The 109,659-nt window shown below is 68.9% G+C and carries 125 protein-coding genes, 3 pseudogenes and 1 riboswitch (1 of these 129 only partly in view); of the genes and pseudogenes, 55 read left to right on the top strand and 73 right to left on the bottom strand.

Annotation, left to right across the window (positions count from 1 at the left end):
• Positions 1-728: 728 nt before the first annotated feature.
• Positions 729-1,904, bottom strand: coding sequence for an acyl-CoA dehydrogenase family protein (locus tag ACIDOF_RS05280; RefSeq protein ID WP_409004506.1), 1,176 nt, complete (start codon positions 1,902-1,904; stop codon positions 729-731).
• Between the two features lie 444 nt (positions 1,905-2,348).
• Here ACIDOF_RS05280 and ACIDOF_RS05285 point away from each other — a divergent pair, with 444 nt between their 5' ends.
• Complete coding sequence (locus ACIDOF_RS05285) at positions 2,349-3,599, top strand: glycoside hydrolase family 18 protein (RefSeq protein ID WP_409004507.1); 1,251 nt, start codon at positions 2,349-2,351, stop codon at positions 3,597-3,599.
• A gap of 131 nt (positions 3,600-3,730) precedes the next feature.
• Here ACIDOF_RS05285 and ACIDOF_RS05290 read toward each other — a convergent pair whose 3' ends face one another.
• Positions 3,731-3,883, bottom strand: coding sequence for an SCO1431 family membrane protein (locus ACIDOF_RS05290; RefSeq protein ID WP_409004509.1), 153 nt, complete (start codon positions 3,881-3,883; stop codon positions 3,731-3,733).
• Positions 3,884-4,066: 183 nt separating this feature from the next.
• On the opposite strand from ACIDOF_RS05290, the gene ACIDOF_RS05295 reads away from it, so the two are divergent.
• On the top strand, positions 4,067-4,642 hold the full coding sequence (locus ACIDOF_RS05295; RefSeq protein ID WP_409004510.1) for a YcxB family protein: 576 nt from the start codon (positions 4,067-4,069) through the stop codon (positions 4,640-4,642).
• Between the two features lie 133 nt (positions 4,643-4,775).
• Entirely contained in the window at positions 4,776-5,141 is a 366-nt protein-coding gene (locus ACIDOF_RS05300; RefSeq protein ID WP_409004511.1) for a hypothetical protein, read from the top strand.
• A 75-nt stretch (positions 5,142-5,216) separates the two neighbouring features.
• Here ACIDOF_RS05300 and ACIDOF_RS05305 read toward each other — a convergent pair whose 3' ends face one another.
• Positions 5,217-6,629: a peptidase C39 family protein gene (locus tag ACIDOF_RS05305; RefSeq protein ID WP_409004512.1), complete on the bottom strand. Its 1,413-nt coding sequence runs from the start codon at positions 6,627-6,629 to the stop codon at positions 5,217-5,219.
• A gap of 218 nt (positions 6,630-6,847) precedes the next feature.
• Here ACIDOF_RS05305 and ACIDOF_RS05310 point away from each other — a divergent pair, with 218 nt between their 5' ends.
• Together ACIDOF_RS05310 and ACIDOF_RS05315 are read left to right on the top strand one after the other, a co-directional pair.
• A complete protein-coding gene (locus ACIDOF_RS05310; RefSeq protein ID WP_409004513.1) occupies positions 6,848-7,558 on the top strand; it encodes a uridine kinase in 711 nt (236 codons plus the stop codon).
• Positions 7,559-7,961: 403 nt separating this feature from the next.
• Positions 7,962-9,833: an AAA family ATPase gene (locus ACIDOF_RS05315; protein ID WP_409004514.1), complete on the top strand. Its 1,872-nt coding sequence runs from the start codon at positions 7,962-7,964 to the stop codon at positions 9,831-9,833.
• Positions 9,834-10,123: 290 nt separating this feature from the next.
• On the opposite strand, the gene ACIDOF_RS05320 is transcribed toward ACIDOF_RS05315, so the two are convergent.
• The 10 genes from ACIDOF_RS05320 to ribD form a co-directional block, all read right to left on the bottom strand.
• Entirely contained in the window at positions 10,124-11,206 is a 1,083-nt protein-coding gene (locus ACIDOF_RS05320; RefSeq protein ID WP_409004515.1) for a hemolysin family protein, read from the bottom strand.
• Entirely contained in the window at positions 11,203-12,561 is a 1,359-nt protein-coding gene (locus ACIDOF_RS05325) for a hemolysin family protein (RefSeq protein WP_409004516.1), read from the bottom strand. The genes ACIDOF_RS05320 and ACIDOF_RS05325 overlap by 4 nt, the downstream gene beginning before the upstream one ends.
• A 272-nt stretch (positions 12,562-12,833) precedes the next feature.
• The gene (locus ACIDOF_RS05330) at positions 12,834-13,271 is read right to left on the bottom strand and encodes a PH domain-containing protein (RefSeq protein ID WP_409004518.1); all 438 of its coding nucleotides are present in this window, start codon (positions 13,269-13,271) and stop codon (positions 12,834-12,836) included.
• A gap of 20 nt (positions 13,272-13,291) precedes the next feature.
• Positions 13,292-14,140, bottom strand: coding sequence for an ATP phosphoribosyltransferase (gene hisG, locus ACIDOF_RS05335; RefSeq protein WP_409004519.1), 849 nt, complete (start codon positions 14,138-14,140; stop codon positions 13,292-13,294).
• Between the two features lie 49 nt (positions 14,141-14,189).
• Positions 14,190-14,462: a phosphoribosyl-ATP diphosphatase gene (locus ACIDOF_RS05340; protein ID WP_409004520.1), complete on the bottom strand. Its 273-nt coding sequence runs from the start codon at positions 14,460-14,462 to the stop codon at positions 14,190-14,192.
• 35 nt (positions 14,463-14,497) lie between these two features.
• The gene (gene ribH / locus ACIDOF_RS05345; protein WP_409004521.1) at positions 14,498-14,983 is read right to left on the bottom strand and encodes a 6,7-dimethyl-8-ribityllumazine synthase; all 486 of its coding nucleotides are present in this window, start codon (positions 14,981-14,983) and stop codon (positions 14,498-14,500) included.
• Between the two features lie 62 nt (positions 14,984-15,045).
• Complete coding sequence (locus ACIDOF_RS05350; RefSeq protein WP_409004523.1) at positions 15,046-16,353, bottom strand: bifunctional 3,4-dihydroxy-2-butanone-4-phosphate synthase/GTP cyclohydrolase II; 1,308 nt, start codon at positions 16,351-16,353, stop codon at positions 15,046-15,048.
• On the bottom strand, positions 16,350-17,000 hold the full coding sequence (locus ACIDOF_RS05355; protein ID WP_409004524.1) for a nicotinamide riboside transporter PnuC: 651 nt from the start codon (positions 16,998-17,000) through the stop codon (positions 16,350-16,352). The genes ACIDOF_RS05350 and ACIDOF_RS05355 overlap by 4 nt, the downstream gene beginning before the upstream one ends.
• Positions 16,997-17,632, bottom strand: coding sequence for a riboflavin synthase (locus tag ACIDOF_RS05360; RefSeq protein WP_409004525.1), 636 nt, complete (start codon positions 17,630-17,632; stop codon positions 16,997-16,999). The genes ACIDOF_RS05355 and ACIDOF_RS05360 overlap by 4 nt, the downstream gene beginning before the upstream one ends.
• A gap of 1 nt (position 17,633) precedes the next feature.
• The gene (gene ribD / locus ACIDOF_RS05365) at positions 17,634-18,749 is read right to left on the bottom strand and encodes a bifunctional diaminohydroxyphosphoribosylaminopyrimidine deaminase/5-amino-6-(5-phosphoribosylamino)uracil reductase RibD (protein ID WP_409004527.1); all 1,116 of its coding nucleotides are present in this window, start codon (positions 18,747-18,749) and stop codon (positions 17,634-17,636) included.
• 151 nt (positions 18,750-18,900) lie between these two features.
• A riboswitch (FMN riboswitch) is annotated at positions 18,901-19,031 on the bottom strand.
• Between the two features lie 164 nt (positions 19,032-19,195).
• Between ribD and ACIDOF_RS05370 the strand changes: the two genes are divergently transcribed.
• The 6 genes and pseudogenes from ACIDOF_RS05370 to ACIDOF_RS05395 all read left to right on the top strand — a co-directional run bounded on the left by ACIDOF_RS05370 (position 19,196) and on the right by ACIDOF_RS05395 (position 24,753).
• Entirely contained in the window at positions 19,196-20,086 is an 891-nt protein-coding gene (locus tag ACIDOF_RS05370; RefSeq protein ID WP_409004529.1) for an RNA polymerase sigma-70 factor, read from the top strand.
• A 139-nt stretch (positions 20,087-20,225) separates the two neighbouring features.
• The gene (locus ACIDOF_RS05375; RefSeq protein WP_409004530.1) at positions 20,226-20,969 is read left to right on the top strand and encodes an SDR family oxidoreductase; all 744 of its coding nucleotides are present in this window, start codon (positions 20,226-20,228) and stop codon (positions 20,967-20,969) included.
• Positions 20,966-21,403, top strand: coding sequence for a hypothetical protein (locus ACIDOF_RS05380; RefSeq protein ID WP_409004531.1), 438 nt, complete (start codon positions 20,966-20,968; stop codon positions 21,401-21,403). Before ACIDOF_RS05375 ends, ACIDOF_RS05380 begins: the two co-directional genes overlap by 4 nt.
• 34 nt (positions 21,404-21,437) lie before the next feature.
• The gene (locus tag ACIDOF_RS05385) at positions 21,438-22,679 is read left to right on the top strand and encodes an MFS transporter (protein ID WP_409004532.1); all 1,242 of its coding nucleotides are present in this window, start codon (positions 21,438-21,440) and stop codon (positions 22,677-22,679) included.
• Positions 22,680-22,717: 38 nt separating this feature from the next.
• Positions 22,718-22,873, top strand: a pseudogene (locus tag ACIDOF_RS05390) (nitrate reductase); the annotation flags it as partial.
• 98 nt (positions 22,874-22,971) lie between these two features.
• Positions 22,972-24,753: a recombinase family protein gene (locus ACIDOF_RS05395; protein WP_385934021.1), complete on the top strand. Its 1,782-nt coding sequence runs from the start codon at positions 22,972-22,974 to the stop codon at positions 24,751-24,753.
• 165 nt (positions 24,754-24,918) lie between these two features.
• Here ACIDOF_RS05395 and ACIDOF_RS05400 read toward each other — a convergent pair whose 3' ends face one another.
• The 22 genes and pseudogenes from ACIDOF_RS05400 to ACIDOF_RS05505 form a co-directional block, all read right to left on the bottom strand.
• Positions 24,919-25,383 carry a deoxycytidylate deaminase gene (locus tag ACIDOF_RS05400; protein ID WP_385934019.1) on the bottom strand — a complete coding sequence of 155 codons (465 nt, stop codon included), beginning with the start codon at positions 25,381-25,383 and terminating at the stop codon, positions 24,919-24,921.
• The gene (locus ACIDOF_RS05405; protein ID WP_385934025.1) at positions 25,301-25,495 is read right to left on the bottom strand and encodes a hypothetical protein; all 195 of its coding nucleotides are present in this window, start codon (positions 25,493-25,495) and stop codon (positions 25,301-25,303) included. Before ACIDOF_RS05405 ends, ACIDOF_RS05400 begins: the two co-directional genes overlap by 83 nt.
• Positions 25,482-25,730, bottom strand: a complete 249-nt coding sequence (locus ACIDOF_RS05410; protein WP_409004533.1) for a hypothetical protein — start codon at positions 25,728-25,730, stop codon at positions 25,482-25,484. Before ACIDOF_RS05410 ends, ACIDOF_RS05405 begins: the two co-directional genes overlap by 14 nt.
• A 41-nt stretch (positions 25,731-25,771) precedes the next feature.
• Positions 25,772-25,942, bottom strand: a complete 171-nt coding sequence (locus ACIDOF_RS05415; protein ID WP_385933973.1) for a hypothetical protein — start codon at positions 25,940-25,942, stop codon at positions 25,772-25,774.
• Between the two features lie 9 nt (positions 25,943-25,951).
• On the bottom strand, positions 25,952-27,754 hold the full coding sequence (locus ACIDOF_RS05420) for a DNA polymerase (protein WP_409004534.1): 1,803 nt from the start codon (positions 27,752-27,754) through the stop codon (positions 25,952-25,954).
• 14 nt (positions 27,755-27,768) lie between these two features.
• On the bottom strand, positions 27,769-28,011 hold the full coding sequence (locus tag ACIDOF_RS05425; protein ID WP_385933969.1) for a hypothetical protein: 243 nt from the start codon (positions 28,009-28,011) through the stop codon (positions 27,769-27,771).
• Positions 28,008-28,700 carry an FAD-dependent thymidylate synthase gene (gene thyX, locus ACIDOF_RS05430; RefSeq protein ID WP_409004535.1) on the bottom strand — a complete coding sequence of 231 codons (693 nt, stop codon included), beginning with the start codon at positions 28,698-28,700 and terminating at the stop codon, positions 28,008-28,010. The genes ACIDOF_RS05425 and thyX overlap by 4 nt, the downstream gene beginning before the upstream one ends.
• Positions 28,701-28,784: 84 nt before the next feature.
• The gene (locus tag ACIDOF_RS05435; RefSeq protein WP_409004536.1) at positions 28,785-29,339 is read right to left on the bottom strand and encodes a hypothetical protein; all 555 of its coding nucleotides are present in this window, start codon (positions 29,337-29,339) and stop codon (positions 28,785-28,787) included.
• Positions 29,340-29,409: 70 nt separating this feature from the next.
• Positions 29,410-31,419, bottom strand: coding sequence for a ribonucleoside-triphosphate reductase, adenosylcobalamin-dependent (gene nrdJ / locus ACIDOF_RS05440; protein WP_409004538.1), 2,010 nt, complete (start codon positions 31,417-31,419; stop codon positions 29,410-29,412).
• The gene (locus ACIDOF_RS05445; protein WP_385933961.1) at positions 31,416-31,643 is read right to left on the bottom strand and encodes a hypothetical protein; all 228 of its coding nucleotides are present in this window, start codon (positions 31,641-31,643) and stop codon (positions 31,416-31,418) included. Before ACIDOF_RS05445 ends, nrdJ begins: the two co-directional genes overlap by 4 nt.
• Positions 31,640-32,215, bottom strand: a complete 576-nt coding sequence (locus ACIDOF_RS05450) for a hypothetical protein (RefSeq protein ID WP_385933959.1) — start codon at positions 32,213-32,215, stop codon at positions 31,640-31,642. The genes ACIDOF_RS05445 and ACIDOF_RS05450 overlap by 4 nt, the downstream gene beginning before the upstream one ends.
• Positions 32,208-32,975, bottom strand: a complete 768-nt coding sequence (locus ACIDOF_RS05455; RefSeq protein ID WP_409004539.1) for a hypothetical protein — start codon at positions 32,973-32,975, stop codon at positions 32,208-32,210. The genes ACIDOF_RS05450 and ACIDOF_RS05455 overlap by 8 nt, the downstream gene beginning before the upstream one ends.
• Positions 32,972-33,508 carry a DUF3310 domain-containing protein gene (locus tag ACIDOF_RS05460; protein ID WP_409004540.1) on the bottom strand — a complete coding sequence of 179 codons (537 nt, stop codon included), beginning with the start codon at positions 33,506-33,508 and terminating at the stop codon, positions 32,972-32,974. The genes ACIDOF_RS05455 and ACIDOF_RS05460 overlap by 4 nt, the downstream gene beginning before the upstream one ends.
• A complete protein-coding gene (locus ACIDOF_RS05465) occupies positions 33,501-34,187 on the bottom strand; it encodes a toprim domain-containing protein (RefSeq protein WP_385933954.1) in 687 nt (228 codons plus the stop codon). The genes ACIDOF_RS05460 and ACIDOF_RS05465 overlap by 8 nt, the downstream gene beginning before the upstream one ends.
• Before the next feature lie 43 nt (positions 34,188-34,230).
• Positions 34,231-34,428: pseudogene (locus tag ACIDOF_RS05470) on the bottom strand (CHC2 zinc finger domain-containing protein); the annotation flags it as partial.
• Positions 34,425-34,568, bottom strand: coding sequence for a hypothetical protein (locus tag ACIDOF_RS05475; protein WP_409004541.1), 144 nt, complete (start codon positions 34,566-34,568; stop codon positions 34,425-34,427). The pseudogene ACIDOF_RS05470 and the gene ACIDOF_RS05475, both read right to left, overlap by 4 nt.
• Positions 34,565-34,990, bottom strand: coding sequence for an endonuclease VII domain-containing protein (locus ACIDOF_RS05480; RefSeq protein ID WP_385933950.1), 426 nt, complete (start codon positions 34,988-34,990; stop codon positions 34,565-34,567). Before ACIDOF_RS05480 ends, ACIDOF_RS05475 begins: the two co-directional genes overlap by 4 nt.
• Complete coding sequence (locus ACIDOF_RS05485; RefSeq protein WP_409004542.1) at positions 34,987-35,328, bottom strand: hypothetical protein; 342 nt, start codon at positions 35,326-35,328, stop codon at positions 34,987-34,989. Before ACIDOF_RS05485 ends, ACIDOF_RS05480 begins: the two co-directional genes overlap by 4 nt.
• 66 nt (positions 35,329-35,394) lie before the next feature.
• On the bottom strand, positions 35,395-36,216 hold the full coding sequence (locus ACIDOF_RS05490) for an AAA family ATPase (protein WP_409004543.1): 822 nt from the start codon (positions 36,214-36,216) through the stop codon (positions 35,395-35,397).
• A 95-nt stretch (positions 36,217-36,311) separates the two neighbouring features.
• Positions 36,312-37,091: a RecB family exonuclease gene (locus ACIDOF_RS05495; protein WP_409004544.1), complete on the bottom strand. Its 780-nt coding sequence runs from the start codon at positions 37,089-37,091 to the stop codon at positions 36,312-36,314.
• On the bottom strand, positions 37,088-37,447 hold the full coding sequence (locus ACIDOF_RS05500) for a hypothetical protein (RefSeq protein WP_409004545.1): 360 nt from the start codon (positions 37,445-37,447) through the stop codon (positions 37,088-37,090). Before ACIDOF_RS05500 ends, ACIDOF_RS05495 begins: the two co-directional genes overlap by 4 nt.
• A 206-nt stretch (positions 37,448-37,653) precedes the next feature.
• Positions 37,654-38,169: a hypothetical protein gene (locus ACIDOF_RS05505; protein WP_409004546.1), complete on the bottom strand. Its 516-nt coding sequence runs from the start codon at positions 38,167-38,169 to the stop codon at positions 37,654-37,656.
• 594 nt (positions 38,170-38,763) lie between these two features.
• On the opposite strand from ACIDOF_RS05505, the gene ACIDOF_RS05510 reads away from it, so the two are divergent.
• The 27 genes from ACIDOF_RS05510 to ACIDOF_RS05640 all read left to right on the top strand — a co-directional run bounded on the left by ACIDOF_RS05510 (position 38,764) and on the right by ACIDOF_RS05640 (position 62,833).
• Positions 38,764-39,039 carry an HNH endonuclease gene (locus ACIDOF_RS05510; protein ID WP_409004547.1) on the top strand — a complete coding sequence of 92 codons (276 nt, stop codon included), beginning with the start codon at positions 38,764-38,766 and terminating at the stop codon, positions 39,037-39,039.
• A 325-nt stretch (positions 39,040-39,364) separates the two neighbouring features.
• Positions 39,365-39,802: a hypothetical protein gene (locus tag ACIDOF_RS05515; RefSeq protein WP_385933937.1), complete on the top strand. Its 438-nt coding sequence runs from the start codon at positions 39,365-39,367 to the stop codon at positions 39,800-39,802.
• A 14-nt stretch (positions 39,803-39,816) separates the two neighbouring features.
• Positions 39,817-40,422, top strand: coding sequence for a hypothetical protein (locus tag ACIDOF_RS05520; protein WP_409004548.1), 606 nt, complete (start codon positions 39,817-39,819; stop codon positions 40,420-40,422).
• The gene (locus ACIDOF_RS05525; protein ID WP_409004549.1) at positions 40,361-41,431 is read left to right on the top strand and encodes a hypothetical protein; all 1,071 of its coding nucleotides are present in this window, start codon (positions 40,361-40,363) and stop codon (positions 41,429-41,431) included. Before ACIDOF_RS05520 ends, ACIDOF_RS05525 begins: the two co-directional genes overlap by 62 nt.
• A gap of 28 nt (positions 41,432-41,459) precedes the next feature.
• Positions 41,460-42,947: a phage portal protein gene (locus ACIDOF_RS05530; protein ID WP_409004550.1), complete on the top strand. Its 1,488-nt coding sequence runs from the start codon at positions 41,460-41,462 to the stop codon at positions 42,945-42,947.
• Positions 42,948-43,021: 74 nt separating this feature from the next.
• On the top strand, positions 43,022-43,564 hold the full coding sequence (locus ACIDOF_RS05535) for a hypothetical protein (RefSeq protein ID WP_385933930.1): 543 nt from the start codon (positions 43,022-43,024) through the stop codon (positions 43,562-43,564).
• Positions 43,565-43,672: 108 nt separating this feature from the next.
• The gene (locus tag ACIDOF_RS05540; RefSeq protein ID WP_409004551.1) at positions 43,673-44,716 is read left to right on the top strand and encodes a hypothetical protein; all 1,044 of its coding nucleotides are present in this window, start codon (positions 43,673-43,675) and stop codon (positions 44,714-44,716) included.
• 16 nt (positions 44,717-44,732) lie between these two features.
• Entirely contained in the window at positions 44,733-45,077 is a 345-nt protein-coding gene (locus ACIDOF_RS05545) for a hypothetical protein (RefSeq protein WP_385933926.1), read from the top strand.
• Complete coding sequence (locus ACIDOF_RS05550; RefSeq protein WP_409004552.1) at positions 45,061-45,387, top strand: hypothetical protein; 327 nt, start codon at positions 45,061-45,063, stop codon at positions 45,385-45,387. The genes ACIDOF_RS05545 and ACIDOF_RS05550 overlap by 17 nt, the downstream gene beginning before the upstream one ends.
• Entirely contained in the window at positions 45,387-45,734 is a 348-nt protein-coding gene (locus ACIDOF_RS05555; protein WP_409004553.1) for a hypothetical protein, read from the top strand. Before ACIDOF_RS05550 ends, ACIDOF_RS05555 begins: the two co-directional genes overlap by 1 nt.
• Positions 45,731-46,117, top strand: a complete 387-nt coding sequence (locus ACIDOF_RS05560) for a hypothetical protein (RefSeq protein WP_409004554.1) — start codon at positions 45,731-45,733, stop codon at positions 46,115-46,117. Before ACIDOF_RS05555 ends, ACIDOF_RS05560 begins: the two co-directional genes overlap by 4 nt.
• A gap of 2 nt (positions 46,118-46,119) precedes the next feature.
• Complete coding sequence (locus tag ACIDOF_RS05565) at positions 46,120-46,467, top strand: hypothetical protein (protein ID WP_409004555.1); 348 nt, start codon at positions 46,120-46,122, stop codon at positions 46,465-46,467.
• A gap of 72 nt (positions 46,468-46,539) precedes the next feature.
• On the top strand, positions 46,540-47,442 hold the full coding sequence (locus ACIDOF_RS05570; RefSeq protein ID WP_409004556.1) for a hypothetical protein: 903 nt from the start codon (positions 46,540-46,542) through the stop codon (positions 47,440-47,442).
• A 107-nt stretch (positions 47,443-47,549) separates the two neighbouring features.
• Complete coding sequence (locus tag ACIDOF_RS05575; RefSeq protein ID WP_409004557.1) at positions 47,550-47,837, top strand: hypothetical protein; 288 nt, start codon at positions 47,550-47,552, stop codon at positions 47,835-47,837.
• Between the two features lie 197 nt (positions 47,838-48,034).
• The gene (locus ACIDOF_RS05580; protein WP_385933912.1) at positions 48,035-48,250 is read left to right on the top strand and encodes a hypothetical protein; all 216 of its coding nucleotides are present in this window, start codon (positions 48,035-48,037) and stop codon (positions 48,248-48,250) included.
• A gap of 92 nt (positions 48,251-48,342) precedes the next feature.
• Positions 48,343-54,252: a transglycosylase SLT domain-containing protein gene (locus tag ACIDOF_RS05585; RefSeq protein WP_409004559.1), complete on the top strand. Its 5,910-nt coding sequence runs from the start codon at positions 48,343-48,345 to the stop codon at positions 54,250-54,252.
• A gap of 89 nt (positions 54,253-54,341) precedes the next feature.
• Entirely contained in the window at positions 54,342-55,256 is a 915-nt protein-coding gene (locus tag ACIDOF_RS05590; RefSeq protein ID WP_385933908.1) for a phage tail domain-containing protein, read from the top strand.
• A gap of 8 nt (positions 55,257-55,264) precedes the next feature.
• The gene (locus tag ACIDOF_RS05595; RefSeq protein ID WP_409004560.1) at positions 55,265-56,614 is read left to right on the top strand and encodes a siphovirus ReqiPepy6 Gp37-like family protein; all 1,350 of its coding nucleotides are present in this window, start codon (positions 55,265-55,267) and stop codon (positions 56,612-56,614) included.
• On the top strand, positions 56,615-57,679 hold the full coding sequence (locus ACIDOF_RS05600) for a hypothetical protein (RefSeq protein WP_409004562.1): 1,065 nt from the start codon (positions 56,615-56,617) through the stop codon (positions 57,677-57,679). It begins immediately after the preceding gene.
• A 95-nt stretch (positions 57,680-57,774) separates the two neighbouring features.
• On the top strand, positions 57,775-58,488 hold the full coding sequence (locus ACIDOF_RS05605; protein WP_409004563.1) for a hypothetical protein: 714 nt from the start codon (positions 57,775-57,777) through the stop codon (positions 58,486-58,488).
• Positions 58,478-59,305: a hypothetical protein gene (locus tag ACIDOF_RS05610; protein WP_409004564.1), complete on the top strand. Its 828-nt coding sequence runs from the start codon at positions 58,478-58,480 to the stop codon at positions 59,303-59,305. Before ACIDOF_RS05605 ends, ACIDOF_RS05610 begins: the two co-directional genes overlap by 11 nt.
• Positions 59,306-59,309: 4 nt before the next feature.
• The gene (locus tag ACIDOF_RS05615) at positions 59,310-59,885 is read left to right on the top strand and encodes a hypothetical protein (RefSeq protein WP_409004565.1); all 576 of its coding nucleotides are present in this window, start codon (positions 59,310-59,312) and stop codon (positions 59,883-59,885) included.
• Positions 59,885-60,535, top strand: coding sequence for a hypothetical protein (locus tag ACIDOF_RS05620; RefSeq protein WP_409004566.1), 651 nt, complete (start codon positions 59,885-59,887; stop codon positions 60,533-60,535). Before ACIDOF_RS05615 ends, ACIDOF_RS05620 begins: the two co-directional genes overlap by 1 nt.
• Complete coding sequence (locus ACIDOF_RS05625; RefSeq protein ID WP_409004567.1) at positions 60,532-61,161, top strand: hypothetical protein; 630 nt, start codon at positions 60,532-60,534, stop codon at positions 61,159-61,161. The genes ACIDOF_RS05620 and ACIDOF_RS05625 overlap by 4 nt, the downstream gene beginning before the upstream one ends.
• Before the next feature lie 15 nt (positions 61,162-61,176).
• Positions 61,177-61,464 (top strand): hypothetical protein, encoded by a 288-nt coding sequence (locus tag ACIDOF_RS05630; protein ID WP_385933893.1) that lies wholly within the window; start codon positions 61,177-61,179, stop codon positions 61,462-61,464.
• Between the two features lie 59 nt (positions 61,465-61,523).
• A complete protein-coding gene (locus ACIDOF_RS05635; protein ID WP_409004568.1) occupies positions 61,524-62,531 on the top strand; it encodes a peptidoglycan-binding protein in 1,008 nt (335 codons plus the stop codon).
• A 23-nt stretch (positions 62,532-62,554) separates the two neighbouring features.
• Positions 62,555-62,833: a hypothetical protein gene (locus ACIDOF_RS05640; RefSeq protein ID WP_409004570.1), complete on the top strand. Its 279-nt coding sequence runs from the start codon at positions 62,555-62,557 to the stop codon at positions 62,831-62,833.
• A 731-nt stretch (positions 62,834-63,564) separates the two neighbouring features.
• On the opposite strand, the gene ACIDOF_RS05645 is transcribed toward ACIDOF_RS05640, so the two are convergent.
• The 24 genes from ACIDOF_RS05645 to ACIDOF_RS05760 form a co-directional block, all read right to left on the bottom strand.
• Positions 63,565-63,822, bottom strand: coding sequence for a hypothetical protein (locus ACIDOF_RS05645; protein WP_409004571.1), 258 nt, complete (start codon positions 63,820-63,822; stop codon positions 63,565-63,567).
• Positions 63,823-63,879: 57 nt separating this feature from the next.
• Positions 63,880-64,449, bottom strand: a complete 570-nt coding sequence (locus ACIDOF_RS05650; RefSeq protein WP_385933881.1) for an HNH endonuclease — start codon at positions 64,447-64,449, stop codon at positions 63,880-63,882.
• Positions 64,450-64,579: 130 nt separating this feature from the next.
• Positions 64,580-64,747, bottom strand: a complete 168-nt coding sequence (locus ACIDOF_RS05655) for a hypothetical protein (protein ID WP_308941112.1) — start codon at positions 64,745-64,747, stop codon at positions 64,580-64,582.
• Positions 64,744-65,391, bottom strand: a complete 648-nt coding sequence (locus ACIDOF_RS05660) for a hypothetical protein (RefSeq protein WP_409004572.1) — start codon at positions 65,389-65,391, stop codon at positions 64,744-64,746. The genes ACIDOF_RS05655 and ACIDOF_RS05660 overlap by 4 nt, the downstream gene beginning before the upstream one ends.
• A 21-nt stretch (positions 65,392-65,412) precedes the next feature.
• Positions 65,413-66,783 carry a DUF3987 domain-containing protein gene (locus ACIDOF_RS05665; protein WP_409004573.1) on the bottom strand — a complete coding sequence of 457 codons (1,371 nt, stop codon included), beginning with the start codon at positions 66,781-66,783 and terminating at the stop codon, positions 65,413-65,415.
• A 19-nt stretch (positions 66,784-66,802) separates the two neighbouring features.
• Positions 66,803-67,414: a hypothetical protein gene (locus tag ACIDOF_RS05670; protein ID WP_385933875.1), complete on the bottom strand. Its 612-nt coding sequence runs from the start codon at positions 67,412-67,414 to the stop codon at positions 66,803-66,805.
• A gap of 160 nt (positions 67,415-67,574) precedes the next feature.
• A complete protein-coding gene (locus tag ACIDOF_RS05675) occupies positions 67,575-67,943 on the bottom strand; it encodes a hypothetical protein (RefSeq protein WP_409004574.1) in 369 nt (122 codons plus the stop codon).
• Positions 67,940-68,179 carry a hypothetical protein gene (locus tag ACIDOF_RS05680; RefSeq protein WP_385933871.1) on the bottom strand — a complete coding sequence of 80 codons (240 nt, stop codon included), beginning with the start codon at positions 68,177-68,179 and terminating at the stop codon, positions 67,940-67,942. Before ACIDOF_RS05680 ends, ACIDOF_RS05675 begins: the two co-directional genes overlap by 4 nt.
• Positions 68,176-68,403, bottom strand: coding sequence for a hypothetical protein (locus ACIDOF_RS05685; protein WP_385933869.1), 228 nt, complete (start codon positions 68,401-68,403; stop codon positions 68,176-68,178). Before ACIDOF_RS05685 ends, ACIDOF_RS05680 begins: the two co-directional genes overlap by 4 nt.
• Positions 68,404-68,408: 5 nt before the next feature.
• Positions 68,409-68,771, bottom strand: coding sequence for a hypothetical protein (locus ACIDOF_RS05690; RefSeq protein WP_409004575.1), 363 nt, complete (start codon positions 68,769-68,771; stop codon positions 68,409-68,411).
• Positions 68,768-68,995: a hypothetical protein gene (locus ACIDOF_RS05695; protein ID WP_385933865.1), complete on the bottom strand. Its 228-nt coding sequence runs from the start codon at positions 68,993-68,995 to the stop codon at positions 68,768-68,770. Before ACIDOF_RS05695 ends, ACIDOF_RS05690 begins: the two co-directional genes overlap by 4 nt.
• Before the next feature lie 11 nt (positions 68,996-69,006).
• The gene (locus tag ACIDOF_RS05700) at positions 69,007-69,525 is read right to left on the bottom strand and encodes an antirestriction protein ArdA (RefSeq protein WP_409004576.1); all 519 of its coding nucleotides are present in this window, start codon (positions 69,523-69,525) and stop codon (positions 69,007-69,009) included.
• Positions 69,526-69,529: 4 nt separating this feature from the next.
• Positions 69,530-69,724, bottom strand: a complete 195-nt coding sequence (locus ACIDOF_RS05705; RefSeq protein ID WP_385933861.1) for a hypothetical protein — start codon at positions 69,722-69,724, stop codon at positions 69,530-69,532.
• A 110-nt stretch (positions 69,725-69,834) separates the two neighbouring features.
• Positions 69,835-70,062, bottom strand: coding sequence for a hypothetical protein (locus ACIDOF_RS05710; RefSeq protein ID WP_385933859.1), 228 nt, complete (start codon positions 70,060-70,062; stop codon positions 69,835-69,837).
• Positions 70,062-70,382, bottom strand: a complete 321-nt coding sequence (locus ACIDOF_RS05715) for a hypothetical protein (RefSeq protein ID WP_409004577.1) — start codon at positions 70,380-70,382, stop codon at positions 70,062-70,064. Before ACIDOF_RS05715 ends, ACIDOF_RS05710 begins: the two co-directional genes overlap by 1 nt.
• A complete protein-coding gene (locus ACIDOF_RS05720) occupies positions 70,375-70,635 on the bottom strand; it encodes a hypothetical protein (protein ID WP_409004578.1) in 261 nt (86 codons plus the stop codon). The genes ACIDOF_RS05715 and ACIDOF_RS05720 overlap by 8 nt, the downstream gene beginning before the upstream one ends.
• Complete coding sequence (locus tag ACIDOF_RS05725; RefSeq protein ID WP_409004579.1) at positions 70,635-70,898, bottom strand: hypothetical protein; 264 nt, start codon at positions 70,896-70,898, stop codon at positions 70,635-70,637. Before ACIDOF_RS05725 ends, ACIDOF_RS05720 begins: the two co-directional genes overlap by 1 nt.
• Entirely contained in the window at positions 70,895-71,209 is a 315-nt protein-coding gene (locus ACIDOF_RS05730; RefSeq protein ID WP_409004580.1) for a hypothetical protein, read from the bottom strand. The genes ACIDOF_RS05725 and ACIDOF_RS05730 overlap by 4 nt, the downstream gene beginning before the upstream one ends.
• A gap of 338 nt (positions 71,210-71,547) precedes the next feature.
• Entirely contained in the window at positions 71,548-71,904 is a 357-nt protein-coding gene (locus ACIDOF_RS05735; protein ID WP_409004581.1) for a hypothetical protein, read from the bottom strand.
• Positions 71,905-71,926: 22 nt separating this feature from the next.
• Positions 71,927-72,223, bottom strand: coding sequence for a hypothetical protein (locus ACIDOF_RS05740; protein WP_409004583.1), 297 nt, complete (start codon positions 72,221-72,223; stop codon positions 71,927-71,929).
• A gap of 1,649 nt (positions 72,224-73,872) precedes the next feature.
• Positions 73,873-74,058: a DUF397 domain-containing protein gene (locus ACIDOF_RS05745; protein WP_409004584.1), complete on the bottom strand. Its 186-nt coding sequence runs from the start codon at positions 74,056-74,058 to the stop codon at positions 73,873-73,875.
• Positions 74,051-74,914 (bottom strand): helix-turn-helix domain-containing protein, encoded by an 864-nt coding sequence (locus ACIDOF_RS05750; protein WP_409004585.1) that lies wholly within the window; start codon positions 74,912-74,914, stop codon positions 74,051-74,053. The genes ACIDOF_RS05745 and ACIDOF_RS05750 overlap by 8 nt, the downstream gene beginning before the upstream one ends.
• Positions 74,915-74,921: 7 nt before the next feature.
• On the bottom strand, positions 74,922-75,443 hold the full coding sequence (locus tag ACIDOF_RS05755; protein ID WP_409004586.1) for a DUF6879 family protein: 522 nt from the start codon (positions 75,441-75,443) through the stop codon (positions 74,922-74,924).
• Positions 75,403-75,822 (bottom strand): hypothetical protein, encoded by a 420-nt coding sequence (locus tag ACIDOF_RS05760; protein ID WP_409004587.1) that lies wholly within the window; start codon positions 75,820-75,822, stop codon positions 75,403-75,405. Before ACIDOF_RS05760 ends, ACIDOF_RS05755 begins: the two co-directional genes overlap by 41 nt.
• A gap of 204 nt (positions 75,823-76,026) precedes the next feature.
• On the opposite strand from ACIDOF_RS05760, the gene ACIDOF_RS05765 reads away from it, so the two are divergent.
• From ACIDOF_RS05765 to ACIDOF_RS05780, 4 genes are all read left to right on the top strand, one after another.
• On the top strand, positions 76,027-76,386 hold the full coding sequence (locus tag ACIDOF_RS05765; protein ID WP_409004588.1) for a hypothetical protein: 360 nt from the start codon (positions 76,027-76,029) through the stop codon (positions 76,384-76,386).
• A gap of 355 nt (positions 76,387-76,741) precedes the next feature.
• Entirely contained in the window at positions 76,742-77,002 is a 261-nt protein-coding gene (locus tag ACIDOF_RS05770) for a DUF397 domain-containing protein (protein WP_385933837.1), read from the top strand.
• A 77-nt stretch (positions 77,003-77,079) separates the two neighbouring features.
• On the top strand, positions 77,080-77,586 hold the full coding sequence (locus tag ACIDOF_RS05775; RefSeq protein ID WP_409004589.1) for a hypothetical protein: 507 nt from the start codon (positions 77,080-77,082) through the stop codon (positions 77,584-77,586).
• 12 nt (positions 77,587-77,598) lie between these two features.
• Complete coding sequence (locus tag ACIDOF_RS05780) at positions 77,599-78,501, top strand: JmjC domain-containing protein (protein WP_409004590.1); 903 nt, start codon at positions 77,599-77,601, stop codon at positions 78,499-78,501.
• Between the two features lie 56 nt (positions 78,502-78,557).
• Here ACIDOF_RS05780 and ACIDOF_RS05785 read toward each other — a convergent pair whose 3' ends face one another.
• Positions 78,558-79,226: a hypothetical protein gene (locus ACIDOF_RS05785; RefSeq protein ID WP_409004591.1), complete on the bottom strand. Its 669-nt coding sequence runs from the start codon at positions 79,224-79,226 to the stop codon at positions 78,558-78,560.
• A 381-nt stretch (positions 79,227-79,607) separates the two neighbouring features.
• Between ACIDOF_RS05785 and ACIDOF_RS05790 the strand changes: the two genes are divergently transcribed.
• From ACIDOF_RS05790 to ACIDOF_RS05805, 4 genes and pseudogenes are all read left to right on the top strand, one after another.
• Complete coding sequence (locus ACIDOF_RS05790; RefSeq protein ID WP_409004592.1) at positions 79,608-79,976, top strand: hypothetical protein; 369 nt, start codon at positions 79,608-79,610, stop codon at positions 79,974-79,976.
• A pseudogene (locus ACIDOF_RS05795) lies at positions 79,949-81,277 on the top strand (uracil-xanthine permease family protein); the annotation flags it as partial. The gene ACIDOF_RS05790 and the pseudogene ACIDOF_RS05795, both read left to right, overlap by 28 nt.
• 152 nt (positions 81,278-81,429) lie before the next feature.
• A complete protein-coding gene (locus ACIDOF_RS05800; RefSeq protein ID WP_409004593.1) occupies positions 81,430-82,215 on the top strand; it encodes a DUF5995 family protein in 786 nt (261 codons plus the stop codon).
• A gap of 82 nt (positions 82,216-82,297) precedes the next feature.
• Positions 82,298-83,230, top strand: a complete 933-nt coding sequence (locus ACIDOF_RS05805) for an LLM class F420-dependent oxidoreductase (protein WP_409004594.1) — start codon at positions 82,298-82,300, stop codon at positions 83,228-83,230.
• Between the two features lie 84 nt (positions 83,231-83,314).
• Here ACIDOF_RS05805 and ACIDOF_RS05810 read toward each other — a convergent pair whose 3' ends face one another.
• From ACIDOF_RS05810 to ACIDOF_RS05840, 7 genes are all read right to left on the bottom strand, one after another.
• Positions 83,315-85,006, bottom strand: coding sequence for a flavin monoamine oxidase family protein (locus ACIDOF_RS05810; RefSeq protein WP_409004595.1), 1,692 nt, complete (start codon positions 85,004-85,006; stop codon positions 83,315-83,317).
• Between the two features lie 57 nt (positions 85,007-85,063).
• On the bottom strand, positions 85,064-85,888 hold the full coding sequence (locus ACIDOF_RS05815) for a carbon-nitrogen hydrolase family protein (protein WP_409004597.1): 825 nt from the start codon (positions 85,886-85,888) through the stop codon (positions 85,064-85,066).
• A gap of 424 nt (positions 85,889-86,312) precedes the next feature.
• Complete coding sequence (locus tag ACIDOF_RS05820) at positions 86,313-86,765, bottom strand: Lrp/AsnC family transcriptional regulator (protein WP_409004598.1); 453 nt, start codon at positions 86,763-86,765, stop codon at positions 86,313-86,315.
• A gap of 10 nt (positions 86,766-86,775) precedes the next feature.
• Positions 86,776-88,275, bottom strand: coding sequence for an amino acid permease (locus ACIDOF_RS05825; RefSeq protein ID WP_409004599.1), 1,500 nt, complete (start codon positions 88,273-88,275; stop codon positions 86,776-86,778).
• 345 nt (positions 88,276-88,620) lie between these two features.
• A complete protein-coding gene (locus tag ACIDOF_RS05830; protein WP_409004600.1) occupies positions 88,621-90,063 on the bottom strand; it encodes a GuaB1 family IMP dehydrogenase-related protein in 1,443 nt (480 codons plus the stop codon).
• Between the two features lie 166 nt (positions 90,064-90,229).
• On the bottom strand, positions 90,230-90,568 hold the full coding sequence (locus ACIDOF_RS05835; RefSeq protein ID WP_409004602.1) for a barstar family protein: 339 nt from the start codon (positions 90,566-90,568) through the stop codon (positions 90,230-90,232).
• Positions 90,565-90,981 (bottom strand): ribonuclease domain-containing protein, encoded by a 417-nt coding sequence (locus ACIDOF_RS05840; protein WP_409004603.1) that lies wholly within the window; start codon positions 90,979-90,981, stop codon positions 90,565-90,567. The genes ACIDOF_RS05835 and ACIDOF_RS05840 overlap by 4 nt, the downstream gene beginning before the upstream one ends.
• Before the next feature lie 136 nt (positions 90,982-91,117).
• Here ACIDOF_RS05840 and ACIDOF_RS05845 point away from each other — a divergent pair, with 136 nt between their 5' ends.
• From ACIDOF_RS05845 to ACIDOF_RS05855, 3 genes are all read left to right on the top strand, one after another.
• On the top strand, positions 91,118-92,686 hold the full coding sequence (locus ACIDOF_RS05845) for an ATP-dependent DNA ligase (protein WP_409004604.1): 1,569 nt from the start codon (positions 91,118-91,120) through the stop codon (positions 92,684-92,686).
• A 112-nt stretch (positions 92,687-92,798) separates the two neighbouring features.
• A complete protein-coding gene (locus ACIDOF_RS05850; protein WP_409004605.1) occupies positions 92,799-94,148 on the top strand; it encodes a glutamine synthetase in 1,350 nt (449 codons plus the stop codon).
• Positions 94,148-95,293, top strand: coding sequence for an amidohydrolase family protein (locus tag ACIDOF_RS05855; protein ID WP_409004606.1), 1,146 nt, complete (start codon positions 94,148-94,150; stop codon positions 95,291-95,293). The genes ACIDOF_RS05850 and ACIDOF_RS05855 overlap by 1 nt, the downstream gene beginning before the upstream one ends.
• Before the next feature lie 74 nt (positions 95,294-95,367).
• Here the strand turns inward: ACIDOF_RS05855 and ACIDOF_RS05860 are convergent, their stop codons facing one another.
• Together ACIDOF_RS05860 and rpe are read right to left on the bottom strand one after the other, a co-directional pair.
• Positions 95,368-96,414, bottom strand: a complete 1,047-nt coding sequence (locus ACIDOF_RS05860) for a sugar-binding transcriptional regulator (RefSeq protein ID WP_409004607.1) — start codon at positions 96,412-96,414, stop codon at positions 95,368-95,370.
• 209 nt (positions 96,415-96,623) lie between these two features.
• Positions 96,624-97,310, bottom strand: coding sequence for a ribulose-phosphate 3-epimerase (rpe, locus tag ACIDOF_RS05865; RefSeq protein WP_409004608.1), 687 nt, complete (start codon positions 97,308-97,310; stop codon positions 96,624-96,626).
• A gap of 164 nt (positions 97,311-97,474) precedes the next feature.
• On the opposite strand from rpe, the gene ACIDOF_RS05870 reads away from it, so the two are divergent.
• Positions 97,475-97,798, top strand: coding sequence for a hypothetical protein (locus ACIDOF_RS05870; protein WP_409004610.1), 324 nt, complete (start codon positions 97,475-97,477; stop codon positions 97,796-97,798).
• Between the two features lie 5 nt (positions 97,799-97,803).
• On the opposite strand, the gene ACIDOF_RS05875 is transcribed toward ACIDOF_RS05870, so the two are convergent.
• Together ACIDOF_RS05875 and fmt are read right to left on the bottom strand one after the other, a co-directional pair.
• On the bottom strand, positions 97,804-99,243 hold the full coding sequence (locus ACIDOF_RS05875) for an RsmB/NOP family class I SAM-dependent RNA methyltransferase (RefSeq protein WP_409004611.1): 1,440 nt from the start codon (positions 99,241-99,243) through the stop codon (positions 97,804-97,806).
• Positions 99,244-99,351: 108 nt separating this feature from the next.
• Complete coding sequence (gene fmt, locus ACIDOF_RS05880; protein ID WP_409004612.1) at positions 99,352-100,284, bottom strand: methionyl-tRNA formyltransferase; 933 nt, start codon at positions 100,282-100,284, stop codon at positions 99,352-99,354.
• A 260-nt stretch (positions 100,285-100,544) separates the two neighbouring features.
• On the opposite strand from fmt, the gene ACIDOF_RS05885 reads away from it, so the two are divergent.
• Positions 100,545-101,099 (top strand): hypothetical protein, encoded by a 555-nt coding sequence (locus ACIDOF_RS05885; protein WP_409004613.1) that lies wholly within the window; start codon positions 100,545-100,547, stop codon positions 101,097-101,099.
• A gap of 203 nt (positions 101,100-101,302) precedes the next feature.
• Here the strand turns inward: ACIDOF_RS05885 and ACIDOF_RS05890 are convergent, their stop codons facing one another.
• Positions 101,303-103,459, bottom strand: a complete 2,157-nt coding sequence (locus ACIDOF_RS05890) for a primosomal protein N' (RefSeq protein WP_409004615.1) — start codon at positions 103,457-103,459, stop codon at positions 101,303-101,305.
• A gap of 303 nt (positions 103,460-103,762) precedes the next feature.
• Between ACIDOF_RS05890 and ACIDOF_RS05895 the strand changes: the two genes are divergently transcribed.
• From ACIDOF_RS05895 to ACIDOF_RS05910, 4 genes are all read left to right on the top strand, one after another.
• On the top strand, positions 103,763-105,052 hold the full coding sequence (locus ACIDOF_RS05895; protein WP_409004616.1) for a helix-turn-helix domain-containing protein: 1,290 nt from the start codon (positions 103,763-103,765) through the stop codon (positions 105,050-105,052).
• Between the two features lie 89 nt (positions 105,053-105,141).
• The gene (locus ACIDOF_RS05900) at positions 105,142-105,819 is read left to right on the top strand and encodes a toll/interleukin-1 receptor domain-containing protein (RefSeq protein ID WP_409004617.1); all 678 of its coding nucleotides are present in this window, start codon (positions 105,142-105,144) and stop codon (positions 105,817-105,819) included.
• The gene (locus ACIDOF_RS05905) at positions 105,816-107,741 is read left to right on the top strand and encodes a hypothetical protein (protein WP_409004618.1); all 1,926 of its coding nucleotides are present in this window, start codon (positions 105,816-105,818) and stop codon (positions 107,739-107,741) included. Before ACIDOF_RS05900 ends, ACIDOF_RS05905 begins: the two co-directional genes overlap by 4 nt.
• A 47-nt stretch (positions 107,742-107,788) precedes the next feature.
• A complete protein-coding gene (locus ACIDOF_RS05910; RefSeq protein WP_409004619.1) occupies positions 107,789-108,952 on the top strand; it encodes a hypothetical protein in 1,164 nt (387 codons plus the stop codon).
• Positions 108,953-109,042: 90 nt separating this feature from the next.
• On the opposite strand, the gene metK is transcribed toward ACIDOF_RS05910, so the two are convergent.
• Positions 109,043-109,659, bottom strand: partial view of a methionine adenosyltransferase gene (gene metK / locus ACIDOF_RS05915; protein WP_409004621.1) — the 3' portion only. The gene runs 592 nt beyond the window's last position; the window shows 617 of its 1,209 coding nt (coding positions 593-1,209); its start codon lies off the right edge, out of view — the gene reads right to left on this strand; it ends in the stop codon at positions 109,043-109,045.

Below are 109,659 nucleotides of genomic sequence, written 5' to 3' on the forward strand. Positions count from 1 at the left end.
GTGGGGCGTTTCGGGTGGCGGGGGCCGGGTCGGGGGGCGAGGTCGGGGGCAGGGGCTGAACTGACGCCCGATTCTCCGGGGCGGTGACCCTGGGGACATATCCGACGTTGGCCGGGCATGACCGCCTTGCATGAAGCGATCGGCCGGCGCCGACGCACGCTGTTCGTTCCCGCTCCCGGAGAATCGGTTCAGCAGGCGCCGCAGGCTGCTGACCAGTTGGGTCTGCGGCCGTCGGATCCGCCGATCTATCGGGCGATGATGACGGCCTGGGCGGGTCGGGGCTTGACGTTGCCGGGCCGCCGGGATCCGGAGTGGGCGCGTCTTGCGGCGCCGACTGTGCGTACGGGGCAGTTCGGTTCGACGACGCCGTTCAACCTGCATCCGATGCAGCCGGCTTCCGGTGGGGCCGGTGGGCCGGGTGGCCAGGAGGGTTTTCACGGGGGTGAGGGGTTTCAGGGTGGCGGCCGTGCGGGTCACTCGGGCCACCCGAGCCACTCTGGTCACGCCGCTCATTCCGGGCATGGTGCGGAGCCGTATCGCGGTGGTGAGGCGCGGGCGGCGCTTCCGGCGGGCGCGGAGGACTGAGGGCCCGGGGGGCACGGTGGGGGCCGGGCGGGTACGGCGGGGCCCGGCGGGCACGGCGGGGGGGCCGGGGCGCAGCCGAGTTCACGACAACCGCACGCCCGGCCCCAACTCCCGCCAGACTCTGCCTGCTTCGAATCCGGCCCCTACTTCGACTCCGGTCCCATCAAGTGCCGGGCGATCACGACGCGTTGGATCTGGTTGGTGCCCTCGACGATCTGCAGGACCTTGGCCTCGCGCATGAGGCGTTCCACGGGGAAGTCCAGCGTGTAGCCGTAACCTCCCAGGACCTGGACCGCGTCCGTGGTGACGCGCATGGCCGTGTCCGTGCAGAACAGCTTGGCCATGGCGGCCTGCCGGGAGAACGGCTGCCCCGCGTCGCGCAGGCGGGCCGCCTGAAGGTAGAGGGCGCGGCCGGCCTCGATCTGCGTCGCCATGTCGGCCAGCATGAAACGCAGGCCCTGGAAGTCGCCGATGGGGCGGCCGAATTGGCGGCGGTCCTGCGCGTACGCCGAGGCCTCGTCCAGGGCGGCCTGGGCGACGCCGATCGCGCAGGCGGCGATGCCGAGGCGGCCGGAGTCGAGGGCGGAGAGGGCGATCGCGAAGCCCTGGCCCTCCTCGCCGATCCGGCGGTCGTCGGAGACGCGCACGCCGTCGAAGTGGAGCTGGGCGGTGGGTGAGCCCTTGAGGCCCATCTTCCGCTCGGGGGCGGCGGCCGTGAGCCCCTCGGCGTCGCCCGGGACCAGGTAGGCGGTGATGCCCTTGGGGCCTTCGCCGCCGGAGCGGGCCATGACCGTGTAGAAGTCGGCGATGCCGCCGTGCGTGATCCAGGCCTTGCCGCCGTCGATCACCCAGCCGTCCCCGTCCCGCACGGCCTTGGTGCGCAGCGAGGCGGCGTCGGAGCCGGAGGCGGGCTCGGACAGGCAGTACCCCCCGAGGAGGCCGCCGCCGAGCACCACCGGGAGGTGCTCGGCCTGCTGCTCCTTCGTGCCGTACCCGGCGAGGGCGTGGGCGGCGAGGGTGTGGACGCTGACGCCGAGGCCGACGGTGAGGCGGGCCGCGGCGAGCTCTTCGAGGACCTGGAGGTAGACCTCGTACGGCTGGTCGCCGCCGCCGAACTCCGCGTCGTACGGCAGGCCGAGGAGGCCTGATTCGGAGAGCAGGGTGAAGACCTCGCGCGGGAACCGGCCGGCTTCCTCGCCCTCGGCGGCGTCCGGGGCGATCTCGCGCTGGGCGATCTCGCGGACGAGCGCGAGGAGGTCGCGGGCCTCCTCCGTGGGCAACTGACGCTCCACCTGCTGGTGCGGCGCACGGTCCGACATGTCGTCGCTCTCCTCCCTGTCGGGCGCTGCGGCGGTCGCATCGGGTGGGGTTCCGCCGGAGTTCTGACCACCCGGCCGCGGGCGGCGATTCGGGTCTCGAAACGCGGCTCACCGGCGGCCGTTGAGGCGAGTATGCCTGACGAATGGCCGCACGTCACCAGGTTCACGACCGTTCACTTCACTTCTCCCGTGAATGTGTGCCGCGCCCCCATGAACCGGCCCCTCCGAGAGGCCGGAACCAGCCCCTCCCCCGGTTTCGAAATTGGTCCGAACCATTGACCGCACTGGTCCAGACCTCTACTGTTCCGGCCGAACGCCTCCCCGCGTTCATGTCAAAACTGCGGCACCGCCGCAGACGACATCCGGCGCCGGGTCCCGCCCCTCAGGGACCCGCGCCCGGCGCAAGGTCAACAGCACTTCCTCCCTCCCCCACGAGGAGCCACCATGCTCGGACCGCACCGCCTCCGCACCCGTACGCGGGTGCTGCTCGCCTCCGCCTGCTGCGCCGTGCTCGGCGGCGGGCTGCTCGTCGGCGCAGGCACCGCGGGCGCCGCCCCCACCGCGGCCGAAGAGGCCGCCGACGCGAAGGCCGCGGCCGGATCGAAGGTCGTCGGCTACTTCACCGAGTGGGGCGTGTACGACCGCAACTACCACGTGAAGAACATCGACACCTCGGGCTCCGCGGCCAAGCTCACGCACATCAACTACTCGTTCGGCAACGTGCAGGGCGGCAAGTGCACGATGGGCGACGCCTACGCCGCGACGGACAAGGCGTACACCGCCGAGCAGTCCGTGGACGGCAAGGCCGACACCTGGGACCAGCCGCTGCGCGGCAACTTCAACCAGCTCCTCAAGCTGAAGGCCAAGTACCCGAACCTGAAGGTGCTCTGGTCGTTCGGCGGCTGGACCTGGTCCGGCGGCTTCACCGAGGCGGCCAAGAACCCCGAGGCCTTCGCCCAGTCCTGCTACGACCTGGTCAACGACTCCAAGTGGGCCGGAGTCTTCGACGGCATCGACATCGACTGGGAGTACCCCAACGCCTGCGGCCTCACCTGCGACACCAGCGGGCGCGAGGCGTACAAGAACCTGATGGCCGCGATGCGCGCCAAGTTCAAGGACCAACTGGTCACCGCCGCGATCCCGGCCGACGCCTCCGAGGGCGGCAAGATCGACGCGGCCGACTACGCGGGCGCCGCGCAGTACGTCGACTGGTACAACCCGATGACGTACGACTTCTTCGGCGCCTGGGACGCGCAGGGGCCGACCGCTCCGCACTCGCCGCTGAGCAAGTACGAGGGCATCCCGAAGGACGCGTACAACTCCGAGGCGACCATCGCGAAGCTCAAGGGGCTCGGCATTCCGTCCGAGAAGCTGCTGCTCGGCGTCGGCTTCTACGGGCGCGGCTGGACCGGCGTCACGCAGAAGGAGCCCGGCGGCACGGCGACCGGCCCGGCGGCCGGCAAGTACGAGCAGGGCATCGACGACTACAAGGAGCTGAAGACCAAGTGCCCGGCGAACGGGACGGTCGGCGGCACCGCGTACGCGCACTGCGGCACCAACTGGTGGAGCTACGACACCCCCGAGACGCTCGCCGGGAAGATGGCCTACAAGGACCGGGAAGGCCTGGGCGGCACGTTCTTCTGGGAGCTCAGCGGAGACACCGCCGACGGTGAGCTGATCAAGGCGCTCAACTAGGCGGCGGATTCTGCGCCGCAGGTGTGACCCGGACGGCAACCGGCCTGCGGCGGGAGTCGGTGGGGCGGAGGGCCTGGCGCTCTTCGCCCCATCGGTGTGCGCGGGGAACTCCCCGCCCGTGCGGCGGGGACCTACAGCAGTCCCGCCTGGGTGACGAACATGGCGAGCACGACCACCAGGGTCCAGCCCAGGACGTGCTCCAGGATCTTCGGGCCGTCGTCCTTCGGGCCGCCGGTGCGCAGCCGGGCGCGGGCTTCGTCGACGGTGGTGGCAGTCGCGGTCATGGCAGTCTCGCTCACGAGTGGTACGGCAGTGGTGTCCCCCCACTGGCCGACCAGGGTGCCAGGCCGGGCGGGCCGCGGGTTAGGACGTAGGTCACGCCGAGCCGGACCTCGCGCCTCCGCTAAGCTCCGCTGATCTTCGTACCCGGGAAGGGACCCGGGCGGAGTCAGTGGGAGGGGACACACATGGACATGGCAGAGAGCCACAGCGGTGCGGGTACCGCGGATTCCGACAGATCCGGGCACGCCGACGTCGACGCCGGGCCCGCGCCCGTCCGGCTGCGCTACCGGCCGCAGGCCGCCGACACCCTGGTCGGCCTCAAGGTGCGGGAGCGGATCAAGAAGGCCGGGCTGGTCGGGCGGATGCTGTTCCTGGTGGTGTGGGTGGGGCACTGGCTGCTCGGCTCCCTGCACCGGGGGCGCTTCGAGCCGGTGTCGTCGGTCCTCGTCGTGGTCGTCGCGCTGTTCCTGTGGGGCTATCCGCGGATCCAGGCGGCGCATGTGCAGCGGATCGTCGGCTGGCAGGGCGAGTTCCGACTCACCGTCTCGGCGGAGGGGCTGAGCTGCAGCACGGACCACAGCACGCTCACGCAGAAGTGGACCTTCGTCGGCGGCTACCGCGAGACCCGCAGCCACTTCGTGCTGATCAGCCGCGACCCGAACATCATGTGCCTGGACGTGATCCCGAAGCACGGCGCCGGGTCGCCCGAGGACGTGGACCGCCTGCGCGACCTCCTCGATCTGCACAGCAGACGCGTCTGACGCACGGGGCGGCCTTCGTGTCGCACGGCGGGGCCTTCGGGCACACGCTGGGAGGAGAGGCTTCCACGTTCCGGGAAGACCTCCGGATCCCGGGAAGACCTCCAGGTCCGCGAGGGCCGGAAGCGGAGGAGTCATGGCGACGACGACGCGGAACGACGCTCCGATCGCGATCGAGGGCGACGGCGTGGAGCTGCGCACGCAGGAACTGGGGGGTGACATGACGGCGGCGTTCGTGAAGCTCCCCCAGGGCGCGGACCTGGCGCCGGCCGTGAAGGGGCTGCCCGACGATCTGTGCCAGTGCCCGCACTGGGGCTATCTCTTCAAGGGCCGCCTGAAGATGAAGACCAAGAACGGCGACGAGATCTACGAGGCGGGGCAGGCGTTCTACTGGCCCCCCGGCCATGCCCCGGAGGCCCTCGAGGACTGCGAGTACCTGGACTTCTCGCCGACGAAGGAGTTCAACGAGGTCATCGACCACGTCAAGGCGCAGATGGGCTGAGCACGACGCGGGCCGGCGCCCCACCCCGAACCCGGGAGGGGCGCCGGCCCGTGCGTCACACGACGCCCCGGTGCGTCACACCACCCCGACGGAGGCGAGCGCGCGCTGCTGGTCGGCGCTCGGCTCGGCCGGGAAGTACAGGTAGCAGACCCCGCCCGTGCCGGAGACGACCTTGCCGTCGGCGTTGTGGCGCTTGGTGCGGAGCCAGATGTTCTCCCACTCCCGGCGCTTGTAGACGCGGCGGACCGCCTGGTTGTCGTCCGAGGCCGGGTCGTTGGCGATCACGTCCCCGCTCTCGGTGAAGCCGATCACCGTCATCAGGTGGCCGGCCGTGCCGTAGCCGGCGCCGGTCAGCTCCTTCTCCAGGAAGGACTGCGACGTGATGGCCGGGATGCCCGCCTCGATCAGCGTCTCCAGATCCGTGAGCGAGCCGAGCCGGGTGACGACCGCCTGCATGTCCTCGTACGTCGCGGCATACGCGGCGTTGAACGGCCAGTTGCCGCAGCCCTCGTACTGGTAGTCGTACGTGAAGCGGGCGGCGTGGCAGACCTGCGGGTCGGCGAAGTCCGGGTTCACCCAGGCGAGTTGCTCCTCGGTGGGCTTGCGGCCCCAGAACTCCAGGATCATCTGCGAGGAGGTGGGGCTGCACCAGGCCTCGCCGCCGTTGTCGTACTCCGGGTACTGGCCGATGTGGGTGTTCTGCGAGTAGCGCGGGACCGTCAGCTCCTTGGCGAGGCCCGGCTCGGAGGCGGGCACCGTGAACCGGTCCGGGACGTCCGAGCCCATCGCGCCGACCCGCCACACCAGCGGCGAGGCGTCGGAGCCCGGCTTGCGGTACAGGGTCAGGCGGAGCCGGTACGCGGTGATGCGCAGGCCCTTCTCCGGCTTGTCGACGGCGACCGTGTCCGTCCACACGGAGGTCTTGCCGTCCTTCTGGCCGTCGACGGAGGTGCGCCGGATCGTTTCCGTGTCGCCCTCGCGGTCGTCGCCCGAGGTCCAGCGGCCGAGCACGTACCAGGGGCTCTGCTTGCCGTCGCTGTACCTGGCGCGGAGCTCGGTCTGCAGCCAAGTCCCTTGCGGCGTACGGGCGTTCCAGGACGCGATGGCCTCGGTGGCGGGCACCGACAGCTGGTGCTCGGGGCTCGTCCAGACCGCGTACTCCCAGTTCGCGGTCCTGCCGGTGTGCGGGTCCTCGTACTCGACGGTGCCCGCGGGCCGGGCGATCCCGATGCCCGGCCGGGCCGCGGCGACCGCCTTCGTGCCGTCGTGCGTGCCCGACATCCAGTCGGCGTACGAGGTCCAGGCGCGGTTGTCGACGGGCCGGGCCGGCGCCTTCGCCGAGGGGCGGCGGTCGGCGGCGGAGGGGCGGGCGGGGGAAGCGCTGTCGGCGGCGGCGGCCGTGGCGGCGACGGCTCCGCCGGCCGCGACCGCGACGGCCGCGGCGAGCACGGATCTGCGGGTGGTGGATCGGGACGACGAGTCGGTCATGGTGTGGGGCCCCCAGTCGATTCGCGAGTCGTGCCTGCCACCGGACGGCCTGCCACCGGCGGCGTACGGGGAGACGGCGGAAACATGACAACGAGGCCCACTATCTCCGCAGACGAGAGCCCGTGCCAGCACTTCGGCACGCGTGGCCGCGCCAATATTGGCGTGGACCACTGGAACGGACGCGGCGGCGGTTTCCGGGCCGCCGTAGCCTGGAGGCGATGAACGACCACCCCGAGCCCATCGACCTCTCCGGACCCCCGAGCCTCCCCGAGCGCACGGACCTCCCCGGCCCCTCCGGCCGCCCCGAGCTCGCCCGCCTCGCCCGGGCCCTGCGGGCGCTGCCGCCGTCCTGCGGTCCGGTCCGGCTCGTCGCGGTCGACGGGCACGCGGGCTCCGGCAAGTCGACGTTCGCGGAACGGCTCGCCACGGTGCTCGGCGGTGCGCCCGTGCTCGCCCTGGACGACGTCCGCAGCCATGCCGAACTCTTCGACTGGACCGAGCGGTTCGAGCGCCAGGTCCTCACCCCCCTGTCCCGAGGGCGCACGGCGCGCGTCCCGGCGTACGACTGGAACGCGCGCCGTTTCGACGCCGAGATGCTTCTTCCGGCCGCGCCCGTCGTCCTGGTCGAGGGCGTGGGGGCCGGGCGGCGGGAGCTCAGGCCGTGGCTGGCCTGGCTGTGCTGGATGGACCTGGCGCACGACGACGCCTGGGCGCGCGGGCGCCGCCGGGACGGGGCGGCGCAGCGGGAGTTCTGGGACGGCTGGGAGCGGGCCGAGCACCGGCATTTCGCCGAAGACCCCACGCGCCCCCGCGCGGACACCCTGGTACGGCAGCGACCGGAGGGGTACGTGTTGCTTCCGGGACGCGGTGAAACCCCGCCGTCACCCCAAGCCATCACGCACGGTGACGAGTCGTCGGCGGTGCGCTGAGGCCCCGGAAGTCGGCTTCCACGAGAACCCCAACTCTGCTTGACCCAAAGGCCGTACAGGACTTACGTTCTCAATGAGCGGTTCTTCGGACCGCTCCTGCAGACGCGAAGCCCCCGGTTGTTCCCCCGTGATCGGGGGCTTCGTTCTGCCCTTTGTCCCCTTTCGTTCCCGCAGTCGAACGCGAACCGATCACCCTCGGTCACCGCGCCTGCGGGCAGCTCAACTCCCCCTCCCCCAGGGCTTCTTCGGGCCGCCGAGTGCGTCCGCACCCTTCGGTCGACGGCCGCTGCGCAGGTACGATGCTTCTCGGTGCGACCTGGGCCTGGACGACGGCGCTCGGTGCCACCCCGTGCGGTGCGCGGCACGCGACAGGGGACGGTTGCGGGGGGTTGTGGGGTACGGAATGGACTTCGGCACGCAGGGCGCGCCCGGCGCTTCGGCCCCGGCCGACCTGGCCTGGCTGCGCGGCGTGGACGCCTACACCATGGGGGCCTATCCGCAGGCCGAGGAGGAGTTCCGGGCCGCCGTCCGGATGGACCCCGGCATGGCCGACGGCTGGCTCGGGCTGCACGCCCTGCGCATCGACACGACGACGGCGCTGCTGCACATGTACCGGAACCGGGACCGCTTCGGCGAGCAGCGCGCCCGGCACCGCCGCACCCTCAACTCCTGGTACTGGCTGGGCTGGTGGGTCCAGCCGGTCCTCGAGTCCGGCCGCGACCTGCTGCTCGCGCACGCCTCGCACTGGCTCGACGGGCGGCACGTCCCCGAGCTCGACCGGGCACTCGCCGGGCTCCCGCCGATCGACGCCGACCCGCAGGTCCGGTTCCTGCACGCCTGCCGCGCCTACCTGGTCAAGGACTGGGAACAGCTCGTCCGGCACACCGACCCGCTGACCGGCGACCCGGTGCTCGGCATCGAGGCCGGCCTGTTCGGCGGCATGGCCCGGGTCCGCCTGGAGATGTACGGGCAGGCCGAACCGCTGCTGTCCGCCGCCCTGATGCGCTGCCGCAGCGAACAGCCGCAGCGCAAGGAACTGCGCTACTGGCTGGCCCGCGCGCACGAGGGCACCGGCCGCAGCGCCGCCGCCCTCCCCCTGTACCGGGCCGTGCACCGCGTCGACCCGTCGTTCATGGACACGTCGGCGCGGCTCGCGGCGATCGCCGAGTACGACGGGTTCGAGGGCGGGGACGACGGCGGCGACCTCGGCGCGGGTCCGCTCGCCGGGCTCGGCCAGGACCCGGCGGACGTGCCGGAGGCGCTGGACTACGGGGCCGAGGGCCTGGACGTGAAGATCGGCCCGGAGCCGGACGGCACGGCGGCCGCGGCCACACCCGACCCGGTCCGCGAGAAGGCCGTACTCCCGGTCCCCGGGCCGCAGTTGGCGACCGGGTCCGCGGATCCGGCGATGCTCCAGGAGGCGCTGGCGGAGCTGGAGCGGATGGTCGGGCTCGAACCCGTGAAGCGGCAGGTCAAGGCGCTCTCCGCGCAGCTGCGGATGGCCCGCCTGCGCGCCGGGCAGGGCCTGCCGGTGCAGCCGCCGAAGCGGCACTTCGTGTTCTCCGGCCCGTCCGGCACCGGCAAGACGACGGTCGCCCGCATCCTCGGCCGGGTCTTCTACGCGCTCGGGCTGCTCGGCGGCGACCACCTGGTGGAGGCCCAGCGCGCGGACCTCGTCGGCGAATATCTCGGCCAGACCGCGGTCAAGGCCAACGAGCTGATCGACTCGGCGCTCGGCGGCGTCCTCTTCCTCGACGAGGCGTACGCCCTGTCCAACTCCGGCTACAGCAAAGGCGACGCGTACGGCGACGAGGCGCTGCAAGTGCTGCTGAAGCGGGCCGAGGACAACCGGGACCACCTGGTCGTGATCCTCGCCGGGTACCCGGAGGGCATGGACCGCCTCCTCGCCACCAACCCCGGCCTCTCCTCCCGCTTCACGACCCGCGTCGACTTCCCCTCGTACCGCCCGCTCGAACTCACCGCGATCGGCGAGGTGTTGGCGGCGGAGAACGGGGACGTGTGGGACGAGGAGTCGGTCGAGGAGCTGAAGTCGATCAGCGGACACGTGGTGGACCAGGGCTGGATCGACGAGCTCGGCAACGGGCGGTTCCTGCGGACGCTGTACGAGAAGTCCTGCGCGTACCGGGATCTTCGCTTGTCCGGGTACCCCGGCGCCCCTACGCGGGACGACCTCGCGACGCTGCGGTTGCCGGACCTCATGCAGGCGTACGGGGAGGTCCTGGCGGGCCGCCCACCGGGCCCGTCCCCCCGCTGACCCCAGGGGGCTCCGCCCCCGGCCCCCCGCTCCTCAATCGCCGGAGGGGCTCCTGGGGTTCGTCGTCGGCTTTCCCGCCGTGGGTGGGCTGTGCCCACCCGTTCCGCCCTGCGGAACGCCTGCCCACAGCGGGCAGGGGGTGGGATCCGCCCTCACCCCCACCCACCCACAGCGGGCAGGGGATCCGTGCCCCGGCAGGGGCGCGGGGAACTGCGCGAGCGGGCACGACGGCGCCGCAGACGAACGACCACGCCGCAGGCTTTCGGGAAGGGGCGGGTAGGGGAAAACTCCTAGCCCGCCAACACCTCCGAGGACCGTTCCCCCCTCGGCTCACCGACCCGTACCAACGGCACCGCCCGATGCGCCGGGTCGCGGACCTCTCCCACCAGGAGTTCGAGGACGTCCTCGAGCGCGACCAGGCCCAGGACGCGGCCCGACGCGTCCGTGACCTGCGCGAGGTGCGTCGCCGCGCGGCGCATCACCGTCAGGGCGTCGTCCAGCGGGAGTTCCGCGCTCAGCGTGGGCAGCGGCCGCCAGATCCGCTGCGGCACCGCCCGCGCCGGGTCCTCCAGGTCGAGGACGTCCTTCACGTGCAGGTAGCCCATGAACGCGCCGCCCTCCGCGCACACCGGGAACCGGGAGTAGCCGGTGCGGACCGTCAGCTCCTCGATGCGGTGCGGCGTGACCGACGGGTCGACGGTGACGAGCGCGGCCCGGGTGAGGAGCACGTCCGTGACCGGGCGGGAGCCGAGTTCCAGGGCGTCCTCCAGGCGTTCCTGCTCGGCGGGTTCGAGGAGCCCGGCCTGCCCGGAGTCCTCGACGAGCCGGCCCAGCTGGACGCTGGTGAAGACCGCCTCCACCTCGTCCTTCGGGTCCACCCGGAACAGCCTGAGCACGACCCGCGCGCACGCCCCGAGCCCGGCCGTGACCGGTCGGCAGAGGCGGGCGAAGGCGACCAGGCCGGGGCTGAGCCACAGCGCGGTCTTCTCGGGTGCGGCCATCGCGAGGTTCTTCGGCACCATCTCTCCCACGACGAGGTGCAGGAACACGACGACGGCCAGGGCGATCACGTACCCCAGCGGGTGGATCAGGCCCTCCGGGACGTGCGCCGCGTGGAAGACCGGTTCCAGGAGGTGCGCGACCGTCGGCTCGGCGACCGCGCCGAGCGTCAACGAGCAGACGGTGATGCCGAATTGGGCGGCGGCCATCATCTGCGGCAGGTTCTCCAGGCCGTACAGCACCTGCTGGGCGCGCTTGCCGTCGAGCGGTTCGATCTGGCTGCGCCGGACCGAGACGAGCGCGAACTCGGCGCCGACGAAGAAGCCGTTGGCGAGCACGAGGAGCAGGGCGAAGAGGAGTTGGAGCAGGCTCATCGGACCGCCTCCGCAGTCGTGGCCGGAGCAGTGTCGGCCGCGGCGGGCGCGAGGCCCGTGCGGACCAGCCGGACGCGCTCCGCGCGGTAGTGGTCGACGCGCCGCACCACGAGCTGCCAGCCGGGCAGTTCGGCCCGGTCGCCGGGGGCGGGGATGCGGCCGAGCAGGTCGGCGACGAGCCCGGCGACCGTCTCGTACGGCCCTTCGGGGGCTTCGAGGCCGACGCGCAGGAGGGTGTCGACGCGGCAGCCGCCGTCGGCGTCCCAGGCGGGGCGGCCGTCCTCGGCGGGGACCGGGGCGAGTTGCGGCAGGTCGTGCCCGTCGTGCTCGTCGCGGACCTCGCCGACGAGTTCCTCGACGATGTCCTCCAGGGTGACGACGCCGGCGGTGCCGCCGTACTCGTCGACGACCACGGCCATCGGCTGCTCGCTGCGCAGCCGCTCCAGGAGGGGCTGCACAGGCAGGCTCTGCGGGACGAGCAGCGGGGGCACCGCTATCCGGCCGACGGGGGCGCGGTGCCGCTCCTGGACGCGGACGGCGAGCGCGTCCTTGAGGTGGACGACGCCGACGATCTCGTCGATCCGCTCGCGGTACACGGGGAAGCGGGACAGGCCGGTGGCTCGGGTCAGGTTGACGACGTCGGCGGCGGTGGCCGAGGCCTGCAGGGCGCTGACCTTCACGCGCGGGGTCATCACGTGCTGCGCGGTGAGCTCGCCGAGGGAGAGGGTGCGCACGAACAGGTCGGCGGTGTCCTCCTCCAGGGCGCCCGCCTCGGCGGAGTGCCGGGCCAGGGAGACCAGCTCGTCGGGGGTGCGGGCGGAGGCCAGCTCGTCGGCGGGCTCCACGCCGAAGGCGCGTACGAGCCGGTTGGCGACGGCGTTCAGGCCGGCGATCACCGGGCGGAAGAGCCGGGCGAAGGCGTGCTGCGGTCCGGCGACGAACCGCGCGACCTGCATCGGCCGGGACACCGCCCAGTTCTTCGGGACGAGTTCGCCGATCACCATCTGCACGGCGGAGGCGAGCAGCATGCCGATGAGCACCGAGACGCCGGGTACGACGCCGGGCGGCAGGCCGGTCGCGGTGAGCGGGCCGGCGAGCAGCTGGGCGAGGGCGGGCTCGGCGAGCATGCCGACCACCAACGAGGTGAGGGTGATGCCGAGTTGGGTGCCGGAGAGCTGGAAGGACAGCTCACGCAGGGACTTCACGACGCGGCGGGCCCGTCGGTCGCCCTCGGCGGCGGCACGCTCGGCGTCGGCGCGCTCGACGGTGACGAGGCCGAACTCGGCGGCCACGAAGAAGCCGTTGGCGAGGATCAGGAGGAAGGCCGCCGCGAGAAGCAGCAAAGGGATGGTCATGCCGCCGCCTGCCGTGAGGGGGCGGCGCAGGTACTACCGGACGATCCGTCCATTGCCGGAGTAAGTCACTCCTCGGGTCGCAGGAAAGCCCCGCGGCCGGGCCGGGCCCGGGGCTCTGCTTGCGGGGCGGGGCGCGCTGAGGTCGCCGCCGGAACCAGAGTAGTCAAGAAGGCCACGACGGGTGCAGGGCCCGGGGGCCCGTGGTGCGGGGCTCTTTCCCCGCACCGGGGCAGGTGGCGCGGCCGCGCGCGGGGGGTGTGCGCGGGGCCCGTTCAGGTGAGGGTGGTGCGGGCCTCGGCGAGGGCGCGGAGGGCGCGCGCGTCGCGGACGGCCTGCTCCTTGGCGATGCCGGGCTGGATGCCCATCGCCGGGAGGCTCGTGCCGTCGGTCAGGTCGAGGAACACCCAGGGGTCGCCGGGGCGCAGGTTGACCTGCACGATCTCCGCCCACTCCAGCGTGCGGCGGCTCGCCAGGTTGACGACGGTGACGCCGGACTCCTCGGCCACGACCTTCGGGCGGGCGAGGAGCACGAGGACGCCGAGGAACAGCGCCGCCGTGAAGACGAAGCTGGCGCGTTCGCCCGGCCCCAGGTTCTCCAGGAGCAGGGCGACGGTCGTGATCACCGCGAAGACCGCGACGCCGACGGTGAGCAGCACCGCGCGGGTGCGGCCGGGCCGGAACGTGACGGGCAGCGGGGGCAGTTCGGACATGAGCAGGGCCTCGGTCGTGGTCAGAGGCGGCAGGCGTGGATGGCCGTGGTGAGGATGGCGCGCGCGCCGAGCTCGTACAGGTCGTCCATGATCCGCTGGGCGTCGCGGGCGGGGACCATCGCGCGGACGGCGACCCAGCCCTCGTTGTGCAGCGGCGAGACCGTGGGCGACTCCAGGCCCGGGGTGAGGGCGACGGCCTTCTCCAGGTGCTCGGCGCGGCAGTCGTAGTCCATCATCACGTACGTCCGCGCGACCAGGACGCCCTGGAGGCGGCGCAGGAACTGCTGGACCTTGGGGTCGTCGCCGTCGTTGCCCTGGGCGCGGATGACGCAGGCCTCGGAGCGCATGATCGGCTCGCCGAAGACCTCCAGGCCGGCGTTGCGGAGCGAGGTGCCGGTCTCGACGACGTCCGCGATGGCGTCGGCGACGCCGAGCTCGATGGCCGTCTCGACCGCGCCGTCGAGGTGCACGACGGAGGCTTCGACGCCGCGCTCCTCCAGGTGCCGGGCGACGATGCCCTCGTACGAGGTGGCGATGGTGCGGCCCGCGAGGTCGGCGACGTCCTTGACGGCGCCGGGGCGGGAGGCGAAGCGGAACGTGGAGCGGGCGAAGCCGAGCGGCAGGATCACCTCGGCCCGGGCGCCGGAGTCGATGAGGAGGTCCTCGCCGGTGATGCCGATGTCGAGCTTGCCGGAGGACACGTAGATCGCGATGTCCTTGGGGCGGAGGTAGAAGAACTCGACCTCGTTGTCCGGGTCGACGGTGACGAGTTCCTTGGACTCCTTGCGCTGCCGGTAGCCGGCCTCATGGAGCATCTCCGACGCAGGTCCTGAGAGTGAACCCTTGTTGGGGACGGCGATGCGCAGCATGAGGTCGGCTTCCTTTGCGTCTGGTGATACGGGGGTGTGAACGGGCGGTTCAGAGGTTGGCGTAGACGTCGTCGAGGGAGATGCCGCGGGCGACCATCATCACCTGTACGTGGTACAGGAGCTGGGAGATCTCCTCGGCTGCGGCTTCCTTGCCCTCGTACTCGGCGGCCATCCAGACTTCGGCGGCCTCCTCGACGACCTTCTTGCCGATGGCGTGGACACCCTTGCCCACGAGTTCGGCGGTGCGGGAAGTGGCGGGGTCGCCCTCGGCGGCCTTCTGCTGGAGCTCGGCGAAGAGCTCCTCGAACGTCTTCTTGGACATGGTGATGCTTACTCTACGCGGCCCTTCCGCCCCGCTCAGCGCCAGGGCTCGGAGACCGAGCGGAGCGTGGTGGCGGTGGCGACGGCGGCGGTTACGGCCTCGTGGCCCTTGTCCTCGCTGGAGCCGTCCAGGCCGGCGCGGTCCAGGGCCTGCTCCTCGGTGTCGCAGGTCAGGACGCCGAAGCCGACGGGGACGCCGGTGTCGACGGAGACCTGGGTGAGCCCGTTGGTCACGCCCTGGCACACGTAGTCGAAGTGCGGCGTGCCGCCGCGGATGACGACGCCGAGGGCGACCACCGCGTCGTAGCCGCGGCCGGCGAGGACCTTCGCGACGACCGGAAGCTCAAAGCTGCCCGGCACGCGGAGCAGGGTCGGCTCGTCGATGCCGAGCTCGCCGAGTGCGCGCAGGGCGCCGTCGACGAGTCCGTCCATGACCTTCTCGTGCCACTGTGCCGCGACGACCGCGACGCGCAGGTCGCTGCAGTTCTCCACGCTCAGTACGGGTGCGCCCTTGCCGCTCACGTCTCTCCTCGGGGTGTGCTGTGTGCTGTCTTACGGGTGGTCGGTGGTCAGTGCTGGTGCTGCTACTGCGCGTCGAGCCACGGGAGTTCGTGGCCCATGCGGTCGCGCTTGGTCTGCAGATAGCGCAGGTTGTGCTCGCCCGCCTGTACGGGCATCGGCTCGCGGCTCGTGACCTTGAGTCCGTGGGCGGTGAGGGCCTGGCTCTTCTCCGGGTTGTTGGTGAGCAGGCGCAGGCTGCGCACGCCGAGGTCGGCGAGGATCTGCGCGCCGGCCGCGTAGTCCCGGGCGTCGGCGGGGAGGCCGAGTTCCAGGTTGGCGTCGAGGGTGTCGCGGCCGCGCTCCTGGAGGGCGTAGGCGCGCAGCTTGGAGAGGAGGCCGATGCCGCGTCCTTCGTGGCCGCGCAGGTAGACGACGACGCCGCGGCCCTCGGCGGTGATGCGCCGCATGGAGGCCTCCAGCTGGGGGCCGCAGTCGCAGCGCAGGGAGTGGAAGACGTCTCCGGTGAGGCATTCGGAGTGGACCCGGACGAGGACGTCCTCGCCGTCGCCAATGTCGCCCTGGACGAGGGCGACGTGCTCGACGCCGTCGACCGAGGAGCGGTAGCCGTACGCGGTGAACTCGCCGTGGGCGGTGGGGAGTTGGACCTCGGCCTCGCGGTGCACGGTGGGTTCGCTGGAGCGGCGGTAGGCGATCAGGTCCTCGATGGAGATGATCGTCAGGCCGTGCTTGCGGGCGAACGGGATCAGCTCGGGCAGCCGCAGCATCGTGCCGTCCTCGCCGGCGATCTCCACGATGGCGCCGGCCGGGCGGAGCCCCGCGAGCCGGGCGAGGTCGACGGCGGCCTCGGTGTGGCCGTTGCGGACGAGGACGCCGCCGGTGCGGGCGCGCAGCGGGAAGACGTGGCCGGGCCGGACGAAGTCGCTCGCCTGCGCGTGGCCGTCGGCGAGGAGCTGCAGGGTGGTGGCGCGGTCGGCGGCGGAGATGCCGGTGGTGACGCCGTGGGCGGGGCCCGCGTCGACGGAGACGGTGAACGCCGTCCGCATCAACTCGGTGTTGTGCTCCACCATTTGGGGCAGTTCGAGGCGGTCGAGCTCGTCGCCCTCCATGGGCGCGCAGATGAGGCCGCGGCACTCGCTCATCATGAACGCGACGATCTCGGGGGTGGCCTTCTCGGCGGCGACGATCAGGTCGCCCTCGTTCTCCCGGTTCTCGTCGTCGACCACGACGACCGGGCGGCCGGCCGCGATGTCGGCGATGGCCTGCTCGACCGGGTCGAGGACCAGGCGTTCCTCGCGGTCGTCGCCTGCGTAGCGTGGGGGTACCCCCTGCTCGAGCGAAGTCGAGAGCTTGGGGGAGGGTGCGGTGCTCATGCCGTGGCTCCTTCCAGGGCGGGTGCCGTCACTCGGGAGCGCAGCCACCAGTCGCGCATCCCCCACAGGACGAGGGCGAGGTAGATCACGTAGACCAGGCCGGAGAAGGCGAGGCCGCTGTTGAAGGCGAGGGGGACGCCGACGAGGTCGACGAGGAGCCAGGCGAACCAGAACTCCACCAGGCCGCGGGCCTGGGCGACCATCGCGACGAGCGTCCCGACGAATATGTACGCGTCCGCCCAGGGGCTCCAGGACAGGGACGGGTAGGCGGTGAAGAGCCCGCCGACGGCGAGGGTGCCGACGGCCGCGGCGGCGAGCAGCGCGCCGCGCTCCTTCCAGGTGGCGAACCGTACGGCGATGGTGCCGTCCTGGGCCTGCTGCTTGCCGCGGCTCCACTGCCGCCAGCCCCACAGGGCGACGCCGATGACGAGGAGCTGCTTGCCGACGCCGCCGGAGAGCTGCGCCGATGCGTACGCGGCGACGAGGATCAGGCCGGAGAGGAACTGGGCCGGCCAGGTCCACACCGAGCGCCGCCAGCCGAGGGCGAGGGCGGCCAGGCCGACGGTGTTGCCGATCATGTCGGACCAGATGACGTGCTGGCCGAAGGCGCTGAAGGCCTCGGCGTTCAGCCAGTTCAGGGCGCTCACTTCGCTGCCTCCGGGGCCTGCGTCGCTGCGGACGCCGCCGTGGCCCGGTCGCCGAGGAGGCGCTCGACATACTTGGCGATGACGTCCACTTCGAGGTTGACCGGGTCGCCGGGCTGCTTCAAGCCGAGCGTGGTCAGGGCGAGGGTGGTGGGGATGAGGCTGATGGTGAAGTAGTCCGGGCCGGCGTCGACGACGGTCAGGCTGACGCCGTCGACGGTGATGGAGCCCTTCTCGACCACGTACCGGGAGAGCTGGGCGGGCAGGGAGACCTTGACGATCTCCCAGTTCTCGGACGGCTTGCGCTCCTCGATGGTGCCGACCCCGTCGACGTGTCCCTGCACGATGTGGCCGCCGAGCCGGGCGCCGACCGCGGTGGGCCGCTCCAGGTTGACCCGGGAGCCCGCGCGGAGCGCGCCGAGGCTGGAGCGGTCGAGGGTCTCGGCCATGACGTCGGCGGTGAACTCGTCGCCCTCGTGCTCCACGACGGTGAGGCAGACCCCGTTGACGGCGATGGAGTCGCCGTGCGCGGCGTCCTGCGTGACGACGGGGCCGCGCAGGCGGAAGCGGGAGGCGTCGCCGAGGTTCTCGACGGCGGTGACCTCACCCAGCTCTTCGACGATTCCGGTGAACACTTCAGTGCTCCTTAGGGGCGGAGGGGACGGCGGGTACGGCGGTGATGCGCAGGTCGGGGCCGATGCGGACGGTCTCGGTGACGTCGAGCCGCAACGCGTCGGCGATGGTGCTGATTCCGGCCTCGCCGAGGGCGTGCGGGCCGGCGCCGAGCAGGACGGGCGCGACGTAGCCGACGACGCGGTCGACGGCCCCGGCGGCGACGAACGCACCGGCGAGGGTGGGGCCGCCTTCGAGGAGTACGGAGCGGACGCCGCGGTCGTACAGGGCGGTCAGGAGGGACGGGATGTCGATGCCCTTGCCGTCCTTGGCGCGGGGCAGGGACCAGTGCTCGCCGGCTCCGGTCTCGACGAGGAGGTCGGGGTCCAGGTCGTCGGCGACCACGACGACGGTCTCGGCGGCGGCGTCCAGGACGCGGGCGCCGGGCGTGACCGCTGCGGCCTCGGTGTCGACGACGACCCGCAGCGGCTGCACCGCGCCGTCGATGCCGCGCACCGCGAGATGCGGGTCGTCGGCGCGCTGGGTGCCGGAGCCGACGACGACGGCGTCGGACTCGGCGCGCAGCCGGTGGACGTCGGCGCGGGACTCGGGCGAGGTGATCCAGCGGCTGCTGCGGTCGGCGGCGGCGATGCGGCCGTCGAGGGTCGCGGCGTACTTCCAAGTGACGTACGGGCGGCCGGTGTCGACGGCGGTGAGCCAGGCGATGTTGCCGGCGCGGGCCTCGTCCTCCAGGAGCCCCTGCTCGACGTCGACACCGGCCTCGCGGAGCCGCTGCGCGCCGCCGCTGGCCTCGGCGTTCGGGTCCGGGACGGCGTACACGACGCGGCTGACGCCGGCGTCGACGAGGGCCTGGGAGCAGGGGCCGGTGCGGCCGGTGTGGTCGCAGGGTTCGAGGGTGACGACGGCGGTGCCGCCGCGGGCGCGGTCTCCGGCGGCGCGCAGGGCGTGCACTTCGGCGTGCGGTCCGCCGGCGCGCTGGTGGTAGCCCTCGCCGGCCACGGTTCCGGCGGCGTCGAGGATGACGCAGCCGACGACCGGGTTGGGGCTCGTGGCGCCGAGTGCGCGTGCGGCGAGCGTGATCGCCTGCCGCATGGCGGCTGCTTCGGCTGCGGTGGCCACCGGGTCCTCCTGCCTCTTCGGGCACGGACTCCGGGGCTGTCGATGACGACAGATCTGACGGGCGAGGAACGCTGAGCACCGGGGACGCCGGACGACGGCCGCCTGACGTAGGACGGACCGACGGCGCGGCATACACGGATGTGCCTGCCCGCCGCGCACTGCCTCCCATCCGGACTTTCACCGTCGGTGCAGGAATTTCACCTGCTCAACCGGCCACTGGATGCGGCCGGGTCGCGGACTTTAACCGCCGGTTCGGAATTACACCGACCCCGGAGTGCGCTGCTGCTGTTACTCGGCCAGTTTGCCACGGCGGCGCGTCACCCATGCGGGCGACCGTGTGTGGGCTGACTCACAGCGCCGCACAAGTCGTGACTTCGTCAGGTCGGCCCGATTCCGGGCACGGTTCCCGCGCCGGCGCCCGCCGGGGCCTCTGGCACGCTGGCGCCGTGACGACGACGCCCGCCCCCGCAGCCGAGTTCGAGGCCCACCGCCCCCGCATGTTCGCCCTCGCCTACCGGCTGCTCGGCTCCGCCGAAGAGGCCGACGACGCGGTGCAGGACGCGTATCTGCGCTGGTCGGGGGCGCGCCGGGAGGAGATCGCGCACCCGGGGGCGTGGCTGGCGAAAGTCGTGACGAACCTCTGCGTCAACCGGCTGACGTCGGCCCGCGCGCGGCGCGAGGAGTACGTCGGGCCGTGGCTGCCCGAGCCGGTGGCGACCGGCGGGGGCGCGCTCGGCCCGCTCGACTCGGCGGAGCAGCGCGACTCGGTGTCGACGGCGCTGCTCGTCCTCCTGGAACGGCTGACTCCGGCGGAGCGGGCGGTGTACGTGCTGCGCGAGGCGTTCGCGTACAGCCATCGGGAGATCGCCGGAGTCCTGGGCATCGGGGAGGCGAACGCGCGGCAGCTGTACGGCAGGGCGGTGCGGCGGGTGGCGGCGCGGACCGCGCGGTTCGTGCCGCGGCCCGAGCAGCAGCGGAGCCTGGTGGAGTCGTTCGTCGCGGCGGCCCGGGAGGGCGACGTGGCGGGCCTGGAGAAGCTGCTCGCGGACGACGTGACCTGGTGGGGCGACGGCGGCGGCCGGGTCACCGCCGCGCTGCGGCCGATCGTGGGGCGGGCGAAGGTGCTGCGGTTCCTGGTCGGCGCGGCGGAGCGGTTCCTGGTCGGCGTCGAGTTGGAGGCGGTGGAGGTCAACGGCTGGACGGCGCTGGTGGCGTACCTGGGCGGCGAGCTGATCGCGGTGGCGTCGTTCGACGTGCGGGACGGGGCGATCGCCGACGTGCGGGTGGTCGTCAACCCGGACAAGCTCGGGTACGTACGGGGTCAGCTGGGGGCCTGAGGGCGGGCGCGGGGCCGGGCTCCGGGGAGCTCCGCCGGAGATTTCTCGGCCGGTTGTCACATCCGGGCGGGCTCGTCGGTCTCAGCTGGTGACGGGTGCTCCACCGGGGAGCGCCCCGCCCCGAAGGGACCGAACGACCATGACCACGATCCTGGTGACCGGAGCCACCGGCACCCTCGGCCGGTGCGTCACCCGCCGCCTGCGCGCGGGCGGCGGGCACGAGGTGCGGGAGCTCAGCCGCCGCTCCGAGCAGTACCCGGTGGACCTCCTGACCGGCGAGGGCCTGGCTCGGGCGCTGGCCGGGGCGGAGGTGGTCGTGCACTGCGCGACGACGCCGAGGGGCGGCGCGGACGCGAAGGCCGCGCGCCTGCTGATCGACGCGGCCCGCACGGCCGGGGTGCGGCACCTGGTCTACATCTCGATCGTCGGCATCGACCACGTGCCGCTCGGCTACTACCGCACGAAGCTGGCGGTGGAGCGGCTGATCGAGCAGTCCGGGCTCGGCCACACCATCCTGCGGACGACGCAGTTCCACGACCTGGCGCTGCTGTTCGCCCGCGGCCTGTCGAAGCTCCCGGTGGCGCTCGTGCCGAAGGGCGTACGGCTGCAGCCGGTCGAGGTGGACGAGGTCGCGGCCCGCCTGGTCGACCTCGCGCTGGCCGAACCGGTGGGCCGCGCACCGGAGTTGGGCGGTCCGGAGGCGCTGTCCCTGGAGTCGCTGGTCCGCACGTACCTGCGGGTGAGCGGCAGGCGGCGCCGGGTGGTCCGGGTGCACGTGCCGGGCCGGCTGTTCGCCGCGCTGCGGGCGGGCGGCCTGCTGACGCCCGGACACGCGGAGGGCACGCGGACGTTCGAGGAGTTCGCGGGGAGGACGGCCCGGTGAGCGGCGTACGGGTGGCGCGTGTCGCGCGGGGCGTGCGGGCGGGCACGGCGTTCCTGGCCGTGGCGCAGCTCCTGGTCGGCGGGTGGATCCTGCTGGCGCCGCGGTCCTTCTGGGACGTGCCGTGGGTGTCGGTGGTGCCGCCGTACAACGAGCATCTGCTGCTCGACCACGGGGCGCAGAACCTGTCGCTCGGGGTGGTGCTGTGCGCGGCGGCGTACTGGGCGGAGCGTCGGCTCACGCTGGTGGCGCTCGCGGCGTACCTGGCGTTCTCGGTGCCCCATCTCGCCTTCCACGCGGGCCACTTGGAGCCGTTGTCGGCGGCGAGCGCGGGCGGACTGATGGTCAGCCTCGGCGTGGGGGTGCTGTTGCCGGCGGCGCTGGTGGGGTGGGTGTGGCTGGATCGGCCCGCTCGGCCCGTCCCGAGTCGGGCGTAGCCTCGGCGGGAGGACCTGCGGAAGGGGTGAACGGGTGGGCCCGTCGAGGGAGTTGAGGATCGCGCGGCTCGCCGTGGCCGGGGTGTTCTGCGTGCACGGCTCGGTCACCGGGTCGTTCGCCACACGCGTCCCGTGGATCCAGGAGCACGCCGGGGTGAGCGCAGGACAGCTCGGCCTCGCCCTGGCCTTCCCGGCGATCGGCGCGTCCGTGGCGATGCCGCTCGCGGGCGCGGTCAGCCACCGCTTCGGCGCCCGTACCGCCCTGCGCGGGCTGCTCGCCCTGTGGACGCTCTCCCTCGTCCTGCCGTCCCTCGCCCCGAACCTCCTCACGCTCTGCGCGGCGCTGTTCGTGTACGGGGCGACCTCCGGCATGTCGGACGTCGCGATGAACGCGCTGGGCGTCGAGGTGGAGAACCGGCTCGGCCGCTCGATCATGTCCGGCCTGCACGGCATGTGGAGCACGGGCGCCCTCCTCGGCTCGGCGGCCGGCACGCTCGCCGCGCACCTCGGGGCGGACGCCCGGCTGCACCACGCGCTCGCCGCGGCCGTCCTCACCCTGCTCGGCCTGTGCTTCTGCCAGGGCGTGCTCGACCTGCGCCCCACCCCGGACGAGGAGGCGCCGCCGCGGTTCGCGCTGCCGCCGCGGTCGGCCGTGCTCATCGGGCTCGTCGGCTTCTGCGCGGTGTTCGCGGAGGGCGCGAGCCTGGACTGGTCGGCGGTGTACCTGCGGGACGAGCTGGAGACGTCGGCCGGGCTCGCGGCCGCCTGCACGACGGCGTTCGCGCTGACGATGGCGGTGGCGCGGATCGCGGGCGACCGGATCGTCGACCGCTTCGGGGCGGTGCGCACGGTCCGGGCGGGCGGCGTCCTCGCGACCGTCGGCGGCGCCCTGGTGGTGACGTCGGCGCACCCGGCGCAGGCCATGGCCGGTTTCGGCTGCCTCGGGCTCGGCATCGCCGCGGTCGTGCCGCTCGCCTTCGCGGCGGCCGGGCGCAGCGGGGACAACCCGAGCCTGGCGATCGCGGGCGTCGCGACCATCACGTACACCTCGGGACTCATCGCTCCCTCGGCGATCGGCGCGATCGCGGACGCGACGTCGCTCGTGGTGTCGTTCGGCCTGGTGACGGCGTTGGCGTTCGGGCTCGTGGTGTTCGCCGGGGTGCTGCGGGAGCGCGGGCGCGTCTCGGGCCGCGCCGCGCTCGGGGACGGGCCCGGAGGGCGGTCGGCGGGGGCACCGGCTCGGGGCGCGGGCACCGGGAACGGCCACCTACCATAGGCCGAGCTCATTCCATGTACAGAAAGTGAACCCCGGCCATGAACCTCGGCGTCCGCTGGTCACTCCACGGCGACGGCCGCACCCCCGCACCGGGCGCCGTGGTCCGCCCCGACGAACGCCTCTCCTGGCCGCGCACGGTCGGGCTCGGGGCGCAGCACGTGGTCGCGATGTTCGGGGCGTCGTTCGTCGCTCCGGGAGTGCATCACTAGGGCTGCCTGGCTCCAGAGAGCCCGATCTATCCCCCTTTATCGACGGATGTTCACGACACGTATTGTTGAAAGGCGTGAGCATCATGTCCCCCGCACCTGCACCTATACGTCTGCGCCCAGCAGCGGAAGACAACATCCCGGCTACCTTCCGCCGCAGAAAGCGCGGCGTGATCTACGTCCGCGTCTCCATCGCCCGCGCGGACATGATCAGCCCCGAGCTTCAGGTCGGCCACGCACAGAAGCTCGCTGACGCGAATGACATTGATGTCATCATCGAGCCGATCATGGACCTCGGTGAGTCGGGCCGTGAATTCGAAGATCGCAAGATCCACGAGATCAAGGAGATGGCCCGGAACAAGGAGTTCGATGTCCTGATCCTTTGGATCTGGTCTCGCTTCGGCCGCAACCTCCGGGAAAGCCTCCAGCACCTCGATGATCTTCTTGCCTATGGCATTGAGGTCCGAGCTGCGCACGAAGACTTCGACGGCAAGACCACCATCGGCCGGTTCGCTATCGCTCAGATGCTCAACATCGCGGAGCTGGAGTCGAACCAGAAGTCGGACATGTGGAAGGCGGCGATCGAGCGCCGCAAGAATCGGGGACTCCCCCACGGCAGTGCCGCCCGTGGAAAGTTCGGGTACTACCGCTGCGACACCTGCCCTCCCCCGGAGAAGGGTAAGCCGATCGAGAAGTGCCCGAAGTGCAAGGAGGGCGTTCTCAACCTGATCCCCGAATACGGCCCGATCTACGTCAAGTTGTATTCGGACTACGCCGAGGGCGTCTCTGTTCGGAGCATGGTGCTCTGGCTCCGGAAGCACAAGATCGTCAATTGGACCGGCCGGGAGATCGACGCAGGCGATCTATACGCGATCCTCGATACCGGATTCGCCCTGGGCTTCGTTCGCTACACGCTCCCCGAAGAGCTGTACACGGTGATCACCCGCGAGGACGGGACAACCAAGAGGAAGCGCAAGAGCGCTCACCGGGACATCACGTCGTACCTGTACTACAAGGGCAAGCACAAGGCCGTGCTCGACGACGAGGTGGAGTGCGAGCGCCTGTGGGACGCGTATGTTGCTCGCCGCCTCAGTGGCCGGGACAACGACGACAAGAACCACGACCACTCGGCGAAGTACTCGGTCTCTGGCGTGCTCACGTGCTCGGGCTGTGGGGGCTCCATGCACTCGATGCTGCGGGCCAAGAAGGTTCAGAAGCCGTGGGTGGACGGCAAGCCCGATCCTCGTGACGTGCTGTTCCGGTGCACGCGCCACATGAAGTTCAAGGACTGCCCCGGCAACGGCGTGTACGTGACGCTGGAGACCGCGCAGGCCGCGGCGCGGCAGTACCTCGTGGAGCAGATCAAGGGTGACGCGGACGGGGCGCTGAGTGTGGCTGCTCGGGTCGAGCAGGTTCAGGCTGACGCGGCGAAGTCGTTCGAGGCGAACGCGGACCTGGTCCGGCTCAAGGCGATCGATGACGAGATTGCCGAGCTGCGCCGCAAGGAGGACAAGCTGACGGATGCGGTGCTGGATGAGCTGATCAGCTCGGAGGCTGCTCGCCGGAGGAAGGCGGAGTACGAAACGCAGAAGAGCGCCCTCCGTGAGGAGAGCGCTCTGATCCGGAAGCGGATTTCTGACCGGCCGGTGGTGATTCCGCGGCCGGCGCCTGATGCGGTGGCGTCTGCGTTGGACGTGTTCGATGTGGCGGAGCCGGATGACCAGCGGGTGATCTTGAAGAAGCTGATCCGGACGATACGGGTGCACCGTGGTCGTGATCCGGAGACGAAGACGACGGTGTACCCGATGTGGGTGGCGCCGCCGCCGAAGCCCGAGGTGACGCAGTCGGATGTGGACACGGTGGCTTAGTCCTTGTTGAGCCGGTCCGCGTACTTGACTGTCATCTCGGCGATGGTCTGCCAGAAGTCGTTCATGCAGTCTTCGTAGGTGCGGACTTCGGTGTCCCGGTTCATGTGGTGCTCCTGGAACAGGAAGAGGCCCCCTCGCCCGAGGGGGCCTCTTCGTTGTGCTGTGTCAGTTGTCGGTGTGGTCGGGCCACACCACGCGGTGGATGCCGGTCGAGCGGATGAGCTTGGAGCAGTCGCGGCAGGGGGCGCGGGTTATGTAGAGCGTTGCGCCTTGGCAGTCCTGCCAGCTCGCGTGTAGGAGAGCGTTGGCCTCGGCGTGTGTCTCAAGACAGTTCTCATAGCCCGTTCCTGACGGGACTTCAGACGCACACCGTTCGCACTCTCCACGGAGGCAAGACGGGCCTCCCGGAGGCGTTCCGTTGTAGCCGGTGGCTCGTATGCGGTGGTCGGGGCCGACGAGGACTGCGCCGACGCGGCTTCGGCAGCAGTCGCCGCGTGCTGCGACGGCGTGTGCGATGCCGAGGAAGTAGTCGTCCCAGTTGGGGCGTTCATATGGCTGTCCCCTCTCGGGAGTCGAGTTCTTCGGTGATCTCTTGCTCCAGCTCGTAGGCCAGAGCCCAGTCCTCTTCAGCGCCTTCCAGGGCCTCGTGGATGAGCGAGGCCAGGGCCTCAAGCTCTTCGGTGCTGAAGTTGGAGAGCCGGTTGTGGAGGTAGCAGTCAAGGTCGTACTCAGTGGTCGGCATCATCCTCGCCTTCGGTGACGATGACTGCTCCGGGATGCATCTCCTTGATCCAGTAGTCCTGGGCCATCTCCTGTGCCAGGGCGTGGGGTACGCCGTGTGCGATGGCTTCGGTGTAGATCGTTCCGGCGATGCGGGCGAGCATGAGCGTGACGGTTCCGCGCTTCTCGATGAGGGCTTGGTTGAACTCGGTCTCGATGTTGGACACCAGCTCGTCGAAGGGGTTCTGATCAGCCATGGGTACTCAATTCAACTTTTAGGGGATGGGTAGGCGGGCTGTCAGCCCCGGACGTACTCGACTTCCTGAAGGAACTCGGTGACGGCGGCCGGGTCGATGAGGCCGCCCTTGGCTCGGTCCATGCCGGTCTTCACTGCGTCGATGACGGCTTCGAGGTCGTCGGACTCGAACGTGACCTGAACGAGGTCGTCTCCGAGGTAGTCGGCATACATGTGCGGCTCCTAGTGCTTGCTTGCTTCGAGGTCGAGGACGCTCCCCCACGACTGGGCTCCGATCTCGGCGTCTACGGGGACCAGGAGGCCGCGGACGGTCATCTCCATGATTCGCGCGGTCTTCTCGGCCAGTTCGGCGGCGCGGTCCTCGGGGAAGCTGAAGACCAGCTCGTCGTGGATCGGGAGGCGAACGAACTCGGTGTATCCGTGCCGGTCGAGTTCGATCAGGGCTCGGGCCGTGATGTCACGGCTGGTGGACTGGATGAAGTAGTTGAGGGCGGCGTAGATCCGGTCGCGGTCGACGGGGATGCGCCGGCCGGTGCCGGTGTAGATGTAGCCGGTGCGGCGGGCCTCGCGCTGTAGGCGGTCGGCCAGGCGCTTCACGCCGGGGTAGGTCTCCCAGAACGCCTTGACGGCCTTCTTGGCTTCGACTTCCGACACGCCGTACTGCTCGACGATGGCCTTCCAGCCGCCTCCGAAGCAGACGGTGAAGTTGGTGCCCTTGCCGGCCTTGCGGTCGACGCCTGCGGCGTCAGCGGTGATCTGGTGGAGGTCCAGGCCGCGGTGGAACGCGTCGAGCATTGTCGGGTCGCCGCTGAAGGCGGCGAGGACGCGCAGCTCCATGTTTCCGTAGTCGCTGCTGACGGTGACGTGTCCCGGTTCCGCGAGGAAGCAGTGCCGTACGTACGAGTCACCGGCCGGAAGGGTCTGCGCCGGTACGGCGCCCGAGATGGTCATGCGGGCGGTCCTGGCCTGGCAGGAGTTGATGCTCGCGTGCACTCGGCCTTCGGCGTCCTGGCCGTGGAGGGCCCGGTCGAACCAGGTGGCCTTCCACTTCATCGCCTTCTTGGCCTGGATGATGGCCTCGGTCAGCGGAATGCCGACCGCGGACAGCACCTCGTCATCGACCGATAGGTTGCCCTTCTTGGTCTTCTTGGTGAGCTTGATGCCGCGCTCTTGGAGGGCGGTGATGATCTGTGCGTTGGAGTTGACGTTGTCGACGCCTTCTTGGCGTGCGACCTCTTCCCACTTGAGTTGCTGCTCGTACAGCTCCGCCGACTTGGCCTGTGCGTAGGCCCGGTCGAGCAGGTAGCCCCGGCGCTCGATCTTCGCCGTGATGTGGGCGAGTCGGTGCTCCCAGGAGATGAGCCCCTTCTTCCGGCTGCGGACCGGAACCTTCGGCTTGAGGATCTTGAAGAGCCGGAAGGCGAGGATGGGGTCCATGCCGGCGTACAGGTTGTAGCCGCGGTGGTCGATCGGGATGACGGGCCATACGTCGTCCTTCTTGACCTTGAGTTCTTTGGCGATGGCCGTCATGGAGCCCTTGACCTCATCCGCCACTACAGGGCAGATGTAGTGCTTGGTCAGCTCTTCGAGCTTGAGGCCGGGGCCGCCTTCCTTGACGGCCCGAGGGTCGACGAGGTGGGCGAACAGCTTGGTGTCCCAGCTCTTGGGAGCAAGCTCTTCCATGGGGATGCCGAGGCAGCCTTCAGCAACGTGCAGGTCGAACGTGCCGTTCTGCGCGATGAGCCGGTACGCGGTCTTGAGGGCCCAGCGGACCGCGTTGCGGAACGGCTGGCCTTTCTCGACGGGGACCACGAAGGACTCGTGTGCGTTGCCGAACTGCCAGAGACGGGCCCGGAAGGTGCCGACGCTGGCGTTCCACCAGTCCAGGCCCGTCGTCTCGGAGTCGTGCGCCAGGAGATCCTGGTTGGCCAGGATGAAGGACTCAAAGTCGGGAAGGTCGTCCTCGGTCTCAACGACGTGAATGCGAACCGTCTGACCCTTGATCGGGTACTCGATGAGCCGCAAGGAGACCTCCTATCTCATTCCTCTGCGAGGTACTGGGTGACGGCGTCGGCCAGGTGGGCGTCCAGGGCTTTGGCGATGTCGCGAACGACCTTGAGAGCAGCGGGCCTTGAGAGGTGGACAACCTCTGAGCTGGCGAAGTGCTCGTCGGCCCGGTAGGTGGCCTCGACGGTGACTGTGCGTTCCCCGGTGTGGGAGATCGTGGGTCGGGCCGATGCCTCGGTCTTGACCACGCCGTTCTGCTGGTGGATCTCGGTCACGGGGCAACACGTCCGTTCTTGTCGAAGGCGGCCATGGCGTCGGGGACGACTGCGCGGGCGAACTGGTCGATCTGCTGGGCCACGGCCTCGATCTCGGCGAGGGGGAAGGTGGGCACGGTGCTGTCCGGGTGCGCCCAGCGCAGGGAGAGCAGGTTGAGGAGTGACCGGAGGTTCAAGGTCACGTAGAAGCTCGTGTACAGGCTCAGCGGGAGGATGTTGCGGGCCACTTCGCGGGCTATGCCGCGGTCCAACATGAAGCGGTAGCGGCTCCACGCCTCTGCGGCGGCGTCCTGGTGCATGACCATGGCGTCGATGGCCTGCTGTGGGGTGCCGGCCTTGAACTTGTAGGCGCCGGGCTTGCCGACCTGCTTGAGCGGGCGGTGCTCGTCGGGGACGTAGAAGACGGGCTGCATCTCCTGGTAGCGGCCGGAGACTTCGTTGTACGAGGCGATGCGGTGGCGGAAGAACTCGCGGGCCACGAAGAGCGGGCACTCGATGCGGAGTTGGAAGGTGACGGCCTCGAAGGGGCTGCCGTGCCGGTCGCGCATCAGCATGTTGATCAGGCCGCGGTCCTTGTCGGGGGTTCCGGTGGTGCCGGAGGAGACGCGGGCCGCGCGGGCGATGCTGTGGTCGTCTCCCATGGAGTCGATCAGCTCGACGGTCATGTCGGAGCGGTACTCGATGTGCATGAAGTCCTTCGGGAGGAGAGCGGGGGCCGGACCGAACCGGCCCCCGGTACTCAAATCAACTTTTAGGGCATGAATGAACGTCCCTCAGCCCTTGGCGACGAACCGCCCGGTCTTCTTGTCCTTCCAGGCCGGCGGGCACTGCTCGGACTTCTCGCGGGCCGGGCAGAACATCGCCTCCCAGTTGGCGCCGGTACGGTGCGTGCGCTGGCCGTGGACGCAGGTCGTGTCACCCTCGGGGGCGCCGCCACTGTCACCGCCGCCGGCCGCGACGACCCGGCCGCCCTCGAAGCGCTTCGGGGCCGCCTTCGCGGCGCCACCGGAGCCGCCCTTGAACTGCCCTCGCGTGTACTCCGCGGCCTTGCTCGCCAGCTCGATGACGCCGTGCTCCTTGAGGGCGCCGATCAGGTCGACGGTGCGCTGCGCGACCTCGTCGGCGGAGCCGCCGTAGACGGTCGGGGTGATCCATTCGGCATCGAAGCCGGAGGCGGCCTTGAAGGTAAGGCCAATCTTGAACGGGTTGGGGGCGGCGGAAACGGTGGCGGGGGCAGTAGTCACAGGCGACTCCTCGGGGGTCTCGGCGATGGGGGCTTCGGTGGGCTCGTCCCACGGGGACACGTCGGCGAACGGGTCGTTGCTCATGCGCTTTCTCCTTCTCTTTCAGAGTACGCTCACGCGGTACTCAAATCAACTTTTGGGGAAGAGGTGAAGGTCACACGGGACATGCGCCGGAGGCGCAGATCTCGTCGTACGAGGTGTCGGCGGTCTCGATGCCGAGCCGGGTGACCTCTGCCTCGTACTCCTCCTTCGTCAGGCGCTCGTACGGCGCCTGGGACCGGCTGAACTCCGGGAACAGGGTGGAGCCCTTCAGGTCCGGCATGAACTCCCTAAGAACCAGCTCGACATCCTCGGTCGAGTACCGCTCCGGGTCGATGGATGCCGTGTACGACACGGCCTGGTCCGCCCAGCACTCCTGGTAGAGCTTCTGCACCGCGAGCATGTCGCGAAGCGAGAGCTGCCCCGCGTGCTGCACGTACGACGGGTCGAGCACCTGCTCCAGGAGCGGGTCCTTCGTCGGGATCTCCACAACCGCGGTGTTCGCCGCGTAGATGCACGGCTCGACCTTGTAGCCCTTGAGCCGGTACTCCTCCACCTGACGCACCTCGGACGGCTCGACCATCGAGAACCGGATGCGGCGCAGGAAGTACGTCGCGAACGGAGCGTGGATACCCTCACCGGAGGCGCCGGCCAGCTTGCTCGTGGTGCCGGTCGGGGCGATGACGCGAGTCTTGATCGGCCGAGGGATGCGCAGCTCATTCGAGTACTCGTCGGCCGCCTGGTCGACGACACCGGCCAGGTTCTCCAGGGAGGCACGGACAAGCCGGTCCTCGGGGGCCTCGGTGTAGAGGACGCCCTGCTTGGCCAGGAAGTCTGCGAACCCGAGGTGGCCGACGCCGATGCGGTGGTACCGGTTGATCGCCTTCTTGGAGCGGTTGTCGGCGACCGGCGCCATGGTGGCGCGGATCAGGTACCGGGTCATCAGGTAGTGGGCCTCGTGGACGCCGTCCCAGTCGACGATCCCCGAACCGTCCACGAACGCACCGAGGTTGACGTTCCCGAGACAGCACGGCTCCCACGGGGTGAGTGTCGCCTCCCCGCACGGATTGACAGTGAACGTGCCGTCGACCTCTCCTTCGGCGGTCTTGGCCGAGTTCCAGAAGCCGGGCTCGCCCGTGGTTCGGGCGCCCTCGGCGATCTTCCGGAGGATGGGGTAGCTCGGGCTGTCCAGCTTGTTCAGCACCTCGAAGAAGTGGGAGTCCACCTCGACCGAGATGTTCGTGGTCCACATGGACTGCTCGGAGTCGGCCTTGCAGCCGAGGAACCAGTCGATGAGCGGGTCATCCCAGCGCATGATGCTCATGCGGGCCGAGCGGCGCACACCGCCCGAGACGATGCACTTGGCTATCTCGTGGTCGATGAACATGGCGTCCCGGCCGTTCAGCGGCCGGCCCACAGCAGCGGACAGTACCTTGCCCGAGTTCACCAGAAGCTCGGCGAACGGCTGCGGGCCGCTCGCGGTGCCGCCGAAGGACTTGAGCGCGGCGCCCTTGTGGCGGACGCGGGACACGTCGTACACGCGGGCCGTGTGCTTCGTGGCCGGATCGTGGGCCGTGGTGATCAGGTCGCCCAGAGCACCGGCCCAGCCCTCTCGCGAGTCCTCCACGGCGTAGGCTCCGGCCCAGTCGTGGCCGTACGCGTCCGAGATCAGCCCGGCCGCCTTGAGGGCCGCGAAGTCGGGGTGGTTCGGGTCGCACACGATGTGCACCTCGACGGGGACTCGCACGTCCGGGAAGTCGGCGAGGTAGCGGGCCGAGTAGTTCGAGCCGACGCCGCCGCCTTCAGCGAGGCGGAGCAGGACGAAGGTGAAGTGCTTCTCCGGGCGGGTGGCGTCCCAACCTGCGGCCCAGCAGTTGTTGAGGGCGTAGTCGGAGACTCCGGACGACTTGAGGTGACGGCCGGCGGGCAGGAGCTTGAAGGTCTCCATCAGCTCGATGAGCCGTTCGCGCTCATCGGCGCGGTGGTAGCGGGGCTCGACGAGGGCCAGGTTGCCGTCCACGACGCGGCGGACGGTTTCGGGCCAGGTCTCGTGCTCGCCGTTGGGCTTGATGCGGGAGTAGGTGCGCTCGTAGACGGTCTTGGCGGTGTCGGTGGGGAAGGTCATTCGGTCTCCGTGTCCTTGGCGAAGTCGGCTGCGTGCAGCATGGATATGAGTGCGGTGAGGTCTCGCGGGGCGAGGTTCATCTCGTGGGGGTCGCCGTTCTCGTCCCAGTAGCCGACGTAGGTCGACGAGTTGGGCTTGTGGTCGTAGACGACCTTGATCTGAACGGGCTGGTGCCCTGCGACGGTGGCCGCGGGGCGGCGGTAGGTCTTGACGGTCTCGATCACGCGTCGGCCTTCCGGGTGCGAATGGTGCGGTTCATCTGCTGAGCGAGGGCGACGACGGCCCGCGAGAGGGCCATGCGGTCGCTCTGCTCGGAGACGGGCACGCCGTAGACGTGCCGCTTCATGAGGAGCTGCTGATACCGCTCGGGCAGCTTCTTCAGGGAGACGGACGCGTCGATGCGCGCGGAGACGAGGTTGTCGGTGACGCGGGACGACAGGAGGTCGTCCTTCTTGCCGACCATCTGCCCCAGTTCCTCATCGGTGTAGAGGAAGGTGCGCAGGGCGGCCTTCGCCTCGTCGGGGGTGTAGTAGTACGTGTCGTCCTGAAGGTCGTAGTAGTTGCGTTCCTTGGACGCGTACTGGGTGCCGGCCTTGTTGAAGATCTTCCAGAGGAAGTCCTCGTTGGCATAGTTGGCCTCGATCGCAGGTCGGTGCTCGTAGGCGTGCATCAGGATTTCCTGCTTCACATCGTCCTTTTCGACGATGGCCCACTTCTGCGAGATGTTGTACGCGACCTTGTCGGCGAGGTCGGAGAGGTATGCCCAATCCAGCTCGACAGTCTCGGAGTTAGGCACTGTACTTCTCCCCGTTCACGACGAATGCGGCGTTGTTGATCATTACGAGTTCCGGGAACACCTTGGTCCCGCTGACGCGGACGATTCCGAATGCCTGCTGCCAGTTACCTGCGCCGTACTTGAGGTAGTTGGCCTGCTTCATGTCCATGAGGTTTCCGATTTCGAGGCCGGTCAGGGTCTCGACGCGGCCCTTGTAGCCGCGGGACTCGGAGATGACGCCGGCCCGGTGAGTGTGGCCGCAGACGACGGACTTGCCGATCTTTCGGGCTGCGCCGATCGCGGTGCCACCGGCGTAGCGGCTGAGGCTGAAGCCGAGGTGGCCGTGGGTGGCTGTCCAGCCGGGCGCGAAGTCGTAGAAGTCCTCGTGGAAGTCGATGCCGTACTCGTCCAGGCGTAGGAGCTTGTCCTCGGTGAACGGGTTGGGGTGCTCGTCGTCCAGGAGCGCCGGGTTGTTCTTGGCGAAGTACTGGCCGGGCCGGATGCCGTGGTTGGAGCCGAGGAGGCTGGAGGGGCCGTCGTATTCGGCTCGGAGGGCTTCGCAGTAGTAGCGGCGGGTGTAAGCGGCGTCCTTGAGGGCTCCGCCTTCGAACTCGGCCTTCGTGCCCTTGGTCCAGCGGCTCGGCTGGGGGTAGTCGGTCACGTCGCCGATGTTCACGACCTCGTCGGGCTGGGTGTCGCCGATGAAGTTGAGGACCGCCCGCCACGCCTTGCGGTCGTGATACGGCATCTGGAGGTCACTGACGAATACGAAGGTCTTCACTTAGACGACTCCTTGAGGCGCTGGATCTCGATGTCGATGTACTGGCGGGCCTTTTCGAGGTCCTGGATCGCGTCGTCCTTGAGTCCTGCGCGCCAGAGGTACTTCATGGCCGAGCCGAGGGTGAAGTTCATGTGCTTGGTGATCTCGATGCACTCGATGCCGCTGGGGTGGCTGGTGTAGTGCGAGGGGTGCTTCACAACATCCGGAGTACTCAAATCAACCTTTTGGGCATAGTTGAAGGCGGACTTCATGACCTGCTGCGCCTCCTGGGTGTCGATGCCGTGGGCCAGGCCGGCGGTCTCGGCGAGGAGTCGGCGGCCGGGGTTCTGTTCGGGGGCCTCCGGGGCGAGGAGGCGAAGCTCGTCGCCTGCGAAGCAGAGTTCGCCGACGTTGGCGAACTGGACCTCGTAGGGGTAGATGGCCCCTTCGTAGACGTTCACGACGGTGCCGATGCGCTCGCCGTAGAGCCAGGTGGCCATCTGGCCGCTGACGGTCCGCACCTGGACCTTGTCGCCGATCTTGTACTCAGCCATTGAGACCCAACTTCCCGCGAAACGCTTCATAGCCGTACTGCTGAATGAATTGATTGGTGTCGTAGCCGTCGCCCAGGTCGATGGCCTTGGCGTTCGGCAGCCGCTCGCACATCTTGTGCGTGAACTTGCGGCCCGCTTCGTCGCCGTCGCCGAGGACGAAGACGGTCTCGAATCCGGCGAAGGCCGGGTCGAAGTGGTCGCGCCAGGAGGAGACTCCGGGCAGGCCCACCGCCGGTACACCTGCCGCTTCGGCGGCCATGGCGTCGAACTCCCCTTCACATAGGGCGACATAGGGCAGGTGCGTCAGGAGTGCTTGCGTGTTGAAGAGCTGTGGGCTGTGCCCCGGAAGGCTCAGGTACTTGGCTCCCGCAAGCGAGTCGTCGAACTCATCGAGGTCCGCAGCTCCCGCGGTGACGAGGCTGTCGATCCGACGGAAGCGGAGCGTGGCCACCGCGTGCTGTCCGCCCGCCGGCCGGAGGTACGGGATCGCGATGTGGTCGCGGTACCGCTCATGTCCGACCACCGGTTCCGAAACGAAGCCGAGTCCGAACTTCCCCGCCAGCGCTCCCAAACCGCGGGAGACGATCAGCTCCTCGGCGGGGCTTGCTTCGTACTGCGTGCTGTACTGCTTGGCTGCCGCTATCAAACCGGCCTTCTGCGAAGCGCTGAGCTTCGACAAACCCGAGTCCTTCCTCGCGCTGGATGACGTCGATGGAGTCGAGGGACAGGTCACAGGCAAAGCAGTTCACCCGGTCCCTCTCGAAGTTGATGGATGCCGATGGCCTGTCCTCCACGTGGAAGGGGCACAGGCACTTGACCCACCCGGCCCGCTTGGCGGGCGCGGTCCACTCGGGGAAGTAGTGGGTCAGGACGGAGACGATGGACGGCTTGGTGGCCGGGTCGCCCACGGGAGACCTCACTTCGAGTTGGCGGTACTCGAATCAACCTTTCGGACATGAACAGGGAAGTCGTAGCGGCGGTAGACGCTCTCCATGTAGCGCCGGTTGCCCAGCCACTCGCGGTAGCTCGACAGGGCCTGGGTGTTCCGCTCTTCGCTCATGAGTCCTTGCCTTGGTAGTAGCGCAGGCCCAAGTGGTGCTGCGCTGGGGGGTTTTCGAGGTAGTCGGCCGCGGCCCGAAGGACTTCGGGGCGGTCTCTGGCTGCTGTGAGGAGCCGGCCGTTGCACATCCGGCAGAGCAGGCCGCGTACGAGGTTGGTCTTGTGGCAGTGGTCGACGGAGAGTCGTTGCTTGCGGGTGCCGCCGCAGATGGCGCACTTGCCGCCTTGGAGGCGGAACAGTTCGTCGTACTCGCCGGGGCCGAGGCCGTAGGTGGCCTGGACCCTCGCCGAGTGGCTGGCCTTGCTGCGGGTCTTCTTCCGGCAGGAGGCGCAGACCCGGCCGCGGGAGGAGGTGAAGAACTTCTCCGCGCGGTTGCGCTCGCACTTTGCGCAGGTGCGGAATCCCTTCCTGGGCTGGGTCATCCCTTGGCCTTCACCGCCTTGCGTACGCGGGCGTCCTCGACCACGTCGTCCAGGGTTCGGGCGAGGGCGGCGATGTCGGCTGCGTCGACCAGCTCGACCCACCGCTTGCCGTTCTTGCGGGGGTAGACGGTGATGGCCTTGCCCTTGTGGCCGCGGAGGTCTCGGGTGAGGCGGCGGAAGGAGATGGTCCGGCCGGGTGCGAACTCGATGATGGGGGTGGCGGCCTGGTCGAGCTTCTTGAGGGTCTTGGCGTTCAACTCGGGGAACTGCTCGGCAAGAAGGTCGGTGATCTCGATGGAGTAGTTGTAGCCGGGTCGGTTGATGGTGGTGGAGGTCATTTCCTCTTGCCCTTCTAGTTCTAGTTTACGTGAGTACGGTACTCAAATCAACTTTTGGTGCGTGACTTAGAACACGACTTCTTCCTCAACGTCCTCCAGGCGGATATTGGAGGTGTTGAAGTCGAGGCTCGTGAAGGTCTCGCCACTACTGTCCTCGAACCCTTCGCGGTTCTTCACCGGGGACACGTTGAGCGTGCGGCTGTCCATGCCGTCAATCTCCTTGTGGATGGTGAGGATGAGGGACGGGACGCGGGAGATCTTGCCCTTGAGGCCGGACTGCGGAATGGGCTTGAGCCCGTCCGAGTAGTCGCCGATTACGTGGTGCATCGCCATGACGTGTGCGTGAGTTTCGCGCGCCATTTCGTTGAGGTAGTCGCAGAGTCCTTCGAGGCCGAAGGTGAACTCCTCGGCGGTGCCGTTACCCCCGGCGTCCACGTTGGTGATGTTGTCGATGACCACGAGGTGCGGATAGATCCCGAACACCGCCTCGTAGGCGTTGAGGTGCAGCTCCAGCTCGGCCGGGGTGGGCCGGGCGCTGTAGTTGAACCGCTGCCACCAGCGCTTGGCGAGGACTTCCTCGTACTCGTCGAACTGGTCGGCATGGAGCTGGGACTTGATGCGCTTGGCGTCGTGGCCGGTGATGATCGCGGTGGCCCTGCTGAGCTGCGTGGCGGCCGTCGAGTCCGCGCTGAAGTACAGCGTGGGGACGTTGGACTGGATGGCCAGGTTGATCGCGAGGACGGACTTGCCGGTGCCGCCGGCCGCGGCGACCACGGACAGCTCGCCGCGGCGGAACTCGGCTTCGAGCTTGGTCAGCCCCTTGAAGGGAGAGGGCAGCGGCTCGCCGGCCGCGCCCTTCATCCTCACGCTCTGACTCAGGGAGTACATGTACTCAAATCAACTTTCAGGTCTAAGAACAAGCCCGCTCCGGCGGGCCCCTGCTTACATTGTCGACTCTACCGCCTCGCGGTACTCAAATCAACTTATCGCCTAAATGAACAGGCATGACTCACATCACAGAACCGGCAGTCGTAGCCAGGGTTCGCCGGGAAGTCCCCGCGCTTCACACCTTCATCCATGGCCGCGAACCGCTCAGCCACGTCCTCTTCGCGGACCTCGTCGAGCTTCACGGGCCGTGACAGCCGGCCTTCCTTGGCCAGGTACCAGTCAGCCCGGTTGACCTCGACGCCGTACAGCTTGCGCACGGCCACGCCGTAGGTCTGGAGCTGGAACTTGGACTTGGTGCTCCCGGTCTTCCAGTCCCGCGGGCGCACCGCGCCGTCGCCGTCGTCAACGAGCTGGTCGATGTAGCCGCGGACCTTCACGCCGCCCAGCTCGACCATGAAGTACAGCTCCAGGCCGGGGGTGCCGTCCGGGGTCTCCCATGTCGTCGTGGGGTGCTGCTCGGCCCAGGACGTGACGTAGTGCCTCACCTGGTTCTGTCCGAGGACGTAGCGGCGCTCGATGTCCTCGCCGCCCGTGTAGCCCGCGGCGAGCCACTTGTCCGTGTCGGACTCCTTCTCCAGGGCCTTGTTGATGAGGGCGCTGTAGCGGTCGGAGAAGAGCTGTACGGCCTCGTCCTCCCCCATGGTCCGGTTGGACAGTTCGAAGGCTTCGGCGACGGCATGGAAGGCCGTGCCGTGGTGGCTCCAGGCCGCCGGCCTCGGGGTCACGCGCTCTACGCGCTGGAGGTAGAAGCGCCAGGCGCACTTCTCGTACTGCTCGGTCTGGCTGACGCTGCGGGGCTGGGTCTCGATGCTCATGCAAGGGCCTCCGGGTGGACGATCAGGTAAGTGATGCGGCTGCTGCCGGGGAAGTTCGGGTGCGGCCGGGATGCGGACACCAGTTCGACTACGGCTTCCCGCCAGCGGGCCAGGCCGCGAGCCTCGAAGGCTTGGTCGATCTCATACAGGCACTCCTCGGTCGTGAGGTCGGTGAATACAACGTCGAAGTAGAAGCCAGCATCCTGAGTGAGGATTAGCGAAAGGCTGGCTCCGACGGTCATTAGAAGGTCTTGCGGAGGGGACGCAAAGGTGCAGGCTTCAACTACCTTGGCCAGCTTCCGGAGCTTTTCAGTCCGGCGGGCGGGAATGACCGAAGGCAGGAGCGTTATTGCCATTCTTGCTTGATTCCATTTCTCGCGAAGTTCGCCTTGCAACGCGCCGCCCGGCCGATCGGTACTCAAATCAACCGGACGCTTCTCAGTAGTACAGGAGCTTCAGGGCAAAAGCAAACCCCCCGGCGACCAGCCGGGGGGCTCCTGGTGGGACGTTAGTCCTGGGGTCACAGGGACCTTGGTCCTACCGCGAACAAATCATTCACTGATCAGCTCTCGGAGCCCCCCTCGTCCTCGGCCTGCTCAGGCTGCGGCAGCTCCAGGGCCGCACGGAACTCTTCATCCGGCAGCTCGACACCGTCAGGCCAGCGCATGACGCGGCGCCCGTCCTCCGGCCGGCGCTCACGGAAGACGTAGCCGTCCACGCTGTCACGGTCGTAGTCGAGGATGGCGTTCTCGCGCTCAAGTCGCTTGAGGAGCTGGTTCATGTGCTTCTCCTGCGTGGGGCTGAGCTTGTCGCCGAGCTGCTGACGCAGGTAGTACTTCAGGCCCTGGATGGGCCGCTTGTTGTGGTGGCTGGCGGCGCCGGCCTCCGACTTCACATCCCAGGCGCGGTTGATCTCCTCGGTCACGCGGGTGGCGATCGGCTTCCTGCGCAGGCCCATCAGGACCATGCGCTTGTTCACCGCGGCGACGGTCACGCCATACTCATCGGCGATCTCAGCGTCCGTCTGCCCGAGCTGGAACAGCTTTCTCAGAACACCGTCTGTAGGAAGCTTCGCCATGGTTGCCTTCCCTCCCTGTGATCAATGCAACTTGTTGTTGGTTCGTGATCATACTACCTGAGTAGGACTCAGATCAACTCTGAGTCGCACAACCTACCCCCATGGTCGTACATGAGGGCCCGGTACTCCACTCAACCTGTGATCCACGTCTCAGTTTCTTGGTCGGCCGTTATTTGGCCGACCGGTAACACCTACATACTTAGTGAGACCGAGCGAAGCGAGGTCGAACGAAAGTCTTCCAACTAGAAACTTAAGTATTAGTCACTCAGTTCTAAGAAGATCCTTTGAAGGATCTTTCAGTTTCCTCTCTGTTGATCTCCAAGGTCGAGTGCTCTCCCTTGTCGAGGCCCAGGGAGGACGAGGCCCCGGCCGCCAGACAAGTAACCGGCCGGGGCCTCTCCCATTCAGTCCGCTCCGGTTGATCCCCGGTGCGGGTGAAGGCGGGGTCACTACCCGCTGGAGTCGCGGTGTACGGCGTGCACGCCCCCGGTCAGGGGGCAGAGCGGGTTCGAATCCCGCCGACTCACCACGTCACGGAGGGAGGCCACGATGCCCCGAGCCAAGTCGATCTGCATGTCAGTGGGCTGCACCTCCGTGACCGTTCGCTCAGGTCGCTGCGAGGAACACGCCCCTCCCAAGAGGGGCTGGAAGACCTCCGCCAGGAACAAGAACCGGCCCGGCGACTTCCACAAGCGCCGGGCCGCAGTGCTCGCCCGCGACCGCTTCACCTGCCAGCGCTGCGGCTCGAAGACCGAGCTGGAGGTCGATCACCTGGTCCCGGTTGCCAAGGGTGGCACCTGGGCGCTGTCGAACCTGTGGGTCCTCTGTCGTGAATGCCACCGACGGAAGACCTACTACGAGGACCGATAGCGGCCCCGGCGGTACTCCATCCCCGAAGGGGGCACCGGGGCCTCGCCGTCACACGCCATATCGGTTCGGGCTGGTGGCGACCCTACCCGGCCCCCGAAGGGCCGGTCTTCCAATCATTCATTCACTCATCCCCGCGGAGGTTTCCCGTGTCCGACTGCGACGGCCTGTGCGACGACTGCGCGTGTGCCCTTCCCCCGGCCAAGGCCGCTTCCCGGCCGAGCAAGGCCGCGGAGAAGCGCTCGTGGCGTCAAGACGCGCTGGTCGAGGTGCAGGAACTCGGGGAGCTGTACGGGGTACAGGCCAGCCTTCTGACGAGGTGGTGACGATGCCAGCTCGACGCGGGCCGGCACCGAGCCCGAATTCGCGACGCCGCAACACCGACCACGCGCTCGGTGAGCACTCGCTGAGCCTCACGTCCGGTGAGAGCCGTGCCCTGCCGAAGGCCCTGGCCATTTCCACTGGGGGCGCCAAGCGCTTCTGGAAGACCTGGGCCTCTGCTCCTCAGACCGAGCACTGGCTAGAGACCGACTGGGCCGAGCTGGAACTCACTACAAAGCTCGTCGATGCCTTTTACCAGGGTGACGTGAAGCTGGCCGGAGAAATCCGGCAGCGGGTCGGTAAATGGGGCGCAACCACGGAGGACCGCGCACGCCTCCGAATGAACTTTGACCAGCAGGCCGAGGAAGAGGCCCAAAAGGCCGCTCAGGAGGCCAGCACTTCGAGTATGGACGAGGAGCTGTTCAAGATGCTTTCCGAGTCCTAGAAAGGTGGTGAGGGATGCCGATTACGGGAAATGCGCCATCGGGCGTCCCCCACCCCACTCGAAGTCTCGGGTACGGAATTATCCGCTGGGCGCAGAAGTACATCGTCCAGCCGGACGGCGAGAACGCCGGACAGCCGTGGAAATTCACGCCGGAGCAGTTGCGCTTCGTCCTGTGGATGTATGCCATCGACGACAAGGGAAAGTGGCTCTACCGCTCCGCGGCTCTCCGCCGCGCTAAGGGCTGGGGCAAGACGCCGCTCCTGGCGGCCTTGGCCATCGTGGAGTTCATCGGGCCCTGCCGCTTCTCGCATTTCGACGAGAACGGGATGCCGGTCGGGAAGCGTGTTCCGCTCCCGCTCGTCCAGATCGCTGCCACCTCACTCGACCAGACCGCCAACACCCGCGACATGATCCGCGGCATGCTGGCCGAGTCGCCGGCCGAGAAGGAGTTCAACCTCGACATCGGCAAGGGCATCATCCAGTTCAAGGATGGCCGGCCCGGCCGGATCGAGCCCGTCACGTCCTCGTCCCGAGGACTTGAGGGGGCGAGGCCAACCTTTGTCCGGCCCCGGTGGGATCACTCCTGCCGGGGCCGGGCCATGCCCGTTTGTTGTTTGTGACGAGGTCCACCACTGGATCGAGTCGAACCAGGGTGTCTACGTCTGGGAAACGCTCGACCGCAACGTCCAGAAGACGGCCGGCGCCGGTTCCCGGCTGATCGAGACCACCAACGCCTTCAACCCCAACGAGAACTCGATCGCTCAGCGGACCTTCGAGGCCGCGATGGAGTACGGGGCGAAGGGCATCCTCTACGACTGCCGCGAGGCAGAGCGGGACATCGACCTCAAGGACGAGGACGCGGTCCGAGCCGGTGTGATCGACGCCTACGGCGACTCCCACTGGGTCGACGTGGACGGCATCGTTGCCGCGATCATGGACCCGCGTACCGCACCAGCGGTCGCCTACCGCTTCTACCTGAACAACATCCAGGAGAACGCGGACGGTTGGCTGATCAAGGCCGAGTGGGATGCATGCCTCGACGAGGACGACCCGATCCGGCCCGGCGACCAAATCGCCATCGGGTTCGACGGGAGCCTCCGCGGAGACGCCACAGGATTGGTCGGCGCCCGCCTGCGGGACGGCAAGCTGTTCGTCCTGGGCCTGTGGGAGAACCCGCGCGATCCGAAGCAGCCCGACTGGGAAGTTGACGTTCTCGCTGTCGAGGCCGCCGTGAAGCGGGCCTTCGAGACGTACAAGGTCGAATGGTTCTACGGCGATCCGCCGTACTGGCAAGAAGCCATAGGCCGTTGGGCCATCACGTACGGCGACGACTACGTCTTCGAGTACTGGACCAACAAGCCCATGCGGATGTGCGAGGCCACCGAGCGCCTGCACTCCGCCGTCGCGGTCGGCGACGTGAAGCACGACGGAGACCCGGACCTGACCCGTCACTGCCTGAACGCAGTGACGAGGGAAGTCCCGCAGGGCCTCCTCATTTGCAAGGACTCCCCCAGGTCGAAGCGAAAGATCGACCTGGCCGTGTGCGCGATCCTCGCCTTCGAGGCCCGCGCCGATGCGATTGCTGATGGACGAATGCAGATCAAGCGAAGGCGTGTAGTTGGGTTCTGAGTAAGGCCCCGCACAGAAAGGGGCCTCGATGACCGCTGCCACCTTGCAGAAGACTCCCGGCGACAACATAGGTTCGCCGCCCTCCACCCCCGCCGAGTGGATGGACTACCTCAAGGGGAAGCTCGCCGCACAGAGGGGCAAGATCCGCCCCTACGGCGAGTACTACGACGGCCGGCACCAACGGATGCTCTTCGCGCAGGCCAAGTACGAGAGCGCCTTCGCGGACGTGTTCGCCCGCTGGAACGACAACTTCTGCGGCCTGATCATCGACAGCGTCAACGAGCGCCTGGCCGTCGAGGGCTTCCGCATGACGGACGAGCCGCAGGCCGACAAGGAGGCCCGCGCCATCTGGCAGCGGAACCACCTCGACGCGGAGAGCACCGCCGGCCACCTCGACGCCATGACGAACGGTCAGGCATACGTGATCGTCTGGGCCGACAAGGACGGCGAGCCGACGATCAACGTCGAGTCCGCGGAGACCACCGTCGTGCAGCTCAAGCCCGGCAGCCGCAGGGAAGTTGAGGCCGCGGCCAAGTTCTTCGTGGACGACTGGGGCCGCGAGCACTGCACGCTGTGGCTTGAGGACGTTGTCTGCACCGGAGGCCCGTCGCTCTTCGGGTACACGGTCAGCTCGACGGAGAAGAACCCGCTCGGCGTGGTTCCGGTCGTCCCGCTCCAGAACCGGGCCCGGCTCGTCGGCGACCCCGTCTCCGACCTGGCGCCGATCATCCCGATCCAGGATGCGATCAACAAGGTCACCGCCGATGCCCTCGTGGCGTCGGAGTACGCGGCCTGGCCGCAGCGGTACGTGACCGGCCTGGAGATCCAGGAGGACGAGCAGGGGCGGCCCATCGAGCCGTTCCGGGTCGCCGTGGACAAGCTCCTCCAGGCCGAAGACCCCGCGGCCACGTTCGGCCAGTTCGACGCCGCGGACTTGAGCAACTACGTCGACCTCGTCGACATGCTCGTTCAGCACCTCGCGTCGATCTCCCGCATCCCCTTCTTCTACCTGCTCAAGGGCGGCCAGGTGCCGTCCGGAGACTCGATCACTTCCGCGGAGGCCGGCCTGATCGCCAAGACCCGAGAACGCATGCTGCACTTCGGTGAGGCGTGGGAGACGGTCATGAGGCTGGCGTTCCTCGTCAAGAAGGACAAGGAACGTGCGGACGCCTTCGAGGCCGAGGTCATGTGGAAGGACCCCGAGAACCGCACCGAGGCGCAGCACATGGATGCGCTCCTCAAGCTCCAGATGCTCAACGTTCCGAAGCAGCAGCTCTGGCTCGACGCGGGTTACACCCCGCAGCAGATCGAGCGATTCCAGGGCCTGTTGGAGGAAGAGGCCAAGACCGAAATGGAGATGGCCGACAAGTACATGACGCAGGCCGACAAGGCTGCGTTGACTCAGCCCGGCCAGGAAGCCAAGCCTGGTGGGGGCGACAAGAACGCCCAGAAGGCGGCCAGCAAGCCGCCGCAGGGCAACAGCGGGAACGCCGCCCGTGAGAAGGCCGGCAAGTAGTTCCGCACGCTTCACCTGACGGTCCCCGAAACGGGGGCCTTTTTTGTTTCCCCTATCCGAAATGGATGTTGCACATGACTGAGACCCCGAACGAGACGCCCGCCGAGCCCACCCCCGACGTTGCCGCCCTTCAGGCGGAGGTCGAGAAGTGGAAGGCCCTGTCCCGCAAGAACGAGGACAGGTTCAAGCAGGCCAGCACCGAGCTGGACGGCTTCCGGCAGGCATCGCTCAGTGACCACGAGAAGGCTCTTGAGGCCGCTCGCGCGGAGGCCCGCAAGGCAGTGGTCGGCGAGTTCGGTACCCGCCTCGCCGAGGCAGAGCTTCGCGCCCACGCCGCAAAGGCCGGCGTCGAGCTGCCCGGCCTGGAGTACCTGAACGTCGGCTCGTTCGTGACCGAGGACGGCGCCGTCAACGGCGACGCCATCGGCCAGTTCGTCTCGTCGCTTCCGAAGCCGGTTGAGAAGCCCGAGTTCGCTCAGGGCCTTGGTCTCGGCCGTCAGGGCGGCACCGGTGTCCCGCAGCTCACGCGCGAGGACATGGCCCGGATGACGCCCGCTCAGATCGTTGCCGCGAAGAAGGAGGGCAAGTTCGATGCCCTCCAGCGCGGCGAGGTCTGACCTCCCAATTCCCCTTTCTCGATAGCTGATTGCGGTAACACCTGGTCTCTTTTTTTGCCTAAAAAGTTGATTTGAGTACCGCGATGCTTGCACCTTGGAGCACCGCCTATGACTGCTGCGCCCGTATTTTCCAACGGCTTCAACACCACTGCCGGTGACGGCTACCAGGCCAACAGCGGGAACGTCTTCGTCCCCGAGCTGTACACCGCCCAGCTCCTCACGGACCTGGAGGAGAACCTTGTTCTCGGCTCCTCGCTGATCTGCAACCGCAACTTCGAGGGCGAGTTCCGACGCGAGGGTGACGTGCTGCACGTGCCCCACTTCGTCGACACCGTGACCGACAAGGGCGCCGTGCCCGCGTACGGCGAGATCGCCGGCCAGGCCGACCACGCGTCCCTTGAGTACATGGACGTGCGAGTCCGGAAGGGCTCCTCGTTCCACATCGAGATCGACAACGTCCACCAGTGGCAGACCAAGGACGGCGTGAACCTCTTCGAGAACCTGGTCTCCCAGCGCGCTCGCAAGACCGCCATCGCCATCGACTCCCTGATTGCCAAGACGATCGCCTTCGGCATCGACGGCAAGGACTACAACGGCGTTGAGGCCGGCAAGACGCCCGGCACGAACACGCTGCACGGCAAGATCAAGAAGTTCGAAGGCACCACCGAGAACGGCGCCGACGACCGTCTCACCGACGACGTGTACGACATCCTCGTCGACATGATCCAGGAGCTGGACATCAACCAGGCTCCGGAGTCGCGCTACCTCATGATCTCGCCGAAGGTCCGCGCCAACCTGCTCCGCAACCCGGAGTTCAAGGACCAGTCCCACTGGGGCGCTGGCGCGGTCATGCCGTCCGGCCAGATCGGTCAGATCCTCGGCATCCCGGTCTTCACCACGACCACGCTCGGCAACCACAACCGCAGCACCGCGAAGTTCACGAAGAACGCGCACACCGACGCCTCGGGCATCGACATGATCCTCGGCTCGACCAACGCGGTGTCCCTGCTCATCCCGCACGCCGAGATGAAGCAGTACGAGCCGGAGGCCAAGTTCACGCAGGCCGTGAAGTCCCGCGTCTTCTACGACGCCAAGGTCATCCGTCCCGAACAGCTCGTCGTGTTCTCCGCCAAGCCGAAGGCCGCGGCCTGATCCCATGACCGTGACCGTGACTGACATCGAAGTCAGGATCGGCAGGACATTCGAGGACGCAGAGAAGCCGAGGGTGGAGGCGTTCATCCAGGACGCCTCCGCCCTCATCGCGGACTACTGCGGCAGCGGCTACCGCGAGGGCGCACCCGGCATCCGCGCCGTGCTGTGCTCCGAGGTGATCCGCTGGCTGGCGGTACAGCCCGGCATCGTCTCCGAGCGAGTCGGCGACATCGAGGTGCAGTTCGGCTCCACCTCGTCCATCCAGCAGCTCTCCCCCGCGGCCCGCGCTTCGCTGAAGCGCTACCGGCGGAAGCTCGCATCCATCTCCCTGACCAGGGGGCCGGATGAAGTTCTTCAATGATCCTGTCGAGATCCACAGCGCCCCGATAGTCGAGGGCGCCTACACCCGTCACCGGGACTGGGACAACGCCACGAAGGTGTGGGCCGGCCTCGCCAACGTCCAGCCCGAGCGGTCCTTCGAGACCCGCAGCCCCGAGCGCGAGACCGCGCAGGAACGGCTTCTGGTCTACCTGCCGTGGGGCACCCCCGTGGATGCTCCGGACCGGCTCCTGATCGACGGCCTCTGGTTCGAGGTCGACGGCGAGCCGATGCGCTGGAACTACGGCTCCCTCCGTCATGTCCGCATTCGAGCTTGGAGGGTGACCAACTGATGTCTGAGTTCAAGCTCGTGATGCACCGGAACTGGGAGTACACCGTGTTCCACTCGACCGGCACGCGGGACCTGGTGGCCACGCACTCGGCGAAGATCGCCGCGGACGCCATCAAGGAGGCCCCGCGGGCGAGCGCCACCAAGGGCAACTGGAACCAGATCAAGAAGCACATCGAGGCCCACGTCGAGGCCGATGCCTGGGGCTGGCGCGGCAACGTCACCATCGAGGACAACCCGAAGGTCCGGCACGCGATGCTCCAGGAGCGCGGCTGGACGGACCGTAGGGGCCGCCGTCATCCGGGCCGCCGCTTCCTGAAGGCGGCTCTGCTGAAGGCGAGGGTCGAATGAGACGTGACCCGATCGCCGTCCTGGTCAGCTACCTCCGCGGCCGGTTGAAGCTCCCGCCCGGCGCCGTGACCGGCGACCTGGTCGGCCGCAACCCCGGTGACGTGACCGTGTACCTGGAGCACTCCGGCGGGTTCCGCATCGTCCGCCGTCGAGCGGACCGTGCCGATGTCGAGTACTCCGTCTTCCACCCCGACCGCGAGAAGGCCGCCGGCCTCGCCTACGAGGTCCGCGCCGTGCTCCTTGAGGAGCTGCCCGGCACCGACGTGGACGGCGTCCTGGTGCTCGACGTTGCGGACATCGACTCCCCCAAGTACCTGCCGGACAGCACTTCTCGGGAGCACTGCTACGGCGGCGAGGTCGCCGTTTCCTACATCGAGGAGTAGCCATGGCCAGCATCATGAAGTTCGACTTCAAGTCGATGAACTTCGTCGGCATTCCCGGCACCGAGATTGTCCTTGAGATCACTCACGTGAACGCTCACCCGGACACACCGGAGGACGAGCGAGTGAGGGTCATCAACACCGGCCAGGACTGGCCGGCCACTGACTTCACCCTCACCGAGGACGCCTACGGGAAGCCGTTCAACGAGGGCGACATCTTCCAGGTTCGCGCCAAGGTCGCAAAGGCCGACGGCGCCGAGTCGGAATGGAGTCTCCCGGTCGTCACGCCCCCGGTTCCTTACGTCCCTCCGAAGGTCCCTGAGATCAGCGAGATCACGTGGGAGACGGACTGACAACCGAATAGCACACCTTGCAAAGCCCCCTTTCCGAGGGGGCTTTTTTCATGCCCTTTTCCAGGAGGCTCTATGTCTACTCCCGCAGAGACCGGCAACCCGCAGAAGATTCGGTTCGCCCCGAACGGCGCCCTGCACATCGCGCCGGCTCCCAAGGCGAGCGACGCTCCCGGCTCCGGCACGGTCCTGCCGGTCAGCCTCGACGCGCTCGGCGCCCCGTTCAAGAACCTCGGCTACGTGGACGAGGGCGGCGTGACCATCACCCCCTCGATCGAGACGGACCCGGTCAACGTCTGGCAGAGCGCCGTGCCCGTTCTGTACAACGTCAAGAGCGCATCGTTCCAGGTCAAGGCCACCCTGATGGAGACCTCGAAGCTCACGACCGAGCTGTTCTTCGGTGCTTCGTGGGTCGAGTCCAAGGAGACGCCGGGCCTGTTCCGCCTCGACCTGAAGTCCACGCCGGAGCTGAACGAGATCGCTCTCGTCGTCGACTGGTCGCAGAGCCAGACCAAGTACCGCTGCGTCATCGGCCGCGCGATGATCTCGGACCGCGGCGCCATCCAGCTCCAGCGCGCCGAGAACGGGAAGTTCGAGCTGACCATCGACGCCCTCGACTACAACGGCGGCCTCGGGTACGTCCTCACGAACGACGACCTGAACGACTCCGGCAGCACCGTCCAGGAGCCCGCCGCGGCACGCCTGTCCGGCAACACCGTTGAGCAGGGTGGCAGCGTCACCCTGACCGGCGAGAACTTCGCCCCGAACACTGCGGCCGTCTTCACCATCACCGGCCCGTCCGGCTCGGACGGCAAGGTGACGGCCGGCTCCGCGAGCACCGACAGCCAGGGCAACCTGACCTCGGTCATCGCGGCTGCGGCAGACGCCCCGGTCGGCTCGTACGCGGTGAAGGTCGCCGTCAACGGCGTGGAGGCGCAGGCCGGTTCGCTCTCGGTCACCGCGGCGGCCAGCGAGTAAGCAGGAACGATTCCCCTGCCGGGGAGGGACAAAGTCCCCGGCACCTCTCTCATACCCCGCATTGATCTTCAGGCCCCTCAACGGGGCCTTTTTGTTTTGGAGTTGCCATGACCGCTGCGAAGACCCCGCGCAAGACGACCGCTGCGAAGAAGGCCGAGGCCGCCGCCGAGGACCAGCCGACCGTGTTCGAGCACAACGGCGTCGAGTACACGATCCCGGCCCCGCTCGACCTGCCCGTTGGCCTCCTGGAGGTCGACGACGAGGTGGAGGCGATCAAGCTGATCCTCGGCGTGCAGTGGGAGGCGTACAAGGCGACCGGCGCCACCATCCGCGACTTCCAGGCGTTCGCCGAGAAGGTCTCCGAGGCTGCCGGGTTCGGCGACTCGGGAAACTGATCGGCGCCATCCACGCCATACGCGACTTCTCCGATGAACTGGAGGCCGACTTCCTCGAATTCTTCGGGGTCGATCTGCTCGACGTGTGGCGTGGACGGCTCTCTCTCAGACGAGTTCACGTCCTCATTCAGTCGCTCATCAAGAAGCCCGGACGGTCCACCTTCCTCGCGCAGGTCGACGAGTCCGCTTCGTGGTCCGTGACGGACCACCTCATTGCACGCGTCAGCGATGCAGCAGAGATCTCCAACTACCTCTTCATCAAGGCCAATTCGGATGAGTCGGATGACCTGCCGGTCCCCGACCCCGTTCAACGGCCAGGCCAGGAAACGCAGGAGAAGCCGAAGGAACCGGAATACACATTTGCTGATGGTGCCGAGCTGTCCTCCTTCTTCACGCACATGAGCAACCTCTAGGAGGCGGCATGGCAGGTCCACGCGGCGCCATTAAGGTCGGTACGGGTTACATCTCGATTGAGCCGCACCTTGACCGTGAAGCCCTCGCCCGGATGCGGACTCAGCTCACGTCGACCATGGGTCGCTACGGGCGGGAGTTCGGCAAGGCCCTGAGCACCGGCATGAGCCGCGGCTTCGAGGGCCTGACTCGGGAGGCTACCTCCGAGGCCCGGAAGATGAACCGGGCTCTGAACCAGCAGGCCAAGCAGGGCTCTGCGGAGCGCGGCAAGACCCACAAGGCTGAGGCCAAGAGCTTCGCCGAGGTCGAGCAGGAGATCACCCGGACGCACGGCGCCCAGGTCGCCGCTCGTGCCCGCCAAGCACTCGAAGCACAGCAGAAGCGGACCGAGGGCCACTCCAAGGAGGCCAAGCAGGCTCTCCGGCTGCACCAGCAGACGGTGGAAGGCATGGCTCGCGCTGACCGCGAGCTGGACAACGAGCAGCGTCGCACCGCCCAGGAGCGGGCCCGCCGTCTCCTGCGCGGCTACCGCGATGACCTGCGCGCCTACCGGGAGACGGAGGCCGGCAAGCGCCGCGCCCTGGAGGACTCGGCCCGCATGGATCGGGAGATCCACCAGGAGCAGCTTCGCCAGGAGCGGCAGCGCCGCGCCGAGCAGGCCGAGACGCTGCGGCAGCAGCGGGCCGCGATCCGGGAGATGGCTCTCGCTCGACGTGCTGACCTGCAAAATCAGATCGAGACGGCGCAGATCCAGCGCCGGATGCTGCTGGACCAGGTGGCCGAGCACCGCCAGGCCCTGAACACCATGACCCGCAACTCGGAGCCGTTCTTCACGCGATTCAACCGCGGGTGGGACACGGCGTCGAAGAAGCTCGACACCTTCGGCACGCATGTCACCGAGACCGGCCGCCTGATCACGCACCACCTGATCGGCCCGGTCGGCCTGCTGGCCGCCGGCCTGTCCGCGGTCGGCGTGAAGTCCGCCGACTCGATGATTCAGGCGCAGACCGGTCTCCACGGCATGGGCTTGGCCGTCAAGGACGTGAACAAGCTCCTCAAGGAGATGCAGCAGTACGCGGTGCAGACCCCGTACTCGCTGGAGGACATGCAGAAGTACTCGACGCGGTACGCGCGTGCGCTCGCGTCGCACAACGAGGACTTCAACTCCAAGGACGCCCGGCGTAAGGCGAAGGGCTCGCAGGCCGTCTCGAAGAAGGCCGGTCAGATCGTCGAGATGATCGGTGACCAGGCTGCCTACGGCGGAATCATGGACCCGACCATGGTGTCCCAGGGCATGTACGCCACCGAGGTCATCTTGGACATGGGCCGCACTCCGATGCGGAACATGAAGCAGCTCGAACGGGCAACGGGCATCCCCGCCAACGAGCTTGCGCGGATGTACGGGTTCAAGGACCGGATGGTCAAGGACCCGGCCAATCCCGGCAAGATGAAGAAGCAGTCCGCCTCGGCGCAGATGTACGAGTTCATGCAGAACGCCAAGGAGACGGGCGGCATCGAGGGCTCGGACCTCATCGACAAGCTGCTTGAGCGCTGGCAGACGCACCCCGGCATCAAGGGGTCCGCCGAGCGCATGGCGAGCGCCACGATCAGTGGCCGGCTCCAGCAGATGAAGGAGAACGCTCAGGTCTCCCTCGGCAAGCTCTTCTACTCCGAGAAGAAGGACGGCTCGTTCGCGTACACCGGTCTCGGGTCCGCGATCATGGGCAAGAAGAACGAGAAGACCGGCGAGATGGAGGGCGGTCTCCTCAACGAGCTGCAAGGCATGGGCTCGAAGCTGCTGCCGATGATCCGGGAGCTGCTGACCGAGTTCTTCGAGGTGCTGACCAAGTTCGTCCAGTGGATACGTGCCACGGTCGACTTCCTCGACGCCCACCCGGAGATCCGGGACTTCGTCCTCAAGGTCGCCAAGATGGCCGCGATGGCGGCCCCGTTCATCCTCGGTCTCGGTCTGCTGACCAAGACGTTCGGCAAGCTCGGCAAGCTGCTGAGCCCGGCCATCGGCCTGGCCCGCGGGTTCGTCGGCGGCCTGGCGGGAGCGGGCAAGGTGCTCGGCCAGATCAAGGCCGGCGCCCAGTCCCGCCGTGACGGTGGAACGTTCCGGCAGGGCTACCGCGACCGCCGTACCGAGCTGCGGGGCGGCGACAACCGGAGCATGGGCCGCCGGGCCTGGGACCGCTTCCGCGGGCAGGACAGCCGCACTGAAGAGGTCCGCATCCAAACCGGCCAGGCCGAGCAGTCGCTCCGCAACCTGGACGAGAAGATCCGCGGCCTGAAGCAGGAGCTTCGCGGCGTCAACAACATCAGCCTCAACCCGGCGATGAACGCCCTGGGAGGGAGTGCCGGCCAGAGCCTCGCGGCTTCGGCCCGTGACGCCTCGCAGCGCATCCAGGCAGCCAGCAACAACATGCGGGAGCTGAACGACCGCACAACTGGCGGAGTGCGCCAGGAAGTTGGGCTGCTCTCGCAGAAGGCGGAGACGGCCCAGCAGAAGGTGAAGGACGCCTCCTCGGAGGTGAAGAAGCTCAACGGCCGATCGCTGAAGGCCCTGCGGCAGGAGTTCGACTGGACGAAGCCCAAGGTCACCTCGGTCCGCACCGCCGTGCAGCAGGTCATCGACCGGATGACCACGCTCAACGGCAAGCCCCTGAAGTCGCTGCGCGACAAGTTCAAGGGTGGCGGCTCCTCCCTTTACTCGGCTGTCGATGCTGTGGCGTCGAAGCTGTCCACGGCAAACAGCCGGATGGACTCGCTCGGCAAGAAGCGGGTCACCTCGACGACGACCTCGGTCAACAACCTGAAGCGGGCCCTGAAGGGGGCCGCGGACGAGGCCAACGACCTGAGCACCAACGTCGACGAGGTCAACGCGATCACCGGCCTCGGTGGCAGCAAGGGGAAGGGCAAGCACCGCAAGCCGTCCAAGCACGCGATGGGTGGCGTCCTGCCGGGCTACGCGCCCGGCGTCGACAGCATCCCGGCGATCCTCTCTCCTGGTGAGGCGATCCTCCGTCCGGAGGTCGCCGCCCACCTGGGCGAGGGCACCATCAACATGTGGAACGCGGCAGCGGCCCGAGGCCGTCTCTCGCGGTTCGCCAAGGGTGGTGTCGCCAAGGGCAAGGGTCACGGCGGCGGCAAGCGCTGGCCGTTCTCAATCCTCGACGAGCTGACCAACTCGATCAACTTCGCCCCTGCATTCAATGCGTTCAGCGGCGGCATCGACATGGCTTCGGCCGGGTCGAAGATCGGCGGCTCGACGGGCGCGAGCGTGCGCTCCTGGGGTGCCCGGACCGGCGGTGACACGTCGGGCCGTGCGGCGAACAACCGCTTCTCCAACATGCGCTCGTTCATGTTCGAGCGGCTGCCGGACTTCCTGAAGGCCACCCCGACTGGAATCGGCAACATCATCGGCCTGGCGGCCGGAGCCATCGCGCCGACCGCGGGTCAGCTCTTCTGGGACGACGTGTGGAAGGGGCAGGGGAACATCCTCCAGCGCGGAGCGAAGTTCACCACCGACCTCCTCAGCCCGTCGAACCTGCTGGAGATGATCAAGGACCTCTTCTCGGGCCTGGCCGACATGGTGAAGGGCCTGGGCTCGCTCGCGAAGGACCTGGTCACCAACCCGAAGAAGGTCCTGGACGAAGCGATCTCGACGTTCACCGATCTGTTCAACGGCGTGATCGACTCCGTGAAGGGCATGATCGATCTCGTCGGCAAGATCATGGGGAACCCCTCCGAGTTCGCCCGTGAGGTCTGGGACTCCTTCTACGCGCAGGCCAAGGAGAACCTGCCGAACACGGAGGGCCTGTTCAAGTTCGCTGACGGTGGGATCGTCCCCGGCTACTCGCCGGGCAACGACCGGGTTCACGCCCTGCTCGCCCCAGGTGAGGCGGTGCTCCGGCCGGATGCGGTCCGTGCCCTCGGGTATCAGACCGTGCTCGGTCTCAACCAGCAGGCGAAGGCCGGCAAGCCCGCCAAGGCGGTGCCGGACCAGGCCGTGACTCCGATCCCGGACGCTGAAGCCTTCGAGGCCGCAGCCAAGCGGATCGAGGCGGCCCTCACCTCGATGACGGCCGCGGTGCGGGCGCACCAGTCGGCTTCGGCCGGCTCGTGGTCCGACATCGGCTCGAAGGTCGCTCAGGCCGTGGACGGGCAGATCAAGCCCGCTCAGGGCAGGTGGATCAACCACCTGGGTCAGCTGACGGCGACGGAGCGGAACTTCCGGTCCTCGAACCAGGGTGTCTGGTCGGACGTGGCCCGTCAGGTGTCCTCGTCGACCTCGAACGCGCTCAGCTCGTTCGGTCGCCTCCGCAGTGGGGTGGACCAGACGAAGCGGTTCTTCGAGCAGGCGTCCAGCCGTATCCGTGAGGTCTGGCGTTCCGCGATGAACTTCGCGGACTCCTCGACCAGGAGCACGGTCAGCGGTCCGTACAACAAGGGCGCTGTCGGCATGATCAGCTCGATGGCGAAGCTCGCCGGGACCAACTCCCCGTTGCACCCGGTGAAGTTCAACACGGGTGGTGTCGTGCCGGGCTACATGCCGGGCGTCGACAAGGTTCCCGCGGTCCTGTCTCCCGGTGAAGGAATTCTTCGGCCCGAGGTCGTTCGCGCTCTCGGCAAGGAAACGATTCTTCACTGGAACGAGCAGGCCCGTAAGGGCGGCAACATGTTCGCCAAGGGTGGCGTCGTCGGTGACGGCGCGTCCTGGGTGCGCAAGCACAAGGACGATCCGTACGAGGGCTACGAGGAAGCCGTCCACAAGGGTTGGGACGCGGCTATCGCGCCGCAGCTCAAGTCCATCGCCGCAAAGTTCGGTGAGGCCGGCAAGCTCAACGCGGGAGCGTTCGGCAAGGCCGAGCCGTGGCTCGCCAAGTGGGGCAAGTGGGCCGACGACCACACGGGCGGCGGTGGCGGCCAGGTCGTCAAACTCGCCCTCCAGGAGGCCAAGTCCGGCGACATGTCCGGACGGAAGTACATCGGCAGCTCGGCCTACGAGTCGTGGTGTGCCGACTTCGTCTCGTACATCGTCGACCACGCCGGGGCGAACGCGGCCTACGGCGGTTCCCCGAAGGGGACGCCGAAGAACCGCTGGCCCGCGGTGGCCACCTGGGTCAACAAGATGAGCCGGGTGCCGACCGGTCAGGCTCGTGCCGGTGACCTCATGGTCTACAAGGGCTACGGCCCTGGTAACTGGGGTCACATCAACATCGCCACCGGCAAGCAGGGCAAGTCCCTGGAGACCGTGGGCGGTAACGAGTCCCGGTCCATCCGCCGCCAGCTCGGCTACGGCGACCGTGCCGACGGTGCTCTTCGTCCTCGCGGCGGTGCACCGGGCACCGGGAAGGGGCCCGTCCTCAACCCGTGGCCAGGATCGCTGGCCGCTCTGTCCGAGGGTGTCGGCGACTACGACATGCCTACGGGCAGCTCGGTCAACCGCTGGCGCCCGCTGGTTCTGCGAGTCATCAAGGAACTGGGCGGCAAGGGCGGTATCTCCGCCAAGGACGCCGACCTGATCCTTCACCGGATCGCGGTCGAGTCCGGAGGCAACCCGCGAGCGGTGAACAACTGGGACTCGAACGCGAAGGCCGGGCATCCGTCCAAGGGCCTGATGCAGACGATCCTCGGGACGTTCAACGCGTACGCCGGGCCGTACAAGTCTTTTGGCCAGTACGACCCGTTGGCGTCGATCTACGCGGGCGTGAACTACGCGATCTCGCGCTACGGCTCCGGCTGGCGCCGGGCCCTGTCCGGCAACAAGGGCTACTGGACCGGAACCAAGTCGGCGACCGCCGGCCTGGCGATGGTGGGTGAGCACGGGCCTGAGCTGGTCAATTTCCGCGGTGGTGAGCGGGTCTACAACGCCCGCAAGACCGAAGAAATGGTCGCCGGCAAGCGGTACGAGATCCACATTCACGAGGCCAAGTCCGAGAACACGACCGACGCGGTCCTCCGTGCCATGCGCACGGCGGAGGTGATGGCCGGGTTCTAAACGAGAGGTAGGTGCGTATGCCCATTCCAGCAACAGAAAACCAGGTCGAGGAGAAGCCTGTTCAGCCTCGGCCTCAACCTCCTGTTCCGGTGGAGTGGGGATACACCTACGTCTCGATCCGTGGCGCGAACGGTGAGGGGGAGGAGATCCCCCTCACCGGGTCACAGGGCAAGGACTGGCCGGCCATCATGATCCAGGCCGGTGCCCAGGGCCTCGACATGCCGCCGGTCGAGCTGCACGCGGACGCGAGTCCGAACCTGCACGGCTCGATCTACCGGTCCGCGCGCTACGCCCAGCGCGAGGTCATGATCCCGGTCTACATCCACGGCATCGACCGGCGCACACTGCGGCAGCTCAAGGACCGGCTCATTGACGCGCTCGACCCGATGAACGGGTACTGCGTGCTCAAGTTCATGGAGGCCGACAGCCGCCCGAGGTACCTGTACGCGTACTACAAGGGCGGAGTCGAGGGCGACGAGGGCGAGGACTCGGCGGGCTTCCGCTGGACCCGCTTCGGCATCCAGCTCACGGCCTTCGACCCGTGGTTCTACTCGGACCAAGTCCAGGTCGCCGAGTGGAAGTTCGGGCAGGGCGAGGCGTTCCTGTCCACCGAGAAGTCCCTCCTGCCGCTACGTATCGAGAAGGGCATGGTCTCCACGCCTGACCTGTCGGTGTACAACCCCGGCAGCGTCGAGGCATGGCCAGTGTGGGAACTGACCGGCCCGGTCCGCGGGTTCAAGTTCTCCTTCAACGGCCAGTCTTTCGAGATCCCCGCGTCCGGCACGGACGTGGTGGCCGCAGGCCGGACGCTCACCATCGACACCCGGCCCGGATACAAGACGCTCAAGGACGACCAGGGCAAGAACTACTGGTCGAGTCTCGGAGCGAATCCCCAACTCTGGTCCATCCCCAAGGGATGGTCCTCGATATCCGTAGAAATGGCCCCCGGCTCGGGGGCTTCTTCATTGAGGTTGTCTTTCCGGCCTCGCTTCAAGACTTACTAGGAGGCTGCATGGGATACCGCGTCCTGGTAAGGGGGAATGTCTATAACGGCGAGCGCCGAATACTCGGCGAGATCGATACGTGGATCAAGCTGGACTTCACGGTCCGCTTCAACCAGCCCGGCACGTGGCAGCTCCTCGTGAAGAGCGGCACCTACCAAGAGGGCCTGCTCACGCAGGGCCGCGGCATCGTCATCTACCAGGACGGTGTCACCGACCCCGTGTTCTCCGGGCAGATCGACGCCTTCGAGCGGTACTGGACGACCGACCAGCACACCGCCACCGGCTCTGTGTTCGTCGGCGGGAAGTGCGACAACCAGTTCCCGTACGGGTACCTCGCCTTCCCCGGCATCACCGGGGCCGGCACGGACCAGATGGCCGTCCTTCCCGTCGACAAGCAGTACACCGGCAAGGACACGCGGGCGGCCGGCGGGCCGCTCGGCCAGGCCCTCTGGGTTGAGGCCGACCTCGCCTTCGGCGCCCGTGCCCTGTCTGATCGCAAGATCGGGGGCCTGAACGTTGGCCCCAACGTGCCCATCGGCGACACGTTCTCGGACTCCCTCCGCTTCGACAACCTCGGCGAGAAGTTCGAGGAGTGGCTGAAGGACAAGCGGATGGGCTACCGGTTCCTCTGGAGTTACGACAGCAAGCAGATCGAGCTGTCCATCTACGAGTGCAAGGACCGCTCCGGCGAGGTCCGCTTCTCCCCCGACCTCGGCAACCTCCGCCAGTACGAGTGGCAGCTCAAGGCCCCCTCCGTCACCCGCGCCATCGTCGCCTGTCAGGGCGAAGGCGCCGAGCGCTACCTCTTCCAGAAGACCGACACGGACGGCGAGAAGCAGTGGGGCGTGAAGCGGGAGAGCTTCGTCGACCGCCGCGACATCCCGCTCAAGACGGGCAAGGACGGCAAGCCCGAGCTGGTCACGAAGATCGTGAAGGACGAGACCGGCAAGGACGTGGAAGACCTCGGTCTCGGCCCGGACGGCAAGGAGTGGCCCGGCGCCACGGCGGCCGAGAAGAAGGCAGCAGCCACGGCCCACTACGTGAAGGCCGTCGAGGAAGCCGCGGCCAATGCCCTCAAGGAGGGCGAGAAGTCCGGGCACTTCCAGATCTATCCCATCGACACCGAGCAGACGAAGTTCGGCCGGGACTACTTCGTGGGCGACATCGTCACGGTTGCCGTGGACGGCGAGGAATACAAGGACATCGTCAAAGAGGTGAACATCTCCGTCGAGGACGGTGGTCGCGTAACTGATGTGACGCCGAAGATCGGCGACCAGGGAACCGGCTCGCCTCTGAACCTTTACAAGACGGTCTGGGAAATGAAAGCGAAGCTGCGCAAGCTGGAATCGAGGATGTAAATGGCAGAGAAGAGTTTCCCGTTCGGTGAGGCGAATGCCTCCGGCGGCCAGGCCGCGGTTTCCCAGCTCGACTGGCAGGACATGGCGAAGCTGTGGGGTGGTGACCGCGTCGACTTCAAGCTCACCAACTACTCCTACCAGGGCGGGGTGTTGCCGTTCGCCGCTCGCGTGGTGAACGCCCGGACCATCGAGATCAAGGCGGGCTCGGCCTGGGTGGGCGGCTTCTACTACCAGCTCGACTCCATCCTGACCCTGGACATCGAGGCGAACCCGACGGAGAACCCGCGCCGGGACACCATCGTCGTCCGCGTCGACATGGCGAAGGGCTCGGCGAACCTCGCGGCCGTCAAGGGCCAGCCCTCCAAGGCGCCGATCGCTCCGCGACCCCAGCGGATCGCCGGCCGCACGTGGGAGATGGTCCTGCACGAGGTGCTGGTACCCGCGAAGGACGGCGCGCTCGTGCTGACGAACGTCTCTCCGTACGACATGCCGGCCCCGGTCTCGACGCCGTGGAACACCCGGCAGACTGCCGACTACCAGCCGATGGGGACGTTCTCCTACGACCTCGACTCCAACGGCAACGACACGCAGTATGAGGCGTTCAACGGCCGTGACGGCTACATGGTGACTCGGCACCTGGGCAAGGCCCGCTCGTACACCCCGAAGCTCGTGAACACGGGCAAGCTGCCGTCCGGAATCCAGTACCGCGGCCTGTGGCGGTGGATAGCCCCCAACTCGGTGTGGTTCTCCATCGACATCAACAACACGTCGAACACGGACATCAAGCAGTCCGGGACGGGCCCGATCTCCTTCACGCTCCCGCAGAACCCGTCGAGCGACATCGGCCAGTCCTTCACCGGCTACATGCTCAACAGCGGCTACGACGCCGGGCTCCCGAACTTCGTCAGCCTCACGGGCATGTCCTGGTCGGGCAACAAGACGAACGTCGCGAAGATCCTCTACCCCAGCCCGACGAAGCTCCACGAGGGCCTGGACTACCTCCTCGTGTTCCCGCGGAAGTCCTCGATCATCCTGACCGGCGTCTACGAGGCCAACACCCTTTAATTTTCTAGGAGTTACCCATGGCAGACCGTTATTTGTTTGGTGGGACTCCGGCTGACGTTGCAGAGAACGAGGCCGGTGTCCGGGTGCCGGCCGCAGTGGGCACCGTATGGTCGAGCAAGGAAGAGTCCGCAGAGCAGATCCTCGACCTGGTCGACATCAACGGCACTCCCATCACGCAGCTCGTTGCCGACGAGCGCGGAGTCATCCCCCTGTTCTGGGGCCCTCCGGGCGCCGAGTACCTGTGGATCGACTTCGGTGTCGGCCGGTTGAAGATCACCTCCAACACCCTCGGCGAGCGGTTCAAGGCGCACACCGAAGCGTTGGACCCGCACAACTCGAAGCAGTACACCGACGAGCAGTTGAACAACTACATCCCCCGTCGTGGCGCCCAGATCTCGTGCGAGAAGGGCGTGACGTGGACCGGCTTCAAGGTCCCCGAGGTCGAAGGCGCCACGGGCGACGGTGCAGGCAACGTCTTCAAGGTCGAGACCGAGATCGGCACGCCCGCCGGATACAAGGAGTTCACCCGCCTCAAGAACAACGGCACCCTCTACGTCGAGCCGAACGGCAGCCACGTCCCCCTTGCCATCGGTCAGTGGGAGACCGTGAGCGCCAACGGCACCGCGCTGAACATCTCCAAGGGCCGTGCTGGCACCGAGCCGTCCGTGTTCCGGGTCCGGGCTGACGGCAGGGTCGAGGCCGCCGGGGCGATATCCGCCCCGAACCTGGGCACCGCCCGCGTCTTCTCCGGCCCCACCGCACCGAGCAACCCGCAGGTCGGGGATGTGTGGGTGGCTTATGGCGCGTAGCTACAACCCCACGATGGTGTGGGACGGCTCGAAGTGGGTCGAGGGGACGAAGAGGGTCTGGGACGGTACCGCCTGGGTAGGTCAGCCGTCGCTGAAGTATTGGGACGGGGCGCAGTGGCAGTTCAAGGCGCCGGCGCCGGTCGGATACCCCAGCTTCGTCAAGGCCAACAGCAGCCTCTTCGGGGCTCGGGACTACATCGGTATCCCGCACCCGGCAGGCTTGATCGTCAACGATTACGTGGTGTCCGTCTGTGCGTCCGACGTGAAGCCGCAGATCGTTGAGCCCTGGATGCTGAACCAGGCCCAGCAGCTCGCCTCCGGGACCTGGCTGTCCGTCGCGGTGTGGCCGTACGACGGCCGCCCCGGCGACATCGTTTGGGACGTGGCGGGCAGCAAGACCAGCACCGTCATGAACCTCCTGTACCGCGGCGGCGACTGGACCGCCCCGAGCATGACGCCGGTCAAGGAGATCAAGCAGTACGAGAACGTGAACCTCGTCCCGCTGAACTCCCCCGTGGACTACACGTCCGTGTTCATCGTGCTCGCCGAGTCCACCGACCTCACCGGCTTCGCCTGGCCGGACGGTGTCACGGGCCGGGCCTCCCAGCTCGGGAAGTTCGGCAACCGGAACGTCAGCCTGATCGCCTCGGACACTCCGGGCTCCGGCGGGTCGGCCGGCAGCCTCACTCTCGACACCACCGTGCAGGCCGCGGCCTGCATCACCATCCAGATCCCCGGCATCAACGACGGCAAGCCGACCTGGATTCTCGGCGACGACGCCGCATCCGTACTCGGCACAACCACAGTCTTGGGGTGATCAGATGGCAGACATCAAGACCTGGGCCGACGGCCAGAAGATCAACCCAGCCGACATGAAGCAGTACGTCAGTGACGTGCTTCGGGGCTTCCTAGAGCCCCCGGCCTGCCGACGGACGGTCGCCAACCAGGCGAGCGAGCAGAAGGCCGCCACCACCTGGTACCCCGTGACGCTCGAACGCGTCGGCTCCGGAGTCGGCGCCACACACTCGTACGACACCACGGGCGGGCTGATGTCCAAGGACCCAGCGAAGATCGTGGCTCCGATCGACGGCCTGTACGAGCTGTCGTTCGGCATCATCCTGCGGGCCGTGTCCGGAACCCTCACGTTCGGCCTGGCAGCCGCGAACATCAACCTGACCGGCGGCAAAGACATCGCCGCCCGTCCGATCGTGCGGGTCGGCTGCGGCCGTGCCTCCGCGGCCGAGAAGATCGGCGCCGGTTCCGCGACGGTCGCGCTCAAGGCCGGTGACTTCGTCTCACTGGCCGTCCATGCCGACAACCCCTTCTATCTCGGGGACGGCAGTTACGCGCAGATGATCTCTCATCTCGAACTCCGATGGGTGGGGGTGAAGCCCTGATGGCGACTCCGCTCGTCCACGTCTGGCGGCAACGAGAAGTCGTGACCGCCGACACCATGAACAAGTACGTCCGCGACGTGCACAAGTTCCTCTACGCCCCGCCGGCCTGCAAGGTGACCCTCCGGCAGCGCGGCACCTTCAGCGGCAGCAACCCGGCCGACGCCATCGACAGGGGCAAGTGGCTCACCTTCAACAAGTGGCTCACGTACCCGATCTACGAACCGGGCAAGGGCTCAGCCCCCGGCGAGGAGTACGACAACACGGGCGGATCGATGGTCGTGCCGAACTCCAGTGGGAACGTCTGGCGCCTCATTGCCCCCGAGGATGGCCTCTACGCCGTGACGTTCGGCGGAGTCATCGAGACGAACGGCGAGGCCAACAACGTCCACCTCCGTCTCGGCAAGAACCAAATCACCGACGCCGACTGGACCTCCGGGTACGCCTCGTTCGCCTCGCACTGCCCTGGCCGCGTCCACCACGCCACGAACGGCTCCAGCCGGTACATGGGCTCCATCAGTACGACGATCAACCTGAAGAAGGGCGAGACGGTCTCCGCTGGAGGCGTCGCCGACAAGGACTACGTGCTCGCCAACCGCACCATGCCCGGCCGCTCGTTCCTCGAAATGCGCTGGGTCGGGAGGCTGCCGTGAGTATTCCTGCAATCGAGTCGTGGACTCCCCGTGAGCTGGAGGACGCCACCAAGTTCAACAAGCGGATCTCCGACGTGCACCGGTTCCTCCAGAACCCGCCGGCCGCCCGGATGATCGGGCTCAAGCGGAAGGACATGCCGAAGGACGCGTACTCGGTGATCCCGTTCTTCCCGCTCGGCACGGAGGGCGCCCCGGTCACCTCGTACGAGACGTGGCCCGGCATGGTCCCGACGTTCAAGGCCGACTGGACGATGGGCCGGGACACGGCCTGGCAGTTCATCGTGCCCATCGACGGCCGGTACCGGATCACGCTGAACGGCGCGTTCAACACGCAGGCCAGCACCGGCGACCTACGGCACAACCTGTGGGTCGACATCGGGGTGAACATGACGGCCGGCACAGGCGACGCCATCGCCGCGGCGGCCGTCGACAGCTTCTCCCCGTCGCAGTCCACCAGCTACACGCTGTGCGGCGGCCACTCGACCGTCCAGAAGCTCAAGGCCGGGTCGAAGGTCCAGTTCGCCGCGAAGTGCCTGGAGTCCACCTTCGGCTGGGCCAACGAAGAAGTGTCGCTCCAGTACAAGTGGGGCTCATTCGCCGAGATCAGGTGGGTCGGCACCATCTAAGAAGGGAGGTCCCCAATGGGCACATCACAGATCCTCAGTGTGGTGTTCGGAACGGGTGGGATCGCCTCCCTCGTCGGGTTCATCAAGCTCTGGTTCGAGCGCAGGGACGCGTTCGACAAGGCCCGACGCGAACACATCGAAGACCTCGCCCGCTGGCGAGGCGCACTCCAGGACTCGGTCTACGAGCTGCAAGCCCTCGTCGAGTACTACCGCCACATGAGCGCGGACTACGCGTTCCAGCTCCGGCAGAACGGCATCGAGCCGGTCACCTCCGCCGTCGAGCCGACGCGAGAGACCGAGTAACCAACTCTCCACTCACGCCCCCTTCTTGGGGGCTTTTTTCATGCCCGAAAGGGGGCAGCATGTCCCAGGTTTCGAAGGTTCTGTCCGTCGCTAAGGGTGAGGTCGGCTACCAGGCGCAGCGTGCACCGGGCGAGCGCCCGAGCGGTCACCAGAAGTACTCCGGCCAGGTGCCGGGCCTTGAGTGGTCCAACTACCAGCCGTGGTGCGCGACTTGGGTGTCCTGGGTCGCGCTGAAGGCCGGAGTCTCCAGCCTCTACCCGCGGACCGCGTCCGTGTGGACGGCGATGCAGTGGTTCAAGAACAAGGGCCGCTGGAGCGAGTACCCAGCGATCGGCGCGCAGGTCATCTACGGCACGAGCGGCAGCACCCACACGGGTATCTGCTACGCCTACGACTCGAAGTGGATCTACACCTACGAGGGCAACACCTCGACCACGAACGACGCCAACGGCAACAAGGTGATGGCCCGCAAGCGGCTCCGCCGTGACGCGTACGTCCACGGCTACGGATACCCGCAGTTCAGCGACGGCATCACGACCGCGGACCCGAGCAAGAAGGGCAAGTCGGGGTTCACGTACAAGGCAACGGCTTCGGGGCCGACGACCAGCTCGGGCACGAGCCACAAGAAGCCGAGCGGCAAGACCAAGAAGGTCATCGTGAAGGCGGGCCAGTCCCTCGCCACCATCGCAGCGGCGGCCGGCGTCTCCCTGGCGACCGTCATCGGGCTCAACCCGCAGATCAAGAACCCGAACGTGATCCACCCCGGCGACAAGGTAACCGTGCCGGACAAGGCCCCGGCAAAGCCCAAGCCGAAGCCGAAGCCGAAGGTCCCGGCGTTCCCTGGCGCGTCCCGGTTCAAGCCGGGCCAGGTGAACCAGTACGTCACGCAGCTCGGCACCGCGCTGGTGAAGAAGGGGTACGGCCGCTTCTACGCGATCGGCCCCGGTCCGCGGTGGACGAACGCGGACCGCAATGCCGTGCGCGCCTTCCAGCGGGCACAGGGCTGGACCGGTTCGAGCGCCGACGGCTACCCCGGCCCGGAGACCTGGGCCCGCCTCATGAAGTAACCACCCCTGACAGAGGAGTCCCTATGGCGTTCCTGCGTGCCCATTCCGTTCGCATCGTGGCCGTGCTCGCGGCCCTGGTGCCGCTGCTTGTCAGCCGCTTCCCCGACATCGACTGGTACGGCGTGCTTGCCCTGGTCGGCGCGCTGCTCGGTGTCGGTGAAGTCGCACAGCGAGTGGAGGACGGCAAGACCCGCGAGGCTCTTCACGAGACCTCGCCGAACGATGCTCTGGCGGAGCTGCACATGCAGCTCGCCGAGTACGAAGCTGGTCAGCCACCGATTAGACCTGTCGACCTCGGGTAATAGGCGAACACCCGAGGCGCGGGAGGGGCGATGCATCCGGGACACGTGATCCTTCTGTACGCGCTCAGCACGATAGCGCTAATGGTCGCTGTCACGGCTTGGTTCGCTGGGCGCTCCAACTTCAAGGCCCGCAGGCAAGGGACTTCAACCGATGGTGACCCCGGCTGGCTAGAAGCATTGGTTCTCACCTCGGGAAGTCGAGGCGCTAGGTGGGCCTGGCAAGGTGCTTGGGCTCTCGGAGCCGCAACCATCGTGGTCCTGTTGGGCTTCCTGTACATGTTCTTCGGCTTCCCCACCGGATTTTCGGCCCCCACTGAGCCTCCGCCGGACGACGTGAAGCAATCCGCGGACATGGCGGCGATGATGTCCGGGGTCGGAGCCTTGCTCGGTGGTATCGCAGCACTGATTTCTGCTCTGACAGCCTTCATGCTTGCGCGACACACCATCAGAAACGCCACGCCCCCAGTGGAGCCACCTCGGAATGACCCCGGCCCGGCACCCACACCACCGGCACCCACGCCGCCCGCTCCCCCCTCACCGGGGCAGGACCCGCCCTAGAACCCCCACGACCTTCGCGCTTCCGGGCGGTAGGGGTACCGCTCGGGGGATTGAGAGAGCGCCGTGAGTGAATGAATCATTGGCGTCGCGTCCATGTCATTCACCAGGCAAACAGAAAGGCCCCCGGCCGTCCCTGAGTTGGGACAGGCCGGGGGCCCTTTTGCGTTTCAGCGTCAGAATCCGACGCCGTTGGCCTTCTTCCGTGCGTCGTCTCGCCGCATCTCGACCATGACCGAGAGGACGATGGCGACGATGGTGGCGGGTATCCAGCCCCAGGTGGCGACGAAGTCGAGGACCGGGCCGAGGAGGAACACGTCCTCGGTGAGGATCGCCAGGGTGATCATGACGATCCCGGTGAAGAACCAGGTCCCCCAGATCATCTTGTGCGTGTCCTCCGCGGCCTGCTTCACGTCCTTGTATCCGTTGCTCACCGGAGCCCCCTCCTAGTTGGTGCGTACACACACCCTATATCGGGAGGTACCTGGGCATTACGCCAGCTTCTCGTTCACGAGGTCCAGAGCCCGCTTCAGCTCCGGGAAACGCCCTGCGTAGCGCTCCAGATCGTCCGATGCGCTCGGCCAGTTGCGTTTCTTGGCGAGCGCGATGTCGTCCTCGGCATAGCGCCGTGCACGCGGTACCCCCAACGACGCCGAGGGGAAGCCGCGGTTTGCGAACCGGCGCTCGAACCAGGCGAGGCGCTGCGCGTCCGCTATCTCCGCTGCCACTGTGTCGAGGTCGTCGAGGAGCGTCAGCACCTCTTGATGGATCGAGAGGTACATCTCTCGAAGACTCCATTGGCTGTCCCCGAAGCCACTCTTGCCCTGCGGGGTGCCACCGCCGTACCAGCGGACGGTCAGATCCATCGCCATCATCCAGGCCGGGACGCTCTTGCCGCTCTTGCTCCGATTACAGGTGTGGCACACGGGCACGAGGTTCGTCAGCTCGTCCGCTCCACCATCGGCGAACGGGATCACGTGGTCCATGGTCTGTGAGGGGTCGCCGCAGTACACGCATGCGCCGTCGTTTGCCGTGAGTACTGCGAGCCATTCCCAGATCATGAAACGCCGTCGGCGCCTCGTCCCCACTACTTCGCCCCCTCCGTTGCGATCTTGTTCCACTTGCTTGCGAGCGAAGAAAAGCGGCCCTGCACGATGGGTGCGGGCCGCCTCTTCGGCATGTTCGACGGGTTCACTCGCCTCTGTTCTGCCTGCGCTTCTCGGCCCGTGCTCGGGCCATGGCTGCGTGCTGGTCGCACCGCGGGACGGTGGTCCCGGTGCCGCTCGTGCTCTCGCGGTACATCACCTCTCCGGCACAGCCACCGTGCCGGGAGTCGAGGCACACCAGCTTCTCTGTCACTGCTCTTTCACCTGGTCAATCGGGGTGAACCTGTCGGGCGTGAGGTAGCCGACCAGGTCGCCCGTCACCACGTGGTGGACCGGTCGACCGAGGTCTTCGTCCACAGTAGCCGCGGGGTCTGACACTGGCGCCGGGTCCGGCTCGGAGGCCGCGGCCTTCGCGGGCAGCCACCAGAGCTGAGCCGACAGCGTTCCGGTCAGCAGTACTTCCTCGCTGTCCACGTCGTAGACCTCGTACCGCCCGTCCCCGATGTGCCGGACGCCCGCGAGGACGACCGGCTCGGCCGGTTCCGTCGACCGCTTCCCTCCCTTTCCTCCGAAGTAGATCCGCACGTTGGGGTTCTGTATCCGTACGCCGGGCACGGTCCGCAGCTCGGCGTTCTGCCAGGTCGGCTTGGCCTTCTCGACGGAGCCGAAGTCCTCGACCAGCGTGGTCCAGGTCGACCGCTCCTCGATGCTCGTCCCTTCCGCGCCGACGAACAGGCGCACCCCCTTCACACGCTTCCCGCTCCGCTGGAGCGTGACCGGCTTCGGCCGGGCCAGCAGCGTTCCGGTGCGGGTCACGTCATGTCCGCGGGTGTCCTGCCCTGTGGCGGTCACGTAGTCGCCGACCTTGAGGCCGGCGAGCATGTCTTCCAGGGCCATAGCCCTCCTCATCTCGATGTCTCACAGCAGCGCTGCGAACGGGTTGGCCGCGGCCGGCTGGGGCTGCGGCTGGGTGATGACGACCTTCTTCGGGGCCGTCCGCTTCGGGGTGGTCTTGGGCTTCGGCTCCGGGACGAGCTTGAGCGCAGGGGCTTCCTCGGCCTGCTCGTCGGGCTCCTGGCGCTTCACGTCGTCCGTGATCAGCCGGTAGATCGTCGGCTTGGGCCCGGTCGTCTTGGACTTCCCGCGGTAGTACTCGACATCGTCGAGCTGGTCGACGGTCTCCTTGAGTCCCGCGGCGTTGGTGTGTGCCTGGAGCGAGCGGAGCAGCAGCGTGGACGTGGCCTCGCCGCCGTGCCGCTTCAGCACCTCGCGGATCATGTCCGGCAGGCTCTTGACCTTGGCGGCGCCGCCGTCGTGGGCTTCGGTGACCAGCTTCTCGACCGAGTTGATCGAGTACTGGACGAACGCCCAAGCTGCCTGGAGTGCCTTCTTCGAGATGCGGGTCTTCATCTCGGAGGCCGCGAAGACCGCGGCGACCCGGAGCACCTGCTCCGCGGTGCGCTCGAAGTACACCGCGATGTGCTCGGGGGTGTTGGCCATCTTGCCGAGCATGAATGCGCGGATCTCGTCGAAGGTCTTGTACGCCTCCTTCGCGAGGGCGATCTCCCGCGGCTTGGCCTTGGCCCACTTGTACGCCTCGGCCAGGCGGAGGTCCGCCTTGATCGGTGCGCGCTTGCCGTACGGCAGCATCTTCGACTGCTCGACCAGGACGGGGAGCAGGCGGTTGTACGAGCCGCCGAGTGCCGCGGTCGCGGACACGAACTTGGCCCACTCGCCCGGAGTGATGTGGACGTGGAAGCCGAGGAGCGGGTTGTCGACCTTCTGTACGTCGCCCGTGCCGTCCTTGCCCTTGGTGCGGTTCTGGATCTCGCCGCCGTCCCAGGCGGAGCGGAGCTTCTGGTCGAAGGTGGGGCAGCGCTTGGCGCGCTTCAGGATCTCCGCCCACTCCTCTTCGATGATCAGGGCCCGGCTGTCCGGCCCGTCCTCGCTGCCCATGGAGGCCAGCTCGATGCCGTACAGGTTGCTGACCAGGGAGGGGCCGGAGGAGATGCCGGAGATGATGCGGGTGGCGAAGAAGCCGTCGAACTGGGCGCCCATCAGGGCGCGGGCGTTGCGGTACGCGGTGCCCTTGCACCCGATGCCGGAGCGGCCGGCGAGCACGGTCCAGATCGCGACCGGCCGACCGTCCTCGGTGCGGACGTGGCCGTTGATGGCGGCCGAGAACAGGGACAGGGTGGAGGCGTAGACGCCAATCGGGTCGGCCTCGGTGGCGGGCATGGCCTTCTCGACCGCTTCGCCTATCGGCCCGTACTTCATGCTGTCGAACACTGGTCTTGCCTTTCAGGTGTCAGGCCGCGGGGGCGTGGGCCTGTGCGTACGCCGCGCGGATGGCGGGCGGGATGTCGTCTGCGGGCTCCAGCTCGAAGCCGATGCCGGAAGCCCATGCGCGGATGGCCTCTGCCTCGCGCTCGGCCTTGATGTCCTCAGCTGTCTTCTTGGGCTGCATGGCCTGGACGACCGGCAGGTCATCGACCGAGGGGAGCGCAAGGTCCAGGTCGCCGGAGCAGATCGCTCGGGCCAGTGCCTTGGGCTGCGTCGCGTCGAACGCGCGGGTGCCGTGCTCTCGGGCTTCGGCCACCTTGTGGGGTGCGGGCCGCAGGCCGACGACGATGAACTCGGTGTCGTCCTCGATGTGGCCGACGATCCGGTACCCCAGGTTCTCGATCGCGGTCCGAGCGGTCTCGTGGTCGTATCCGGGGATCTCGCCCGTGACGACGACCGAGGGCCGCTCCCTGACGGGCTCCGCGTCTCCGCTGTCCTGGAACACGTCCGCGAGGTAGCCCGCGAACCTGTCGGCGTGGACCTGGCACAGGTCCCACACCTTCACCCCGACCGCGATGATCGCGACCGCCTCCGTCTCCTCTCCCTTGGCCTTGCATCCGTGGCAAAGCGCATCCATGTCGTTGCTCCCTTTCTTTCGAGCACCCATGGCGTGGGGCCAGGACCGTGGACCTGGCCCCCGCTAAAGGCGCCCCGCGGTGTTGCGGGCATGAAGAAAGCGGCCCGCCAACTGGCGTCCGCTCGGCTGGTGTTGCTACCCGGTTGTGGTGGTGGGCGGGTTAGCCGTAGACGACCTCGCCCAGTACGGCCACCTGTAGAACCTCGTCGGCAGTCCCTGCGTCGAAGTCCGCTTCCTCGCGTCGGAAGATGAAGTCCGAACAGGACTTCTGGGCCGAGGCGGAGACGTACTTGCCTGCCTTCTTGGCGGCGATCTTGCGTATGGCTCGGACGATCTCCACGTGACCGAGCTGCACCGGCAGCTCCGCGGGGCTGTCCTCGTAGGGGTTCTCGATGGTGCCCTTGACGATCCAGTCGTCCGGCGCGCCGTCGAGGCCGCCGACGTTGCTGTCCAGGTTCCACCACGACCAGTAGTCGGGGCTCGCGCCCATGATGTGGTCGTAACTCTCCTGCGGAGTCGGGGACTTCACGCTGCGACCTCCGCCCACTGGACGCGTCGAGCGGTCCTGAACGAGTCGGCCGCGCGGTGCACCAGCATCCCGGCCACCCTCCGCGGGTCGTGGTAGTCGCGGGCGAGCGTCCCGCACAGCTCGAACGTCAACGTGATGGCGTCCAGCCGTTCCCGAGCGGTCCCGTGCAGCGCGGCCAGGCCGGCCGACTGCTCGACCTCCCGAGCGTCCTCGATGTACCTCTTCATGCGGCTCACTTCCGGGCCTCCTTGATCTTTCGTTCCGTGTGGTCGGGAAGCGTCAGCTCCCAGTCCCCGTGGTCATCGCAGTACGACGTGCTCAGCCATCGGCGGATGCCGAACCGCTCCACGTCGATCCACCGCGTCGCGGGGGCGCCGCAGCTCCAGTACCAGCACCCGATGCGCCCGTCATCGAGCGTCCGGGAGTGCTTCACCCTGCTCGGGGTCGAGCCCTTGCCCATGACCGTCACGCCCCTTCGACCGCGGGCGCGGTGTGCTGGTCGAGCGTCGGTGTGGTCAGTGGCCGCCCCTTGGGCTCGGCGTCGATGTCAGGGCTGACCTGAATCCAGCCGCCGGGTATGTGGTCGAGCCGGTACGTGGGGCCCCACTCCGTCCACTTCGCGGCCGGGTCCTCGCCGTCCTCGAAGGGCATGGCGTAGGTGGTGATGTCACCCCCGAAGTGCTCGCGCCACCCCTTGAAGATCGCGAACAGGTCCGCGAAGTCGTCGACCAGGACCGCGGCCCGAGCGGTCAACGGGCTCACGTCTTCCGCGTAGTTGGGCACGTCCGAGCGGTTCCGCTCGGCGAGCGCCATGACCCACGTTGTCACTGGGACACCTCCAGCTCGGCCCAAGCGTCGTCCCACAGGTCGCGGGTGCTCGGCTCCAGGCCGGCCGCCCTGGTGACGTAGTCCGAGACCGCGGGGTACGAGCGGACCCCCTTGGTGGTGCGCACCTTCACGCGTCGGCCGTTCGGCTCGACGACGACTCCCGGCATCAGGACCGGGCCGTACTCCAGGACCGCCACGCGGTCGCCTGCCTTGAATGCACTCACTGTCGTGCCTTTCAGTCGTTGCTCAGGACGGCGACGCCGTCACTGGTGCGGATGGTGAGGTAGGAACCGGACTGCTCCCAGTCGTTCGCGATGGCCTTCGCGAGCGTCCATCGGTGGTCCTGGAAGCGCTCGGGGAGGTCGTCCCCGATGTCCTCAAGCGCGAGGTCGGCGAGCGAGTCCCACACGCCGCGGGAGCGGTCCTCGATCTCGTCGCCGATGGCGTCGACCGCGTATCCCTCGCCTTGGAAGTGGGCGACCAGCTCGGGCGGGTGCTCGGTGACAAGCTTGGCGAGCGTGGCCACGTCGTCGATGCTGGTGAACTCGGACAGCTCCACCGGGCCGAAGTTCTCGTAATCGTGGATCGCGTAGTCCTCGGCGTCGCCCGTGGGCGAGCGGTCAAGCATGGCCTTGATGCGGGCCCGGATCTCGTCGGCGTCCTGGTCGGCGTCGATCCACACGCCGTGATGGCGACCGGCGTTGTAGTCGGCGAGGCTCGCGACGTAGATGCAGGGGGTTGGCGTGCGGGTCATGCCGTCACCCGCACAGGCCGCAGTGACGAATGTGGGTTTCCAGGCGCCGGGCCATCGTGCGGCGCGTGTTGAACGCCGAAGCGCGGAGCGTCTTTGCCTGGCCCAGGTTCGAGCGTTGGCCCGCGTACGTCTCCTCCTTCCGGGCCGCGCCGGAGTAGTCGTCGTAGATCTCGTGGAATCGGGCACAGCGGTGCCGCATGGGGTGTCCCTTCGGGTTGGTGTCGAGCGGTCCTGCCGTAGCTGACAGGCCATGCAAAGGGCCGCCCACCAGGTGGCAGGCGGCCCGAGGCAAAGCGCGTCAGTGAGCGGTTAGTTGTCGTCGCATTCGTTCTCTTCGCAGTCCACACAGCCGCACTCGGACGCGTCCCAGTCGCCGATGTCGTGGACGTGGCACGGGGCGCAGATGCCGCCGCTCACGTAGCCGTTCTCACCGAAGGTGAGCGGCCCCGCCTGCTCTTCGTCCCAGTCGTCGGCCGGTATGCCGGTGGGCTCGTTGCAGTTGCCGCAGTTGACCTCTCCGGGCCGGTAGATGGCCATTACGGGGTCTCCACGTCAAAGGTGCAGTCGCGAGCGTCATTCCAGGCATAGAGCGCCGTCGAGCCAGGCTCGCCTATCTCCTGTTGCGTGAGTCGGATGATGGTGTCCGAGTCGACGCACTCGGAGAGCATGAACTTGTGTGCTCTCACGTAGGCCGGACCGTCGTACACACCGGCCGCGACGATCGTCCATTCACCGGCCGCCGGATCGTCGGGCAGGTCAAACGTGAAGGTGTACGAGCGGCACTTGTAGTGCACGGGGTTGGTACAGCGGCGGGCGAACAGGCCGTCTACCGTCTCGGTCACGCCGTTGTCAGCCACGGAACCAGTCCTTACCGCCGTCGCCGTAGATGACCCCGCCCACGGCTCGACCGAGAGCGGTACCGGTGTGCTCCTTGCCGCACTCGGCGCACTTCACCGCGTAGTCGCCTTCGCTGAACCCGAATACCTCCAACTCGGGCTTACCGTCCGCCCCCTTGGACAGGTTGATCCAGGCCGTGGCCTCTACTTCCAGAACGCCCCCGCACTCGCAGGAATACAGGGAATCAGGGGTGACCGACTCGTGTACGTACATCAGTTGGTGCCTTTCAGGTAGTGCTTAAGGTGTTCGTCGGTGCCCCAGAAAGCGACCGACAGGTTAGGGACTTGCACAACAACCGTCGCGCGCAGATCTGTTACGGCGTCCCGCAGTTCGGCCACGTCCGTCCATTCCATCGAGGACAGGAACGCGATGGCCCGCGGGAGCGTGGAGAATTCAAGGTCTGTCCACTCGTTGCACGAGCCGTGCACGGAGCCGCCCGAACGTTGGACCAGGTACGTCAACTCTCGGGCGTTCACGCGTTGGCCTCCGCCTTTTCGAGCTGCGCGAGCAGGCTTTCCCCGATGCGCAACAGGTCTGCGGTGAATGAGTGCCCGGCGACGTTCATCACGCCTATCCAGTGCAGTTCGCGACCCCGGAGCCATACGGCGCCGTCCTGCCGCTGCTCGACAATGGCCCACCACGCGTCACGCAGTAGGTCAATCTCCCTTGTGTAGCGGGAGCGTTCGCGCTGAATCAGGATCATTGCAGCCAGCGTCGACCAGTCGTCATCGCTAAGGACGATCCGGTATTCCTTGCTCGCCTTGAGCTTGAGGGGCTTTACGGCCATGGCTAGCTCACCCTCTGGGTAATGCTGCCGTCGGCGTAAGCGTCGATGTGCACCCATGCGGGCCCGTAGATCTTCCGTCCCTTAGTGGAGTCCAGACGGTCAATAGACCGGCCCTCTCCCAGGTTCACGAACAGGCGCCGGTGTGCGTGCGGCGATTCCTTGAGTGCGGCGTATACGTCGTCTGCACTCACGTGCGTTTCGTGGTCGGTGAATATGTCGTGCGAGTCGACAACGCGGATGCGCATTGCTTCCCTTTCGTGGGTTGGTTCCTGGTCGGGTTGACCAGCCATAGCCGGGCCCGGTGCTGCACACCGGCCCCGACTAAAGCCGTTCACGCGTCACAGAGAGATGACCTCAGCGTTAGCGACATCGAATATGGCCAACTGGAATTCAAGGCGCCCCATGGACTCGGCCTCTGCGCGGTCCTGGACGTTTACGGACACGTCGAGATAGACGTAATCGCCGTCGACCCATGCGCCGTAGTAGAGGGATGCGGTTACCTTCATTCGGGCGCGGTAGTCGTCCATGTACTGCTCAAGAGCGGCGGGCGTGAAGCGGGCCACGGGGAGCATGCGTTCGGCACCGGCCACGCTCACCATGTAGCCACTCAGGGGCGCGGGAGTTCCGGGGCGGTAGGTCATTCCGCCGGTCGCGAGAATGTCGGCGTAAAGGGTCTCAACGGTCACGGTCTGCATTGCTGTGTTCCTTTCGGGGGTGTCAGTAGTTTTCGGAGCGCACGCCGCCGCGCGGTCCGAGAGTGAGGCGCCTGAATGGCTCATCTGAGCCGGGCACGTAGAGGTCCATGGATGCCGTTTCGTCCACGGCCGGGGTGTCGTACCGAACGGGTCGCTCATCCTCGGCATTGACGTACTGAAATTCGCCGTAGCCCATGCGGGAGCGGCGCCACAGTTCGTATCCGGCTTCCTTGATTGACGCGAACGATTCGAGACCGTCGCGGTAGTCGTATCCGTGGCTGTAGCTGTGTCCGCCGCGCCACACTGCCTGAATCCTCACGGGTACTCAAATCAACTTTCGTGAGAAAAAAAGGGCATGAGTTTGCCGACCTCAGAAAAGCCAGCGTCGGCAGGAATTCCGATCATGCACGCGCCGCACCGGCCGTGCAGTTGGCCCGTGTCAGACCAGGGGCCGACGTGCGTAGCCGCACGGTCAATCCCCCACATTGCGCAGACTGCACAACGCATGTTCCGCACCCTCCTTTGACTTACGGGCGCCTATCTCGGCGCCCCGAGTGTCCCAGCCCAGGGTCGAACTGGCAGGCCCCCAAACGGGCGCTAGGACGTTCGAGACTCACGCATTTAAGGTCACGCTTCGCGCCGCAGTTCTAGACGTAGGCGCCACATGCCGGACACGCGTTGTTGTCCCTAGGTGTTGCTGCAATGTGTTTTCGTCTGCGCTTTCGCACGTCGCTCACACACATTGCCTTGAAAGCTCCACGCCGCATCACTCCGTAACTTGCCCTTTCACGCTCTACCTAGGTCTTACTCGCACCCTCTCTAACGCTTACTGGACTACTGCCTACAACCTGCCCCGTAAGGGCTAGGGAGGCTTATTCGCGCCGTGCCGTTAGATGCTGGCCTAGGGGACCGTGTGCCGTTCCCGTAGCTGCGTCACGCTCGATTCCCGATTGAGCTTTCGCTTGCCGTTCACTGTTGAGTTATCAAGTCGCCGAGCACTGCCTTTGTACTCACCCCTAGGGGCTTTCCTCTGGGTGCCTGCCCCGTTGGGCTGACAGGAAGAACAGTACACAGATGCGGTACTCAAATCAACTTCGCAGCACTCACAACAACCCAACACACTCACTCATGAATCAAAGGAAGACGCGCGTTGCACGGATCGCGGCGCGAATGCAATAGCCATGCGCGTGACGGTACTCACATCAACTTTGCACAGGTCACACTGTGTGCACCACAGCGTACACAGAGCGTGACTCTATGGGCTCTAGCCTTTACCGTTTCATGCCTCTAGGTCTACAAGGCTATAACCTATGCGTTACGGCACTGTGACCCATGCGTATGCGGTACTCGCTTCAACGCGACCAGGCGCACCTAGGCCGCGCGTGTGACCGTGCTCACGCGCTCTAACTATTCATTCACTCACGATGCGTGAGGCATTCCCGCCTGAATCTCATTACCTATTCGCACGCAATAGATATTCGCGCGCATTCCTGCGCGGATACCTGTGCACGCATGAATGAATGAACTATTGCCCGCACGCACGCATGATGGGGGTAATACTTGATAATTCTTAGACAGGACCCACCGGGGGTGCCTTCCTCGAACCGTGTACGGGTATGAACGATTCGGGGCCCTGTACGCCCAGGAGAGTCCTCCGCCGGCCTTCGGCCCGGCAAGTCCTCGTTTGGAGCCTCAAAAGGCTCTCAGGTCGCCTCTCAGGGCGTTTTCGAGCGCCTGCCGGCCTCTCTGGACGCTTCATCGGCGCCAGTGAGTGAATGATTGAGGTGATCGTGGCCACACTTCGAGGTCGGGGCGTGACGGATCGGGGGTCAATAACACGTACGTTATTTGTGGGCCGGGTTATATACCCACCTCCGGGAGCCTCCCCCGAGGGAGGCCGGCAGATGATTCACTCACCAGACATGCGAAAGCCCCCTCCCGAGAGAGGGGGCGGGCCAAGGTGGCGTATCAGGCTTCGAGGGTCTTGCTGAACTCCACGAAATCGATCCAGGAGGCCGGCGGGAAGCCCAGTTCCGCGCCCTGGCGACGCTTGGAGTCCCGTACCCTCACCTTGACCGGGTTATTATCAGCGACTTCGACGCATGTATCCGACTTCGTGTAGCTGCTCGTACGCCAATTCGGCTCTTCATTCACGATTTTCCCTTCCCATACGCTCAAAATGCTGGATAGCCTTCAGAATTAGTTCCCTCGCGGCCTGCCCGTAGACGGCAGACTGCCGGTGAAGCTCGAACGCCTTCCGATATTGCTCGACTTCCCTCGGCTGCGTTACTGACATCTCCGCGGAGTACGTCTCCACCATCACGAGCTTGTCGTCGAACATCGAGAAGGCATGCCCGATCCACAGGTCAAGGGGAGCAGACCGAGGGACGATGCCCAGGCTGAGTCGAGGCAGCGCCATCACCGCCATCAACCGGTCGAGTTGAGCCCTCATAACTCCCGACCCGCCGTGGTTCGAGTAGAGGGCCTGCTCCCCGAGGAGCACGTTAAAGATCCGGTCGCCCTTGTAGAGGTACGACTGCCGTTCGAGCCGCTTGGCCACGGCAGCTTCCGTGTCAGCCGGCGACTCGTAGAAGCTCGACACCTGTTCGAAGATGACCTCCGCATAGTCGGAGGTCTGGATGGTGCCCCAGATCGTGGAGGGGTCCCAGATCCTGAACACCTTGGTCTTCTGGTAAAGCGGCAGGGACTTCTTCTGGCGGTTCTCAGTCCCTTCCTGGAGCTGCCGGCGCCACTCCATCCATAGCTCGTCTATGTGTCGGACTGTGGCGACGAGGTCCGAGATCTCGGCCGATCGGCCGGTCTTCTCGCACCAGACCCGGATGTCGTCCTCGCTCGCGTTCTGCTTGCCGTTCTCGATGCGAGAGACCTTTGACTCCTGCCAACCGGTGACAGCAGCGAAGGCCCGGCCGCTGGTGAACCCCGCGTCCTTGCGGAATCCACGCAGCCGGGCGCCCAACGCCTCGCGGGTCTCCTGTGCCTGGTTGTTCACTGCTCGGTCAGGGCTTGTACTCGGAGTGCTGGATTGCAGAGTCCCAGAGGAGGTCCCGGACACGGACGCATTCAGCGACGGTCTCGGGATCGTCGATCACTTCGGAGCCGAGGACCCTTCCGTTCTCGTCGAAGTGCCCGACTGCCAGGAGCTTGTCATCGAAGAGCCACCAGTCGTTGCCTTCGACCGGAAAGACCAGGCCCTCGGGCAACTTGTGGCGCGGCAGCCATCGGATCTGCTCGCCGGCCTCCTCGTTGAGCGGAGTTCCCTCATGCTCCCAGCGGATGTACGGAGTGTGCGGCTCCGTAACGACGCGGACCCGCCGCACCGTCTTGCCCTCCTGGGTGAGTCCTCGAACCATCGACAGCCACGAGTCCATGAAGGCGTTGTCGACCACTCCCGCGAGCCACTTCTCGTACGGCCCGTCCTCCAATGGCACTGAGTAGTCGTCCCTCAGCTCCAGATGGAAGGCATCGTGCGCGACAGCCTCAATGAGCCGGTTGCGCTCGGCGCTGGAGATCAGCTCCACGTGGTTCCTCCAGTAGGGCTGTGATCGCGGCCTTGGGGACCTCGACCACGGTCTCGTAGTCCGGAATCGACATCTGGGACAGGGCCTCGGGATCAGTCACCTCCCGGCCCTGCACAACGTACGTACCACCCGGCGTGAGGACCATGAGCGGGTCCTCAAGACGCTTGAACTCGCCAGAGGGGAGACCGTCCTTCTCCAAGTGCTTGAACAGCTCGGTGGGGACCTCAACAGCCGTCTTGCCTTCAGGGATGTCGAGCTTCACCCGCGGGTCATCAGAGATGATCTTCCACCCCTGAACAAGGTAGGTGTCACGGTCGGTGGCGTAGAGGGTAGGGCAGTCGCCCACTTTGGAGTCCTTACCAAGGAACCGTAGCTTCATGGTTGTTCTCCTGTCGTCTGCCTTGCGCGAGTTTGCGCGGCACATCGATCGTCGAGGACCCGTTCGATCCCGTCAATCCGCTTGCTGCAAACTCGCGCAATCTTCTTGGGGGTTGGTTGCGGACCGCTCTACGGTCGTTCCGTACCGAGCAGCCAAGGCAGCCGCAAACCGTGCGGTCCCGAGGGGAGATGCGTGGTGTCCACCGTGATCGAGAGACCCGAGACGCCGGGCGATGACCTGCCCATTGATGAGGAACTGATCGGGGACAGCATCGACGCCGTACTCGCCATGGCGCTCAGCACGTCCACGCGCGAGGACATCGACGGCAAGACCATGGTCTTGATCGGGCACCTGAACCTGCTCCTCGCCGAGGAGATGGGCGCGGACGACGACCCGGTGGTCAAGGAGCTGTACCTCCAGGCGTACAAGCACCTGGACCTCAAGGGTCGCCCCAACCAGGAGACGCCGGCCTTCAGCGCCTACAGCTACATGCGCCAGACCGCCTTCCTGACGAGGCGCTTCCTGGACATCTACGAGAAGAGGGGCGGGACGGGTGTCTCGTGACTCCTCGTCAGCAGCAAGTGGCTTACGTGGTGGCACTCCTGGCCCTGCTGGCCGCGCTCGCGGTCGGCATAGCCGACAGCCCACCTCCCGCCACAGACGCCCGCTCGGTTGGCGTCAGTGGATCTTCCAGGGCTTCATGATCGGCACCTCCGTGGCGATCTGCGGCGCCTGGTGGTCGCTCATCCGATGATCTTCCGCCCCCGAGGTGACATTCGCCGGCTCCCCCTTTTCGGCAACCCCTCGTGGGCGGGACCAAGATCCCACCCCGGCCAAGCCAGTACCCCGAAGAAGGACAGGTCGGGCCGGGGTGGGTGCAAGTGCACTACGGCGCGGAGAACGACTCTCCGCACAGCAGATGCGCAAGGAGGACTACCCGGTGAAGAACCTCTACACGCTCCCCGCTGTCGACGACAGCGCGTTCGAGAACTTCTGCGGCGGCAACCTCAACGGCGAGCACGAGGCGTGCATCGACATCGCGGCCATCCCCGGCGCCGAGGAGTCGTTCGCGTTGCGTGACTCGAAGCCCGAGGGCGCCGGCCAGGAGCTGCGCGTCACCGCGGCCGAGGTCGACGACTTCGTCCTCGGCTGGGCCAAGAAGCGGGGTCTCGCGCTCTAGTCTGGCGCTTCCCCATCCAGGACAAGACGGGCCGCCCTGCTCCGGCGGGGCGGCCCCGCACTTCCAGAAGGGCACAAATGAGCTGGTCAGGGCACTGGCACGGGTACGGACCGTGGATCGGACCATCGGCGGTGTACGGCAAGGAGGGAGGCCGGCGGCCTCCGCATCCCAACGGTCCGCCCGCGATCCTCGACCCCGAGGACAAGAAGCAGCAGGCCGTGCTCGACCGGTACCGGGAAGCTGCCGCGGAGTTCGCCACGGGCAACGTGCCGCCCACTATGACCGGCTGGTGGCTCGCGAAGAAGAACCAGGTCTCCGCCGATCGCACCTGGGCTGATGTGGGGATCGCACTCGCGTGGTTGACCAAGCAGTACGAGGAGAACCCCCCGTTCGTACGTGCGGACGGCCTCCAGGCGTACTGCGGCCTCGACGACAAGTTGGAGTACGCCAGTGACGTACTGCCCCGCGGTGTCGACGTGAGCTGGGTGTACTACCTGCCATCCGAGCGCTTGATCTCGTACAGCATCGTCTGCTGCCCGAACCGGTTCCACCCCGAGATCGACTGCCCGCTCCCGCCGTCGTAAGGAGTCGACGCCATGTCGCTGCGCCTCTTGCTCCCCGAGGAAGGTGCAACCGAACTGCTGGCCTCGTGGCCAGACGAACCCCGAGTCTTCGACCGCGGTACGCCGTCCCTCGACGAGACGGTCACCGCCGAGTCGATCCGCGGCTACCTCTACACGGGGTGCGTCCCGGCCACCGAGATCGCGGCCGTCAAGGCACCCAACCCGTCCCTGAGCCAGAACGCGTACATGACGGACGGCCGGACGGACCGAGCGAAGCTGGCCCGGCTGTACGACCGCGGCTACACGATCCGCCTCGGCAACCTACAGCGCGTGGTGCCCGAGCTGGCCCGGATATCCGAGGCGATCCAGACCGAGACCGGCTACTCGAACTACATCCACGCCTTCCTGACCCCGCCGGGCGAGCAGGGACTCCGCCACCACTGGGATCAGCAGATGGCGGTGATCGTGCAGATCGCTGGGACGAAGCGCTGGCAGCTCTGGAAGCCCCCGGTCGTCGCCCCCATGCGCGAGTTCAACGAGAGCTTCCGCGTGTGGAAGGACGAGTACATCCCCACGTGGGAAGCGGCCGGCCCGGACATGGAGATCGACCTGAAGGCCGGCCAGTCGCTCTTGCTCCCCCGCGGTTGGGTCCACAACCCGCACGTCGTGGACCCTGACGAGCACAGCATCCACCTGACCTTCGCGATCCGGGAACGCACGCAACTCTGGCTCGCCGAGAAGCTGCTTGCCGGCGCCATCGCCCAGGAGGAGTTCCGCCGCATCGTCCTTCCCCGCCAGTTGGGTGGGGAGGAGCTGGTGGGGCAGCTCGATGATGTGCGCGAGGCCCTGGTGAAGTACGTGCAGGGCCTCGACCTGACCGAGGTCGCTCCGACCGTCATCAAGGACGCGTTGACGGAGTTGGAGTACAAGACCTGAGTGAATGAATCATTGCTGGCAGCCCCCTCCGGGACCCCGAGGGGGGCTGCCGCTGTTCAGACCGCGGGTGCGCTTTCCGCGGTCGCGTCCTTCACGGTCTCGTTGACCGTTCGCTCGGCGACCTTGTCGACGCGCTTGGGGCTGTAGACCTCGGCGGTGTTGGTGACGGGCTCCGGAGAGTCAGGGGTGACGGCGACAGTCGTGACGGTCGTCGGGTTGAAGAGCGAAGCGTGGCTCGGGTCCTCGACGGTCAGGACCAGCTCGATGCCGTCCTTCTCCGCGGGCTCGTCCTGGAAGGCCGCAAAGATGCCGTAGTGCTTGTGGCCACCCTTCTTCGACGGGTCGAGCACGGCATGCACAACGAGAGTTCCGTCGTCAGCGAGGAATGCCTCAACGGCATCCGGGTCCACTGCCCGCTTCTTCACGTCGTAGACGATGGGCTTAGCCCAGTCCGGCATGTACTTACTCGCGCCGGGGAGGTACTTGTCCACGGTGTCGCCAACGATGGAGTGACGCTCCTCGGGCTCTTCCGGGTCATCCGGCTTGTCTGACTCGGGCTTGGCCCGGCGCCCCTTCGACTTCTTGTCGTCCTTCTTGTTCGGGACTCCGCGGCTCTGCGGAACATTCTCGCCGCGACGCTTCTTCGGGGCCTGGGGTTCTTCGGTCGGCCCAGGAGTCGCGCTCTTGTCGTGCTTCGTTCGAGGCAGCGGCATGGGGCCGTCCATCTCGGTCTGATCCTCGATTTCATTCCCAGGCACAGGCGCGTGTTGCTGAGTCGTCGATACAGAGGGGCTGCCGGTAGCACTCGGTTTGGGCACCCGTTGCTCGCGGGCCGCCTGATCAGAGATCCCTCCGGCTATCGCAATCGGCACGGCAGCGACGAGCAATGACCATCCGAGGACGGCACCGACTGGGACGGTCTTCAGCGCAGGCAGGCGCAACGCACTTCCCCCAAGAAGCGGAACGATTGGTTCGCCTTCATCCAAACATGTGTTCTGGGCGATCTTGGGGCGGGTAGTCCCTTACCGGTGCGTAGTGAACTCAAAGAACGAAAGCAACCCACAGACCTACTACTCGGGATAGTCGTAGGCATATAGCATCCCGTTGTGGATCTTGGTGAGTTCAAAGCGATAGGCCGTCAGAAGCCCGCCGTCCGCCCGATACCGGAGCCGGACGCCGCGACCCGTTTCCTGGCCAACACCCTGGCCAACATCGCCGCCTGGCGGGCGGCCGAGGGAGCGCGGAAGTCGGAGGCCGAAGGCGCGGCCGACGAGGTCGCGGTGCGCTTCACGCCTCGGGAGCTGGAGCATGTTGTGCGGGTCCTGGCGGACGATGCCAGCCCCGCGTCCATGGCCCTTCTGCATGCTCTGACCAGCGACGATGACGAGCGGCTTGGGGATGTCTCCACTGGTGAGTGGATGCCCCTGGACCCCAGTGATGTACTGTCGGAGCAACATTCGTGGCGCCCGTCCTGATGGGGCTCGACCCCAACCTCGCGATCATGATGTCCGGCGTCGCCACGGTCATCTTCCTGCTCGCGACCCGCGGCACCGTCCCGTCGTACCTCGGCTGTTCGCTGTCGTTCGTCGGCGTGGCCGCGGTGATCCGGGCGCAGGGCGGGTCGAGTGCGACGGTCACGGGCGCCGTGTTCGCGGTCGGCGTGGCCCTGTTCCTCGCGGGCCTGGCGGTGCGGAAGTTCGGGGCGCGGATCATCCACGCCGCGATGCCGCCGATCGTCACGGGCGCGGTGGTGATGCTGATCGGCTTCAACCTGGCGCCCGTCACGGCCTCCACGTACTGGCCGCAGGACCAGTGGACCGCCCTGCTCGTGATGCTCTTCACCGGCCTGGCCGTGGTCTGTCTGCGCGGCTTCTTCTCCCGCATCGCGATCTTCCTCGGCCTGATCTTCGGGTACGGGATCTCCTGGCTCTTCGACCAGGTCTTCGGCAAGATCCACTCGGCGGACGGCTCGGGCAAGGTCGTCGACCACTGGCGGCTCGACCTGTCCGCCGTCGGCCAGGCCGACTGGTTCGGGCTGCCGTCGTTCCACGCGCCGAGCTTCGAGTGGTCCGCGATCCTCGTCGCGCTGCCCGTCGTGATCGCCCTGATCGCCGAGAACGCCGGGCACGTCAAGGCCGTCGGCGAGATGACCGGCGACAACCTGGACGGCAAGCTCGGCACGGCGATCTCCGCCGACGGCGCCGCGTCCATGCTGTCGACCGCGGTCGGCGGCCCGCCCAACACCACGTACTCCGAGAACATCGGCGTGATGGCGGCGACCCGCGTCTACTCGACGGCCGCGTACTGGGCCGCCGCCGGCTTCGCGCTGCTCTTCGGCCTGTGCCCCAAGTTCGGCGCGGTCGTGGCGGCCATCCCGGGCGGCGTCCTCGGCGGCATCACCGTGATCCTGTACGGCATGATCGGCCTGCTCGGCGCGCAGATCTGGATCAACGCCAAGGTGGACCTGCGCAATCCGCTGAACCTCGTGCCGGCCGCCGCGGGCATCATCATCGGCGTCGGCAACGTGTCGATGAAGTTCACCGACACGTTCGAGCTGAGCGGCATCGCCCTCGGCACCCTCGTCGTCATCACCGGCTACCACGCGCTGCGCGCCATGGCCCCGGCCCACCTCAAGACGCAGGAGCCGCTGCTCGACGAGGGCACGTCGCGGTACGACACGGACGCGGAGGCGACGGCGACGGCGACGGCGACGGCGGACGCAGGCACGGGCACGGGCACGGACGCAGGCACGGGCGCGGACACGGACGCGAAGTAGCCGGGGCGGCGGGGCCGCGGGGCGGCTTCGTCACGCACCGTTCCGTCCCGCAAGATCGCCAAACCCCGGATTCCGGCCGGTCGTTACCCCGTTTCGGGGAAGCTCGCGGCTCGGTGGTCCGCCGCCCCGGCCGGGCCTGTCACGCTGCGTGCATGGCGCTGTCGGGACAGATCGGGACCGGGACGGTCGAGGCGGGGACCGGGTCCGTCGGGACGCACACCGGGCCACCGGAGGCCGACGATGCGGTCGAGGCCGTCGATGCGGTCGATGTGGTCGAGGCCGTCGGGTCGGACGCGGGCCCGGTGCTCGCGCGGCTGCGCGCGGCGGCCCCTCGCGCGGCGGGGAACGCGGACCGTCCGCAGCCGCGCCCGGACGGGCTGGCCGCGTTCCACCACGCCTACGTCACAGTCGCCGAGGAACACGCAGCGCCCGCCGTCCCCCTCCGACTCCGCCTCGCCGAGCGGTACTCGGCGGTGCTCGACGCGGCCCGCCGCGGGCACCGCCCTCCGGCCGCCTGGCGTCCGCTGTTCCAGTTCCGGCGCCACCCCGGCGTACGGCCGCCGCAGTTCGCGCTCGCCGGGCTCAACGCGCACATCGGGTACGACCTGCCGCTCGCCGTGGTCGACGTCTGCCGTGCCCGGGGCTGCGAACCGGCCGCCGTGGAGGCCGAGTTCGACCGCGTCGGGGATCTGCTCGGCGCCCTGGAGGAGCGGCTCCGCGAGGACCTCGTGCCCTCCCCCGAGCTGCTGCAGGTCGGCGATCCGCTGACGCATCTGCTCGGCGCCTGGCACCTGGAGCGGGCCAGGGACGCGGCCTGGTCGGCGGCGCGGGTGCTCTGGGGGCTGCGCGAACGGCCCGAGGCGGCAAGGGAGTTCACGGAGCACACGGACGCGGGCGCGGGCCTCGTCGGCCACTGTCTCCTCACCCCCTGGCGCTGACCGCCCCCGGCACGGTTGGGTGTACGGGACACCGGTCGCCCGCCGGGGCGGCCGTTCCGGGACCGTACAGGAGGCGCAGCAGATGGTGACCAGGCTCGGGCTCGGCCTGCCCCAGATGAAGCAGTACGACATCGGGCGCGACATCCCCGCCGTGGCGAAGGCCGCGGAGGACATCGGCTACGACAGCGTGTGGGTCTTCGAGCGGGTGCTGTTCCCGACCCCCGCCACCCAGGGCCTGTACGGGATCGACGGCCTGCCCTGGCCCGAGCAGTACCGTTCGGTGGCCGACCCGCTGGTCTCCCTGACGCTCGCCGCCGCGGCCACGGAGCGGGTCCGGCTCGGCACCAGCGTCCTGGTCGCCCCGCTGCACGTCCCCTTCGAACTCGCCCGTTCCCTGGCCACGTTGGACGCGGCCAGCGGCGGCCGTGTCGTCGCCGGGCTCGGCACCGGCTGGTCGCACGACGAGTACGCGGCGCAGGGCGTCGCTCCGTTCGCGCGCCGCGGCGCCGTCCTCGACGAGACGCTCGCCGTGTGCCGCGCGGTCTGGGGCCCCGACCCGGTGGCGTACGAGGGCGAGTGGACGCGGATCGCGCCCTCCGTGGTCGGCCCGAAGCCGGCCCGGCCGATCCCGGTGCACTTGCCGGCGAACAGTCCGCGGGCGGCCCGCCGGCTGATCGAGCAGGCGGACGGCTGGATGCCGGTGGCGATGGGCGCGGACCAACTCGCCGACGCCTGGAAGCAGTTGCAGGACCGGGCCGCCCAACTCGGCCGCGAGCGCCCGATCGCGGCGACGGTGCGCGTGAACGCGACGTACAGCCCGCGGCCGTACGAGGGCGAGGGGCGGCGGCCGTTCCAGGGCGGGGTCGAGCAGATCGTCGAGGATCTGGCGGCACATGTGGAGGCCACCGGGATCGAGGAGTTCTTCCTCGACCTGCAGGGGCAGACGCGGGACGCGCAGGAGCTGACGGACGTCGCGGCGGAGGTGTACGAGGCGGCCCGGGCGGCGGGCGTCTGATCCCGGAGACGCCGAGAGAAGCGGAGAGGGGCGGGATCAACTCCCGCCCCTCTCCCCGCGGTTCAGCCCCGGAACGATCCCGGCTCAGTCCTCCGGCAGCTCGACCGGCGCGATCTCGTCGTACACGTCGCCCGGGCCCGGGTTGGACGCGTCCGTCGTGCCGCCGAACTGGTGCATGACGCCCCACACGGCGTTGAGCGCGGTGGTGACGGCGCCCTCGGCCCAGCCGGCCGTCCAGGAGATGTCGTCGCCGGCGAGGTAGATGCCGCGCTTGTCCTCGGGCAGGCGGTCCTGCATGAAGTGGGTGAACAGGCGGCGCTGGTAGCGGTAGTGGCCGGGCAGGTTCGCCTTGAACGCGCCCATGAAGTACGGCTCGTTCTCCCAGGAGACGGTGACCGGGTTGCCGATGATGTGCTTCCGGATGTCGACCTTCGGGTAGATCTCGCCGAGCGACTTCAGCATGACGTCCATCCGCTCGTTCGCGGACAGCGGCAGCCACTTCAGGCTGTCGTCGCACCACGTGTACGAGAGGCAGATGACGGCGGGCTTGTCCGGGCCGTCGTCGAGCAGATACGTGCCGCGGGTCATGCGGTCGGTGAGCGTCATCGACATGACGTCCCGGCCGGTCTCCTCGTCCTTGTCCAGCCAGAACGGGCGGTCCACGGGCACGAAGAGCTTGGAGCTCTCCATGTAGTGGGTGCGCTCGATGGCGGTCCAGTGGTCGATCGGGAAGAGCGACTCGTCGCACTCGATCTTGGAGAGCAGCATCCAGGACTGCGCGGTGAAGATCGCGGCGCGGTACGTACGGATGTCGCCGGAGGCGTCGGTGACGGTGATGCGGTTGCCGGCGGTGCGGTGCAGCCGGGTCACGGCCGGACGCGGGGCGCCGTCGTGCAGCGAGGAGAGGGAGGTGCCCTGCGCCCAGTGCACGATCTTCTGCGGCTCGCGCTCCCAGAGGCGGAGCGGAAGCTGCTGGCTGCCGCCGACGATGCCGCGGTGGTGGTCGTCCGCCTCGGTGTAGACGACGCGGAGGATCTCCAGGATGGAGTTGGGGAAGTCGGTGTCCCAGCCGCCGGTGCCGAAGCCGACCTGGCCGAAGATCTCGCGGTGCCGGAACGACTTGAACGCCTCGGACTCGCAGAGGAAGCCGTAGAACGTCTGGTTGTCGAGCTTCTCGACGAGCTTCGCCCAGATCTCGCGGATGCGCGGCACGTCCCGCTCGCGCAGGGCGCGGTTCATGTCGGAGAAGTCGGCGCCCTCCTCCAGGCAGGCGTTCCAGGCGTGCATGACGTCCCGGTAGACCTGCGGCAGGTCGTCCACGGTCTCCGCGTAGTGCGACTCGCCCTTGAGGTCGACGACGGTCGACGGGGTGTCCGGGGCGAGCGGGTTCGGGAACGGCTTGGTGGTGAGGCCCACCAGGTCGATGTAGTGCTGCAGCGCCGTGGACGACGGCGGGAACCGCATGGCGCCCATCTCGGCGGTGAGGTCGGCGTCCGTGCCCTCGAAGCCGACGGTGCGCAGCCGCCCGCCGATCTGGTCGGCCTCGTACACGACGGGCTTGAGGCCCATCTTCATCAGCTCGTACGCGGCGACGATGCCGGACAGGCCGCCGCCGATGACCGCGACCTCCTGGCCGTGCTCGGTCGCGGGTATCTGCCCGAGCCCGGCGGCGTGGCCGAGGAAGTCGTCGTACGCGAAGGGGAAGTCCGGCCCGAACATGGTGATCGGCGGCTGCGCGTCGGTGTGCTGGACGGCGTTGGGCACCGTGGACGTCATGGGGTGGGGACTCCTTGCTGCGGTACTGACTGAAGGTGGTTCGGGGAGGGGGCGGCCTCAGGCGCGAGGGCTCAGCGAGCCGTACAGCTCCGGGCGGCGGTCGCGCAGATACGGGTTGTTCTCGCGCGACGCGGCCAGGAAGGCGGGGTCGACGTCGCCGACGACGAGCTCCTCACCACGCCCGGCGCGGGCCCGGGAGACGCCGTCGGGCCCGGCGAGCGTGGACAGCCCGACGAACTCGAACTCCCCTTCCGGGCCGGTCCTGTTGACGTACGCGACGTACATCTGGCTCTCGAAGGCGCGCACCGGCACGACGGACTCGGCGACGAACTGGAACGGGTGCATCTGCGCGGTCGGCACGAGCAGCAGATCGGTCCCGGCGAGGGCGTGCGCCCGCACGTTCTCCGGGAACTCCACGTCGTAGCAGATCAGCGCGCCGATGGTGAGCCCGCCGAGCTCGGCCTGGACGACGGGGGTGTCGCCCGGGGTGAAGTGCTCCTGCTCGAAGCAGCCGAAGAGGTGGGTCTTGCGGTAGTTCAGCAGGGGCGTGCCGTCGGCGGCGATGGCCTGGGCGGAGTTGTAGACCCGGCCGTGGGTCCGCACGTCGCGCTCCGGGTAGCCGTAGAGGACGGCGAGTCCGTGCCGCTCGGCGATCGCCGCGACGGCCTCGGCGGACGGTCCGTCGGCGGGCTCGGCGAGCCTCGGCACGTCGCTCCCGATCGCGTACCCGGTCAGGTACATCTCGGGCGCGACGAGCAGCCGCGCCCCGGTGTCGGCGGCCCGCCCGGCGGCCTCGTCGAGCACCTTCAGATTCTGCGCGACGTCACCGGGCCGTCCGGAGCTCTGAAGCAGGGCGGTACGCAGCGGCGACGACGACGACATGGGCAGACCTCGGCGGTACGGAGGGGTTACGGGGACGGATAGACGGTACGGGGGCGCCCCATACCCGGACAAGGCGCGTCCGTTGCGAGCTGCTGGGGGATCTGTTGCGCGTACGGGGGAGAGCGCAGCGATTCGTTGCGCGGCTGTTTCTCTCCCCTCCCCGCCCCTTCCCGAAAGCCTTCGGCGCTGTTCTTTCGACTGCGGCTTTCGTCGTGGCTGGTCGCGCAGTTCCCCGCGCCCCTATCGGGGCACACACCGGCCCCACCCGCACCATCCAGCCCCTCCGGCGTTTGAGGAGCGGGGTCCGGGGCGGAGCCCCGGGGCTGTCCGCAGGACTTTCGGGAAGGGGCGGGGTGGGGAAGAAGAAAGGCCCGCCCCCACCGAGCAGCGCTCAGCAGGGGCGGGCCAGAGGCGACCGGGAGGCCTACGTCGGGGCGCCCGACGTGAAGCGGCGCATCAACGGCGAAAGCACCAGCACGGACTTCGTACGCTCCACGAAATGCTCACCGGCGATCCGCTCGAGCACCCGCTCGAAGTGCCGCATGTCGGACGCGAAGACCTGCACGAGCGCATCCGCCTCACCGGTGACGGTGGACGCCGCCGCGATCTCCGGATACCGCTCGAGGCCCCGCTTGATGGCCTCGGGCGAGGTGTTCCGCCGGCAGTAGATCTCGATGAACCCCTCGGTCTCCCAGCCGAGCGCGGCCGGGTCCACGCGGACGGTGAAGCCCGTGATGGCCCCGGTCGCGCGCAGCCGGTCCACGCGCCGCTTCACGGCGGGCGCGGACAGGCCGACGATCTGCCCGATGTCCGCGTAGGAGCGGCGGGCGTCCTCGGCGAGGGCGTGCACGATTCGTTCGTCGAGTTCGTTCAGCACGGCGGGCGGTTCACTTCTCCTGGCCGGATTCCTTGGTGAGGGCGACGGCCGCGTCGGCGCCCTCGGTCTGGAGGCGGGAGCGGCGCTGGCCGTAACCGAAGTAGATCACGAGCCCGACGGCCATCCACACGCCGAAGACCGCCCAGGTGATCGCGTCGAGGCTGAGCATCATCCAGACGCAGAACCCGAAGCCGACCAGCGGGAACAGCGGCGAGAGCGGCACCCGGAACGTCCGGCGCATCTCCGGGCGGGTGCGGCGCAGCACGATCACGGCGACGTTGACCAGGGCGAACGCGAAGAGCGTGCCGATGCTGGTGGCGTTGGCCAGCTCGCCGAGCGGGATGGCCGCGGCGAGCACACCGCAGAACAGCGAGACGATCACGGTGTTCACGCGGGGCGTGCCGGTGCGCGTGCTGACCTTGGAGAACGCCTTGGGCACGAGCCCGTCGCGGGACATCGCGAAGAGGATGCGGGTCTGGCCGTACAGCACGGTCAGGACGACGCTGGCGATGGCGATGACGGCACCGGCGGCGAGGACGGTGCCCCAGAAGGTCTGGCCGGTGACGTCCTTCATGATCCCGGCGAGCGCGGCCTCCGAGTCGGTGAAGCCCTCCCAGGGGCGGGCGCCGACGGCGACGGCGGCGACGAGGACGTACAGCGCGGTGACGATGACGAGCGACAGCATGATCGCGCGCGGCAGGTCCCGCTGCGGGTCCTTGGCCTCCTCACCGGCGGTGGAGGCGGCGTCGAAGCCGATGTACGAGAAGAACAGGGTGGCGCCGGCGGCGCTGACCCCGGCCATGCCGAGCGGCATGAAGTCGGCGTAGTTGCCGGACTTGAAGCCCTGGATGCCGATGGCGCAGAACAGCAGCAGCGCGGCGATCTTCACCACGACCATGATCGTGTTGGCGCGCGCCGACTCCTTGGCGCCGCCGAGCAGGAACACCATGGCGAGCAGGACGACGATCAGCGCCGGCAGGTTGAAGATCCCGCCGTCGCCGGGCGGCGCGGAGAACGCGTCGGGGATGGTCCAGCCGATGGTGCCGGCGAGCAGTTCGTTGAGGTACTCGCCCCAGCCGACGGCGACCGCCGCGACGGAGACGCCGTACTCCAGGACCAGACACCAGCCGCAGACCCAGGCGACGAGCTCGCCCATCGTTGCGTACGCATACGAGTACGAGGACCCGGAGACCGGGATCGTGCCCGCCAGCTCGGCGTAGGAGAGGGCCGAGAAGAGGGCGGTGAGGCCGGCGATCACGAAGGAGAGCGTGACGGCCGGTCCGGCGGCCGGGACGGCCTCGCCGAGGACCACGAAGATGCCGGTGCCGAGGGTCGCACCGATGCTGATCATGGTCAGCTGCCACATGGAGAGGGAGCGCTTCAGCGTGCCGCCCTCGCCCTTGCCACCCTCGGCGACCAGCAGTTCTACGGGCTTGCGGCGCATCAGCCGGCCCATCGGGGTCGGCCGCTGCGGTTGCTGCGTCGGCGGGGCTGCGCCTTGGTCGAGCACGGGAGGCTCCTTCATCGCTGCGGGGAGAACGGCAGCGACCGCGGCGGCGCCCGTCGAGGGCTGACCACCGAGCAGGCGGTCACCGCCAGACGAAGTACAGCGGATGACATTAGGGCGAACAGCTTCACTTGCGTAATGAAGCAACCTTGCGCATCGGGGCAAGATCCTTGCGTACGCCCGAAAAATACGGGAGTTCGTTGCACATCCCCTTTCGATCGCTGCACGAAAGTGACCATTGCCACATCGGGGGCGGTGTCGGGAAAGCGCCGCGGACGCACGAAGGCCCCGACCGTCCGAAGACGATCGGGGCCCTGCGGGAGGCGTTCCGCGCGGCGTTCTACGAGGTCACTGCCAGCTGGCGTGCAGCGGCTTGCCCTCCGCGTAACCGGCGGCGGACTGGATGCCGACGACGGCCTTCTCCTCGAACTCGGCGAGCGAGCCCGCGCCCGCGTACGTGCAGGAGGAGCGGACGCCCGCGATGATCGAGTCGATCAGGTCCTCGACGCCGGGGCGGGCCGGGTCGAGGAACATCCGCGAGGTCGAGATGCCCTCCTCGAAGAGCGCCTTGCGGGCCCGGTCGTACGCCGACTCCTCGCTGGTGCGGTTGCGCACGGCGCGGGCCGAGGCCATGCCGAACGACTCCTTGTACTGCCGGCCGTCGGCGGTCTGCTGGAGGTCGCCCGGCGACTCGTACGTCCCGGCGAACCAGGAGCCGATCATGACGTTGGACGCGCCGGCGGCGAGCGCCATGGCGACGTCGCGCGGGTGCCGGACGCCGCCGTCGGCCCAGACGTGCTTGCCGTACTTCTTCGCCTCGGCGGCGCACTCCAGGACGGCGGAGAACTGCGGGCGGCCGACGCCGGTCATCATGCGCGTGGTGCACATGGCGCCGGGGCCCACGCCGACCTTGATGATGTCGGCGCCGGCCTCGACGAGGTCCTTGACGCCCTCGGCGGCGACGATGTTGCCCGCGACGATCGGCACCTGCGGGTCGAGCGCGCGCACCTTGCGGATCGCCTCGATCATCGACTCCTGGTGGCCGTGCGCGGTGTCGATGACGAGGGTGTCCACACCCGCGTCGAGCAGCTGCTGCGCCTTGCCCGCCACGTCGCCGTTGATGCCGACGGCGGCGGCGATGCGGAGCTTGCCGTCGGCGTCGACGGCCGGGGTGTAGAGCGTCGCGCGCAGGGCGCCCTTGCGGGTGAGGATGCCGACGAGCTTGCCGTCCTTGTCCACGGCGGGGGCGAGCTTGCGGTGGCCGGCGTCCAGCTTGTTGAAGGCCTCGCGCGGGTCGATGTCGGCGTCGATGAGCAGCAACTCCTTCGACATGACCTCGGAGAGCTGGGTGAAGCGGTCGACGCCGCTCAGGTCGGACTCGGTGACGACGCCGACCGGGCGGTTCTCGCCGTCGACGACGACACCGGCGCCGTGCGCGCGCTTGTGCAGCAGCTGCAGGGCGTCCGCGACGGTCTGCGTCGGGGCGAGCGTGATCGGGGTGTCCAGGACGTGGTGCCGGGTCTTGACCCAGGAGATGACCTCGGTGACGACCTCGATCGGGATGTCCTGAGGGATGACGACGAGGCCGCCGCGGCGGGCCACCGTCTCGGCCATGCGCCGCCCGGCGATCGCGGTCATGTTGGCGACGACCAGCGGGATCGTCGTGCCCGTGCCGTCCGGGGCGGAGAGGTCGACGCCCTGCCGGGAGCCCACGGCGGAGCGGCTCGGCACCATGAACACATCGTCGTACGTCAGGTCGTACGGCGGCTTGATGTCATTGAGGAAACGCACGTGCTGAACATCCAGTCGTTCGGAGGTGACCCTCGCGCAGGTCAGCCGAGGGAAAACGCACGTACTTCATTCTCCCACGACAGACACCTCCTGATCCCGGGGCAGATCCTCCAGGGCCGGGCGGTCCCGCCCGTCGGATCCTCCAAGCACGGCTTGGGCGTGCGACTCAGCTCGCGGGCTCCAGGGCGAGGAGCACGCTGAGCCGCTCCCCCGCCGACTCGGTCAGCACGTCCTGCGCGACGGCCCACTCCTCGGGCCTGGCGGTCGCGTAGTCCCGCCAGCCGCGGACCACGAGCAGGGTGCCGCGCGGCAGTTCGGAGAGGGAGTCGGCGAGGGCGTCCCAGTTCCGCCCGAACCAGTTCGGCAGGTCCAGGTCCCGGGCGCAGCGCTCCATGAACGCGGCCTTGTCGGTGATGCCGCCGAGCCCGAGGACGACGGCGGGCAGCTCGGCGCTGCGGGCGGCGCCGAGCAGTTCGGCGAGGGGGCCGGGGGTGTGCTCCGTCATCGTAGGACCGCCTTGAAGGTCTGGTAGTGGTCGTCGGTGTAGTAGATCTCGCCGTCCCGGCCGGTGACCAGCCGCCGGGCGCCGCGGTCGTCCTCGCCGGGCGTACGGACGGTGTACTCCCGGTAGTGCCCGCGCGGCTGCCGGGGCAGCTCCCCCTCGAAGTTCCCGAAGGTGCTGCCGTCCTTCTCGTACGGGAAGGGCCCGCCGTCGTCGATCAGGCGCAGCGTCTCGCGGGCCTCGGCGGGCAGCTCGGCGACGGGCACGGTGCCCATGCCGCGGGCCCAGCCGGGGGTGGCGGCCTGCTCGACACCACTGCGGGCCGTCGACGTACAGCCCGCGAGCGCGACGCCGAGCAGCAGCGAGAGGCAGCCGAGCAACACGGCGAACGCCTGACGACGAAGAGGCCCGATCATGCGCCGATGCTGCCACAGCACCCCGAAAGGGGCGCGGGGAACTGCGCGAGCGACCACGACGGCGCAGCAGCCGAAGAACATCGCCGGAGGCCTTGGGGAACGGGCGGGGCGGGGCGAAAAGGGCGACGATGAACGCATGCTGCTAGCCGACCTGGCCAGAACCTCCCGGGAGCTCGCCGCCACCACGATGCGCTCCCGCAAGCGCGCCCTGCTCGCCGAGCTGTTCGCCGCGACGACCCCGGACGAGGCGCCGCTCGTCGTCAGCTATCTGTCCGGCCGGCTGCCGCAGCGCCGCATCGGCGTCGGCTGGGCCACGTTCAAGGACCCGCCGCCCCCGGCCGAGGAGCCGACGATCGAGGTACGGGACCTGGACGCCGCCTTCGACCGGATCGCCGTCCTCGCCGGCAAGGGCGCGCAGGGCGAACGCAAACGCCTCGTACACGAGCTGCTCGCCGCGGCCACGGCGGACGAACAGCGGTTCCTCTTCGGCCTGTTGGGCGGCGAGCTGCGGCAGGGCGCCCTGGACGCGCTCGCCGTCGAGGGCCTCGCGGCGGCGACCGGCGTGGACGTGGAGGCGGTCCGCCGCGCCGTGATGCTGGCGGGCCGGCTCGACGTGGTGGCCCGTGCCCTGGTCGCCGACGGGGCGGCGGCGCTCGACACGTTCCGCCTGGACGTGGGCCGTCCGGTGCTGCCGATGCTGGCGAAGACCGCGCGGGACGTGGACGAGGCCCTGGACACGCTCGGCCCGTGCGCGGTCGAGGAGAAGCTGGACGGCATCCGCGTCCAGGTGCACCGCGACGGCGACGACGTACGGATCTTCACCCGCACCCTGGACGAGATCACCGGCCGCCTGCCCGAAGTCGTGGCCGCGGCCCACGAGTTGGCGTCACCGCGGGCCGTGCTCGACGGGGAGGTGATCGCGCTCGACGACGAGGGGCGGCCGAGGGCGTTCCAGGACATCGCGGGCCGGGTCGGCTCGCGCCTCGACGTGGCGGGCGCGCAGGCCTCGCTGCCGCTGTACCCGGTCTTCTTCGACCTGCTCGCGGTCGACGGCCGCGATCTGCTCGACCTGCCCGCCCGGGAGCGGCACGCCGAGCTGGCCCGGGTCGCGCCCGCGCCGCGCCGGGTGCGCCGGCTCGCGGTGGAGGACCCGACGCGGCCCGAACTGCGGGCGCGGGCCCGGGAGTTCGCGGCGGACGCGCTGGCGCGCGGGCACGAGGGCGTGGTCGTCAAGGGCCTGGACGCCCCGTACAGCGCGGGCCGCAGGGGTGCGTCGTGGGTCAAGGTGAAGCCGGTGCACACCCTCGACCTGGTGGTCCTCGCCGCGGAGTGGGGGCACGGGCGGCGCACCGGCAAGCTGTCCAACCTGCATCTGGGGGCGCGGCGGGCGGACGGCACGTTCGCGATGCTCGGCAAGACCTTCAAGGGCCTGACCGACGCCCTGCTCGACTGGCAGACGGAGCGCCTCCAGGAGCTGGCCGTACCGGCCGAGGAGCACGTGGGCGAGGCGGACTGGGTGGTGCGGGTGCGGCCGGAGCTGGTCGTGGAGGTGGCGTTCGACGGGGTGCAGCGCTCGTCCCGCTACCCGGAGGGCGTCACGCTGCGCTTCGCGCGGGTCGTCCGCTACCGCGAGGACAAGCCGGCCGCCGAGGCCGACACGGTGGAGACGGTCGTCGGCCTGCTCCAGCGGCGCCCACAGGAGTGAACGGCACCGCCCGTGAACACCCCGCAGACACAAGGGAGTTGGGCGTACGACGGCACACCCGACCGGCCCAGCCGACGTGCCCGACGCCCCGCGGCTGGGTAGCGCGTACCCCATGGACAGCTCATCCGAGACCCCTCAGGCCCCGCACGTCGGCCGGTCCACCGAACCGCTGGTCACCCGGCTCGCCGCGCGCGGCGTGCACGGGGTGGCCCTGACCTGGGTCGACAACGCGGGCCTCGCCCGCGTCAAGGCCGTGCCGCTCGCCCGGCTCGGGCAGGCCGCCGAACGGGGCGTCGGCATGTCGCCCGTCTTCGACATCTACCTGGTCGACGACTCCCTGACCTCCAGCCGGTACACCGGCGGGCCCGACGGCGATCTGCGGCTCGTGCCCGACCTGGACCGGCTCACGCCCCTTGCGGCGCAGCCCGGTTGGGCCTGGGCGCCGGTCGACCGCTTCGAGCAGGACGGCCGCCGCTACCCCGGCTGCCAGCGCCACTTCGCCCGCCGCATGACCGACCGCGCCGCCGAACGCGGCCTGGAGCTGCGGATGGGCTTCGAGACGGAGTGGGTCGTCACCCGCGACGGCGCCCCGGCCGCGACCGGCCCCGCGTACGGGATGACGCGCATGGTCGAGCTGTCCGCGTACACCGGCGACCTGCTGACCGCGTTCGCCGCGCAGGGCCTCGACGTGCTGCAGCTGCACCCCGAGTACGCGCCGGGCCAGTTCGAGGTGTCGGTGGCGCCGTCCGACCCGGTGGGCGCGGCGGACGAGGCGGTCCTGGTACGGGAGACGGTCCGGGCGGTGTCCCTGGCGCACGGTCTGACGCCCGCGTTCGGCCCGGCCGTCGCGCCCGGTTCGGTGGGCAACGGGCGGCATCTGCACCTGAGCCTGTGGGAGGACGGGCGGAACCTGTGCGCGGGCGGCGACGGCCCGTTCGGGATGACCCGGCGCGCGGAGTCCTTCCTCGCCGGGGTGCTCGCGGCCCTCCCGGAGCTGCTCGCCGTGGGCGCTCCCTCGCCCGCGAGCCATCTGCGACTCCAGCCCTCGCGCTGGTCGGCGCCGTTCCGCTGCTGGGGCCTGGAGAACCGGGAAGCCGCGCTCCGTTTCATCACCGGCGCCCCGGACGACCCGGCCGCCGCCAACGCCGAGCTGAAGTGCTTCGACCCGGCGGCCAATCCGTATCTCGTCGTCGGCTCGGTGATCGCCGCGGGCCTGGCCGCCCTGGACTCGGACGACGCCCTGCCGGACCCGGTCTCGGGCGACCCGGTGGACCAGGGCCTGCCGCGGCTGCCGAGGTCGCTGCCGGACTCCCTGGAGCTGTTCCGCGGCTCGGCGCTGCTGCGCGAGGCGATGGGCGACGAGCTGTTCGAGGCGTTCGCGGCGGTGCGCGCGGCGGAGGCCGAGCTGTTCGCCGACCACTCGCCGGAGGAGCTGGCCGCCGCGACCAGGGAGCGCTACTGATGGCCGCCGGGCAGCTCCAGCTGGTCGACCAGCACTGCCACGGCGTCCTCCGCTCCCCCGCCGACCGCCCGACGTTCGAGTCGCTGCTCACCGAGTCCGACCTGCCGGCGGCGCCGGGCACGACGTTCTTCGACACCCAACTCGGCTTCGCCGTAAGGCGGTTGTGCCCGCCGCTGCTCGGCCTGCCCGCGCACTGCCCGCCGCAGGACTACCTGGACCGGCGCGCCGAGCTCGGCGTACGGGAGGTCGGCGAGCGGCTGTTGCGGGGCGCCAGGATCGGGGAGTTCCTGGTCGACACCGGCCTTGCGGGCGACCTCACGGGACCGGCGGAGCTGGCCGCGCTCGCGGGGCTCGACGGGGACAGGGCCCGCGAGATCGTCCGCCTGGAGACGCTCGCCGAGCGCACGGCGGACACGGGCGGCGACGACGCCGAGCACTTCCTCGCCGCCCTGGACACGGCGATCCGTACGGCGGCGGGCACGGCCGCGGGCTTCAAGTCGGTCGCCGCGTACCGCCACGGCCTGCGCCTCGATCCCGCCGAGCCCACCCGCGAGGAGACCCTGCGCGCGGCCGCCGCCTGGCTGGACGGGCGCCGCCCCGGCGACCGCCTCACCGACCCGGTGCTGCACCGCCTGCTGATCCGGTCGGCCGCGCGCACCGGCCTGCCCCTCCAGCTGCACACCGGTTTCGGCGACCCCGACCTGCGCCTCCAGGACGCCGACCCACTGCTCCTCAGCGACCTGCTGCACGCCCTGCGCCCCACCGGCTGCCCGGTCGTCCTGCTGCACGGCTACCCGTACCACCGCTCGGCCGGGTATCTGGCGCACGTCCACCCGCATGTGTACGCGGACGTCGGCCTCTCCCTCACCCACACGGGCACCCGCGCGCGGGCCGTGCTCGCCGAGGCCCTCGAACTCACCCCGTTCGGCAAGCTCCTGTTCTCCACGGACGCCTACGGCCTGCCCGAGCTGTACGTCGTCGGCGCCCGCCTGTTCCGCGAGGCCCTGGACGCGCTCACGGCGGACTGGGTCGCCGCGGGCGCCTGGTCGCGCACGGACGCGGACCGGGTGGCCCGGCTGATCGGCGCGGAGAACGCCCACCGCGTCTACGGCCCGCACGGCGGGAGCGCCGCGCGAGCCGGTTGAGCGGTCACGGTCGTACGAGCCTTCGCCTGAGCACTCGTACGGGAAAAGGTTCCTGCTTGTCTGGGGGCGCCCGGTCAGGGGCCGTCGGGGTCGGCCCGGTCCAGGGCCGGGCGCGGAGCCGGGCCCATCTCCAGGAGCTGGTCGGCGGCCGCGGTGTCCGTGACCAGGCTGGTGACGAGGCCGGAGCGCAGCACCGCGTCGATCGCCGCCGCCTTCCGCTGCCCGCCCGCGATCGCCACGACCTCGGGGATGCGGCGCAGCCGGTCGGCCTCGACGGTGATGCAGCGCTCGCCCAGGTCACGGCCGACGCGGCGGCCCTCGGCGTCGAAGAGGTGCGCGGACATCTCGGCGGCGACGCCGAGCGAGGCGTAGTGCGCGCGCTCCTCGTCGGTGAGCATGTCGTGCACCGTCGAGATGCCCGGCTCCCAGGAGCCGATGGACACACAGGCGACGGTGACCTTGTCGAAGTACTCGAAGGCGCGGGCGATGCCGGTCTGGTTGCGCAGCGCGGCGGCGGTCGCCGAGTCGGGCAGCAGCATCGGCGCGTAGATCGGGTGCGCCTCGCCGCCGGAGACCTGCGCGGCCCGGCGGACGGCCTCGACGCTGCCGCGCTCGGCGGTGCCCGCGTCGTACACACCGGTCAGCTGGACCACCGTGCACGGCGGCAGGCTGCTGAGCGCGGCCGCCATGTGGATGGTGGAACGGCCCCAGGCGAGGCCGAGCACATCTCCCTCGGTGACCAGCTCGCCGAGCAGGTCGGCGGCGACCTCGCCGAGGTTCTCCGGGTCGGGCGACTCCTCGACGGCCTGCGCCGGGGACTCCACGACGACTGCGTGGCGCAGGCCGTAACGGGCCCGCAGCCGGTCGGAGCGCTCGGCGTCCAACTCGGCGGGTACGCGGATCTCGATCCGTACGAGATCCCGCTCGAGGGCGGTCTCCAGGACCCTCGCGACCTTGAAGCGGCTGACGCCGAACTCCTCCGCGATCTGGATCTTGGACTTGCCCTCGAGATAGAAGCGGCGGGCCATCGCCGCCGCCTGCACCAGCTCAGCGGGTCCCATCCGCAGGGCCGGCCTCCCCGCTGACATGCCAGTCACGGCGCTCTCCTCACTGCTGTTCACAAGCACTGCCGCGTACGGTCCCCGCCGCTCGGACGGCCTCCGTACCCAGTCTGCTGCTCACATGCTGTTGTTTCACACGACTGCGTTCACAAGTTCACTCATCGGCTTTCCGCTCATCCTTGCAGATGCGGCGACAGTTGATCAGTCCCGCTGGTCGCCGTTCATCTGCCGGTGGCACACACGTCGCCGAGTCCGCCCCCCGTGGTGGTTCAGTGGGCGCAGGCCCAGGCCGCCGCGGCGGTCGCGTCCTCGGCCTTGGCCCGCAGGGCGGCCACGGCTGCCGCCGGGTCGTCCTTGCCGTACACCGCGGAGCCCGCCACGAACACGTCGGCGCCCGCCTCCGCGCACCGCTCGATCGTGGACTCCGCGACGCCGCCGTCGACCTGCAGCCACAGCTCCAGGCCGTGCTTGGAGATCAGCTCACGGGTCCTGCGGATCTTCGGCAGCATGATGTCCAGGAAGGCCTGGCCGCCGAAGCCGGGCTCCACGGTCATGATCAGCAGCATGTCGAGCTCGGGCAGCAGATCCTCGTACGGCTCGATCGGCGTCGCCGGCTTCAGCGCCATCGAGGCCCGCGCGCCCTTGGCCCGGATCTCCCGCGCCAGCCGTACGGGGGCGGCGGCGGCCTCGGCGTGGAAGGTCACCGAGCCGGCGCCCGCCTCCACGTACTGCGGGGCCCAGCGGTCCGGGTCCTCGATCATCAGATGGCAGTCGAGCGGCGTGCTCGTCGCCTTGCTCAGCGACTCCACGATGGGCACGCCCAGCGTCAGATTCGGCACGAAGTGGTTGTCCATCACGTCGACGTGGAGCCAGTCGGCGCCGCGCACGGCCTCGGCCTCGTCGGCGAGCCGCGCGAAGTCCGCGGACAGGATGCTGGGATTGATCTGAACTGCCATGCCCCAAGCCTGCCATGCCGGAGCGGGGTTGCTGTCGGTGTACCGTGCACCGGCCCTCCTCCGCAGGCCGCCGACGGGGCAGTTGGGGCCTTCCTTGTAGGGTCGCTGCGGGCCGCAGCGCCGTAGGGCGCCGGCCCCGGTTCCGTCGAAGAGGTGGTGTGCGGATGCTGGGCATCCTGGTCGTGGTCGTGCTGTTCACTCTGGCCCTGGTGGGGGCCGGCGTCGTCGGGGCGATCGCCCTGCGCAACCGCAGGCAGGCGGCCCCGCCGGCCGTCCAGCCGGGCTGGGCCCCGGGCCCGCAGCCCGGCGGGCAGCAGCCGCCGTACCAGCAGCCGTACCCCGGGATGCCCGGCGGGCAGCAGCAGCCGATGCCGCCGCAGGGCGGGGGTGCGCCGATGCCGCCGCAGGGGCAGCCCGGCCGGCCGCAGCACCCCGGCGGGCCTGCGCCGTACGGGCAGCCGCAGGGGCCGAACCCGTACGGGCAGTAGCGGCGTCAGGCCGTGCGGCGCAGCAGGGCGAGGTACATCGCGTCCGTGCCGTGCAGGTGCGGCCAGAGCTGGATGTCGGGGCCGTCGCCGAGGGCGGGGACGTCGGGCAACAGCGGGCGGGCGTCGACGAGTTCGGCGCCGCCGTGCCGCTTGAGGACGTCGTCGACCACGGCGCGGGTCTCCGCGAGGTGCGGCGAGCAGGTCGCGTAGCCGACGACGCCGCCGACACGTACCGCCTTCAACGCCTCCTGGAGCAGGGCGCGTTGGAGTGGCGCGAAGCCGTCCAGGTCCTCGGGCCGGCGGCGCCAGCGGGCCTCCGGGCGGCGGCGGAGCGCGCCGAGTCCGGTGCAGGGCACGTCCATCAGGACCCGGTCGAACGAGCCGGGCAGCCACGGCGGCCGCGTACCGTCGGCGGCGATCACCTGGTACGGGCCGGGGTTGCCCGTGAGCGCCCGCTCGACCAGCTGCGCGCGGTGCGGCTGCTTCTCGGAGGCGAGCAGCGTCGCCCCGCGCTGCGAGGCGAGGCCCGCCAGCATCGCGGCCTTGCCGCCGGGCCCGGCGCAGCCGTCGAGCCAGCGCCGGTCGGAGCCTTCGAGGGGCGCGCCCGCGAGCGCGAGCGCCACCAGTTGGCTGCCCTCGTCCTGCACACCGGCCCGCCCCTCGCGCACCGGGTCGATCGCCCCCGGCTCGCCGCCCTCGGTCAGCCGCACCGCGTACGGCGACCAGCGGCCGGGCAGCGCGGAGTCCTCGCCGAGCCCGTCGAGCAGTTCGTCGGCGGTGATCCGGCCGGGGCGGGCGACGAGGGTGACCTCGGGCCGCTCGTTGTCGGCCTCCAGCAGGTCCTCGATCCCGGCCCGCCCGCCGCCGAGCGAGTCCCACAGCGCGGAGACGACCCAGCGCGGGTGCGAGTGCACGACCGCCAAGTGGTCCTCGGGGTCCTCGTCGTACGGCGGAGCGACCCGCTCCAGCCAGCCGTCGAGGTCGTCGGCGGCGATCTTCCGCAGGACGGCGTTGACGAACTTCGCCCGCCCGTCGCCCAGCACGACCCGCGCCAGCTCCACGGTCGCGGACACCGCGGCGTGCGTGGGGATGCGGGTGCCCAGCAACTGGTGCGCGCCCAGGCTCAGTACGTCGAGGACCGGCGGGTCGACCTCACGCAGCGGCCGGTCCACGCAGGCCGCGATGATCGCGTCGTACGTGCCCTGCCGGCGGAGCGTCCCGTACACGAGCTCGGTGGCGAGCGCCGCGTCCCGGCCGTCGAAGTTCTCGGGCCCCTCCTTCTCGCGGGCCTTGCGCAGCAGCGGCGGCAGCACGAGGTTGGCGTACGCGTCCCGCTCGTCCACCGCCCGCAGCGCCTCGAAGGCGAGGATCCGCACGGGGTCCTTCTTGGGCCGCCGGTACGGCTTGGCGGGCTTGCGGGGGCGACGACGCTGCGGCTCGTTCACGTAAAAGGTGCTCCGGGTTCTGGATGAGGTGCGGTTCCAGCGTAATTGACGCCCTGCGCCCCCTCCCGGCCCACTCCCCCACGCCCCCTCGGCCCACTCCCCCTCGGTCTACGCCCCCAGCACCTCGCCCGGCGCGATGCGGACGCCGCGGGCCCAGTCCGCCGCCCGCATCGGCTTCTTGCCCTGCGGCTGCACCCACAGCAGCTCCACGGCGTGCGAGCCCGTCCCCACGTACACGTGCTGCTTCCCCGCGTCGAGGGCGCCCTGCGCCAGGTCCGTGCGGTCGGCGGCGGGCTGCGCGGTGACCAGCTTGAGCCGCTCGCCGCGGAACGTCGTCCACGCGCCCGGCGCCGGCGTGCAGCCGCGCACCACGCGGTCGACGCGCAGCGCGGGCGCCGACCAGTCGATCTCCGCGTCCTCGACCGTGATCTTCGGCGCGAGCGTGATCCCGTCGGCGGGCTGCGGCACGGCCTTGAGGCTGCCGTCCTCGATGCCGTCCATCGTCGCCGCGAGCAGCCCGGCCCCGGCGAACGCGAGCCGGGTGAGGAGGTCGCCGCTGGTGTCGGTGGGCCGGACGGCCTCGGTGACCGTGCCGTACACCGGGCCGGAGTCGAGCCCCTCCTCGATCTGGAACGTGGAGGCGCCGGTGATCTCGTCCCCGGCCATGATCGAGTGCTGCACGGGCGCAGCTCCGCGCCAGGCGGGCAGCAGCGAGAAGTGCAGGTTGACCCAGCCGTGCGCGGGCACGTCGAGCGCGACGCGCGGCAACAGCGCCCCGTACGCGACGACCGGGCAGCAGTCCGGGCCGATCTCCCGCAGCCGCGCGAGGAAGTCCTCGTCACGCGGCTTGCGCGGCTTGAGCACCTCGATCCCGGCCTCCTCGGCGCGCTGCGCGACCGGGCTCGCGACCAGCCGGCGGCCGCGCCCGGCGGGGGCGTCGGGCCGGGTCACGACCGCGGCGACCTCGTGCCGGTCGGAGGCGATCAGGGCGTCCAGGGCGGGAACGGCGACCTCGGGGGTGCCTGCGAAGACCAGCTTCATCGGTGGGCGACTGCCTCTCGGGCGGGGTGGATGTCGAGCAGCGCACCAGTCTATGGGCCGCCCGAGTCCCGCCCCCGGCCTCCGTCGCCGGAGGGGCGTACGTCCGGCCGCGCGCCCCGCGCATATGCGCATACGCCCCCGCAGCGTGACCACATCGGCGGGTGGCGCGTTGGTCAAGAAAGAGTTGACCACTTCGCGTCGATCACACGGGCCGCCCACGCGGCCCGATCCTTTTCAACGCCGGTTCGAGAGGCTTGTTCATGGCCGACCACGCAACCCACGACGCCCAGGCACGGGCCAGCCTGCATCTGCTGGTGCGGGACATCGAACGGGTCCGCAGGCAGGTGGACGCGCTGCGCACCCTCACCGCCCAGTTGGGGAACGTCTACCGTCCGCGCCGGTCCGGACCCTCCACGGGCTTCGTCGTGTACGGACGGGCGCCCGCGCCCACCGTCCGCCTCGCCCAGGAGCTGCGGGACAGCGTCGAGACGCTGGTCACGGCGGCCGTGGACTTCGACCGCTCCCTGGGTTTCTCCTGGGACGCGGTGGGTTCGGCGCTCGGCGTCACCAAGCAGGCGGTGCACCGCAGGTACGGGGCGCGGCGGGCCACCGCCCAGGCCGCGGCCGAGGCGGAGCGCGCGACGGACTCCGCGTCCTCGTCCGCCTCCCCGTCCACCGGCAAGGTCCCGGCGCCGTCGGGCCCGCTGCCGCAGGTGCCCGCGGCCCGTTCGATGCCGACCCAGCCGACCGCGGGCAGCCCCAGCCTGCGCGAGGAGGCCCGCCCCGGCGCCTTCCCCGGCCCCCGCAACGGCTGAGCCCGCGCGATCCCCCGCGCAGCGACGACGCCGACACTGCTGCAAGGGGCTCGCCCTCCCCACGTGCCCCCACCGCCCCCTCCCGCGGTGGGGGCATTCCCCTGCAGGGGCGGGCGAGTTGACGGTACGAGCGGTGCGTACGCGTACGAGCCCCACGGCACGGGTCGTACGGGCAGGCACGCACCCCGCACCTGCACCGCCCCTCACCCGATATCCGGCGGATCCACCCGGATCCGTACCGCCTCCCCCTCGCCACGGCCCGACTTCGCGAGACGGGCCGCCTGGGCGGACTTCAGGGCGGCGGCGAGGGCGGCGCCGCTGCCGGGAGGCACGCGGATCAGGGCGCGTTCCCACTGCTCGCCGGGGGGCGGGCCGCCCGGGCGTCTGGGTCTGCCCGCGTCCGTCACGGGCAGCGGCACCGGCCCCAACACCTCGGCATCCGGCGGGAGTTGAGCCGCCCGCAGGAACTCCTCGACGGCCCCGAACCGCCCCGACACCGCCGCCATCCGCGACACCGGCGGAAAGCCCAGCTCCGCCCGCTCGGCGAGCTCGCGCACCGCGTGCCCGGTCGGATCCCAGCGCACCAGGGCCTGCACCGGCCGCAGCGTCGGCTCGGCCACGACCACGACCGTGCCGCCCACCGTCTGCGGGCGCACCAGCGCGGACGCGCCGAGCCAACGCCGCAGCGCCTCCTCGCCCGCGCGCAGGTCGGGCCGACCGAGCATGGCCCAGCCGTCGAGCAGCAGCGCCGCCGCGTACCCCCCGTCGGCGACCGGTTCCGCGCCCGGCGTCGACACCACCAGGGCGGGCGCGTCCGGCACCGTGTCGAGCACCTGGTCCCGCCCCGAGGTCCGCACCGGCACCGCCGGGAAGGCGCGGCCCAGCTCCTCCGCCGTACGCCGTGCGCCCACGATCTGGGCGCGCAGCCGGAAGCCGCCGCAGGCCGCGCAGTGCCACGCGGTCTCGTCCCGCCCGCACCAGCCGCAGTGCAGCGGCCCGGCGTCCCGCGCCTCCAGCGGGCCCGCGCAGTGCCGGCAGCGCGCGGGCTCGCGGCACCGCTCGCAGGCCAGCCGCGGTACGTACCCCCGCCGGGGGACCTGCACCAGGACCGGGCCGTGCTTCAGGCCCTCGCGGACCGCCTGCCAGGCGAGGCTGGGCAGCCGGGCGGCGCGCGCCGCCTCGTCCCGCGCCAGGTCCCCGTCCCCGACCGTGCGCACCCGTGGCGCCGTGGCCCGCACCTGCTCGCGGTCCGCGGCGAGCGGCAGCGCCCAGCCGCTCTCGACCAGCTGGGCGGCCTCCACCGTGCAGCCCCAACTGCCGAGGAGGAAGCCGCACTTCTCGTGGGCGGCGCGCAGCAGCAAGACGTCCCGGGCGTGCGGCTGCGGGGCGTGCGGCTCGCTGTGGCTGCCGTCCCCGTCGTCCCAGATCGCGACGAGGCCGAGGTCCTGGACGGGCGCGAACATCGCCGCCCGGGTGCCCACGACGGCCCGCACGGATCCACGTCGTACGGCAAGCCACTCGCGGTACCGCTTCTCCGGACCGGCGTCCGCGGTCAGCAACGCGTGCCGGCCCGCGCCGAGGAGTTCGGTCAGCGCGGCATCCACCCGCGCGGCCACCCGCCCGTCCGGCACGACGACCAGGGCGCCGCGCCCCGAGGCCAGCGTGGCCGCGACGGCACGCGCCAGCTCGCCCGCCCAGCCGGGCCCGGGCAGGGCATTCCACACCGCTCGGGGCGCTTCCCCGTCGGCCAGGGCCTGCAGGAAGGCGGGGCCTCTGCCGTACCGCACCCACGTGCCGGGCTCCGGGCGGGGCGGGGGCGGCAGGGGCTCGGGCGAGGGCTTCTGCTCGGCCCTGCCGTTGCGCGGCGGGACGGCGAGCTGCAGCACGTCGGCGAGGCTCCCCGCGTACCGGTCGGCGACCGCCCTGGCCAGGCCGAGCAGCTCGGGGCTCAACACCCGCTCTGGAGAGACCACTTGGGCCAGCGCGGCGAGCGGCCCGGAGTAGTCCGACTCGGCGCGCCGCTCCACGATGAACCCGCTGATCAGCCCGCCGCCCTCGCGCCGCCCCCCGTGCACGCTCCCCCGCCCGGCCCCGAACCTGACCCGCACGCGCACACCGGGCTGCGCGTCGGCGTCCAGCTCCTCCGGCACGGCGTAGTCGAAATACCGGTCGAGGTGCAGCACGCCCTTGTCCACCAGGACCCGCGCGACCGGCAACTCCTTGGCGAGCGCGGCCCCCCGCCAGGTCCGCGGCTTGGCCCGCGGCACCTTCGCCTTGCGCACGCTCTCCCGAATGAGCGCGAGCTGCTCGGGCACCGCGTCCTCCGCGCCACCCTGCCCCGACTCATCCGGCCTGCTCACAGCCTCATACCTATCAGAACCCACTGACACCCGAAGGGGGACGGTGCCTGCCGCGGGACGTGGGAGGCGACCACGGACCAGCGCTCGGCCCGCCATCGCGCAAGCCCGCTCGCTCGGCCAATTCCCTGTCCGTTTCGGCCGCCCGCAGCACGGCGCGCATGGCCGTGGCCGGCGTATCGGATACAGAACTGGAAACGGGAAACTCGGCCGATCTCCTTGTCGGACCGCCGTCGCTCAGCCGACGCTGGCTGCGACGACGGACCGGCTCCACGGGGCTCGGCGGTGTCGGTATCAGGGGGTCATGTGCAGGAGCAACGACGGGTCTTCGGCGCGGAACTGCGCCGTCTGCGGACGGCGGCCGGGCTCACGCTCACGCAGTTCGCCGCGTCGGTGCACTACAGCAAGGGCCAGATCAGCAAGCTCGAGACCGGCCAGAAGCAGCCCACTCCCGAATTCGCCCGCCTCTGCGACGGCGCCCTCGGCGCCGACGGCTCCCTCGCCTCGCTGGTCCCGCCGCCAGGACCACGCGCCCTGCACGATCCGTACGAGGCCCCAGGAGCTGCTATGCGCGGAATTCCCTCAGCCGAGCCGAGCAAGAGCCGGGCACCGACCCGTCGGCAGGTGATGGCGGCGGGGGCGGCCGGCACGCTCGGGGTCGCGGGGATGACGAGCGGGGTCGCCGAGGCCTCGGGCGGCATGGGCGACGGGCTCCTGGAAACCTCGCGGATCCTGTTCGACCAGCATCGCCGCCTGGGCCAACTGTCTCCGCCCGGCGTCGTCGTTCCCGTACTGACCGAACAGGCGCAAGCCCTGCGCAGGCTTGCCGAGCACTGCGGTGAGCGGACCGGAGCCGGCCTGCTCAACTTGTCGGCTCGCTATGCCGAGTTGGCCGGGTGGATGGCGCAGGAGGCCGGTGACGACGCTGCCGCGGTGCGCTTCACGGAGCACGCGGTGCAGGTGGCCGGGGCCGCCGGGGACGGCGACCTCGCGGCGTACGCACTCGTCCGCCGTGCCCTCATCAGCTACTACCGGGCCGACGCCAAGGAGACGATCACGCTCGCAGAGGGCGTGGACAACCGCCGCCTGCCTCCTCGTATCCGCGGCCTGGCCGCCCAGCACCTGGCACAGGGGCACGCTCTGCTGGGCGACCACGACGCGTGCATGCGCCACCTCGACACTTCCCGGGCGCTCCTGGAACAGGACCGTCCGGATCCAGGAGTACCGGTTCTCGGCAGCACCAACCTGCGGGACCCGGTCACGATGATCACCGGCTGGTGCCTGCTGGACCTGGGCCGTCCCCGCCGGGCGGCGGATGTCCTGGACGCCGCCTGTGCGGCCCTGCCGCCACATGCGCTCCGCAATCAGGCACGGTACGGAGTCCGGCGTGCGCTGGCGCATGCGGTCGGCGGCGAGATCGACCACGCCTGCGCCATCGCCCGTCCGCTCCTCCCGGCGGTACGGGCGGTGGACTCGGCGACGATCCGTCTGGATCTGAGGCGTCTGGCGCGTACGCTCACCCGCTTCCGCAAGCATCCGGCCGTCGTGGAGCTCTCGCCGGATCTCACTGCCGCGCTGCATCCGACGGCGGCCTGACCCACCCGCGGATTCCTTCCTCCCCGACCGGGGCTCCGAGCCTGTGACATCGGCGCCCTGCGAACACCCGACAGAAAGGTCGTCTCGGCATGCCCGAAATCTTCGTCAACTACCGTTCCGGGAACAGCGATCACCTGGCCGCGGCTCTCGACGAGGGGCTGAAGCACCGCTTCGGAACGGATGCCGTCTTCCGTGACGGGCGGTCCATCCCGCCGGGCGCCCCCTACCCGGAGGAGCTCATCGGCTCCTTGCGCGCCTGCAAGGTGCTGCTGGTCGCGGTGGGCCCGAACTGGGCGGCCTCGCCCGGCCTGCGCAAGGACTCCGACTGGGTACGCAAGGAGATCCTCGAGGCCCGCCGGATGCTGCTGCACATCGTGCCCGTCCTGGACTCCGCGGCCGGTGAGCGGCTGGACAGGGACGCGCTCCCCGAGGAACTGGCCTGGCTCGCCGACCACCAGGCCCTGCCGTACGCCCCGTACACCTCCGCCACCGACCTGGCCCACATCGGCGACAAACTCCTGGATCTCGTACCCGAGTTGACCGACCTGACGGCCGCCTCGGCACCACCCGCCGAGGCGGCAGGTACGCACAACACGAACAGCGGCACGAACCACGGCACGTTCGTGCAGGCGCGCGACGTCTCCGGCGACATCGGGGGCACGATCATCAAGGGCAACCACGGAGGCCAGTTCCACACCGGCCGAGGCGATCAGCACGTTCACCACCACGACGGACCGGGCCGGTTCACCGGGGGCGCCGCGTCGTGAACGACTCCTTCACCGCTCATATCGGCTCCGAGCACGGCGCCTTCCACACCGGTAGCGGTTCGCAGTACGTCTTCCAGAACATCCAGCAGTCCGTCCGCCAACAACACGTCCAGCCGCTCGCCGACAGCCATCTCAAATGGCTGGCCGCACGCTTCGCGCCTCCGTCCGGTCTCGCCCACGCCAGGCAGATTCTGGACTCCACGGGCACGGTCCTGCTCGAGGGCAAGCCCGGGTACGGGCGCAACGCCGCCGCCCGCATGCTCCTCTACGAGTACCGCGAGCTGCGCGGCAACTTCCGCGAGGTCCTGACCGAGGACGACAGCGGCAACCCGCTGATCGACGCAGGCCAAGCGGGCCAGGTCGACGACGGCGAGGGCCTGTTGCTCGACCTCTCGCAGGCGAGCCAGGATGCCCTGCCGCAGCTCCTGAAACAGCTCTCGGGCTACCACGCCTCGGTCAGCCGCCGCGGCAGTCGGCTGGCGGTGATCCTGCCGCACGCGGACCGCCTCGACCTGCACGGGCCCCTGGGCAGCCACCGCGCCGCGATCGGACGCCCGGACGCCGAGTACGCGCTGCGGCTGATCCTCAAGCAGGACCGGGTCCCCGAGGGTCTGCCCACACCACTGCCGGAACAGGTGCGGAACTTCCTCCACGCAAGCCCGCCGATGCGGGACATCGGCGAGTTCGCCCGGTTGATCTCGGTGGCCCAGCGGGACGACCCCAACGCAGGGGTCGCGGCCTGGTGCGACAGGGCCCTGTCCCCCTTCACGCTGAGCACCGCACGAGTCGCACAGCATGTGATCGGCCTCCAGGGCGGCCGCCCCAGGGCCCTCCTGCTCGCGACCGCCATGCTGGACGGAGCCCGCTCGGACGCCGTGTACGACGCCTGCGAGACCCTCCTCGACACCGTCGAATTCCCTCCGGACGACCGGCCGTTGCTGGAACGCGAGGACCTCTCGGCCCGCTTCTCCCAGATCGAGGCCACGCCCGGCCCGGACAGCAGGGTCACGTTCCGCGAGTTCGGGTACGCACAGGCCGTACGCACCCATTTCTGGAACAACATGCCCGGTCTGCGCCGTGAGTTGGGCACCTGGGTGGGCGAGACCCTGCCCCTGCGCACCCTCTCCGAGGAGGACCGCCTCGGGCTGGCCGACAGGTTCACCGAACAGAGCTTGCGTACCGGTGGCGTCGAGGACCTCATCAGGCACGTGTGCGTCTGGACGGACCAGAAGGGGCCCGAGACCTGGGCCGCTGCGGCGCGCGCCCTCACCGACGGGGCGCTGCACGACGAGGCGGGCCCCCGCGTCCGCAGGGAACTGTACGCATGGGCCACCGCGAGCCGGGAACTGCGGAAGGGCCGCAGCCATGTGCTCCTCGACGTGTGCACCGGCCCCTTCGGCGAGCGCTACCCGGAGCAGGCCCTCGTCCGCCTGCACCACCTGGCCAGAAATCCCGCCGGAGGGAAAGAGGTGGAGGAACAGGTCGCAGCACTGGCCACGCGGAGCCACCACCTCCACCGGTTCATGCTCGCCAGGCTGTCCGAGGGGCTCCAGGCGTACGACCACCCGGCCGACCTCCGCCTCTTCCTCGGCCTCTCCAGGCTCGGTCCGCTGCTCGACGCACGGGACAGGCCACGACCGCTCTTCGACGAACGAACCGTGCGCGAGCACCTCACATCGGGGTGGCGCGCCCTGTACGACCGGGCGTCCCGCGAGGAGCTGAGCCTGCACACCGACCACTGGCTCAGCGCGGCCGACCGAGCGGCCTCGCGCCGCCGCACGCAGCTGCTGGACGTCCTCGTGCAGGCCTGCCGCAAGCGTCCCTGGGCCTGCGGCCTGCTCTACCACGTGGCGCGCCGGCACGCGGTCGCCGACGTCGTCCTCCAGAAGGTCGACGCGATCCAGGGCCTGACCGTCGCCTGAGCCCCACTCCCCGTCCCTTCACCTCACCGCTCTCTCGGGAGTTCCCCATGCATTCCGGGCACAAGACCATGACGGGCTTCGTCGCCGTCATCCTCGCTCTGCTCATCGTGATCGTCGGGCTGTGTGTCGAATGGCCGCTGTGGGCCTGGCCGACCGCCTTCGGCCTGCTGCTCGCAGGCACGGCTGCCGCACTCGCACTCTTCCGCCAGAAACCGCCACTGATCCCTTACGAGCACCAGTACGAGCCGGAAGCTCCGCTGCCGCAGGTGGAGCGCTGGGAGTGCGTGATCAGGAACGTGGCGCTGCCCAGCCGCTCGGAGGACTACGACTTCCTGTTCACGGCCACCGTGCGCTGGATTCCGCAGGACACCTCGGACGACGCCCCCGGCATCAACGCCCGGGGCCTGGCCGTGGACGCCGTACTCGAACGCGCCCGGCGCATCACCCAGCAGGAAGCCCCCCACCGCAGTTCGCTGGTGCAGCATCGGCTCAACGGCGAGCTGGCGACGATGGAGCTGGACGGAAGCCGCCGTGTCGCGGCCATGGCCGAGCAAGTGCAGCTCACCCTCAGCGACGCCGACCGCGAGCGCCTGGAGAAGCTGGCCACGGTCCGCAAGAACGAGGCCGTGTGGGAGCACGAGCGGAAGTGGGAGCAGAGCAAACGCGCCTACCTGGGCGAGGACGTGCTCAAGTCACCGGGCAGCGCGGTCGTGTGGTGGCTCGCGAAGAACGACGAGAAGGTCGACAAGACCGTCTCGGACATCGGACTGCTCGCCGAGCTCTCGGCGGCCGCCAACGACAGCCCCGTTCCCGAGGACTTCCACCGCTTCGTCCCTGGCCTGTCCGTACCCGAGTCACCGACGCCGGCCGAGGAGGCATACGCCCCCTGGCCCTCGGAGGCCGCGCCCGACGACGATTACGGGCCGTGGCCCTCGGAGGCCGCACCCGACGAGGAGCACACCCCGCATCCGCCACGTCCCACGACCGCGGAGGAGTACGCGGACGTGCTGATCCGCCACTGCGGTCTGGGCGAGGACGACCCGCGCCTCACGCTCTACGTGAAGCGCCTCTCGCAGGCTGCCGACGCCGCGGGCCTCCACGACGTGCGGGAGGCGTTGCTCCGGTGGCTGGACCGTCCGCAGGGCGGTTACTTCGCCGACGACACTCCGCCCGAGCCACCGGACGACGACTTCCCGCCGCACGACGACTGACTCCCACCCCACCCAAAGACCCGGCCCCAACCCAAAGACCCGGCTCCCCCAGGAGCCGGGCCTTCGGTGACTGCTGTGGTTCAGCGGGGCCTACAGGCCGACCGCCTTGCGCAGGGCGTCCACGCGGTCCGTCTTCTCCCAGGTGAAGTCCGGGAGTTCGCGGCCGAAGTGGCCGTACGCCGCGGTCTGCGAGTAGATCGGGCGGAGCAGGTCGAGGTCGCGGATGATCGCGGCCGGGCGGAGGTCGAAGACCGTCGAGATGGCCTGCTCGATCTTCTCCACGTCGACCGTGGCGGTGCCGAAGGTCTCGACGAAGAGGCCGACGGGCTCGGCCTTGCCGATCGCGTACGCGACCTGGACCTCGCAGCGGGAGGCGAGGCCCGCGGCGACGACGTTCTTGGCGACCCAGCGCATCGCGTACGCGGCCGAGCGGTCGACCTTGGACGGGTCCTTGCCGGAGAAGGCGCCGCCGCCGTGGCGGGCCATGCCGCCGTACGTGTCGATGATGATCTTGCGGCCGGTGAGGCCGGCGTCGCCCATCGGGCCGCCGATCTCGAAGCGGCCGGTCGGGTTGACCAGCAGGCGGTACCCGTCGGTGTCCAGCTTGATGCCGTCCTCGACGAGCGCCTTCAGCTCGGGCTCCACGACGAACTCGCGGATGTCGGGCGCGAGCAGCGAGTCCAGGTCGATGTCGCTCGCGTGCTGCG

The organism is Streptomyces sp. Da 82-17, from assembly GCF_046098215.1.
GTDB lineage: Bacteria > Actinomycetota > Actinomycetes > Streptomycetales > Streptomycetaceae > Streptomyces.

Bases quoted from the DNA above. Each gene is read 5' to 3' on its own strand.
- ACIDOF_RS05280 (WP_409004506.1), bottom strand. From the start codon at position 1,904: ATGTCGGACCGTGCGCCGCACCAGCAGGTGGAGCGTCAGTTGCCCACG.
- ACIDOF_RS05285 (WP_409004507.1), top strand. From the start codon at position 2,349: ATGCTCGGACCGCACCGCCTCCGCACCCGTACGCGGGTGCTGCTCGCC.
- ACIDOF_RS05290 (WP_409004509.1), bottom strand. From the start codon at position 3,883: ATGACCGCGACTGCCACCACCGTCGACGAAGCCCGCGCCCGGCTGCGC.
- ACIDOF_RS05295 (WP_409004510.1), top strand. From the start codon at position 4,067: ATGGACATGGCAGAGAGCCACAGCGGTGCGGGTACCGCGGATTCCGAC.
- ACIDOF_RS05300 (WP_409004511.1), top strand. From the start codon at position 4,776: ATGGCGACGACGACGCGGAACGACGCTCCGATCGCGATCGAGGGCGAC.
- ACIDOF_RS05305 (WP_409004512.1), bottom strand. From the start codon at position 6,629: ATGACCGACTCGTCGTCCCGATCCACCACCCGCAGATCCGTGCTCGCC.
- ACIDOF_RS05310 (WP_409004513.1), top strand. From the start codon at position 6,848: ATGAACGACCACCCCGAGCCCATCGACCTCTCCGGACCCCCGAGCCTC.
- ACIDOF_RS05315 (WP_409004514.1), top strand. From the start codon at position 7,962: ATGGACTTCGGCACGCAGGGCGCGCCCGGCGCTTCGGCCCCGGCCGAC.
- ACIDOF_RS05320 (WP_409004515.1), bottom strand. From the start codon at position 11,206: ATGAGCCTGCTCCAACTCCTCTTCGCCCTGCTCCTCGTGCTCGCCAAC.
- ACIDOF_RS05325 (WP_409004516.1), bottom strand. From the start codon at position 12,561: ATGACCATCCCTTTGCTGCTTCTCGCGGCGGCCTTCCTCCTGATCCTC.
- ACIDOF_RS05330 (WP_409004518.1), bottom strand. From the start codon at position 13,271: ATGTCCGAACTGCCCCCGCTGCCCGTCACGTTCCGGCCCGGCCGCACC.
- hisG (WP_409004519.1), bottom strand. From the start codon at position 14,140: ATGCTGCGCATCGCCGTCCCCAACAAGGGTTCACTCTCAGGACCTGCG.
- ACIDOF_RS05340 (WP_409004520.1), bottom strand. From the start codon at position 14,462: ATGTCCAAGAAGACGTTCGAGGAGCTCTTCGCCGAGCTCCAGCAGAAG.
- ACIDOF_RS05350 (WP_409004523.1), bottom strand. From the start codon at position 16,353: ATGAGCACCGCACCCTCCCCCAAGCTCTCGACTTCGCTCGAGCAGGGG.
- ACIDOF_RS05375 (WP_409004530.1), top strand. From the start codon at position 20,226: ATGACCACGATCCTGGTGACCGGAGCCACCGGCACCCTCGGCCGGTGC.
- ACIDOF_RS05395 (WP_385934021.1), top strand. From the start codon at position 22,972: ATGTCCCCCGCACCTGCACCTATACGTCTGCGCCCAGCAGCGGAAGAC.
- ACIDOF_RS05405 (WP_385934025.1), bottom strand. From the start codon at position 25,495: ATGCCGACCACTGAGTACGACCTTGACTGCTACCTCCACAACCGGCTC.
- ACIDOF_RS05410 (WP_409004533.1), bottom strand. From the start codon at position 25,730: ATGGCTGATCAGAACCCCTTCGACGAGCTGGTGTCCAACATCGAGACC.
- ACIDOF_RS05415 (WP_385933973.1), bottom strand. From the start codon at position 25,942: ATGTATGCCGACTACCTCGGAGACGACCTCGTTCAGGTCACGTTCGAG.
- thyX (WP_409004535.1), bottom strand. From the start codon at position 28,700: ATGCACATCGAGTACCGCTCCGACATGACCGTCGAGCTGATCGACTCC.
- ACIDOF_RS05435 (WP_409004536.1), bottom strand. From the start codon at position 29,339: ATGAGCAACGACCCGTTCGCCGACGTGTCCCCGTGGGACGAGCCCACC.
- nrdJ (WP_409004538.1), bottom strand. From the start codon at position 31,419: ATGACCTTCCCCACCGACACCGCCAAGACCGTCTACGAGCGCACCTAC.
- ACIDOF_RS05460 (WP_409004540.1), bottom strand. From the start codon at position 33,508: ATGGCTGAGTACAAGATCGGCGACAAGGTCCAGGTGCGGACCGTCAGC.
- ACIDOF_RS05475 (WP_409004541.1), bottom strand. From the start codon at position 34,568: ATGAGCGAAGAGCGGAACACCCAGGCCCTGTCGAGCTACCGCGAGTGG.
- ACIDOF_RS05480 (WP_385933950.1), bottom strand. From the start codon at position 34,990: ATGACCCAGCCCAGGAAGGGATTCCGCACCTGCGCAAAGTGCGAGCGC.
- ACIDOF_RS05485 (WP_409004542.1), bottom strand. From the start codon at position 35,328: ATGACCTCCACCACCATCAACCGACCCGGCTACAACTACTCCATCGAG.
- ACIDOF_RS05490 (WP_409004543.1), bottom strand. From the start codon at position 36,216: ATGTACTCCCTGAGTCAGAGCGTGAGGATGAAGGGCGCGGCCGGCGAG.
- ACIDOF_RS05495 (WP_409004544.1), bottom strand. From the start codon at position 37,091: ATGAGCATCGAGACCCAGCCCCGCAGCGTCAGCCAGACCGAGCAGTAC.
- ACIDOF_RS05500 (WP_409004545.1), bottom strand. From the start codon at position 37,447: ATGGCAATAACGCTCCTGCCTTCGGTCATTCCCGCCCGCCGGACTGAA.
- ACIDOF_RS05505 (WP_409004546.1), bottom strand. From the start codon at position 38,169: ATGGCGAAGCTTCCTACAGACGGTGTTCTGAGAAAGCTGTTCCAGCTC.
- ACIDOF_RS05515 (WP_385933937.1), top strand. From the start codon at position 39,365: ATGCCAGCTCGACGCGGGCCGGCACCGAGCCCGAATTCGCGACGCCGC.
- ACIDOF_RS05520 (WP_409004548.1), top strand. From the start codon at position 39,817: ATGCCGATTACGGGAAATGCGCCATCGGGCGTCCCCCACCCCACTCGA.
- ACIDOF_RS05530 (WP_409004550.1), top strand. From the start codon at position 41,460: ATGACCGCTGCCACCTTGCAGAAGACTCCCGGCGACAACATAGGTTCG.
- ACIDOF_RS05535 (WP_385933930.1), top strand. From the start codon at position 43,022: ATGACTGAGACCCCGAACGAGACGCCCGCCGAGCCCACCCCCGACGTT.
- ACIDOF_RS05540 (WP_409004551.1), top strand. From the start codon at position 43,673: ATGACTGCTGCGCCCGTATTTTCCAACGGCTTCAACACCACTGCCGGT.
- ACIDOF_RS05550 (WP_409004552.1), top strand. From the start codon at position 45,061: ATGAAGTTCTTCAATGATCCTGTCGAGATCCACAGCGCCCCGATAGTC.
- ACIDOF_RS05555 (WP_409004553.1), top strand. From the start codon at position 45,387: ATGTCTGAGTTCAAGCTCGTGATGCACCGGAACTGGGAGTACACCGTG.
- ACIDOF_RS05560 (WP_409004554.1), top strand. From the start codon at position 45,731: ATGAGACGTGACCCGATCGCCGTCCTGGTCAGCTACCTCCGCGGCCGG.
- ACIDOF_RS05565 (WP_409004555.1), top strand. From the start codon at position 46,120: ATGGCCAGCATCATGAAGTTCGACTTCAAGTCGATGAACTTCGTCGGC.
- ACIDOF_RS05570 (WP_409004556.1), top strand. From the start codon at position 46,540: ATGTCTACTCCCGCAGAGACCGGCAACCCGCAGAAGATTCGGTTCGCC.
- ACIDOF_RS05575 (WP_409004557.1), top strand. From the start codon at position 47,550: ATGACCGCTGCGAAGACCCCGCGCAAGACGACCGCTGCGAAGAAGGCC.
- ACIDOF_RS05585 (WP_409004559.1), top strand. From the start codon at position 48,343: ATGCGGACTCAGCTCACGTCGACCATGGGTCGCTACGGGCGGGAGTTC.
- ACIDOF_RS05595 (WP_409004560.1), top strand. From the start codon at position 55,265: ATGGGATACCGCGTCCTGGTAAGGGGGAATGTCTATAACGGCGAGCGC.
- ACIDOF_RS05600 (WP_409004562.1), top strand. From the start codon at position 56,615: ATGGCAGAGAAGAGTTTCCCGTTCGGTGAGGCGAATGCCTCCGGCGGC.
- ACIDOF_RS05610 (WP_409004564.1), top strand. From the start codon at position 58,478: ATGGCGCGTAGCTACAACCCCACGATGGTGTGGGACGGCTCGAAGTGG.
- ACIDOF_RS05615 (WP_409004565.1), top strand. From the start codon at position 59,310: ATGGCAGACATCAAGACCTGGGCCGACGGCCAGAAGATCAACCCAGCC.
- ACIDOF_RS05620 (WP_409004566.1), top strand. From the start codon at position 59,885: ATGGCGACTCCGCTCGTCCACGTCTGGCGGCAACGAGAAGTCGTGACC.
- ACIDOF_RS05630 (WP_385933893.1), top strand. From the start codon at position 61,177: ATGGGCACATCACAGATCCTCAGTGTGGTGTTCGGAACGGGTGGGATC.
- ACIDOF_RS05635 (WP_409004568.1), top strand. From the start codon at position 61,524: ATGTCCCAGGTTTCGAAGGTTCTGTCCGTCGCTAAGGGTGAGGTCGGC.
- ACIDOF_RS05640 (WP_409004570.1), top strand. From the start codon at position 62,555: ATGGCGTTCCTGCGTGCCCATTCCGTTCGCATCGTGGCCGTGCTCGCG.
- ACIDOF_RS05650 (WP_385933881.1), bottom strand. From the start codon at position 64,449: ATGATCTGGGAATGGCTCGCAGTACTCACGGCAAACGACGGCGCATGC.
- ACIDOF_RS05660 (WP_409004572.1), bottom strand. From the start codon at position 65,391: ATGGCCCTGGAAGACATGCTCGCCGGCCTCAAGGTCGGCGACTACGTG.
- ACIDOF_RS05670 (WP_385933875.1), bottom strand. From the start codon at position 67,414: ATGGATGCGCTTTGCCACGGATGCAAGGCCAAGGGAGAGGAGACGGAG.
- ACIDOF_RS05685 (WP_385933869.1), bottom strand. From the start codon at position 68,403: ATGGGCAAGGGCTCGACCCCGAGCAGGGTGAAGCACTCCCGGACGCTC.
- ACIDOF_RS05700 (WP_409004576.1), bottom strand. From the start codon at position 69,525: ATGACCCGCACGCCAACCCCCTGCATCTACGTCGCGAGCCTCGCCGAC.
- ACIDOF_RS05705 (WP_385933861.1), bottom strand. From the start codon at position 69,724: ATGCGGCACCGCTGTGCCCGATTCCACGAGATCTACGACGACTACTCC.
- ACIDOF_RS05710 (WP_385933859.1), bottom strand. From the start codon at position 70,062: ATGGCCATCTACCGGCCCGGAGAGGTCAACTGCGGCAACTGCAACGAG.
- ACIDOF_RS05720 (WP_409004578.1), bottom strand. From the start codon at position 70,635: ATGTACGTACACGAGTCGGTCACCCCTGATTCCCTGTATTCCTGCGAG.
- ACIDOF_RS05730 (WP_409004580.1), bottom strand. From the start codon at position 71,209: ATGGCCGTAAAGCCCCTCAAGCTCAAGGCGAGCAAGGAATACCGGATC.
- ACIDOF_RS05735 (WP_409004581.1), bottom strand. From the start codon at position 71,904: ATGCAGACCGTGACCGTTGAGACCCTTTACGCCGACATTCTCGCGACC.
- ACIDOF_RS05760 (WP_409004587.1), bottom strand. From the start codon at position 75,822: ATGAAGCTACGGTTCCTTGGTAAGGACTCCAAAGTGGGCGACTGCCCT.
- ACIDOF_RS05770 (WP_385933837.1), top strand. From the start codon at position 76,742: ATGCGCAAGGAGGACTACCCGGTGAAGAACCTCTACACGCTCCCCGCT.
- ACIDOF_RS05775 (WP_409004589.1), top strand. From the start codon at position 77,080: ATGAGCTGGTCAGGGCACTGGCACGGGTACGGACCGTGGATCGGACCA.
- ACIDOF_RS05780 (WP_409004590.1), top strand. From the start codon at position 77,599: ATGTCGCTGCGCCTCTTGCTCCCCGAGGAAGGTGCAACCGAACTGCTG.
- ACIDOF_RS05785 (WP_409004591.1), bottom strand. From the start codon at position 79,226: ATGGACGGCCCCATGCCGCTGCCTCGAACGAAGCACGACAAGAGCGCG.
- ACIDOF_RS05800 (WP_409004593.1), top strand. From the start codon at position 81,430: ATGGCGCTGTCGGGACAGATCGGGACCGGGACGGTCGAGGCGGGGACC.
- ACIDOF_RS05805 (WP_409004594.1), top strand. From the start codon at position 82,298: ATGGTGACCAGGCTCGGGCTCGGCCTGCCCCAGATGAAGCAGTACGAC.
- ACIDOF_RS05810 (WP_409004595.1), bottom strand. From the start codon at position 85,006: ATGACGTCCACGGTGCCCAACGCCGTCCAGCACACCGACGCGCAGCCG.
- ACIDOF_RS05815 (WP_409004597.1), bottom strand. From the start codon at position 85,888: ATGTCGTCGTCGTCGCCGCTGCGTACCGCCCTGCTTCAGAGCTCCGGA.
- ACIDOF_RS05835 (WP_409004602.1), bottom strand. From the start codon at position 90,568: ATGACGGAGCACACCCCCGGCCCCCTCGCCGAACTGCTCGGCGCCGCC.
- ACIDOF_RS05840 (WP_409004603.1), bottom strand. From the start codon at position 90,981: ATGATCGGGCCTCTTCGTCGTCAGGCGTTCGCCGTGTTGCTCGGCTGC.
- ACIDOF_RS05845 (WP_409004604.1), top strand. From the start codon at position 91,118: ATGCTGCTAGCCGACCTGGCCAGAACCTCCCGGGAGCTCGCCGCCACC.
- ACIDOF_RS05850 (WP_409004605.1), top strand. From the start codon at position 92,799: ATGGACAGCTCATCCGAGACCCCTCAGGCCCCGCACGTCGGCCGGTCC.
- ACIDOF_RS05855 (WP_409004606.1), top strand. From the start codon at position 94,148: ATGGCCGCCGGGCAGCTCCAGCTGGTCGACCAGCACTGCCACGGCGTC.
- rpe (WP_409004608.1), bottom strand. From the start codon at position 97,310: ATGGCAGTTCAGATCAATCCCAGCATCCTGTCCGCGGACTTCGCGCGG.
- ACIDOF_RS05870 (WP_409004610.1), top strand. From the start codon at position 97,475: ATGCTGGGCATCCTGGTCGTGGTCGTGCTGTTCACTCTGGCCCTGGTG.
- fmt (WP_409004612.1), bottom strand. From the start codon at position 100,284: ATGAAGCTGGTCTTCGCAGGCACCCCCGAGGTCGCCGTTCCCGCCCTG.
- ACIDOF_RS05885 (WP_409004613.1), top strand. From the start codon at position 100,545: ATGGCCGACCACGCAACCCACGACGCCCAGGCACGGGCCAGCCTGCAT.
- ACIDOF_RS05900 (WP_409004617.1), top strand. From the start codon at position 105,142: ATGCCCGAAATCTTCGTCAACTACCGTTCCGGGAACAGCGATCACCTG.
- ACIDOF_RS05910 (WP_409004619.1), top strand. From the start codon at position 107,789: ATGCATTCCGGGCACAAGACCATGACGGGCTTCGTCGCCGTCATCCTC.